Source organism: Plantibacter flavus, assembly GCF_002024505.1.
Lineage (GTDB): Bacteria > Actinomycetota > Actinomycetes > Actinomycetales > Microbacteriaceae > Plantibacter > Plantibacter flavus_A.
The window spans coordinates 3,240,468-3,355,810 of sequence record NZ_CP019402.1; the positions used below are offsets into that span (position 1 = coordinate 3,240,468).

The window sequence follows — 115,343 nt, forward strand, 5'->3', positions numbered from 1 at the left end:
TGCGAGCAGCTCGGCGGCGACGATCTCCGCGATCTGCACCGCGTTGAGGGCCGCACCCTTGCGCAGGTTGTCGTTCGAGATGAACAGCGCGAGGCCCTTGCCGGCCGGCGCGCTCTGGTCGGGACGGATGCGCCCCACGAACGACGGGTCCGCACCGGCGGCCTCGAGCGGCGTCGGAACGTCCGACAGCTGGACGCCTGGAGCGTCACGGAGCAGCTCGATCGCACGTTCCGGCGACAGGTCGCGCGAGAACTCGGCGTTGATGGCGAGCGAGTGCCCGGTGAACACGGGCACGCGTACGCAGGTGCCCGACACGAGCAGCTCGGGGAGCTCGAGGATCTTCCGGCTCTCGTTGCGGAGCTTCTTCTCCTCATCGGTCTCGCCGAGGCCGTCGTCGACGATCGAGCCGGCGAGCGGGATGACGTCGAAGGCGATCGGGGCGACGTACTTGTCGGGAGCCGGGAACTCGATCGCCGAACCGTCGTGGACGAGTCGGGTGAGGTCGCCCTGGGCGACCGCGGCCTCGATCTGGCCGGCGAGTTCAGCCGCGCCGGCGAGCCCGGACCCGGAGACGGCCTGGTAGGTGTTGACGATGAGGCGGGTGAGCCCGGCCTCGGCGTCGAGGACCTTGAGGACCGGCATGGCCGCCATGGTCGTGCAGTTGGGGTTCGCGACGATGCCCTTGACCGCGTCCTTGATGGCGTGCGGGTTCACCTCGCTGACGACGAGCGGGACCTCGGGATCCATCCGCCACGCGCTCGAGTTGTCGATGACGAGCGCACCGGCAGCGGCGAACCGCGGAGCCTGCGTGCGGGAGCCGGTCGCGCCGGCCGAGAACAGGGCGATGTCGATGCCGCTCGGGTCGGCCGTCTCGACGTCCTCGACCACGATGTCCTGGCCACGGAACGGGAGCGTCGTGCCCGCCGAGCGAGCCGTCGCGAAGAAGCGGATCTCGCTGATCGGGAACTCACGTTCCTCCAGCAGGCGGCGCATGACCTTGCCGACCTGACCGGTCGCTCCGACGACACCGACACGTACACCGTTGCTCATGGGGATTCCTCTGGTTTCAGGGGTTGTTGTGAACCATCTTGCATCAGGATCGGCCAGGCTCTGGCCCCTGAGCCTGTCGAAGGGTCGTTCCTCAGCCTGCCGACGGGCGGGCTCAGCGGCCGGTGCCACCGTGGACGACGGCTTCGTCCTCGCCGTCGAGACCGAACGCGGAGTGGACCACGTTCGCGGCCTTGTTGAGGGTGTCGGCACGCGTCACGACCGAGATGCGGATCTCACTGGTGGAGATCATCTCGATGTTGATGCCCGCTGCGCTGAGCGCCTCGAAGAGCTTCGCCGAGACGCCGGTGTTCGTGCGCATGCCGGCACCGACGAGGGCGAGCTTGCCGATCTGGTCGTCGTGCTGGATGGCCGAGAAGCCCACCCGCTCCTGCTCCGCCGCGAGCGCGCGGAGGACCTGCTGCGCCTCGGGCTTCGGCAAGGTGAACGAGATGTCGGTGACGCCGGAGACGGCGGTCGACACGTTCTGGACGATCATGTCGACGTTGCCGCCCGACTTCGCGACGATCGTGAAGATCTCCGCCGCCTTGCCCGGCAGGTCGGGGACACCGACGACGGTGATCTTGGCTTCGCTGAGGTCGGTCGCGACTCCGGCGACGATGGGCTGCTCCATGGGTGCCTCACCTGCTCCTGGGTTGTTGCGGCCCGCGTCGTTGAGGACGAGCGTGCCTTCGTTGTTGTTGAAGGACGACCGGACGTGGAGCGTCACGCCGTGGCGGCGTGCGTACTCGACGGCGCGGATGTAGAGGACCTTGGCACCCGAGGCCGCGAGCTCCAGCATCTCCTCGCTGGAGATGCGGTCGATCTTCCGGGCTTTCGGGACGACGCGGGGGTCGGAGGTGAAGATGCCGTCGACGTCGGTGTAGATCTCGCAGACGTCGGCGTCGAGGGCTGCGGCGAGCGCGACGGCCGTGGTGTCGGAGCCGCCACGACCGAGCGTGGTGATGTCGCGGGTGTCACGGTTGAAGCCCTGGAAACCGGCGACGATGACGATGGCGCCGTCGTCGAGGGCCTCGCGCAGGCGCACGGGGGTGACGTCGACGATGCGCGCTGCACCGTGCTGGGCGTCGGTGATCATACCGGCCTGGCTGCCGGTGAAGGAGCGTGCGACGTAGCCCATGCTGCTGATCGCCATGGCGAGGAGTGCCATCGAGATGCGCTCGCCGCTGGACAGCAGCATGTCGAGCTCGCGGGGCGCCGGGATGGGCGTCACCTCGTGGGCGAGGTCGAGCAGTTCGTCGGTCGTGTCACCCATCGCCGAGACGGCGACGACGACCTCGTTGCCCGCTTTGCGGGTCTCCACGATGCGCTTCGCCACGCGCTTGATGCTCTCGGCGTCCGCGACGGAGGACCCGCCGAACTTCTGCACGATCAATGCCATCGGATCTCCTGGGGAAGTCGGTGCGGGCACGAGCGGCCCAGCGATCATCCTACCCATCCGGGCATTCCGCGCCGTTCATGTGACGAAGGGCACCCTCACCCGCTCCGGGGAAGGAGATCCGCCCCGCGACAGGACGCTTCGGCCCGTTCGGTCCTGCTGTCGCGCCGATCTCCTACGGTGGGGAGGCGGGTGTGCCTCGGTAGGGTTGGCCTATGCAGCAGGAAGACGCGCGGGTGCTCGCGACGGTGCGACGCCTCTGGCAGGGGCTCGCCTCGCCGACCGCGCGGTTCTCCGCCGGCCGCGTCGCCGTCGTCGTGAACGCCGGCTCGATGGCGTGCCCGCCCGGATGGATCGGCGTCGTCGAGATCGACGGAAGCGCCCTCGCGATCGTGCCCGACGAGGACACCGCCAGGCGACTCGCCATCGAGGACGAATCACCGAGGAGCGTCGGGACGGTCGAGTTCCTCCGCTCGCGCGTGCAGGTCGCCGAGGTCCTCGGGCCGGCGACGCTCGACTACCTGCTGCCCGGGCGGTTCCGACCGGCCGAGGAGATCGACGTGGTGGCGAGCAAGGCGAGCGACCCGGCCATCGAGTCGCTGCTGTCGAAGGTGGGCGATGACGAGGCCTCGGAGAGCGGGATCTTCGGCATCACCTCGCCGCTGTTCTCGGTGCGCGAGCACGGTCGGGTCCTTGCCGTCGCCGGCTACCGGTCATGGCCGTTGGGTGTCGCGCACGTGACGGCGTTGACCGCCCCGGAGGCTCGCGGGACCGGTCTCGCGACCAGGCTGGCCTCGACCGCGGTCGAGCATGCCCTCGCGGCCGGGCTCCTCCCCCAGTGGCGCGCCGCCGACACGAACCCCGGCTCACGCGCCGTCGCCCGCAAGCTCGGCTTCTCCGCGATCGGCCGGCAGCTGTCGGCCCGTCCGGTGGTCGCCGAGTGGCCGGCGCCCTCCGCCGACGCCTGAGGCGCGCCCAGCTGCCCTGACTCAGGAGTCCCTCGGCACGGCGCAACCCACCAGCCCCGACACACCGGACGACTCCTGAGAAAGGGCCGATGGCAAGAGGGAGGGGTGGAGGGGCGGGCGAGGAGGCGGGGTGGTCAGCCGCTGACGACGGTGCGACCCTCGAAGGCACGACCGAGGGTGACCTCGTCGGCGTACTCGAGGTCGCCGCCGACGGGGAGGCCGGAAGCGAGGCGCGTGATGCGGATGCCCATCGGGAGGAGCAGTCGGCTGAGGTAGGTGGCGGTCGCCTCCCCCTCGAGGTTCGGGTCGGTCGCGATGATGACCTCGGTGACGGTGCCGTCTGCGAGGCGCTGCATGAGGCGCCGGATGTTCAGGTCGTCGGGTCCGACGCCGTCGATCGGGCTGATGGCGCCGCCGAGCACGTGGTAGAAGCCGCGGAACTCACGCGTGCGCTCGATGGCGACGACGTCCTTCGGTTCTTCGACGACGCAGATCAGGGCCGGGTTGCGACGCGGGTCGCGGCACACGCTGCAGAGGTTCTGCTCGGAGATGTTGCCGCAGATCTCGCAGAACTTGACCTTCTCGCGGACGACGGTGAGCAGCTCGGCGAGCTTCGACACGTCGAACGACTCCGTCTGGAGGATGTGGAACGCGATGCGCTGCGCCGACTTCGGACCGATGCCGGGCAGCCGCCCGAACTCGTCGATCAGATCTTGGACGATTCCCTCGTACATGGCCTACCGCCCTCCGGAGCGCGGCTCGTGCGGCTGCTCCTCGATGAATGTCGCGCCGAGGAGCTCGCGGACGACGCTCTCGCCGTACCGGTTGTCACCCGCGGGGTGGGACGTCGGCACCGGGGGCGCCTGGCGCATCCGGACCGGGGGCTGCGGACGCTGCTCGGCGACCGGCGCCGCATGCGGTGCGGCCTGCGGGGAGCCGGCGGGCGCTGCGGACGGCGCGCCGGAAGCAGAGGACGGAGCAGGAGCCGACGACTCGAACGGGTCGGGGTAGGGCGGCTCGTCGTCCGGCGGCGGTGCGTCGTCGTCGGACGGGATCGAGACGACGTCCCAGGTGACGGTGCGCGAGCCGAGCGCGTCGCCGTTGGACGGGCCTCGGGCGGGTGCCTGCTGGCGCGGCGGGGCCGTCGGCTGCCGCTGCGCGGGTGAGCCGGCCGGCGTCCCGGGGGCTCCGGATCCGGCGGGTCGCCCGGGCTGCCCTTCGACAGGCTCAGGGACCGGAGACGGCTGCGTCGACGAGGCGGGCGCGGGCCCTTCGACAGGCTCAGGGGCCGGGGGGTGCCCGTCGACAGGCTCTGGGACCGAGGACGGCTCGGGCTCGTCGGCCGGCGGCGGCGCGACCGTCGCCCACGAGGAGGCGGAGACGGAGGTCTGCTCCTCGGCCGGCGCGGCGACCGACGAGGCGGGTGCCGATGGCGCAACAGCTGACGGCTCGGCGTCGACCGGCGCAGCGGAAGCGGGTTCGCCGCCGGCTGGTGCGACGGTGGGCCACGACGAGCGGGCTCCCGACCCGCCGCTGCCGTCGGACGACGACGGGGCAGCGGGGCGGGGACGGTCTGCGGCAGGCTCGGGGTCGACCAGGCGGACGACTCCGACGACGGAGCGCCGACGGCGGGCGCAGTGGCCCGCGGTGCCGGCGGCTCGTCGGCACCGGCGACCTTGGCGAGGTACTTCACCCGCACGCCGAGGACGTCGAGGACCGCTGTGCGCAGGACCTCCGCGACACCGGTGCCGGGCGCATGACGTGCCTTGAAGTCGTTGAGGTCGCCGTTGTTCGCGAACACGAGCGTGAGGACGTCGTCGTCCGAGTACCCGCCGACCTGGGTGTTGACGACGATCATCCACGCCTTGCGGTCGGCCTTCTCGACCTGCGCCACGATCTCGGGCCAGGCGTCGCGGATGTGCTGCAGGGTGACCGGGCCGACGCGAGGGGCTGCGGGGGTCGGTGCGGCGGTCTGCGCGTGGTCGGACTCCTGCGCCGGTCGACGGTCGGGTGCCACAGATGCTGTCGAGGCGGCGGCCGGGGCGGGAGCCGGGGCGGAGCTCGCCGCCGTGCTCGCGGGGCCGCGCCGGCAGGGGCCGGAGCGCGGTCGGCGACCACGGGCTGCGCCGAGACCGCGGCCTGACCGCCCTCGGCGGCAGCACCGTCGACACCGATGCGACGCTCGAGCCGCTCCACTCGGGCCAATGCACCGCGAGCGGAGTCGTCGGCTGCGGGCACGAGGATGCGCGCCATCATGAGCTCGAGGTGAAGCCTGGGCGACGTTGCACCCGTCATCTGGGTGAGCGCCTCGTTCACGACGTCGGCCGTGCGGGACAGCTCGGCGATGCCGAACGCCCGCGCCTGGGCGAGCATCTTGTCGAGTTCGTCCTGCGGGAGCCCGCGGAGGACCGCCGCCGCGTTCTCGCCCGTGGCGGCCACGACGATGAGGTCTCGGAGTCGCTCGAGCAGGTCGTCGACGAAGCGGCGTGGGTCTTGGCCGGTCTGGATGACGCGGTCGACGGTGCTGAAGGCGGCACCGGAGTCGCGGGCGGCCAGGGCGTCGACCACTTCGTCGAGCAGGGCCGTGTGGGTGTAGCCGAGCAGGGCGACCGCGCGCTCGTAGTCGACGGAGTCACCCTCGGAGCCGGCCATGAGCTGGTCGAGCAAGGACAGCGTGTCGCGGGCGGAACCGCCACCGGCCCGGACGACGAGCGGCAGTACACCGGCCTCGACACCCACGTGCTCGCTCTCGCACAGCTGCTGGACGTAGTCGAGCATCTGCGCCGGCGGGATGAGCCGGAACGGGTAGTGGTGGGTGCGGGAGCGGATCGTGCCGATCACCTTGTCGGGCTCGGTCGTCGCGAAGATGAACTTCACGTGCTCCGGCGGCTCCTCGACGATCTTCAGCAGGGCGTTGAACCCCTGCGGGGTGACCATGTGCGCCTCGTCGAGGATGAAGATCTTGTAGCGGTCGCGCGCGGGCGCGAAGATGGCGCGCTCGCGGAGGTCGCGGGCGTCGTCGACACCGTTGTGGCTGGCCGCATCGATCTCGACGACGTCGAGCGAGCCGGAGCCGTCGCGGGAGAGGTCGACGCAGCTCGCGCAGACGCCGCACGGGGTGTCGGTGGGGCCCTCGGCGCAGTTGAGGCAGCGGGCGAGGATGCGCGCGGACGTCGTCTTGCCGCAGCCGCGAGGACCACTGAACAGATACGCGTGGTTGACGCGGTTGGTGCGCAGGGCCGTCATGAGGGGATCGGTCACCTGCGCCTGACCGATCAAGTCGGCGAACGTCTCGGGCCGATACCGGCGATACAGAGCTGTGACCACCCACCAATGGTAGCCGTCGCCCCCGACATCGGAGTCGGGGATCGGACTCCTCGATCGGGACCAGGGTTCGAGCCTGGCGCGACGCGGGGAACGGGCCATCCTGGTGCCCTTCGACAAGCTCAGGGACCGGGGTTGGAGTCAGGGACCGGGGTTCAGCTCAGGGACCGAGGTCGGGATCAGGGACCGGGACAGGGGTCAGGGACCGGGTGGTGCGGTCGGCGCCGCGTCTGTGCGGGCGACGCCGACCGGATCGTGGGCGGCTAGAACTCGGTCGGGCCGAGCGAGGGGCGGGCGAGGAATGAGAGCGTCGGCGTCGTGAGCGCATGGAACTCGAACACCGTGAAGCGGTTCTCCCCGGCACGGAGCTGGCCGCCGGGGACGTAGAGCGTGTGCTGCGGCCCCCGCGACCAGTAGCGGCCGAGCAGGAAGCCGTTCACCCAGACGAGTCCCTTGCCCCAGGCCGCGGTGTCGAGGAACAGGTCGGTGGGCGCGTCGAGCGTGACGGTGGCGGTGAGCAGGACCGGCCCGGCACCGCTGATCGTGTCGTCGGACGTCCGCGTGGCTGCGGCGTCCACGACGGCGTCGAGTCGGTCGAGGGCCACGGGGGCGATGCCCCACGACGTGAGTTCCACGCCGTCGAGCGACACGGGCCCGATGATCCCCTTCGGCTCCCCCAGGCGCTTGCCGTAGTTCACGCGGCCCTGGTTCTCGAGGAGGAGTTCGAGCGTCTCACCCGCCGGGATCACGATCGACCGCTCCTTGAACTCGCGGGTGAGCGCGCCGACCGGCACGCCGTCGACGGAGACGACCACGCGGTCGCGCACCTCGGCGAACCGGAGCACCCCGCCGCGTCCACCGAGCGACGCCCGGTATCGCGCCAGACCGCTGAACGCTCCGAGTTCGTCCATCGTGGGGATCCGGTCGAACACTTGGAGCGGTGCGATCTCGTCGGCCACGTCCGCGAACGGGACCTCCTGCTCGAAGGACGCGGTGAACGCCGGGGCATCCGTCGCAGCCGGCGGGATCTCCGTCGGCACCTCGGCGTACTTCGCGATCACGTCGCGGAAGGCGAAGAACTTCTCCGTCGGGTGGCCCGCCTCGTCGAGGGGCGCGTCGTAGTCGTAGGAGGTGACGTGCGAGCGGTACTGCCCCTTGTCGTTCGCGCCGCCGGTGAACCCGAAATTCGTGCCGCCGTGGAACATGTAGATGTTCACGGACGCGCCGGCCGCGAGGAGCGCGTCGAGGTCCGCTGCCGTCTCCGCGACGGGCGTCGTGTGGTGGTGCTCGCCCCAGTGGTCGAACCAGCCGTCCCAGAACTCCGAGCACATGAGCGGCCCGGTCGGTTGGTGCTCGCGCAGGGTCGCGAGGCGTTCGAGCGAGCGGCTGCCGAAGGAGGCGGTCTTGTGGAGTTCGGGGATACTCCCGTCTTCGAGCATCTCGGGTGTGGGCTGGTCGACGGTCGTCAGCGGCACCGAGATGCCGAGCTCGCGGGTCCACGCGGTCAGCGTCCGGAGGTAGTCGTGGTCGTCGCCGTAGGCGCCGTACTCGTTCTCGACCTGCACGAGGATGACGGGACCGCCGCGGTCGATCTGCAGCGGCGCGATGATCGGCAGCAGCGCCTCGAAGTACTCGCGGACGGCGGCCAGGTAGCGGGGCTCGCTGCGACGGAGGCCGAGCTCGGGGTCGTGCAGCAGCCAGCCGGGGAGGCCGCCGTTGTCCCACTCGGCGCAGATGTAGGGGCCGGGACGCACGATCGCGTACAGACCGGCGTCGGCGACGAGGCCGAGGAAACGTTCGAGGTCGTTCACGCCCGTGGTGTCGAACACGCCGCGCTCGGGGCTGTGCTGGTTCCACGCGACGTAGGTCTCGATGGTGTTGAGGCCCATGAGCTTCGCCTTCGCGATGCGGTCCGCCCACTGCTCGGGGTGCACCCGGAAGTAGTGGAGGGCTCCGGAGAGGATCCGGAACGGCTGACCGTCGAGCAGGAAGTCGTCGTCGCCGATGGAGAAGGTGGGCATGCTGGGGCTCCGTGATGAAGGGGTGCGGATGGAGCGACCACGGCCGGCCGGAGCGGATCCCGGAGGACCCTCCGACCGGCCGCGGTCGATGGTGCTGGTGCGACAGGTGCCGGTCGGCTACTTCTCGGTGACCGTGAAGCCCTGCGTGTTGCCGTACTCGACGAGCTGCTTCTGCCAGTCGGCGAGACCGTCGTTCAGGTCGGCCTTGTTCGCGTAGGACTGCCCGACGGTGTCGGCGAAGATGCTGTTCGCGTAGACCTGGTACGGCAGGTACTGCCAACCCGTCGACACGTCCTTCGCGCCCTGCACGAGGACCTCGTTGATCTTCTGGCCGCCGAAGTACTCGGGAGCCGCGGAGAGGAACGCGTCGGAGTTCAGGTCGGCGGTCGTCGCCGGGAAGCCACCGTTGTCGAGGAACACCTTGACGCTGTCCTCGTCGTTGTTCAGCCACTTGAGGAAGCCCGCGGCGAGCGCCGGGTTCTTGCTCTGCTTCAGCACGACCTGGCCACCGCCACCGTTCTCGGCGTTGGCGGGCTTGCCGTCGTAGGTCGGGATCGGGGCGACGCGCCACTGGCCGGAGGCCTCGGCGACGGACGACTCGAGCACACCGGGCATCCAGGCGCCCGTGATGAGCGTCGCGATGCTGCCGTTGCCGAGCGACTTGTACCAGTCGTCGCTCCACCCGGGCACGTCGGAGAGCAGGTCGCCCTCGACGAGCTGGTTCCAGGTGTCGGCCCACTTCTTGGAGCCCTCGTCGGCGAGGTTGACGCTCACCTTGGTGCCGTCGGCGGTGAACGGACGTCCACCGGCCTGCCAGATCATGCTGGTCGCGAAGCCGGAGTCACCGGAGTCGTTGGTGATGTACTTCGACGGGTCGGCCGCGTGCAGCTGTGCGGCTGCGGCGATGTACTCGTCCCAGGTGGTCGGCACGGCGATGCCGTACTGGTCGAACACCGTCTTGTTGTAGAACATGGCCATGGGGCCGGAGTCCTGCGGGAGGGCGTAGAGGCCGTCGCCGATGTTGACGGAGCTCCACGGGCCGGGGCTGTAGTCGTCCTTCAGGTCGCCGAAGCCGTAGGCGTTGAGGTCGACGAGGGAGTCGCTGAGCGCGAACTGCGGGATGGCGTAGTACTCGACCTGCGCGACGTCGGGGGCACCCTTACCGGCCTTGATCGCGTTCTGCAGCTTCGTGTACTCGGTGGTGTTGGTGCCGGCGTTGACGAGGTTGACCTTGACCTTGGGGTAGGCCTTCTCGAACGCGGCGACCTGCGCCTCGGCGGAGGGCGTCCAGGACCAGTAGGTGATCTCGCCACCGGCTTCGAGGGCGGACTCGATGTCCTTGGCGTCGCCCGAGGCGGTGCTGCCGCCGCCGGACGAGCAGGCGACGAGCGAGGCTCCGATCATCGCGGACGCGACGGCCGCCGTGGCCGCGCGGCGCAGAACCGTGCGAGACGGTGAGATGCGCTTCATGGGTGTTTCCTTTCACTGCGTTGGGAGGAGGAGGTGATGCCCCGGTCCCTGAGCCTGTCGAAGGGCGGAGGTGGTGCCCTTCGACAGGCTCAGGGACCGGTTGGTGATGCGGTGGTGCGGGTTGGGAACGGCGGGGATCAGCCCTTGACGCTGCCGGCGCTCAGGCCGGACTGCCAGAAGCGCTGCAGGAAGAGGAACGCGATGACGATCGGGACGATGGTCAGGAGCGATCCGGTGATCACGAGGTTGAAGATCGGTTGCGCGGCGACACCGGTGGCCTGGGCGCTCCACTGGCTGAGGCCGACGGTGAGCGGATACCAGGTGGGCTCCGACAGCATGATGAGCGGCAGGAAGTAGTTGTTCCAGGTCGCGACGATCGCGAAGAGGAGCACCGTGACGATGCCGGGGCCGAGGAGTCGCAGGGAGATCGTGAAGAAGGTGCGGAACTCCCCCGCGCCGTCCATGCGGGCGGCCTCGAGCAGTTCGGTCGGGACCGCGTCGACCGCGTACGTCCAGATGAGGTACAGGCCGAACGGGCTGACGAGCGAGGGCAGGATGACCGCCCACGGCGTGTTCGTGAGGCCGAGCTGGCTGAACATCAGGAAGGTCGGGACGGCGAGCGCCGTGCCCGGCACCGCGATGGAGCCGAGGATGATCGCGAAGACGGCGCGCTTGCCGGGGAATCGGAACTTGGCGAGGCCGTAGCCGCCGATCGTGGCGAGCAGCGTCGCTCCACCGGCACCGACCACCACGTAGAGCAGTGTGTTGCCGAACCAGCCGACGAACTGCCCGTCGCGGTAGGTGAGGGTGTCGACGATGTTCTGCCAGAGGTTGAACCCGCCGTCGCCGAACCAGAGGCCGAAGGAGGTGAAGAGGTCGGGCTGGGACTTCGTCGCGTTGATGACGAGCCACAGGATCGGGACGACCGAGTAGATGAGGAAGACGGCCATGACGATCGTGAGGACGATCGAGCGCTTGCGGCGCGGGTCGTGGCGCTTCCGGGTGGGCCGGTCGAAGGCACGCGGGTTGCGGGCGGTCCTGGTCGACACGGTCTGCGGACGGACGGTCGGGTTCGAGACGGTGGCCATCAGCTGTTCTCCTGTCGGGAGCCGCGCACCTGCACGACGTAGGCGATGACGGCGGTGATGACGCCCATGATGATCGCGACCGTCGCCGCGAGGTTGAACTGCTGGCCGGCGAAGGACAGGTTGTAGGCGTACATGTTCGGGGTGAAGTTGCTCGTGATCACGTTGGGCGCGAGGTTCTTCAGCAGGTTCGGCTCGTTGAAGAGCTGGAACGAGCCGATGACGGAGAAGATCGTCGCGATGACGAGGGCTCCGCGGAGGGCGGGGATCTTGATGCTGAAGACGGTGCGGAACTGTCCGGCCCCGTCGATCTCGGCCGCCTCGTAGATCTCACCGGGCACGACGCGGAGGGCGGCGTAGAAGATGAGCATGTTGTAGCCCATGAACTCCCACGTCACGATGTTGCCGATGGAGGCGAGGACGGCCTGGGAGCTGAACGGCTCGAGGATCTGGGCGCCGACGAGGTCGTTGAAGCTGCCGGCGAGACCGAACTGGTCGCCGTAGATGAAGCCCCAGATGAGCGCCGCGACGACGCCCGGGACGGCGTACGGCAGGAAGAGCGCGATGCGGAAGAAGGCGGCGCCGTGGAGCCTGGCGCTGTCGAGCGCGAGCGCGGCGGTGAGCGACAGGGCGAGCATGATCGGCACCTGCACGACGAAGAACAGTGCGACGCGACCGAACGGCTCCCAGAACTTCGGGTCCTGGAGGACCTGGGCGTAGTTCTCGAAACCGACGAAAGCGTTGCCGCCGATGAGCTTCTCCTGGAAGAAGCTGAGGTAGAGCGCGTAGACGAGCGGGGCGATGATCATCAGCGCGAAGACGATCATGAAGGGGGCGATGAACGCCCAGCCCTTCCAATCCCGGCGGTCGCGTCGGTGGACACGGACCGCTGGTGGCCGGCCGGTGCGAGCGGTCGTGGTGGTCATGGGCAGCTTCCTTGCTGGGATTCGGGCGGAACCGTCGTGCGGTGGAGCCGTGCGGGGAGGGATCGCGATGGATGTTTACGTCAACATCTGATCGGTACCATAGCATGTTCACGTCAACATGCAAGGATGGATGCGACGATAGGGAGACCATGACGGACACCACCCGGAGAGCGCCTGGCCGCGCCAGGCGAGCACCGTCGATGGCGGACGTCGCGGCGCACGCCGGCGTCTCCTCGCAGACCGTCTCCCGCGTCGCGAACGGCCTGACCAACGTCGACGACGGCACCCGCGACCGCGTGCTCGAGGCGATGACCGAGCTCGGCTACCGCCCGAACAAGGCCGCGCGAGCGTTGCGATCGGGGCGCACCCGCAGCATCGGGATCACGATGTTCACGCTCTCCTCCTACGGCAACATGCGCACGCTCGACGCGATCACGGTCCAGGCCGCACGGGCCGGCTACTCGGTCACGGTCGTCCCCGTCGAGTACCCCACGCAACGCGACGTCGCGGTCGCACTCGACAGCCTCCGCGAGCAGGACGTCGACGGACTCATCATCGTCATCGAGTCGCACATCGTCGACGGCGCCGACGTCGAACTCCCCTCCGGCCTGCCGGTCGTCGTGATCGACTCCGCGGCACGCACCGACTACCCGGTCGTCGACAACGACCAGGCGCAGGGCGCGGCGCTCGCCACCCAGCATCTGCTCGACCTCGGACACCAGGGCGTGTGGCACATCGCCGGCCCCCGCACCTCGTACTCGGCGGCTCGTCGCGAGCAGAGCTGGGCCGACACGCTGCGCGAGGCCGGCATCACGCCGCCGCCCGCGTTCCGTGGCGACTGGTCGACGACCTCGGGGTACGAGATCGGCCTCGAGATCGCCGAGCGCCCGGAGATCGCGGCCGTGTTCGCGTCGAACGACCAGATGGCGCTCGGACTCCTGCGCGCCCTGCACGAGCGCGGGCGTGCGGTCCCGGAGTCGATCAGCGTCGTCGGCTTCGACGACACCCCGGAGTCGGACTCGTTCTGGCCTCCGCTCACGACGGTGCATCAGGACTTCGACGAGATCGGACGCCGGGCGATCACCACCCTCCTCCGCGAGATCGAGGAGGGCCCGCAGCTCTCCACCGAGCCCCTCACGCCGACGTCCCTCGTCGTCCGCGCGAGCACGGCTCCCCCGCCCGCGCACTGAGGCGAGGCAGTTCGTCGTCCGCGCCACCGAGGAACGACGATGTGCCGCACTTCGACGGGTTGAGCGACCGGCCATCGCTTGACACCCGAGCGAGGGGTCGCCCATACTCGTCGGAAATGTTGACGTGAACACGGTGGTTCGACGCCGCCGAATGTTCACGTGAACATCCCCTGCACCACGGCCTCCAACGAAGGAACCACCGATGACACTGCCGTCACCAGTCCGCCGACGAACGATCGGAGCGACCGTCGCCGTCGCCCTCGGCATCGCCGCGATCGCACCAGCACTCGCCACCGTGGAGGCCGCACCCGCGGCCGCCGCGGAGAGCACTCCCCTCACCATCACCCCCAACCCGGCCTACCAGAACGAGGCGTTCGAAGGCTGGGGAACGAGCCTCGTCTGGTTCGCCAACGCCACGGGCGACTACCCTGCGGACGTCCGCCAGGACCTCTTCGACAAGGTGTTCGGCGAGGACGGCCTCAACCTCAACATCGCGCGCTACAACATCGGTGGCGGCAACGCGAGCGACGTCCCGCCCTACCTGCGGGCCGGCGGCGCGGTCGACGGCTGGTGGAACCCGGACCTCGCAGCAAGCGACGCCGACGGCCCCATCACCTCCGACTACGCCGACCGCGACCGCTACGCCGCCGCCTGGGACGCCGACGACCCGGCCTCCTACGACTTCGACGCCGACGAGACCCAGCGCTGGTGGCTCACGGCACTCAAGGACAAGATCACCAAGTGGGAGGCGTTCAGCAACTCCCCGCCGTACTTCATGACCGAGAGCGGCTACGCGTCGGGCAACTTCAACGCCGCCGACGAGCAGCTGAAGCCGGAGAGCGTCGACGACTTCGTCGCCTACCTCACCACCGTCGTCGACCACCTCGAGGCCGACACCGGTGTCGACTTCGACACCATCGACCCCTTCAACGAGCCGAACACGAACTACTGGGGCACCCAGATCGACGAGGCCACCGGTTGGCCGAAGGGCGGACGCCAGGAGGGTGCACACATCGGCCCGGCCATGCAGGACACCGTCATCAAGGCCCTCGCCGAGCGCCTCGCGGCCGAGGGCACCTCGACCGAGGCCGTCATCGCGGCCATGGACGAGACGAACCCGGGCATCTTCGCGACGAACTGGAACGGCTGGTCGCAGACCGCCAAGGACCTCGTCACGCAGCTCAACGTCCACAGCTACGGCCAGGGCGGCAGCGTCGTCGCACGAGACATCGCGAAGACCGCCGGCAAGCCGCTGTGGATGAGCGAGGTCGAGGGCAACTGGGACTCCAGCGGCAAGCACAACCTCACGAACATCGACAACGGCATCGGTATGGCCACGCACCTCATCGACGACCTCCGCAACCTGGAGCCGACCGCGTGGGTGCTCTGGCAGCCCGTCGAGGACCTCTACAACATGGAGAAGGTCGAGAAGCTCAACTGGGGCAGCGTCCTCATCGACTTCGACTGCAACGCCGAGGGCGACTCCGAGCGACGTATCGCCGACGGCGACGCCGACCCGAGCTGCTCCGTGAAGACGAACGCGAAGTACAACACGCTCCGCAACTTCACCCACTACGTGCAGCCCGGTGACCACCTCATCCCCTCCACCGACGCGCAGACCACCACAGCGCTCCGTGCCGACGGCACCGGTGCGACCCTCGTGCACGCCAACCCGTCGACCTCGGCTCGGACGATCACGATCGACCTGTCGAAGTTCGCGGACATCGCTCCCGGCGCGACGGTCACGCCGATCGTGACGACGGAGTCCCCCGCGGACGACGTCACCGCCAACGCACTCGTGCAGGGCGACGCCGTGTCGATCGACCCGGTGACCAAGCAGGCGACACTCACCGTCCCGGCGAAGTCGGTCACCACCTTCCTCGTCGACGGTGCGACCGGTGTCGCAGCCGATGCGGCACCGTTCCAGGACGGGCACGCCTACCAGCTCGTCGGCAAGCAGAGCGCCAAGGCGTTCACCGCCGCAACCACGACCGGGACCGTCCCGGCCGGCACGATCACCCCGCGTGCCTCCGACGCCACGACCGGTGCGGCGCAGGTGTGGACCGCCGAGCGACTCTCGGGTGGCGGCACGAACACCGACCGCTACGCCGTCCGCAGCTCGTCCGGTGCACTCCTCTCCGCGAACTCCGCCGGCACCTCGCTCGTCGCTGCGACGCGGGAACAGGCTGCGGCCGACCCCTCGCTGCAGTGGATCCCGACGACGACCGACGGCTCCGCCTGGAGCCTCGTGAACGTCGGCACCAGCCAGGCCCTCGAGGTCGGCGGGCAGTCCACCACCACGGGCGCCGCCGTGGGCGTCTACCAGTCGAACAACGGCGCGAACCAGACCTGGAACTTCGTCGACACCGCCCTCACGGGTGTGCAGCCGGTCACCGTGCAGACCGTCGCCGGTGTTCCGGCGGCGCTGCCCACGACCGTGGTGCCGCTGTACGGCGCGGTCCAAGGCGCTCCGGTGCCCGTCACCTGGGACACCGCGGCCGTGGACTGGAACACGCCGGGCACGGTCGTCGTGAACGGTTCCGGCACCGACGGGTGGGGTGCGGCGTTCGCCGCGCTGGCCACCGTCGACATCGGCGGCTTCACCACCACCGAGCCGGTCTCCCTGACGGTCGCGGCAGGGTCTCCGGCGAGCGCCGTCGTCGCTGCGGCACCGACGACGGTCCCGGCACAGATCGGCGCGAGCAGCAACCGCTTCGACACGGCCGTCACGTGGGACTTCAGCACCCTCGACGACGCCGACCTCGCCGACACCGGTGTGGTGCAGGTGCGCGGCGCGGCTGCCTCGAACGACCCGGCCGCGGCACCGATCGATGCACTCCTGTCGATCATCGTCACGGCGCCCGGCGAGCGGAACATCGCGCCGGACGCCACGACCGTCGCGAGTGCGACGTCCACCGAGTCCGGCTACCCCGCGAGCAACACGAAGAACGGTGTGCGGAACGACAAGGGCTGGTCGAACTGGCGCTCGTCGAACAAGCCGGCGAGCGACACCCTGAGCTACGAGCTCGGCGGTGAGCACACGATCGAGCACGTCACCTTCTACGCCTACAAGGACGGGAGCACCAACAGCTGGCCGAGTGCGTTGACCGTGCAGGTCCGCGACGCCGACGGCGCGTGGGTCGACGCTCCGGGCGGTGCGGTCGCTGTGCCGGTCCCGACCGATGGGACGGCTCCGATCGTCGACGTCGACCTCGGTGGCGTCACGACGAGTGCCGTCCGTGTCGTGATGACGGCGTACGCGAACACCCACCTGGTCGTCTCGGAGGTCGAGATCTACGCGCTCGCACCGTCGGTAGCGACCGAGGCGAGCCTCGCCGCGCTGCGGGTGAACGGCACGCCGGTCGAGGGCTTCGATGCCGGCGTCCTCGAGTACGAGGTGCCGCTGGCAGGGTCCGCCGACCCGGTGGTCGACGCCATCCCGGCCGACCGCGACGCGACGGTCACGATCGAGGCACTCGAAGCGGCACCGGCGGCTGCTGCTCGCGCTGCGGCTGACGCGACCGACGGGGTCGTCATCACGGTGACGGCGGCTGACGGGGCGACCACGCAGTCGACGACCATCACCTTCGCCCGGACGGCGGTCGCGACCGCGACGCTGTCGAGCACGGCCCGCGAGGGCGTGCCGACGACCGCGGCAGTCGTCGTGGACCCGGAGGACGCGGCCGTCGTCTACGCGTGGCTGCTCGACGACGAGGTCGTGGACGGGGCCGACACGGCGACGTTCACGCCGCCCACCGGCAGCGCTGGTGCGGCACTCGCAGTGCGGGTCACGGTCGCGGCCGATGGCTTCGCGCCGGTCGAGACGACGTCCACGCCGGTGACGGTGCTCGCCGCCGCGGTGGACCCGGGGACCGATCCCGGAACCGACCCGGGGACGAACCCCGGGACCGGTCCTGGCACCGGCTCCGGTGGTGGCACGGCCGGTGGCGGTGACGGCACGAGCTCCCCCTCGGGTGGTTCGGCCGCCGGCGCCGACTCGCTGTCGCGCACGGGCGTGGACGTATCGGGCGTCGGGCTCGTCGCGCTGCTCCTCGGCCTCGTCGGCTTCGCCTCGGTGCTGCTCGCGCGTCGCCGTCGCACAGCCAGCTAGCCCTCCATTCGCCCATCTTCGGGCGACGCAACGCCCGTTCGCCCAAACGTGGGCGAACGGGCGTTCGCGTTCCGGTGAGCCGACCGTCAGCTCGCCGCGTCCTCCGCCAGGACCGCAGCGCCCGCCGCCGCACAACCCTCGTCGACCATGCCGTCCGGGGCCCCACCGACGCCGATACCCGCGATCGTCGCCGTACCGACCTTGATCGGCACCCCGCCTGCCAGGAACAGCGTCCCCTCGAGGTCGCGAAGCGTCGCCCCGCCGCCCTCCGGCAGGCGCTCCGTCAGCTCGGAGGTGTTGGCTCCGAACGCCGCCGCCGTGTATCCCTTCTCGGCCGACGCCGAGAGGGTGTGCTCCGCAGCGCCGTCACCGCGGACCACGGCCTGCACTTGACCGAAGCGGTCGACGACGGAGACGGTGACGAACCCGACCCCGCTCGCTCGACACGAGTCCAGCGCGGCGGTCGCAGCTTCCAATGCTGCGTCGGCGGACAGCCGCGGAAGCTCGACGGTCCGGGATTCCGCGGCCTCGGCCACCGGCGACGCCGAGGTCGCGGTCGTCGGCGAGGCGGGGCCGGTGCAGGCGGTCAAGGTTCCAAGGACGGCTAGTCCGGCGACGATGGTGCCGAGGCGTGCGGTGCGTGACGATTTCATGGTGTTCCTCTGGGTTGTTCGTGCTTCGGCATCGGATGATGCGCTCCGACAACTCTCGTCCGGGCGGTGCTGCCTCCACCTCGTCCGCGCCGCCCGGATCCGGTCGGGCCGACGGCGGACCGGCCCTCATCCCTTCGGATGAGGCAGGCCCTCGAAGGCTCGCCTAGCATGGAGGGATCGCCGGAAAGGTCCCATGTCAGACGCTCGAACATCAGTCCAACCGACCCCGGACTCCCGCCCGTACCGCCGAGCCGCAGCCCTCGGCGCGACGCCCCTCGACGTCGTGCTCAACCTCACCTTCTTCGCGCTGCTCGTGACCTCGGCCGTGCGATACGTCATGAGTCACGGGGTCGAGGCGGTGAACTGGACCGTCGCTGCGCTGACCGTCGCGACCGCGGCCGCCTACCTCCTCGCCACGCGGAAGACGGGCGTCCGACACCGGATCCTCGTCGTGATCCTGCTCGCACTGTGGACGCTGCTGGTGCTCATCGCCCCGAGCTTCTGGTGGACGGCGTTCTCGGTCTACTTCCTCGCACGCCGCGCCTTCCCGACCGCGTGGATCGCCGTCGGTCTCGCCGCGGTCTGCGCGCGCTCGCTCCTCGTCCTCACCGGCGGCTTCGACTGGACGATCGTGGTGGGGACAGCGGTGGTGGCTGCGCTCGTGAGCGTCGTCACCTCACGGATCGAGTCGGACAACCGGACACAGGCGGCGCTCATCCGTCGACTGACGGAAGCCCAGGAGCGACTCGCCGCGACCGAGCGACAAGCCGGGATCGCTCAGGAGCGAGCACGGGTGTCGAGCGAACTCCACGACTCCGTGACCCAGGGACTCGCGAGTTCGCTCCTCATCATGGAGGCCACCGCGCAGACGATCGACACGTCTCCGGCCACCAGCCGCGCCCGTCTGCGCGAGGCGGTCGAGCTGATCCGCTCGACGCTCGGCGAGGCGCGGAACCTGGTCCACGACCTCGGTTCACCCCGGCTCGACGGCATCAGTCTCGCATCCGCGCTCGGACATCTGGTCGCGGAGACCCCCGCCGCCCAGCTGCGCATAGACGGCGAGCCGAGGCCCTACCCGCCTGAGATCGCCCATGCGATCCTGCGCGTCTGTCAGAGTGCCGTGCAGAACGCCGATCACCATGCCGGCGCATCGGCGATCCACGTCACCCTCAGCTGTCTGGCCGACCAGGTCGTCGTCGACATCGCCGACGACGGGGTCGGATTCGATGCGTCGGCGGTCCCCGAACCGTCGAGCACCGGCGGCTACGGGCTGCGGGCGATGCGGCAGCGGATCGAGCAACTCGGCGGTCGGTTCACGGTGGAGAGTGCCCCCGGTGACGGCACCGTGATCGTCGCCCAGCTCCCGACCGATGCGGGGTCGACGTGCTGAGGCTCGTCCTGGTCGACGATCATGCCGTGGTGCGAGCGGGTCTGCGCCTGATCCTGCAGACCCAACCCGACCTCGAGATCGTGGGTGAGGCGTCGTCCGGCGAGAACGCGGTTCCACTGGTCGCCGAGGTGCAGCCGGACCTCGTGGTCGTCGATCTCGCGATGGGCGACGGGATCGGCGGGATCGAGACGACCAGGCGTCTCCGCGCGCTCAGCCCGGCACCGCAGGTACTGATCTTCACCACGTACGACACGGATGCCGACATCGTCCGGGCCGTCGACGCAGGAGCCGTCGGGTATGTGCTCAAGACGTCGTCGCCCGAGGAGATCTTCCGCGCGGTGCGAACGGCAGCGATGGGACAGAGCGCGCTGAGCACACCGGTGGCATCACGGCTCATGCATCACCTGCAACATCGCCAGGAAGCTCTGACTCCGCGCGAGGCCGAGATCCTGGAGTTGCTCACGGACGGTCTCGGCAACCGCGAACTGGCGCGTCGGCTGTTCATCAGCGAGACGACCGTCAAGACCCACCTCGCGCACATCTACACGAAACTCGGGGTGGACGGTCGCGGCGCCGCTATCGCCGCGGCTCGACAGCGCGGCATCGTCCGCCCGCCCGAGCACCGCTGAACCCGCGAAAGCCCGCTCCCTGAGCCTGTCGACGGGCCCACGAGGAAACCCCGCCGTCCGAGATGACTCGGGCGGCGGGGCTTCGTGGTGCGGGGTGACTACTCGGCGTCGAGGTCCGTCTCGAGGAGACCGGCGAGCTCGGCGAGCGCCTCGTCGGCACCCTCGCCCTCAGCGCGGAGGGTGACGACGTCGCCGTTGGTGGCGCCGAGGCTCATGATCGTGAGGATGCTCGAAGCGTCGAGCGGGCCAGAGTCGCCCAGCTCGATCGTGACGGGCACCGGCTGGCGCTTGACCGTCTCGATGAAGAGCTTGGCGGGGCGGGCGTGCAGCCCGACGCGGCTGGCGATGGTGGCTTGGCGTTCGGCCATGATGATGCTCCTTCTGCGGTTCGGTTGGTGCCGGCCGGACCAGTGGATCAGGTCAGGCTGTGGATCGGACGGGTACGGATCAGACGGTCGCGGGCTCGGTGGCGACCGCGGGGGCTGCCGTGTCGGCACCCTCCACCGGACGACGACGGGCGAACCGCTTGAGCAGGATGACGGCGACGGCGGTGATGACCGTGCCGACGGCGACCGACAGGATGAACATCCCGATGTTGCCGATGGCGAAGAACACGAAGATGCCACCGTGCGGTGCCTGCGAGGTGACGCCGGTCGCCATGATGAGCGCACCGGTGGCGGCACCACCGAGGATCGACGCCGGGATGACGCGGAACAGGTCGGCCGCGGCGAACGGGATCGCACCCTCGCTGATGAACGCGGCGCCGAGCAGCCAGGCTGCCTTACCGTTCTCCCGCTCGACCGCGGTGAACGAACGACGGCTGAGGACGGTCGAGGCGAGCGCCATCGCGAGCGGCGGCACCATGCCGGCGGCCATGACAGCGGCCATGATCTGCCACGGTGCCTGGTTGGCGAGCGTTCCCGCACCGAGACCGGCGACGGCGAACGAGTACGCGACCTTGTTGACGGGGCCGCCGAGGTCGAAGGCCATCATCGTGCCGAGGATCACGCCCAGCAGGATCGCCGAGACGCCGGTGAGGCCGGAGAGCCAGCCGTTGAGGCCGTTCATGAGCGCGGCGATCGGGCCGCCGAGGACGAGGATCATGAGACCGGACGCGACGATCGAACCGACCAGCGGGATGATCACGACGGGCATCAGCCCCCGCAACCACCGCGGCACGTTCAGGCGACCGAGGCCGTAGGCGACACCACCGGCGAGCAGACCACCGACGAGCCCGCCGAGGAAGCCGGCGCTCATGAGCAGCGCGACGGCACCGGCGACGAACCCGGGTGCGATGCCTGGTCGGTCGGCGATGGCGAAGGCGATGAAGCCCGCGAGGGCGGGGACGAGGAAGCCCATCGAGGCGGCGCCGATGGAGAACGCGACCGCGCCGAGGTAGGCGCCGAGGCCGCCGGCCGGCAGGTTCGCGAGGCTGTTCTCGACGATGATCTTGCCGGCGTTCTCGGTGATGTCGTAGCCCCCGAGGAGGAAGCCGAGGGCGATGAGCAGACCGCCACCGGCGACGAACGGGATCATGTAGCTGACACCGGTGAGCAGCCAGCGCTTGATCGACTGACCGACGTTGGCGTCCTTCTTGTCCGACGTCGACGCGGAGGCGTCACCGGCGGCGGCGGCGACCCGCGGGGCGTTCGGGTTCGAGATCGCGGCGACCGCGTCGTTGATGAGCTGTTCCGGGGCGTCGATGCCGCGCTTCACGGGAGCCTTGATGACGGGCTTGCCGGCGAAGCGGGTGACGTCGCGGACGTCCACGTCGACGGCGAAGATGACCGCCTGCGCCTTCGCGACGACGTCGGCGGGCAGCGGGGTCGCACCGGAGGCGCCCTGCGTCTCGACGTGCAGCTCGACACCGAGGCGCTTCGCGGTGGCGGCGAGCGAGTCGGCCGCCATGTAGGTGTGGGCGATACCCGTCGCGCACGAGGTGACCGCGATGAGCACGGGTCGTGCGGCCTGGTCGCCTGCCTCGACGGGAGCCGTCGCGGCGCGCTCGGCGGCAGGAGCCGCTGCCGGCTTGGGTGCGTCGCTGAGGGCACCATCGACGAGGGCGACCACCGCGGCGGCGTCGGGCGCCTCACGCAGCGAGGTCACGAACTCGGGCTTGATGAGCGAGCGCGCGAGCTTCGACAGCAGGGCGAGGTGCGCCTGGTCGGCGCCGTCCGGGGCTGCGATGAAGAAGAGGAGGTCGGCCGGGCCGTCGTCGGAACCGAAGTCGACGAGCGGCGAGACGCGGGCCATCGCGAGCGTCGGCTCGGTGACGGCGGCCGAGCGGCAGTGCGGGATCGCGATGCCGCCGGGGATGCCGGTGTCGGTCTTGCTCTCCCGCGCCCAGGCGTCGGCGAAGAGCGCCTCGGTGTCGGTGGCACGGCCGGCGCGGACGACGAGCTCGGCGAGCGCGCGGATGACACCCGCGCGGTCGGTGCCGAGGTCGGCGTCGAGGGCGACGAGCCCTGGGGTGATGAGTGGGGTGGACATCTGGATTCTCCTTCGAAACGGATGCTGGTGCTTCGGGTGGTCGGGGTGGCCCTTCGACAAGCTCAGGGACCGGGGTGGGCGGTCAGGGACCGGGGTGGTCAGGGGGCGGAAGGGATCCGCTGCGGGAGCTGGACGACGTCGATGGCGGCGGCGTCCGTCCCGCTGAGCGCCGGTACGTCGCTGCCGGGGAGGGCCGCGGCAGCGGCTCCGTGGGCGACGGCCTGCGCGAGGCGTGCTGCAGGGGCGAGACCTGCGGTTCGGGCGATCAGGTAGCCGGCGAGGGAGGAGTCCCCCGCGCCGACGGTGCTGCGCGCGACGATCTTCGGGGCCCGGGCCGACCAGGCGGTGTCACCCTCCACGAGGACGGCTCCTCGGGAGCCGAGCGTGACGAGGACGGCGGCGACCGGACCGGGTCGGTCCGCGGTGCCGATGAGCGTGGCGGCGACGGACGCAGCGAGCGCCGGGTCCGACTCGATCTCGTCGCCGGACGCGGTGCCGGTGAGTTCGGCGAGTTCGGCGCCGTTCGGCTTGATGAGGTCGACACGTTCCCCGGTGGCGGCGAAGGCGGCGAGGAGCGCGGCGAGCGGCTCACCCGAGCTGTCGACGGCGACGAGCGGGCGGGTGCCGTCGGTGAGGGCGCGAGCGGCCCGGACGATCCGTGCGTAGAAGTCGGCGGGGAGGCCGGGCGGTAGCGAACCGGCGATGACGAGCCACTCGGCACTCGCGGCGGCACGGGCGGTCGCGTCGACGAGACGTGCAGCGTCGTCCTCGGTGAGGGTCGGGCCCGGCTCGTTGATCTTGGTGGTGGTGCCGTCGGGCTCGGTGAGCGTGATGTTGCGGCGCACGGGCTGCCCGGTCGGGACGGCGAGGACGTCGATCCCCTGCGCGCGCAGCGACTCGATCATGGGGTCGGTCGATTCACCGGGCAGGACGGCGATGGTCGCCAGCTCGGCGGCGGCGATGGCCCGCGAGACGTTGACGCCCTTGCCGCCCGGCTGCTCCCGGCTGGCGAGGGCGCGGAGGACCTCACCGCGCTCGACGACACCGGGGAGCTCCACCGTGTGGTCGAGCGAGGGGTTGGCGGTCAGGGTGATGATCATGCGACGACCACCTCGACACCCGCAGCCTCGAGGGCGTCCCCGAGGGTCGTCGGAACGACCTCGTCGGTGATGACGGTGTCGATCTCGTCGAGGGCGGCGAAGCGGATGAGTGCTTCCTCACCGAGCTTGGCGGCGTCGGCGAGGACGACGGCCCGGCGCGAACCGCGGACGATGGCCGACTTCACGGCACCCTCGAGTTCATCGGGCGTGCTGAGGCCGAAGTCGGCGCTGACCCCGTTGGCGCCGACGAAGGCGATGTCGGGGCGGAACCGGCTGAGCTCGTCGACGGTCGTGCTGCCGACCGCCGCGCTCGTGATGCCGCGGACGCGGCCACCGAGCAGGTGGAGTTCGACGTGGTCGCAGTGGTGGAGCGTCGCGGCGATCGGGACGGAGTTGGTGATGACCGTGAGCGTCTGGCCGGCGGTGGCCGGGCGCCAGGTGACGAGGAGGTCGGCGAGGTGGGCCGTGGTCGTCCCGGCGTCGATGACGATCGAGCCGCTGAACGTGGCCGGGATGAGCCGGAGGGCCGCACGGGCGATCGTCGCCTTCGCGTCGCTCCGCTGGCCCTGGCGATCGGCGAGGCTGGCCTCGGCGACGGAGGCATGCGCTGCGGAGACGGCGCCGCCGTGGACGCGGCGCAGGACGCCGGAGGTTTCGAGCTGGTCGAGGTCGCGGCGGATCGTCTCGGCGGTGACGCCCAGCTCACGGGAGACGTCGGCGACGGAGACCCGTCCGCTCGTCTTCACCCGGCTGGTGATGTGCTCGTGCCGCTCCGTCGCGTACATGCGTCGTCCTTGACCTTCGTTTCCGGTGTTGCAGGCTTGCAGTGCGAAGAAAGTATCACACAAACACAGAGAAACACAGATCCAGTCGCGTTCATTCGCCCATTTTTGGGCGAGGGAGCGTTCGTTCGCCCAAAGATGGGCGAACGGAAGGGGACCTCAGGGCGCGAGGGACGGGACCGCGAGGGAGGTGGCGGTCGGCGCAACCGTGGCGCCGACCGCCGGTTCGTCTCGCACCCGAACGCGCGAGACGGCTGGTGTCACGACGGCGAACCGGCCGACGTCGTGAGAGGTCTCTCGTCCGGCTGGCGCTCCGGCAGCAGCTGGCGCAGCACTCCCCCGGCGTGCGCAGCCCACCGGCCGACGGCGACCCAACTGCGGTCGCGGACGAACAGCAGGTCGAGTGCGATCATCGCGAGCGAGAACGGCCACAGTCCGAGGAAGAGGCCGATGCCGAGGTGCATGAGGATCGTGAAGCCGAGCGCGAGGATCCGCGTCGGCCGCCACAGGATGAGCACCGGGAACAACAGCTGGACCCAGACGGACAGGAACGTGGCCACCCAGACGAACGGTCCGAGCTGCCAGGCGAGGTCGCTCAGCACCGGGAACGGGCGGAACACGTCGAGGACGAGCGAGTAGTAGAACGCCGTGCCCTCACGCCACTCGGGACCCATGAGCTTGTAGATGCCGGAGTTCACGTAGACGAGCATGATCTGGTACGCGCAGAGCAGGACCGCCGTGTTGTTGGCGGCGTTCGCGAGCCACGACGGGATCGCGAACCGACCGCGCAGGATCGGCCGCGGCGCTCGACCCCGCCGCTTGGCGAGCCAGGCGTCGACCGACCAGTGACGCGACAGGTCCGCGAACACCAGGAACAGCAGCGTGATGCGGATGATCGTGTCGCCGCCGTTGGTCAGCACCGTGCTGTTGGTCGCGAGCCCCACCCAGAACACGAGGAGGACGGGCGTGACGAACCGGGTCTGCCAGCCGATGAGGAACAGCAGCCCGAGCACGATGAGCACCCCGTAAGCGAGGTCGAAGACGAAGGCGCTGTCCTTCGTGAAGACGAGCTCGAACAGCGGGAACCAGGCGCGACGGTTCGCCTCCGGGTCGACCCACTTCGACGCGACGCCCCAGAGGTAGTGGCGGTCGGCGAGGCTCGTGAAGAGGAAGCTGAAGATCGCGACACCGTAGAGGATCCGCAGGGCGGAGAGGCTGTAGCCGGCGTGCTTGGCGCCCGTGACCCAGCCGGCGAACCGGTCGAATGTTGTGCGGACGGCGTTCATCGTGCACCTCCGTAGCGGGTGATGACGTCCCGGTAGACGGCGAGGGTCTCCGGGTCGATGACGTCGTCGACGTGCCGCCAGCCGAAGGTGACGGCGGTGTCGTCGAACTGCTGCTCCTCGGAGAAGCGGTTCTCGAAGTCGTTCGGGCGGGAGCGGTCGATCCGCCACCGGACGCGCTCGACGTCCTGGTCGAAGTACGCCGTCGAAAACGCGGTCGCGTACTCCTTGAGCATGTAGTCGTAGCGGAGGAACCGGACGATGTCGCCCTGCCCCGAGCCCGGAGTCTTGCTGACGGCGTCGAGGTCGGCGATGAGCGATTCGGCCGACTGGGCGCGATACCCGCCACCGTCGGCCCGCTGGATGAAGGTGTCGCGGACGATCTCCCGCTGTTGGGCGTCGAGCGCGAGGTACCGGGTGTTGTAGGCGAGCATCGCGTTCCACGAGGACTTCTGGATCCGCGACGGCTCGGCGTGGCCGGGGACCGCCTGCTGCTCGAGCTTCGTGACGTTGACCCAGTCGGACTTCACGAGCGTGCCGTCGGCGTCGCGCCACTGGGCCTGCACGGAGAAGGTGATGTTCGTCTTCATGATGCTCGGGGCGAAGACGTTCCACTTCTGCGTGAAGTACGGGCCGGCCGCGGCGACGACGGCTCCGCGGACGGGCGTGGTCGGCGAGACGATGACGAGTGTGCCGGCGACGTAGACGCCGACGAGGGCGATCGAGACCGCGGCGGCGATGCGCGCGGCCCGCTTCGGTGGGACCACCGGCGCCGGTCCCTGAGTGCCCCTTGATCCCTGAGCGCCCGTCGGTCCCTGAGCGCCCTTCGGTCCCTGAGCTTGTCGAAGGGCCCCCGCAGTAGCCTGCCCTTCGACAGGCCCAGGGACCGGTTGCCCGGCCTCGAGCTCCTCGGCGCCGTCCGGTCCTTCGGCTCTGTCCGGTCCCTGAGCCCTTCCCGGTCCCTGAGCTCCTCCCGGTCCCTGAGCTCCTCCCGGTCCCTGAGCTTGTCGAAGGGCGTCAGAACGCTCCCCCACGGATGTGCGTGTGATCGGAGTCACGGTTCCTCCTTGGTGCTGGGTGGTGATGAACCGCGGGGGCACCCGTTCGGTGGTGCCGTCCGCGGGGGAAGGAGTGGGCCGCGCCGACCCGAATGCGGCGCGGCCCACTCGGCGGGGTCACTCCAGACGCGCCCGTCGCGTAGCCACGAAGGCACCTCCGAGGAGGAGCATCGTGGCGCCGAGTCCCCCGAGCCACAGGCCGTCGAAACCGGTGCTCGGGAGACCGGGGCGTGACCCCGGTGCTGCGGCGGCCACCGCGGTGACCGTGAAGGCGGTCGCCTCGCGGTCAAGCGGCAGGTCGCCGGTCACGGATCCGGAGAGCTCCACCCGGTGGGCACCCAGCTCGATCGACGAGTCGACCGGGAAGGTGAGGGTGGCGTTGCCGGAGGCGTCTGCGACAACGGGCGTCAGGGCGAACGGCGTCGAGAAGACGGTGGCCGAGACGGTCTCGCCGGGCTCGAAGCCGGTGGCGTAGACCTCCTGGATCACGCCCGTGTCGCGGACGATCGTCGAGTACTTGACGGTCGCCTGACGCTCGTCGCCGGCGTCGGTGTCACCATCGGCGTCAGCTGCGGTGTCGGCGTCGGTCGCCGTGTCCGCGTCGGTCGCCGTGTCCGCGTCTGCCGCAGTGTCGGTGTCGACATCCGCGTTCAGGTCGACATCCACTCCGTCGGACGCTGCATCGGTGTCCGCCGCGGTGTCGGTGTCGGCGGCAGTGTCCGCGTCAGTGTCGGCAGCAGCATCCACGTCGGCTGCAGCATCAGTGTCCGCAGCAGCGTCGACATCAGCAGCAGCGTCGACATCAGCTGCGGCATCGGTGTCAGCAGCAGCATCAGTGTCAGCCGCAGCGTCCGTGTCGGCAGCAGCGTCCACGTCCGCAGCGGCATCCACATCCGCAGCAGCATCCGTGTCAGCAGCGGCATCCGTGTCGGCAGCAACGTCAGTGTCCGCATCAGCGTCCACATCGGCTGCGGCATCAGCGTCAGCAGCAGCATCCACGTCCGCAGCAGCATCCACGTCGGCAGCAGCATCCGTGTCCGCAGCAGCATCCACGTCGGCAGCAGCATCCGTGTCCGCAGCAGCATCCACGTCGGCAGCAGCATCCGTGTCCGCAGCAGCATCCACGTCGGCAGCAGCATCCGTGTCCGCAGCAGCATCCACGTCGGCCGCAGCATCCGTGTCCGCAGCAGCATCCGTGTCCGCAGCAGCATCCACGTCGGCAGCAGCATCCGTGTCCGCAGCAGCATCCACGTCGGCCGCAGCATCCGTGTCCGCAGCAGCATCCACGTCGGCCGCAGCATCCGTGTCCGCAGCAGCATCCACGTCGGCAGCAGCATCCGTGTCGGCAGCAGCATCCACGTCGGCGGCGGCATCAGTGTCAGCCGCGGCATCCGTGTCGGCCGCGGCATCCACATCAGCAGCAGCGTCCACGTCCGCAGCAGCGTCCACGTCCGCAGCAGCGTCGATGTCGGCAGCAGCATCCGCGTCAGCAGCAGCATCCGTTGCAGCATCGGTGTCGGCAGCAGCGTCAGTGTCGGCAGCAGCGTCCACGTCCACGTCCACGTCGGCCGCGGCGTCGACGTCAGCAGCGGCGTCCACGTCCACCGCAGCGGCGTCGGTGTCCACGTCGACCGCTCCGTCCTCGATGGTGACCTCGGACTCGGCCGGCGTCTCGGAGACGTCGCCCTCGGCCGTGACGGTCACCGGGCCAGGCGTGTAGTCGTCCGGGATCGGCAGGTCCACGGTGAAGGAACCGTCGGGGTTCGTCACCACGGTGACGGACGGTGCGCCCGGGATGGACACCGTGACGGTCTCCCCACCGGCGAAGCCCGTCCCGTCGACCGTGACCGACTCACCCAGCAGGACCGACGACGGATCGACCGTGATCGCCGTGTCGTACGCGAGGATCTCGATGATCGTCGTCGCCGGCTCGTCCGATGCAGCACCGAGTGCCGTGACCGTGACGTCGCCGAGCGCGTAGCCGTCGGGGACCGGCAGGGTCACCGTGAAGCCGCCGCCGGCGTTCGTCACCTGCGTGACGGCCGGAGCGCCCGGGATGGACACCGTCACCGTCTCGTTGGCCGCGAAACCCGATCCGGTGATGACCGTCGTGTCGCCGGCGATCAGCGCGTCCGGGGATGCGGTGATGACGGGCGAGAACACGATGGCGGTGACCGTGACGGTCGCGGTGGCCGGAGCCTGCGACACCGCTCCCTCCGCCGTGACGACCAGCGGACCGACCGGCGCATTCGCCGGAACGGTGATCCCGACCGAGAACTCACCGGCGCCGTTCGTCGTCGCCGGGACAGCAGTGCCGCCCGGGACCGAGACCGTGACGGACTCGTTCGCGGCGAAGCCGGCACCTGTGACGAGCGTCGCTCCGCCCGCCGTGACCGTGCTCGGGTCGGCGGTGATCGCCGTCTCGTAGGCCTCGACCGTGAGCTCCGCGTCGGCGGGCGTCGCGGAGGTCTCTCCGACCGCGGTCACCGTGACCGGCCCGGCGGGCGTTCCGGCCGGCACCGGCAGGGTCGCGGTGAAGCCGCCGTCGCCGTCGGCCGTGACCACGACGGGGTCGCCGCCGGGGATCGAGACGCTGATCGATTCGTTCGGCTGGAAGCCGGTACCCGTGACCGTGGTGGTCTGGCCCGGGTTCACCGTGTCCGGTGTGAGGGTGATCGCCGTGTCGTAGACCGTTGCCTCGACCGTGACGGTGGTGGTCGCCTCGGTCGCCGAGACGACGCCGAGTGCGGTGACCGTGACCGGGCCGGTCGCGAAGCCCTGCGGGACGGCGAACGTCGTGGTGATCTCACCGTCGGCGTTCGAAGTGACCGTCACCGGCGCGAGGCCGGGGAAGGTGACCGTGACGCTCTCGGTCGGAGCGAAGCCGCTCCCCGAGATCTCCGTCGAGGTCCCGCCGGGGACCGTCGCCGGGTCGGCGGTGATCGTCGGCGCGTAGACCACGTCGACCGTGAGGTTCGTCGTCGCAGGCGTGTCGGACGTCGCCCCGAGCGCGGTCACGACGACCACGCCCTCGGCGTAGTCGGCCGGCACGGGCAGCGACACCGAGATGGTGCCGGTCGCCGTCGCCGTGGTGGTCACCGGGTCGGCACCGGGGATCGAGACCGTGACGTTCTCGTTCGGTGCGAAACCGGTGCCGGTGACGAGGGTGCTGGCACCCGCGACGACGGTGGTCGGGTCGGCCGTGATGGCCGTGACGTAGGTCGTGGCCTCGACGGTGAGCGTCGCCGTGGCGGGGGTCGCCGAGACTGCACCGGTGGCGGTGACGGTCACGGGTCCGAGCGGGAAGTCCGCCGGGAGGTCGACGCTCACGGAGATCTCACCGTTGCCGTCGGCCGTGGTGGGAATCGGCGTCGCGATGCCCGGGACGGTGACGCTCACGGCCTCGTTCGACGCGAAGCCGTCGCCGGTGACCGTGGTGCTGCCGCCAGGGGCGACCGTCGTCGGGTCGAGGGTGATCGCAGTCTCGTAGGCCTCGACGGTGACCGTCGCGGTCGCATCCGTCGCGGAGACGGCGCCGGTCGCGGTCACGACGAGCGGTCCGGCTTCCGTGCCCGACGGGATCGGCAGGGCGGCGGTGAAGCCGCCGTCGCCGTTCGCCGTCACGACGACCGGCGTGCCACCGGGGATGGAGACCGAGACGGACTCGTTCGGTGCGAACCCGGTACCGGTGATCGTCGTCGACGTGCCGGGGAGCAGCGCGTCCGGGTCGGCGGTGATCGCGGTCTCGTACGGCACCACGGTCACGTCGGCGTCGGCGGGCGTGTTCGACGTGTCACCGGTTGCGGTGATCGTCAGCGGACCCGCAGGCGTTCCGGCCGGGATCGTCACGGCCTGCGTGAAGTCGCCGTCGCCGTTCGTCGTCACGGTGACGGGGTCGCCGCCCGGGATCGTGATGGTGACGGTCTCGTTCGGTGCGAAGCCGGTGCCCGTGACGGTGGTGGTTCCGCCCGGGTTGACCGTCGTCGGATCCACCGTGATCGCCGTGTCGTACACGACCGCTTCGACGAAGACCGAGGTCTGCGCCGGCGTGAGCGACAGGGCGCCCGTGGCCGTGAACGTCACGGTCGTGGGGACGAAGTCCGCCGGGAAGGCGACCACCTGGCTGATCTCACCGAGCCCGTTCGCCGTGGTCACGACGTCGTCGAAGCCGGGCGTCGAGATGGTCACCGACTCGTTCGCGACGTAGCCGGTGCCGGACAGGATCGTCGAGTCACCGGGGTTCAGCGTGGACGGCGTCGCGGTGAGCGTCGTGTCGAACGCCTCGACGGTGATCGTCGCAGTGGCGGGGGTGTTCGACACGGCTCCGACGGCCGTCACGACGACGGGGCCGGCGGGGGTGCCGGGCAGGATCGGCAGGATGGCGGTGATGTCGCCGTCCGGGCCGGCCTCCACCACGACGGGTGTGCCGCCGGGGATGGAGACGGAGACGGACTCGCCGGGCAGGAAGCCCGTTCCGGTCACGGTGGTGCTGCCGCCGGGGAGGAGCGTGTCGGGGTCGGCGGTGATCGCCGTGTCGTAGACCGTGGCCTCGACCGTGACCGTGGTGGTCGCCTCGGTTGCGGAGACGACGCCGAGGGCGGTGACCGTGACCGGACCGACCACGAAGTTCTGCGGGACGTCGACGGTGGTCGTGATCTCACCGGCTGCGTTCGACGTGACGGTGATCGGGTCGAGGCCCGGGAAGGTGACCGTGACGCTCTCGCTCGGCGCGAAACCGGTGCCCGAGATCTCGGTGCTGGTGCCGCCGGGGACCGTGGCCGGGTCGGCGGTGATCGTCGGGGTGTAAACGACGTCGACCGCGAGGTTCGTGGTGGCCGGCGTCTCGGAGACCTCGCCGAGGGCGGTCACGACGACCGTGCCCTCCGCGTAGTCCGCCGGGACCGGCAGCGAGACGGAGATGGTGCCGGTCGCCGACGCCTGCGTGGTGACCGCGGGCGCACCGGGGATGGAGACCGTGACGGTCTCGTCGGGCTCGAAGCCGGTACCGGTGACGAGCGTGCTCTCCCCCGCGACGACGGTCGTCGGGTCGACCGTGATGGCCGTGACGTAGGTGGTCGCCTCGACGGTGAGCGTCGCCGTGGCCGGGGTGGCCGAGACGGCACCGGTGGCGGTGACCGTGACGTCGCCGAGCGGGAAGTCCGCCGGCAGGGTGACACTGACCGTGATCTCGCCGTCGCCGTTCGCCGTGGTCGTCACGGGCGTCGCGAGGCCGGGGATGGTGATCTCGACGGACTCGAGCGGGACGAAACCGGAACCGGTGACGACCGTGCTGCCACCGGGGGCGATGGTCGCCGGGTCGAGCGCGATGTCGGTGTCGTAGGCCTCGACGGTGATGTCCGTCTCGGCCGGCGTCGCGGAGACCGCGCCGGTGGCGGTGACCGTGAGCTGGCCGGCGGCCGTACCCGACGGGATCGGCAGGACGGCCGTGAAGCCGCCGTCGCCGTCAGCCGTCACGACGACGGGCGTGCCGCCAGTGAAGGAGACGGAGACCGACTCGTTCGCGGCGAAGCCCGTGCCCGTGATGGTGGTCGAGTTGCCGGGGAGGAGCGAGGCCGGGTCGGCCGTGATGGCCGTGCCGTACGGCAGCACCTCGAGGTCGGCGGTCGCCGGGGTTGCGGAGGTCTCGCCGGTCGCGGTGACGACGAGCGTGCCGGCTGGCGTGCCGTCGGGGACGGGCAGGTCGACGGTGAAGCCGCCGTCGCCGTCCGCATCGACGGTCACCGGGGTGCCGCCCGGGTAGCCGACGGTGACCGTCTCACCGGGCAGGAAGCCGGTGCCGGTCACCGTCGTGGTGTTCCCAGGGATGAGTGACGTCGGGTCGAGCGTGATGGCGGTGTCGTAGACCGTCGCAGTGACGGTGACGACGGTGGTCGCTTCGGTGGCGGACACGGCGCCGAGGGCGGTGACCGTGACGTCGCCGACCGCGAAGTCCTGCGGCACGGCGATGGGGGTGCCGATGGCGCCGAGTGCGGTGGCGGTGACGGTGATCGGCTCGAGTCCGGGGAACGTCACGACGACGTCCTCGCCGGGCGCGAAGCCTGCACCGTTGATGATCGTGGTCGTGCCGCCGGCGACCGTGGCCGGGACGGCGACGATCGACGTCTCGTAGACCACGTCGAGGTTGGTGGTGGCCGGGGTGTCGGACGTCTCGCCGAGCGCGGTCACGACGACCTGGCCTGCGGCGTAGTCGGCGGGGACGTCGAGCTCGACCGAGATCGTGCCGGTTCCGGTGGCCGTGGTGGTGACCGGGTCGACGCCGGGGATCGAGACGGAGACGGTCTCGCCCGAGGCGAAGCCGGTCCCGGTGATCGTCGTGGTCCCACCGGCGACGACACTGGCCGGGTCGGCGGTGATCGCGGTGACGTACTGGGTCGCCTCGACGGTGACCGTCGTGGTCGCCGGGCTGGCCGACGAGGCGCCGGTCGCCGTGACCGTCACGGGGCCGAGCGGGAAGTCCGCCGGGAGCGTGAGACTGGCGGAGATGGTGCCGGTGCCCGTCGCGGTGGTGACGACCGGGTCGGTGAGGCCGGGGACGGTGATCGACACCGACTCGCCGGGCAGGAACCCCGTGCCGGTGATCGTGGTGCTGCCCCCGGGGGCGATCGTCGCCGGGTCGGCGGTGATCGCCGTCACGAAGGGGGCGACAACCAGGTCGGTGGTCGCGGGGGTGTCGGAGGTCGCACCGGTGGCGGTGAACGTCAGGGTCGCCGGGGTGAAGCCGGCGGGGATCGCGACGCTCTGGCTGATCACACCGGCGGCGTCCGACGTCGTGACGACCGGGTCGAGGCCGGGCGCGGTGATCGTGACCTGCTCGTTCGCCGCGAAGCCGGTGCCGTCGATCACGGTGGACTGGCCGGGATTGACGGTCGCCGGTGTGGCGGTGATCGCCGTGTCGTACACGACGAGCGTCCCGCGCACGGAGGACGACGCGAGGTTGACCGTCGCGAGCGAGATCGCCGGGACGAGGGAGATCTGCACGGCTCGAACGGTCGCCGACCCCGCCCCGAGGTCGCCGGTCGCCGGCTGCACGTTCGCGGTGACGTCGGCGACGAGCCGCACGATGTTCAGGATGGGGCCGACGACGTTCGCGGCGAGACCGCCGGTGATGCCGTTCAGGGCGGTGTTGAGCGTTCCGACACCGGTGTAGGCCGTGGCGACCGTGTTCTTCACGAGGTTGAGGACGAGGTTGACCACACCGTCGAGGGTGAGTCCGAGGGTCGCGAGGATCGGGTTCAGCACGTTCGGGAGGAGCCCCGCCGAGGTGAAGGCGGCGGTGCCGTTCTGGACGGCGCCGAGGGTCGAGTCGAGCGACAGGGAGATGACCGGGACCTGCGTGACGACGACGTTCGTCGTGACGTTGCCGGTGACCTGGATGCGTGTGCCGTCGACGGCTGCCTGGACGCCGGCGGACACGGCCGTGACCTGCGCGGTGACGGCGGACGTGATCGCGGCGGCGATCGCGGCGCCGATCGGGCCGGACAGCAGTGAGGTGTTCGGCGGCAGGTCGTTGAGGTCCGGCAGGTTCGGGTCGTTCGCGAGGAGGGTCGCGAGGTCGACGGTCACCGCACCGGTGAGCAGGTTGACGGAGACACCGGTCGCCGCGGACTGCGACGCCTGGGTGGTGAGGATGCCGTTGACGACGGTCGCGAGGTTCGGCGGCGTGACCGTGGCCGTCGCAGCAACACGGAGGACGCCGATGAGGTTCGCGTTCAGCGCCGTGTTGAGCGCCGAGGTGAGCCCGTTGAGCGTGGTCTGTAGCGGCGGGAGGAGGCCCGTCACCTGCGTGCCGACGTTCTGCACGAGGGGGCTCTGGAAGGTGAGCGTCGCACCGGCGATCTGGTAGTCGGGAACGGCCGTGGTGCCGCCCGTCTGCGAGATCGTGGAGGCGAGGGCGCCGAGGCTGAGGGAGAGGTCGCTGAGGACACCGCCGGTCGGTGTCCCGACCCGGCCCAGCAGACCGGTCAGGTCGAGTTCGGCGTCCGCCGGCGGAGCATCGGGTCCACCGATCGAGACGCCACCCTGGTCGGTGACCGCGCCTGAGCCGGCGATCGCGTCGCCGTTGTCGGCGGCGGACCCGTACTGAGCGACGGCACCGAGCTCGATGACGCCATTGGCACCGAACAGTTGGAGAGAGCTGCCGAGGTCGACGCCGAGGGTGTTGAGCACCTCGGCCGACAGCGGGTTCGCGGCGACCGGGTGCACCCCGCTCGGGTTCTCGGCACGGGCGCCGCCGACTGCGGCGAGGGCGTCGAGGTTGATCCCGGCCGCCTGTCCACCGAGGAAGCGGCCGAAGCCGTCGGAGACATCGGTCGGGGCCGCTGTGGCCGCCGTCGTCGATCCCATGGCGATGACCGTGCCGACCACGGCCATGGCCGCGACCTTCCACGCACGGCCTCGGCCGAGGATGCTTCGCTGCTGTTCCCCCACGGTGGAACCCTTTCTTCGGTGCACGGGCGAACCCGCGACTGGCGTCGATCCCGGCCAATCTATGGGCGGGCTTCCCTGTCCCCCAGAGGAGGGACCCCAACCTCCGTAGTGCCGGATGGAAAACCGGTACTGGCCTCCGCAGTGCGAGGCGGCGCCGCGGGACGCCGGGTTTCGATCGGTCCCGGGGGGCCTCCGACGCGTCATCAGTGGCGGGGCTCCAGTGCAGTCGGTTCCATCCGTGTCATGTCATCGATGACGGTTGAGAGATAACCCGCACTGGCCGCAGGTTTACCCCCGACTGGGGTGCGTAGTTTCTACTGAGAACGCTCTCTTAGGGCTGCGGGAGCACTCAGGGATTACGGATAATGGGGCATCCGACGGAGTATTCGCAGCGTCCCTAGTGATGCGGATCCCGTCGTCCTGACGGAGCTTGAGGGGGCTGCGATATGGAAGAACCGGTTGCGACGGTAGTGGAGCGAAAGCCACATCCGAGGTCGGCCGAGCAGGTCATCCCATGAACCCGGGTGCGCATCGGTTCAGTGGCGGCGCGCGGTCCGCCGCATCGCCCACCCGTCGCTCCGGCGAGTTCCGCCAATCCGCCACCCGCGCTCCCGCCCAACCGAGCGGTCGAGCGGCCGCGATCGCCCGGATGACGGCGCTCATCGCGAACCGGACCAGCACGCTCCTCGTCGGACCACACGGCTACGGCAAGACCTTCACCGCGGACGCGATCGGACGTCGGATGCACGAGGAAGGACGCCCGGTCATCCACGTGTCGGGTGCGTCACGGGACGCCTCGCACACGCTGAGCGACTGGCGCACGGTACCGAGCGGTGCCGTCTTCATCGTCGACGACGGGGCGAACCTCCACCCGGCGAGCCTCGCCGACATCATCGAACTCTCGCGGTCGCGTGAGCAGGTCGCCCTGGTGACGCTGGAGCAGGAGCTCGCCGGACTGCAGGGGCGCGGCGACGAGTCCGCTGATCGGCTCCTCGCCGTCTGGCGGACCGGGTCGCTCACACGGATCGACCTCCCGGCGCTCGACGGGTTCGAAGCCTCGGCGATGGTGGACGAAGCCGCCGACGACGCGGTCCTCGACGACATGGCCAAGGCCGTCATCGTGCGATTGAGCAACGGCTCTCCGCGACTCGTGCATGAGCTCACCAAGGACGCGCTCGAGACGGGTGGGGAGTTCTACCTGCCGCGCAGCATCCTCTCGCTCGGGGTCGCGGGGGTCTCACGGCGAGTGCACGACCTCACGGAACCTCAGCTCTCCCGGCTCGAGGACGAGGGTCGCTACGCGCTGGTCATGCTGGCGAAGCTCGGCCCGGTCCCCTACTCGCGCGCGATCCGCCTACTCGGCGAGCACCAGTTGCACGCGCTCCTCCGGCTCGGACTCGCGCGGCACGACGGCTCAGGCCAGGACCGCATCGTCGCCGACGAACTGCACGCGTGGTCGGCACTCGCGGAGTGGCGCCACAGCGGACGACTGCACCGCCACGACCGCGTCCAGCGGACGCTCATCTCGGACCTGCGTGGCGGTGCCCGTCTCACGCCGAACGAGTCCTTCATCCTCGGCCGGTACTGGCTGACGGCCCCGCACACCGAGCTGGACGAGGGGTTCGAGTCCCTCACGATGGCCCGCACCTTCCTCGAGGCGGCGCACGTCGCGAACGTCTCCGGCCTCGCCGAGGACGGTCGTCTGCTCGCCGAACGCGCGTACACCTGGCGCCCGTCCGTGGCAGCGGCGCTCCAGTGGTCACGGTCGCTCGCCATGCTGGGCGACGGTGACGGGGCTCAGCGGGTCCTCGAGGTCGATCCCGCGGCCGATTCCGACGAGGACATGCAGGCGGAGGTCATGAGTTGGCGGGCGACCCTCGATCGCTGGTCCGAACGCACCTGCGCGCAGGAGCTGACGGAGCAGGAGGAGCACAGCCGCCTGCTGTCCCAGCGCATCCTGATGGTCGAGACCTGGCGCGACCAGGATCGGCAGGAGCCGACCGAAGGCGATGCCGTCTTCTGGAAGGTCCTGCGCGACACCGACGCCGCGCAGTCCTCGCGACTCTATGCCGCCGCTGCGCTCGTGACCAGGCTCGGCCTCAGGCTGCCACCGTCCGAGCTGCGGGAGCTGCTCCAGCTGGGTGACGCCGTCTACCGGTCGGTGCCCTACAGCGCAGCGCGGCCGTTGTCGCACGCCCTGCGCGACGCGAGCGCCATGTACGTCCTGTCGGCCGGCACCATCCGCCTGCTCACCGGACTCTCCTGGGCCGGCTTCGCGCGCTACATCGACGAGTTCGTCGCTCGTGCCGAGCGCGGGACCGGGCGCCTGGCGACGACGGACCAGTGCATCGTCGGGATCCTCGGAGCCCAGTTGGCGTTCTTCGACGGCCGCCCGGACCGAACCGTGGCCGACCTCCGGGTCGTCGAACGGCTCCTCGACTCGACCGTTCCGCCCGAGGTGCACACGCAGACCGCGCTCCTCCTCGTCGGTGCTCTCGCTCAGACCGGCGAGCTCGAGGAGGCGACGGAACGGCGAGCTGCCGAAGACGAACGCCTCATCGCCGCCTCCACGGTCCTCTCCTATCTGGCCGACATCGCCGACTTCGGTCTGCTGATGGCAGGCGGTCGCGTCATGGACGCCCGGGATCACCTGCGTCGGCTCGCGCAGGACATCCGGAAGCCGCTGACCCAGCGGATCTACTCCGCGAGCCTGGCCGCCGCGGCCGGCGCCGACCTGTCCGAGACCCTGTCCTGGGTCGTGGACGCTCGATCGCAGGAGCTCACGCCCCTGCAGGCGTCGCTCATGCTGCTCCTCGAGGCCGGCGCCGCCGGCGACGCGAGCCGCGCCGAGGAGGCCGCCTGTTCGCTCGAGGAGGTCGGAGCGCGGCATCGGGCGATCGGGGCCCATCTGCTCGCAGAACGGCTCCACGAGGCCAAGGGGCGACTGCAGCACGCCCGCCGTTGCGCGGAGCGGGCCGCCGAACTCGTGGGTCCCACGCCAGGCGCCGCTGCGGATGCGGAGGCCCGACGGACCCCGCTCGCGCATCCGTCACCGGTGTTCTCCACCTACCGGGCGGAGAACACCGAGGAGACGGTGCCGATGGAGCGCACCGTCCCGGTCGAGCCGCACTCGACGCACGCACCCCTGGCCTACCTCTCCCGCGGACAGACGGACACCGGCCAGGAGGCCGCCGCAGCCGACCTGAGCGCGCTCACCCGGCGGGAGCTGGAGGTCGCCCTGCTCATCGCGCAAGGACTGAGCAATCAGGAGATCGCGACGCGGCTCTTCCTCAGCGTCCGCACCGTCGAGTCGCACGTGCTCCAAGCACGGACGAAGCTGGGCGCGGGGAGACGGCGCGACCTCGGCCGCCTGGTCGCGCAGTCCTCGCAGCGTCAGGCCTGACCCCCTGAGCGGGCGACGCAGCGCGGTTCAGCAGTTTTCTCGGTAGCGTCCGGCGATCCCAGTACCCCACTACTGGTTACAACAGACACCCGGCTGCCTATCGTCCTGAGAGTGTCGCGAGACGCGTGGAGACCGTCTCCGCACGCCCGACACCTGTGGTGACGTCAGCCGTCACCGACGGACTTCAGGGGGCTTCCATGACCATCGACACCAGCACCGAGGCCCCAGCGGCCACCGGCACCGACGCACCCGTGCGCGGCCTGCGCAGCAAGCGGGCGAAGGCGATCCTGGCCGGCGGGCTGGTGCTCGGCGTCGGTGCGGCGATCACGCTCGCGGCCTGGAACGATTCCGAGTTCGCGACCGGGATCTTCGCCGGTGGTGGGTTCGGCATCGAGGGCAGCACGGACGGCACCGCCTTCACCGAACACCCGACCGAGGCGGCGGCCGCCCCGCTCACCTTCGCGGTGGAGGCCGACAACCTGGCACCCGAAGAGCCCGTCTACGCCGGGTTCGCCGTCCAGCTGACCGCCGCGTCGACGTACGCCGGCACGGTGGACATCACGGCCACGAGCGGAGCCGCGATCGCCTCCTCGCTCAGCTACTCCGTCGTGGAGACCACCACGTTCGGCTGCGACGCCACGAGCTTCGCCGCCGGTGACCCGCTCGTGACGGACGCCGCGACCACGTCGAGCACAGCCGCGGACATCTTCACGCTCGGTGCCGTCACCACGCCGGTGTTCCTCTGCTTCGAGGTCACCCCGGCGGCGAGCCTCCCGCAGTCGTCGCCGAGCGGCACCGTCGTCTGGGAGTTCGCGGCCGAGTCCACCACCCCGCTGCCGTGACCCGCGGCGGGACGGCGATCATGGGACGGCACACCCCGGCGGCAGGCAGACACCACCGCACCGACGAACGACGGAGCACATCGCGTTACACGAAGGCCAGGGCGGCCCTCGCGGCAGCGCTCGTGCTGGGCGTCGGGACCTCGCTCACCCTCGCGGCCTGGAGCGACGACGAGTTCGGGACGGCGACCTTCGCGGCCAGCACCTTCGCCGTGGAGTCGCAGACCTCGTCGTCGACCTGGGCGGCTCACGAGGCGGCGAACCCCGCCACGCTGGTCTTCAACGCGACCGCCATGTCGCCGGGGTTGTCGCAGTTCGCCTTCATCGACATCCGCACGACCGCCGCGACGAACATCGGTGGGACGGCGGCGCTGTCCGCGGTCTCGGCGGCGACGGGCACCCTCCTGCCGCAGCTCGAGTACCGCGTGGTCACGACGGCGGCGGGCACGGCCTGCAACGCCGCCGCGTTCACCTCGGCGACCGTCCCCGCCTACACCGCGTCGTTGTCGACGGGCACGACGCCGCCGACGGCGACCGGAGCACTCACGGCGGCCGGCGGTTCGACGGTGCGCTTCTGCTTCGACGTGCGGGTGAAGGCGGGCACGGCCTCCAGCTTCCAGGGTGGAACGGCGTCGGCGACGTGGCAGTTCACCAGTACCTCCAGTTCCTGATCGGAGCACCGTGACCCGTCCCTCCACGGAAGCGATCGACGCCACCGAGCGGCAGCAGCCCCGCCGCTCGGTGGCGTCGATCGTCGGAGACACCCTGCTCAACCTCGCCGCCGTCGGCGGGGTGGTCTGCATCGTGCTCGTCATCCTCGCGACCTGCTTCAACGTGACCCTCATCATGTTCAAAACCGGTTCCATGAGCCCGACGATCCCCACCGGCTCACTCGCGCTCGTCCGCGAGATCCCGGCATCCGACATCGCGGTCGGCGACGTCGTGACAGTCGACCGCGCCGGCCAGCTGCCCGTCACCCACCGCGTCACCTCGGTGAGCGGCGGCGTCGACACCGCAGGACCACAACGCACGATCACCATGCAGGGCGATGCGAACCGGTCGGAGGACCCCGAGCCGTACACGGTCTCGACGGTCCGCCTCGTGCTCGCCTCGGTGCCCGGGCTCGCGTACCTCGTCGTGTGGTTGTCCAACCCGTGGGTCCTCGGCGGACTGACGCTCAGCTGTTCGGCCCTCGTCATGTGGGCGTTCTGGCCACGATCGGATCGCAAGCGCCCGCCGGGTGGTGACGGAGGAGTGGGCGGCGGCGGTCGTCCTGCTCCGCGGCGCCGCTCGGCCGCTGCCGGTGCCGTCGCCGACGGAGCCGGACCACGACCGGCTCGCCACGCCGCGCTCCGCTGCTCACCGGTCGCCCTGCTCCTCGGAGCCGGCCTCGCGATCGGCGGCGCCGCTCCTGCCCACGCCGAGCCGACGGTGGACGTCATCGCCGGCGAGGCGGTCGTGCTCACCTCGATCGGCGACCCGTCGGCCATGCGGTCCCTCACCCCGGGTCGGTCGACGCCCTGGGAGGTGGGCATCACGACCAAGCCGGAGGCGACACCGGGCTCCATCGACGTGACCATGGTCGGCTCGGGCTCGACCGAGCTCGGGCTCGTCATGGCGGTCGACGCCTGTTCCGTCCGCTGGACCGCAGCCGGCTGCGTCGGCACCGTCACCCACCTGTTCGACGAGATGGCGGTGCCCGTCGACGGTGTCGAGCGCGCGGTCCTGTCGATGAGGAGCACCGAGGCGTGGTGGCTGAAGTTCGACGTCCGGATGCCGTCCGGTGCAGCGGTGGCGAACGCCTCGGTCGCCCTCACGGTCACGGCCGAGGGCATCGGTGACGACGTCTCGGTCTCGCCCGGCCCGATCACCACGCTCCCCCGCACCGGCGCGAGCATCGAGTTCGCGGTCTGGGCGGCTGCGGGAGCGATCCTGATCGGTCTCGTCGGCGCGTGGTTCGGCGCGCTGCGACAGCATTCGCGTTCGGCGAAGCGTACGACGATCCTGCGGGCCGATGATGCGACGGCGGGGTGATGGTGGCAGCGGTGTCCTCGGATGGCACCGCCGGATCGCCGCGGCGACCATCGCCGTCGCGATGACGGTGCTGCTCACGCATCCTGCCCCAGCGCCGGTCGATGCGGCCTGGGCAGATCCCGAGTTCGGGACGGGTAGTTTCACCGCGGCCACCGTGCCGTCTCCGACGTTCTCCAGCTGCACCTTCAATCCGAACGCCGTCGGACTCCTCTCCTCGTACACCATCGTGTACACGATCCCAGCCGGTTACACGATCAACTACGCCTATTCAGCGAACGCCTCGTTCACTCCCAACACGGTCATCTCCCCGACGTCCACGAGCGGCACGACGACCGTGACCTCGACGTTCAGCCTGGGGCTCCTCGGGGGTCTCCTCGGCTCGAACGTCTACATCGGCGCGCGGCTCACCCTGCCGTCGACGACCTGGTCTTCGCCCTACCGGGTTGTGAGCGGCACATCGAACGCTCTCGGAACGAACGGCGCCTGCGCGGTCATCCCGTAGCGAGTGCACCGTGTCACCCGGCCGAGGACTCCCGCACGACGAGCTCGAAGCCGGCGAGCACCCGCCGCCCAGGCCCGACGTGCCCGGCCACGCGTTCGACCAGCATGGCGACGGCCTCGCGGGCGATGGCCTCCTTGTCGGGCGCGACCGTCGTCAGTGACCGCATCGCATACCGGCCGTCCTCGATGTCGTCGAAGCCGACCACCGCCAGGTCGCGCGGGATGTCGACGCCGCGATCCCACGCCGCACGCATCGCGCCCAGCGCCATGAGGTCGTTGAAACAGAACACGCCGTCGGGCGGATCGCCGGCGTCGAGCATGCGCCCCATGACGGTCTCACCGCTCGCGCGATCGTATTCCCCTTCGGCCATATAGCGGTTCGGGTCGAGTCCGGCCTCCTGCATGGCCCTCGTGAATCCGTCCACGCGCTGCTTCGCGGTGCCCGTGGAATGGGCCTGCCGACCGATGGCTCCGATGCGGGTGCATCCACGTTCGATCAGGTGTCGGGTCGCCACGTAGGCAGCCTCGGTGCCGTCGATGGCGACATGGTCCGCGCTCGCGCCATAGTCGCGCTCGCCGAGCAGGACGATCGGCTGCGTCGCGGCGGCGGCTTCGACGTCGGCGGCTGTGAGGTTGAGGGCGTTGAGCAGCACGCCGTCGAACGTCGAGGACACCGCTCCCCCGGTGAGCACCGCGCGCTCCCGTTCCGGATCGCCGTTCGTCTGGTCGACGACGAGGGTGAGCGAGCGTTTCGTGAGTTCAGGGATGAGGCAGCGGGCGAGGTCGGAGAAGTACGGCACATCGAGCTCGGGGACGACGAGCGCGATGAGTCCACTGCGGTTGTTGCGGAGCCCCCTCGCGTGCGGATTGGGCCGATAGCCGAGCTCGTCGATGACCGCCTGCACGCGCTTGCGGGTCTCGGCACCGACCCGCCCCGGCAGGTTCACGACGTCCGAAACCGTCCGCTGGGAGACACCGGCCGCCTGCGCGACATCCCGTGCGGTCACTGCCATCCGTGCCTCCCCGTCGGTCGCGCACGCTCCACCGCGCGTCCGTCCTGACGCAAGCGTAGCGACTCCACGACGTCCGGATCACCGCGGCAAGCCTTTTCCAACTGCGTCTTGTGCTACGTAGCACAAGCCGTTAGCGTGTCTCCCTGTCAGCACGGTCGCAGCGAGTCGAAGGAGATGCGCAGCATGTTCGAGAGCCCACCACCCACCACCCGAGCCGCCACATGAGCGCGCTCAACGAGCTGCGCGCGCTGCGGACGCCGAAGGGGGCGATCAAGCACCGCGACGCCTCCGAGTTCCGGGACAACCGTGCGGCGCTCCTGTTCCTCGGGCCCTGGATCATCGGTTTCCTCGTCATCACGCTCGGGCCGGTCCTCGTCTCGCTCTACCTGTCGTTCACCGACTACAACCTCCTCCAGAACCCGAACTTCACCGGGCTGGAGAACGCGCAGCGGATGGTCGAAGACCCCCGCCTGCACCAGTCCCTCGGGGTGACCATCACCTACGTCGTGGTCTCGGTCCCGTTGCAGCTCATCGTCGCCCTGGCGATCGCGGTCCTCCTGGATCGCGGCATGCGCGGGCTCTCGTTCTACCGGTCGGTGCTGTACCTGCCGTCACTCCTCGGCGGCAGCGTCGCGATCGCGGTCCTCTGGCGGCTCGTCTTCGGCTCGAGCGGACTCGTCAACGCGCTGCTCGCCGTCTTCGGCATCCAGGGCCCCGGGTGGATCTCCGAACCCGACACCGCGCTGTCGACGCTGATCATCCTGCACGTGTGGACGTTCGGCGCCCCGATGGTGATCTTCCTCGCCGGCCTCCGGCAGATCCCGCGACAGTACTACGAGGCGGCGTCGACGGACGGTGCCGGCCGGTGGACACAGTTCCGGTCGATCACCCTGCCATTGCTCAGCCCGATCATCTTCTTCAACCTCGTGCTCGGGATCATCGGCGCGTTCCAGTCGTTCACGCAGGCCTACGTGGTGTCGAACGGATCGGGCGGGCCGTCCGACTCGACGCTGTTCATCACGCTCTACCTGTACCAGAAGGGCTTCGGCAGCTTCCAGATGGGGTACGCGTCGGCGATCGCGTGGCTCCTGCTCATCATCATCGCCGCCGCCACGGCCATCAACTTCTGGGCCTCGAAGTATTGGGTGTTCTACGATGACTGACCTCAAGACCCGCCCCTCCTCCGAGGACGGCCTCTCACCCGATGCGGCCGCCCGTCGCGAGCGGGGCGACGCTCAGCGCGCCAAGCTCCTGCGCCGACAGCGGATCTCGAGCATCGGCAAGCACGCGCTGCTGATCCTGCTCGGGCTGCTGATGCTCTACCCCGTGCTGTGGATGGTGGCGTCCTCCCTCCGCCCGAACGGGTACATCTTCGACAACCCGGGTCTCGTGCTCGACACCTTCGAGGCGTCCAACTACACGAACGGCTGGAACGCGCTCGCGCAGCCGTTCGGGAGCTACCTGGCGAACTCGGCGATCGTGGTCGTCGGGTCGATCATCGGCAACCTGCTCACCTGCTCGCTCGCCGCGTACGGCTTCGCCCGGCTGCGGTTCCGGTTCAAGCGCCTCGCCTTCGCGGCGATGCTGCTCACCATGATGCTGCCGATCCACGTGCTGATCATCCCGCAGTACGTCATCTTCGCCCAGCTCGACTGGATCAACACCTACCTGCCGCTCATCGTGCCGAAGTTCCTCGCGACGGACGCGTTCTTCATCTTCCTCATGGTGCAGTTCATCCGCGGCATCCCGCGCGAGCTCGACGAGGCGGCGCGGATCGACGGAGCCGGTCACCTGCGGATCTTCGTGCAGATCATGCTCCCGCTCATGACCCCGGCACTCGCGACGACGGCGATCTTCACCTTCATCTGGACGTGGAACGACTTCTTCGGACAGCTGATCTTCGTGACCGACCCCGACAAGTACACCGCGTCGGTCGCCCTCCGCTCGTTCGTCGACACCCAGTCGCAGTCGGACTACGGGGCGCTCTTCGCCATGAGCGTCGTCACCCTGTTGCCGGTCTTCCTCGCCTTCCTGTTCGGTCAGCGGTTCCTCCTCCGAGGCATCGCGACCACCGGAGGCAAGTAGCCCCGGTCCCGACCCGTCCCCGATCCACAACCCGGTCCCTGAGCCTGTCGAAGGGCCGACCGACCCACCCATGCAAAGGAGCATCATGCAACGCCAACCACGATCCCGGTCCCGTCTCCTCGGCTTCGCCGCCGCAACCGCCGTCTCGGCGCTCGCCCTCACCGGCTGCGCCGTCGGGGGCGGCAACGGCGACGCGTCCCTCAGCGACGAGGACGTCACCATCACCTTCAACTGGTGGGGTGCCACGGCCCGCGACGAGCGGACCCGCGCCGCCATCGACCTCTTCCAGAAGAAGTATCCGAACATCACCGTCAAGGGCCAGTCCACCGAGTGGGGTGGCTACTGGGACAAACTCGCCACCACGGTCGCCGGCGGAGACGCCCCCGACGTCATGCAGTTCGACCAGCTCTACCTCGCCTCCTACGCCCAGCGCGGCGCCCTTGCCGACCTCGGCGAACTCGACGAGTTCCTCGACACCTCCGACCTCAGCGCCGAGGTGCTCGACCAGGGCAAGGTCAAGGACGAGCTGTACGGCGTGCCGATCGGCGTGGGCACCGTCGGCCTCATGGTCAACCGGTCCATCTTCGAGCAGTACGGGATCCAGCTGCCCGACGCGACGACGTGGACCTGGGATGAGCTCAACGACGTCGCCCTGCAGGTGACCGAGGCCTCGGGCGGTGCGGTCCATGGCATGTCCCCGTTCGGCGGCGACATGCCGACCCTCACGCTCTGGGCGCGTCAGCACGGCAACGACATCTACGACAAAGACGGCAAGGTCATCCTGAAACCCGAGGTCGTGGAGAGCTATTGGCAGTACGCACTCGACCAGATCGAGAGCGGCGCGGCCCCGAGCGCTTCGCAGCTGGCCGAGGGCAACGGTGTGGCGATCGACCTCATGGACATGAGCACGGGCAAGGTCGCGATGACCTTCCAGCCGTCGTCGGTGCTCACCGCGTTCCAGGCTGCCGCACCCGACCACCAGCTCGACATGCTCCCGTTCCCCGCGGCGAAGGACGCCTCCGAGGGATACCAGTACCTCAAGCCGTCGATGTACTGGTCGGTCTCGTCGAAGTCCGAGCACCCCGCCGAGGCGGCACTGCTGGTGGACTTCCTCACGACCGACACCGAGGTCGCGAAGCTCTTCAGCACCGAACGCGGCATGCCCGCGAACCCGGACTTCCAGAAGGCCATCGAACCCGACCTGACACCGACGGACCAGATCGTGGCGGGCGTCGTCGACGCCGCGCGCGAGGAGTCCGGCACCCCGCCGGCGATCACCCCCGTCGGCGGTGGTGACAGCGAGAAGATCCTCGGCCGCTACAACCAGGACGTCCAGTTCGGCAAGACCACCCCCAAGGAGGCCGCTGAAGCGTTCGTCGCCGAGCTGACGAAGGCCGTCGACGACGCCCGGTAGCGACTCCCCGCCCTTCGACAGGCTCAGCCCGTTCGGTCCCTGAGCCGAACTCCCGGTCCCTGAGCCGAACTCCCGGTCCCTGAGCCGAACTCCCGGTCCCTGAGCCTGTCGAAGGGCCACCCCGGTCCCTGAGCAACCTCCCCGGTCCCTGAGCTTGTCGAAGGGCCACCCCGGTCCCTAAGCAACCTCCCCGGTTCCTGAGCCTGTCGAAGGGCCGACGACACCTCCACCCACCACCACGCATCGGAACGACATCCATGACGCACCCTCTCCGCTTCCCCGCCCCGCTGCCGACCGGCCGCGCCGACACCGCGCCGCAGCCGCGCCCGGAGTACCCCCGGCCGCAGCTCGTCCGTGACGGCTGGATCAATCTCAACGGCCTGTGGGAGTTCGAGATCGACGCCGGCGACAGCGGGCTCGAGCGCGGGCTCCTCGGCCGCGAACTGACCGACCGCATCCTCGTCCCGTTCGCGCCGGAGTCGGCCGCATCGGGCGTCGAGCACACGGACTTCATGGAGGCCGTCTGGTACCGCACGCGGTTCACGGTGCCATCGACGTGGCAGGGGAAGCACGGTGTGCTGCACTTCGGTGCCGTCGACCACGATACGACCGTGTGGGTGGACGGGGTCGAGGCGATGCGGCATCGGGGTGGCTTCACGCCGATCCGGGTGCCGCTCGGTGCGGTCGAGCCGGGGCAGGAACTCGAGATCGTGGTGCGCGCCCGCGACACCCGTCACGAGCCGAAGGCCGGTGGGAAGCAGGCGACCTGGTACGGCAACACCGACTGCTACTACACCCGAACGACCGGGATCTGGCAGACGGTCTGGGTGGAGGCCGTCGACGAGCTGCACCTGCGTCGGTTCACCGTGGTCCCCGATGCGGACGCCGGGCGGTTCGACTGCACGCTCGTCCCGAGTCGGAACGCCGCCGGCTCGACCGCGACGGTGACCCTGTCCGCGGACGGAGTCGTCGTTTCGAGCGAGACCGCACAGCTCGGGTCGACGATGTCGCCGTCGGTGCGGCTCGAGGTCCCGGCGGACCAGCAGCGGCTCTGGAGTCCCGCCGACCCGTTCCTCTACACCCTCGACATCGAGATCCGCGATGGTGCGGGCGACGTCACCGACCGCGTCTCGAGCTACGCGGGGCTGCGGAGTGTCGCGATCGACGGCACCGCGGTGCTGATCAACGGCGAGCACGTCTTCCAGCGGCTCGTGCTCGACCAGGGGTACTGGCCGTCCTCGCTCATGACCGCGCCGGACGATGACGCGCTCGTGGCCGACATCACGCTCGGTCTGGACGCCGGGTTCAACGGTGCGCGGCTCCACCAGAAGGTGTTCGAGGAGCGGTACCTCTATCACGCGGACCGGCTCGGGTATCTGGTGTGGGGCGAGTTCGGCGACTGGGGGGTGTCGGGTGCCGGCACGGTCGGTCACAACCAGGGCCCGACGGCTTCCTTCATCACGCAGTGGGTCGAGGCCTTGGAGCGCGACGTCAACCATCCCTCGATCATCGGCTGGTGCCCGTTGAACGAGACGCACCAGACGCTGCACGACCGGGTGACCGTCCTCGACGACGTCACGCGGGGCATGTTCCTCGCGACGAAGCTCATCGACCCGAGTCGGCCGGTGATCGACGCCTCGGGCTACGCGCACCGGGTGCGGGAGACCGACGTGTGGGACGCGCACTCCTACGAACAGGACCCGGCGGCGTTCGCTGTGGAGCAGGCTGGGATCGCGGACGGAGAGCCGTTCACGAACCTCGAGGACGGACGCACCATCTCCCTGGCGTACGAGGGGCAGCCGTTCTTCGTGTCGGAGTTCGGCGGCATCTGGTGGAACGCGGAGCTCGCGGCGGCGGACACCGGTGGTGACTCCTGGGGCTATGGTGCGCGGGTGGCGTCGGTCGAGGAGTTCCACGAGCGCTTCGCGGGGCTCGTCCGCGTGCTGACCGACGACGAGAACATGTTCGGCTACTGCTACACGCAGCTCACCGACACGTTCCAGGAGCAGAACGGCATCTACGACTTCGACCGCAGGCCGAAGTTCGACCTCGCCCGCGTGCGTGCGGTGCTCGCGGCCGACGCCGCCTACGAACGCCGAGTCCGCCCCTCCGCCTCCTGACCGCGCGGTCCCTGAGCCCCGCCCTTCGACAGGCTCAGGGACCGATGGCGCCGATCAACCAGCGGTGCGCCCCAGCATCACCAGAACCGTGATCCCGTTGAAGAACACATGCGTCCAGATGCCCGGTCCGAGGCGTCGGGTTGCCGCGGCGTAGACACCGTTGACCGTGCCGAGCACGAAGATGGTGAGGCCGAGGGCAACCATTGTGGGCGGACTGCCCCAGCCCTCGTAGAGGTGGACGACGGCGAAGATGAGCGCACTCGCCCCGACCGAGACGACCGCCGCCGCGCGGCGACGTGCGGTGGAGGGTGTCGACGACGCGCCGCGGCGCACGCCTCCGACCGCGCGTCCGCGGAGGATCGAGTTCCGGAAGCCGCGCAGGAGCAGTCCGCGGAACAGAAGCTCCTCGCAGAAGGGCGCGACGATCGCGGCGGCGAAGACGGTGTTCAGGAGCACCCACAGGAGTTCGGGTGAGGGTGCCGCGATGTTCGACTTCGGCGCTTCACCGGAGACGGCGGTCACGAACTCGGTGACGATCGCGCCGATCATCTGGATACCGATCGCTGAACCCAGGCCGATGAACACGTCGAACCAGCGGAAGCGGAGGCCGAAGTCCTTCACCCACGAACCGCTCCCGCGGTTGCGGCACACGACCGCCAGGGCGACGAGGATCCCGCCGTCGAAGATGACCCACTGGAGCATCCGGCCGATGTCCCCGGACAGGATTCCGAAGGCGCGGGCGAGCTCGACGACGACGAGCAACCCGATGATCGCGATGAAGGTCACGATCGCGGTCGGCGTCCCCCACCGGGTGTCCGGTGCGGGGGCGTACGGCAGGCGGGCCTCGGCGCGCCTGGCTTCGGCTCGTTCCTGACGGGATCCCGGGCGCGGCGAGGTCGAGGTCGGACCGGTCATCGCTTGTTCGCGGCGATGTAGGCGCGTGCCGCCGGCACGTACATCTGGACGATGGCGACGACGGTCACGACGACGAAGATGAAGGCGAGCGGGTTCAGGGCGATCATCCCGACGATGGAACCGAGGACGGAGAGGACGCCGAGCACCGTGAGCACCACTCGCGCCCAGTTGCGGCCGCGGAGGAGGAAGAAGGCGAACAGCACATGGAGTGCGCCGACGATGAACGCTCCGACGGCCGTCGAGATGACGAGCACGCCCGCGGAGAGCGCCCCTCCGGTGGACGCTTGCTCGGAGGTGGCCTGCGCGAGCGTGCCGGCTGACAGGGCCGTCGTGATCCCCGAGATCACGGAGAGGATCGCGGACACGACCCACAGCCAGAACGAGATGACGATGGGCTTCGGCGCGGTCGTGGCGGCGGAGGACGTGGGCATGATGCTCGTTTCGTTCCTGGAGGATCCGACGGCCGGACCCAGGCTGCTGGAACTGTATTGCCCGTCACCTGTCCCCCGGAAGGGAGGTATATCCCGACCTATCCGTTTTCCGCAAGAAGCGTCGGTTCGCCCGGTCCCCGAGCCCCCTCCTTCCTGTCCCTGAGCCCCCTTCCTCCGGTCCCTGACCCCCCCCTTCCTCCGGTCCCTGAGCCCCCTCCCTCCGGTGCCCGAGCCCCCTCCCTCCGGTCCCCGAGCCTTCTTCCGGTCCCTGAGCCCCTTCTTCCGGTCCCTGAGCCTGTCGAAGGGCCCGATCCGCGAGCACCCCACCCGGTCCCGGGGCAACCCCACCGGTCCCGGAGCAACCCCACCGGCCACTAAGCAACCCCACCGGTCCCTGAGCTTGTCGAAGGGTCAGAACCTCCGCCCGGACCCCCTGTCAAGCCCGCTCACCCGCGCCGCCCTACCTCTTAACGTGTTCCCCATGACGAACGACACGAACGACACCGACCAGAACAGCAGCGAGGGAACGCCGAAGCCGGGCGGCCTGGGCGAGAACCAGACCATCCCCAACAGCGAGGACGGCCTCGCGGTCGGCCACGACCCCGACGCCTCGAACTTCAACCAGGAGGAAGACCCCGACCACCCGAGCGACGACGCGTAGGGCTCGGACACAAACAAGAACGGCCGGTGCAGATGCACCGGCCGTTCTTATTGACCCGAAGGTCGAGAAACTTGTTACGCTGCGACGCCTGCGCGCTGGCGGCGGATCATCACGAAGACCGCGATGAGCGCTGCGCCGAGGACGACTGCGCCGGCAGCACCCCACACGAGGAACGCCGGGGTGTTGAAACCGGTGTCGGCGAGGCCGCCGTTGCCGGAGCCGCCACCTGCAGCAGCAGCCTTCACCGTGACGGTGGTGGTGCCGATGATCTGCGAGGAGAGGCCGGTGCCGGTGACCGTGTAGGTGCCGGTCGCGTTCGTGGGCAGCGTGACGGTCAGGGAGACCGAGCCGGTCGCCGAGGCGGTCTTCACGAGCGTCTTGGTGTCGACGGCGGCGAGCGTGGCGCCGGTCGCGTTCTCACCGGTCAGGGCGAGCGAGACGTCCTCGTTCGGCTGGAAGGCACCGTCCGTGAAGGTCACGACGAAGGTGCCGCCGGGAGCAACGTCGCCGGTGACGACGATGTCGGCGCCGGGAACGTACGAAGCGTTCGCGGCGACCGGAGCGATGAACAGGCCAGCGAGGGCCAGCGCGAAGACCGCGGTGATTTTCTTGAGCATGTGGGTTCCCCTTGGAGACTGGTCGTTGATCAGTGCAGTACTGGCATAGCTGTAGCTACCGTCACAACCAGCGGTGTTGCGACGAAGAATATTGCGCCGGCGCTGATACCCCCCGAAAACGGCTCAAACCCGACAACACGCATCACTGTACGGCAAATTTGCAGGTAAGCGCCAGTTGTTGTGTTTCAGAAAGATGAAGTTTGGGGGTCGAAACGACAAAAGGTTGCTTCGACACGCCGGATGTCGACACCGCCACGTCGATCGTCGTGCTTTCACCAGGCGCCAGTTCGAGTCTGAACTGCGAGAGCGGGAAGTCACCGTCGAGTGCTGGCTGGACTGGAAGATCCGCACCATCACGCTGGATTCCCTCGGTGTACGACCCTGGAGGAGAGTAGACCGCGACCTTGAAGTTGAAATTGCCAGGCGTGACGCCGTATATCCCAGCACCGGTGATGTAGTCACTCAGCGACGTTGCGGCGTCGGCCGGAGCCGTGTTCGTAATCTTCAGACGCAAACCCAAGACCTGTCCTCCGGCACCACACTGTGCTATGCCGCTCTGGGTCTCCACATCGAGGTAGTAGCCCATCTTGCTGCCGGTCGTGTCGTTGATGTACACGCCGAAGGCGTCGGCCCGCTGCTCCTCCGTCGGGAGCATGTCCGTCAACGTGGTGCCGGCCAGGAGCACTTGTTCCGCGTCAGCGGCGTTCCACACCAGGACACGTCGCTCGTCGCCCGACTTGGCGAGTGCCGCCACCAGCTTCGTGGCATCGAAGTTGCCGGTTGAGATGCGGTCGAAGACCGCCGCAGAAGCTGCCGCGAAGAAGGCATCCTGCTCTGCCCCGGCCGGGTAGCGCTGGTACACCTGATTCAACAACAGATCCGCGGCGTTCTCGGTCGTGAGCTGATCACCCGAGGGGAGGTCGATCGGTCCCGTCGCTGCGAGCAGGTATCCCAGGGCGACCGGGTCGATGCTGAGCACGCCATCGACGCGGGTCCCGAACCGTTGTAACCACATCTCCGAGGCAAGCTCGGCGGACACGTCGAACCGCGGCGTCAACGTCACGTCCTGGATGAAGCGCCCAGTGATGTTGCCGTAGATGCCTGCGGTCTCCGTCGACAGCGGCAGGACCGGTTCTGGAAAACGCGGGAAATCACCTGATGTCGCCTGCTGTAGGAGCGAGATGCGGCCCCCGTCCGTGCCGATCAGGGCCAGAGCACCCGGATTGCCTCCGCTCGCGCGCGGCTCGGCCGGGTTCTGGAACATGATCAGGTAATTGCGGGGCCCGTCGGCGCCGAGCATCGTCGGCAGCAGATCGATCGCGCGCCGTGCCGCATCGACCGTGTCGGCGGTCTCGGTGAGGACCGGTCCGAGCTGGTCGACCGCCGACGACACCTGGCTGATGAGGCGGGACTGGTCGATTCCTCGGACGCGCTTGGCCGCGCCCTCGAGAGCATCGTCGGCAGAGCGGAGGTCCTGCTGAGCATCGATCATCGGCTGCAGCGGTACCGCACCGTCGACAGGTTTGAACAGGTCGGGGCGAAGCGATCCGGAGAGGTTCACCAGCGGAGCGATCGCTCCGACGGCGACCTCGTCGGTCGCGCCTGCCAAGTTCCGGACGGCTGCGAGGTTCGGTCCGATCCACGGCACGATCTCGGCGGCACGCCAGATCGGGTCGCTCGTCAGTGCAGCAGCCTCGCGGGCGTGGGCTGCGAGCTCACGAGCGGTCTTACCTGCAGCAGCTGCGTCTCCGCCGAGCACTTGCTCGCGGACCTGTTGGGCAAGGGGCACTGCCGCTTCCAGTTCCCCCTTGGCGAGGAGTGCGCGCACACCGATCCACGCGACAGCCGCCAACAACAGGACGAGTACTCCGGAGACGATGAGCGCGGTCCTGCGGCGCCGAGAACGCAGTCGCTCGGGGTTCGCGTTCTCCCGTCGTCGGGCACGGGAGCGCGCGGTCGTGCTCCGCCGACTTCCGGACCCTTTGGAGGAGGTTCGCGATGGGCCTGAGGAAGACGAGCGACGTTTGTCGGATTCGGGTGCCGGCATGGGGGTTATTCAATCACGACGCCGGTGCCACCGGTTACGGCGGACAGACCGAGCGCGAGGATCGACGCGTTGAACACGACATGCGCGACGATCGCGGGCCCCAGCCGGCCGGTCAGAACGGCGAGGCTTCCCGCGCCCAGTCCGACGAGCAGGGTTCCGACCCCGACGACGACCACTTGGGCGGCGGTGGTGACGGCGAGGAGGTGCAAGATCGCAAAGAGCAATGCGCTGATCGCGACTGCTGTCCATCGCCCGCCGCGGAGCATCCCGATGATCGACGGGAGGACAAGCCCGCGGAAGAAGGTCTCCTCGATCACCGGCGCGATGAGGATCACCGAGAGCAACGCGACGACGACGTACACCACCTCGTCTGCGGTCGCGAGGGGCACGGCGTTCCCAGCGGTGGCGGGAAGCCCGCCGTAACAGAGGATCTCGAGCGAGCTCACGACGATCCGCAGAAGGAGGCCCGCCGCAGCACCCCAGAGGAGGTCGATGGGGCGGACGCTCCACCGCACTGCCATCGGAACCGTCGGGCGCAGGCCCGGAACCAGCAGGACGATGAGGAGCGCGACCACCAGGGGAAGCCACACGAGCACGTAGCCACCGAGCGGTGAGAACGGTCCGACGATCCGCACACCACCTGGGAACCCCAGCGCGATCACGACGGTCGCGACGAATCCGATCGTCGCGATGACGAGACGCGCCCGCGTCGTCTGTCGATCGTCGCGCGGCGTGGTCTCGTGTGGCATCGTCACGAGAGCAAACTACGGCAATCGGCCATGCTCATGACACGGACGCTCTGGAACAGGCGTCGGTTTATGGCAGCATGGCTCCCAACGCCCTGTTCGGGGCACGCCTTGGCAGCAGGGTGAACCGCTCTCCTCATCGAACGGAAGCCACCGCGTGGAGCTCACCGACTATCTCCGTGTCCTTCGCAAGTACTGGGTGCTGATCGTCGCGCTCGTGCTCGTCGGCGTTGCCGCAGCCGCTGCCTACTCTCTTGCGAAGACGCCCGAATACAGCTCATCGGCCAAGGTCTTCGTGTCGACACAATCGAGTGACAACGTGTCGGACCTCACGCAGGGGAACACGTACTCGCAACAGCGGGTCAAAACCTACGTCAACCTCGTGAGCACACCGATCGTGCTCCAGCCGGTCATCGCCGCGCTCGAACTCAACATCACCGCCGGCCAGCTCGGTGGGCAAGTGTCCGCTGTAGCCACGCCCGACACCACGATCATCCAGATCACCGCGACGAGCGAGGACCCCGTACTCGCCGCCGAGCTTGCGAACACCACCGCTGAGAGCTTGACCGGGGTCGTCGCGAAGATCGAGAGCACTGACGACGGTGCGACGAGCCCCGTGAAACTGACCCGTGTACAAGAGGCGAACGTGCCAACGACGCCGGGGAGCCCGAACGTGCCCCTCAATCTTGCTCTCGGTGTTCTCGTCGGCCTCGCTCTCGGGGTTGCTTTCGCGGTCCTCCGTGAGACGCTCGACACCCGCATTCGGAACGAGCGCGACATCGAGGGCCTCACCGAGATCCCGATCATGGGCGGCATCGCCTTCGACCCGAAGGCGAAGCAGCGCCCGCTGATCGTCCAAGCCGACCCGAAGAGTCCGCGCGCCGAATCGTTCCGCAGCCTCCGAACGAACCTCCAGTTCCTCGACGTCAGTGACCAACCCCGCAGCTACGTCGTCACCTCCTCGATCCAGAGCGAGGGGAAGAGCACGACAGCGGCGAACCTCGCAATCGCCCTCGCCGATGCCGGTCACCGCGTCATCATCATCGACGCCGACCTTCGTCGGCCGAAGCTCGCCACCTATTTCGACCTTGAAGGAGCCGTCGGTTTGAGCGACGTCCTCATCCGTCGCGCGACGCTCGAGGACACCATGCAGCCGTGGGGCCGCGGCGCGCTCACCGTCCTCCCCGCTGGCGCGATCCCGCCGAACCCGAGCGAGTTGCTCGGCTCCAGCGTGATGCAGAAACTCATCTCCGGTCTCGAGAAGCAGTTCGACTACGTGCTCATCGACGCACCGCCGCTCCTGCCCGTCACGGATGGTGCCCTGCTGGCCCGCCACACGGGCGGCGCATTGGTCGTCGTCGCTGCCGGGCGGACCCACAAGAACCAGCTGAAGGGCGCCCTTGAAGCGCTCGTCCACGTGAACGCCTCGGTCGCCGGTCTCGTCATGACCATGGTCCCGACCAAGGGCCCAGACGCTTACGGATACGCACGCTACGGCTATGGTGCCGGCTACGGCTACACCGAGGACGTGAAGGCGTGACCGACGCCACGGCGGCGGCTACACGTCCGTTCTCGGTGCTGTTCGTCTGCACTGGGAACATCTGCCGGTCGGCGCTCGGTGCGCAGCTCCTGAAGGCTCGGCTCGATGCCGCAGGCGTTACCGCAGGTGGCCATCTGATCCGCGTGTCAAGCGCCGGGACGGGCATGCAGCCCGAACTCGTCATGCCACCGGAAGTCGTCGAGCAGTCGCGTCGGTTCGGCGGAGACCCGAGCGGCCACGTCCCGCGACAGTTGAACCGAGACATCGTCGCCGATGCGGACCTGATCCTCACCGCGACGCGTGAGCACCGGAGCGATGTCGCCCGTCTCCTCCCCCGTGCCTCGCGAGTGACGTTCACCGTTCCTCAGTTTGCGCGCTTGATCGCGGAGACCGAGCCCGCCGCCGATCTCTGGGAGCTCGTCGCGTCGGCCGCGGCGGAACGCGGCCTGGTACCGCCTCCTGCGAACCCTGAGGACGACGACATCGAAGACCCGTACCGTCGCAGCTCGGAGACGTACAACCGGGTCGGTGCGCAGATCAATGAGTTCATCGACATCATCGCAAAAAACTTGGACCAGTCGGGCGATCGGCGGTGAGCACGAAGCGCGGACGCTCCACATACCGATCGGCGAACGTCCGGTCGCGGTGGCGCGATTCTCTGAGTTCCAGCCAACGTGTGCTGGTCGTCGTCGGTCTGGTGCTGTTCCTCATCGTCGATGTGATCCTCGTCGGGCTCGCTCTCACAGCGAATAGCGCACCGACGGCTGACCGCACGCCGCGGCCACTCGTCACCTTCAACACGACACCGGAGCCGGAATCCACGCCCGGCGCATCGGCAGAACCGACGGGCGACGCAGCAGCGGACGGCAGGCGCTTCATCACCACGGTCGACGGCCAGACCCTCTGGCGTGCCACTGCGGGCGCCTGCTCTTCGACGCCGGCAGTCGTCGAGCGGAGCGTCGACGCCGGGGCGACCTGGACGCCGCTGGCGACGAACGCATTCGACCTCCGTCAGGTGCTCGCTCTCACGGCCGGCGACGATGGGGAAATCGAGATCATCGGTGCAACCGGTGATGCCTGCGCGGTCGGAGGCTTCTCGTCCTCGGATGCCGGTGACTCTTGGGCACCGGATGCCGCTCTGCCGGGCGAGATCAGCTACCTGACCCCTGATGACGCTGCCGTCGTCGTGGCGGGCCAAGGAGTCGGGCTCCCCTGCCCGACCGTCGACGTCATGAGCGCGACGACCGACAGGACCGTGGCTGCTTGTGCCGCCGTCCTGGCGGAATGGGACCCGACCACCGGGTCGTGGGTCACCACCCCGTACGCCGGTGTGCACGCGCTGGCCTCCGAGGGCGAGCGCCTTATGTTCGTAGCCCGTGGTGTTCCCGGGTGCAACGGCCTGGGCGCGCTGGCGATCAACGGGGTTCCCGCGGCGTTCGCGAGCGCCCCGCTCGTCGGCTGCATCGACGGAGCCGACGCGTCCGCACCAGCCGCTCTCACGATCGCTGGCCAGGGCGCATGGCTCTGGGTCGGCGACCAGCTGTACCGCTCGGCGGACGGCGGCGTCACCTGGGGCTAGGGTTATCCCTACATTTGTCACCAATCCGGGGGTCACCCGCAAAAAGGAGGACAGATGTTGCACATTTTCACCGATAGTCTCAGCAGCAGTCCCGATACATCCCCGTATCGAAGCACCAAGCTCTTCCCTCGTCACCCGTAGTACTTACGTGTTCCACCACGGAGACCGCATGCTGTCGCAGCCTTCCGTGCCGCTGCCAATGACGCCTGCGAGCACTCCCCCCGACCCAGCTCGCGTTGTCGTGCGCGATTGGCGCCGGGTCTACGCCCGGCGCCTCGCGGTCACCGACGCGATCGTCCTCATCTGGATCGTCTTCGGAACCCAACTGTTCTGGTTCGATTTCGATCAGGAGACGACCTCAGTCGGCTTCGACATGACACGCGTCGTCGTGAACTACACCGTCATCTCGATCACCCTCATCGTCGCCTGGCTCGTGACGCTTCGCATCTTCGGCACCCGGGAGTACCGGGTGGTCGGAAGTGGAAACGCGGAGTACCGGCTCATCGCCGACGCGAGTATCCGCTTGTTCGGCATCATCGCGATCATCGCATTCCTCGTGAAGCTCGATCTCGCGCGCGGATACTTCCTGCTGGCCTTCCCCTTGGGGATCCTCGTCCTGCTGCTGTCACGGTGGATGTGGCGCCAGTGGCTGTCCGTGCAGCGCGCCCACGGTCGCTACGCGTCGCTGGTACTGCTCGTGGGATCGGCCGATTCGGCCGAGCACATCGCCAAAGAACTCACCCGCAACACGGACGCCGGTTATCGAGTGGTCGGTGCCTGCGTTCCGACGGGCAAGATCGGCGGAACGCTCGGCGACACGGGCATCCCCGTGTCCGGAACAGTGGACACCGTCCTCGAGGCGCTCGCGGCGACACGGGCCGATACGGTCATCATCACCAGCTCGGACGAGTTGACGCCGGTGCGTGTCCGCGAATTGAGCTGGAGTCTCGAACCGGGGCGCCAGCATCTCATCGTCGCGCCGAGCCTCACCGACGTCGGCGGCCCGCGCATTCACACCCGCCCGGTGGCCGGCCTTCCACTCATCCACGTGGAGACTCCTCGATACGAAGGGCGCAAGCGCTTCTCCAAGCGCGCCTTCGACATCCTCGGCTCCGGCCTCATCCTGCTCGTCGCCTCGCCCATCCTGCTGGTGGTCGCCCTCCTGGTGAAGTTCACCAGCCCCGGACCGGTCCTGTACCGCCAGGAACGCATCGGCCTGAACGGCGAGCCCTTCAACATGCTCAAGTTCCGATCCATGCGGGTGAACGCGGACGCCGAGCTCGCCGCGTTGCTCGCCCAACAGGGCACGAGCGATCGCCCGCTGTTCAAGGTGCAGAACGATCCACGCCTGACCCGCGTCGGCGCCACCCTGCGGAAGTTCTCGCTCGACGAGTTCCCTCAGCTCATCAACGTCTTCCGCGGCGACATGAGCCTCGTCGGCCCGCGTCCGCAGCGCGAGGGCGAGGTCGCGCTCTACGACTCCGCGGCGAAGCGTCGCCTCATCGTGCAGCCCGGCATGACGGGCCTCTGGCAGGTCAGCGGTCGGTCCGCGCTCAGCTGGGAGGACGCGATCCGCCTCGATCTGTACTACGTCGAGAACTGGTCGTTGACAGGCGACGTCATCATCCTCTGGCGCACCATCCGGGCCGTCGTGGCTCCGGGCAAGGAAGCCCACTGATGGCGGGGCTCATCATCCACGAGTGGATCGAGCGGCACGGTGGCTCCGAAAACGTCGTCGATGCGATGGCCGCCGCCTATCCCGACGCCGACATCCACTGCCTGTGGAGTAACGCGCCAGACCGCTTTCCCGGCCACACCGTGAGTGAGTCCTGGATCGCGCGGACACCACTTCGTCGGAGCAAGGCGGCCGCGCTGCCGTTCATGCCGACCACCTGGGCCCGGACCGACGTCTCCGCCGCCGACTTCGTCCTCATCAGCTCGCACGCGTTCGCGCATCACGCCGGCGGACGGCAGGAATCGGACGGCCCGCAGCGCTTCGTCTACGTCCACACGCCTGCTCGATACCTCTGGGCCCCCGAGCTGGACGTCCGTGGCGGCAACCTCGCGGCGCGGGCCCTCGCCCCCGCACTCCGTCGAGTCGACCGCAAGCGCGCGCAGGACGGCGCGACCTTCGCCGCCAACAGCGATTACATCCGCCAGCGGATGGAGCGCTCGTGGGGCGTCGAGGCGGAAGTCATCCACCCGCCGGTCCGTGTCGAGTACCTCCAGAGCGTGCCGTCTTGGGCTGACCGTCTGAGCGCCGAGGACGCGTACCTGTTCTCGACCCTGCCGTCCGAGTACGTCCTCGGTGCCTCCCGCTTCGTCGACTACAAACGGCTCGACGTCGCCATCCGCGCCGGCGAACTCGCCGGCCTGCCGGTCGTGCTCGCGGGCGCTGGTCCGCAGCACGCCGAGCTACAAGCCCTCGCGGATGCCGCGACGGTGCCGGTCATCATCATGACGAGACCGAGCGACGAGCTGCTCTTCGCGCTCTACCAGGCGGCGTCACTCCTCGTGTTCGCGGCCGTCGAGGACTTCGGCATCATGCCCGTCGAGGCGATGGCCCTGGGTACGCCCGCGCTCGTGCTCTCCGAAGGTGGCGCGTCCGAGAGCGTGCTCGCCATCGACGGCGGTGTCGTCGTCGACGCGCTCGACGACGCGACGCTGCGCGAAGCGGTCCAGCGCGCCCTCCTCGTCGACATGGCACCGGCTCAGGAACGCGTCAACGCGCTGTTCGGCTCCGCTGCCTTCGCCACCAAGCTCACGGACTGGGTCGGTCACTCCGCCCGCACAGACGGAACCGATCGGACCCTCGCCTCATGATCCTTGCCGACACCAGGTGGAGCGGCGTCCACGGCATCGGTCGTTACGCGTCCGAAGTGCTCCCGCGGTTGAGCGTCGAGTGGTCGGCGCTCGAGGTCGGCGGCAAGCCGTCCGATCCGCAGGACTTCCTTCGCGTGCGCCGGACACCCGGCGGCGAGACGATCTACTCCCCCGGCTACAACGGCTTCCTCGCGCGCTCGCCACAGGTGGTGACCGTCCACGACCTGATCCATCTGCACCCGACAACGAATCGTCGTGCCGTGTACCTCGCGCACTATTCGGCCGTCCTGCGCCCGATCATCCGCAGGAACCGACTGGTGCTGACCGTGTCTGAGACGTCGAAGCGAGCGATCGAGGAATGGGTCGACGACGATCGCGTCCAGGTCGTCAACGCCGGCAACGGGCTGTCGGAGGCGTTCCACCCGGGTGAGGCCCCGTCCACCGAAGACTCCGCGCCCTACTTCCTCTACGTCGGCAACCTGCGGGCACATAAAAACGTCGACGTGGTGTTCCGCGCCTTAGCTCGCGTTCCCGAAGCGAAGCTCGTCGTCGTCATGAACGACCGTGAGGGCGCCGAGCGTCGTGCGGCGGAACTCGGTGTCGCCGATCGCGTCGAGGTGCGGAGCGGGCTGACGGATCCGGAGCTGGCCGACCTCTACCGGGGCGCAGTCGCCACCGTCTTCCCGTCGCTGGTCGAAGGTTTCGGGCTTCCGGCGGTCGAGAGCATCGCCTGTGGAACCCCGGTGATCTTCTGGAAGGGCTGCGAGTCGATCGCCGAGATCTCGAGCGGACAGGGGATCCCGGTCGGTGACGCGCACGACGACCTGGCCTGGGCCGAAGCCCTCCGCGCAGCACTCGCTGGGCGGCCCCGTGCCACGGCTCCGGCGGCGAGCTACAGCTGGGACCGGACGGCCGAGATCGTCTCGAACGTGCTGCGAGAGCGTTGATGGATCTTCCTGAAGCGGTCTCATCGCCACAACCGTCGATCACCGCTGTCGTCCTGAACTGGCGCGACGCCGTGAATACGACTGCGTGCATCGCCTCGCTCGCACAGGACGGTGGCCTGAACCAGATCGTCATCGTCGACAACGAGGCTGACGGCACGCTTCGGCAAGCGCTCGACACGTCGAACGCTCCGGATCACGTCCTGCTCGAACGGTCGGAGAACGGTGGTTTCTCCGCTGGAGTCAACATCGGTTTGCGCTATGCCCTCGACGCTGGCGCAGACTTCATGCTCGTCATCAACAACGACGCGCGGCTGCACGAGGGGGCTTTGTCCGCGATGCTGGCCGCGGTCGAACGCGATGCGAGTGTGGGGATCGTCGGCCCGGCGATCCTCAACGAGGACGGCTCGCTCCAGGCGCTCGGTCCGAGCATCGGGTTCCCCTTGCGGATCGACGAGACGGCGGGATCGACGAGCCCCGACTTCGTGACCTGGGCGTGCGTCCTGGTCTCCCGACGACTTCTGGAGACGATCGGCCTGCTGGACGAGACCTTCTTCATGTACTGGGAGGACGTGGAGTTCGGCTACCGCGCCCGCGCCGCTGGTTTCGGGATTGCGACCGCACCCGACGCGACCGTCGCTCATGCGGTCTCGTCGTCGCACAGCATCGCCGGCGACCGAGTCCAGCTCTACTCGGCGTATGGACTCGGCCGTATCGCTGCGCGTCAGCGGCACTTCCTCCTGGCGTCCGCCATCCGCGCGACGCTGCGTGTGGGCAAACGCGTCGCCGCAGGCCGATTCCGCTTCGCTGGTGACCTCTGGCTGGCGTATCGAGACGGCCTACGCCAGACGGAACGGCCTGCTTTCGAACGTGTGACGAAGGACGCTTGGCCCCGATGACTCAGAGACCCATCGCCCGGTACTACCGCGGCGCGCGAACGACGCACCTCGAGCGGCTGCACGACAGTGCCCCGGGCGACTTCTTCTATCAGAAACCGATGTACGACTTCGATATGACCCGAGCTCCTGCAGGGGTCCGGGTCGAACAGACCTCATTCCTGCACATCGCGGCGCTGGTTCTCAAAGGCACCTACTCGAAGCTGGAGATCGTCGAACCGTACGCTCCGAGCGCTCTGCCGCAGAACCTGGTTCTCTCGATGGCAGCGCGAATCGGCCGACTGTTCCATCGTCAGCCGACCCAGCTCGTGACCTACGCGATCGAGAATGCCGACCTGCCGAGAAAGGTCGCCGCGAGCACACATCTGCCAGTTGCCGTCACCCGAGCCCTGCTGCGTCTGACGGTCGGATTCTGCTACCGATCGCTGACTCGGGTCGTCTTCGGCACCGCCGACGCGGAGACGAACTACGAAGCCCTCCTTGGCGCCCGGATGAAGCGTCGTCCTCCGGAGACGACCTTGATCTGGGGCCTGCCGACGGCCCACCCGTCCGCACTCACCGTCGACAGCGACGGGCCGGCATCGAAGGTGCTGTTCGTGGGTGCGCTTGACGAGCGGAAGGGTATCCGGCAGCTCATGGACAGCTGGTCGGACGTGTTGGCCGCCGCACCGGACGCCGAACTGCAGATCCTCGGCAAGGGACCGCTTGAAGCGGTGGTGCTCACCTGGGCGGAGACCGCTCCGCGTACGACCGTCATCATCGACCCCACCCGTGACGTCATCTTCGAGGCGCAGCGTCACGCCGACGTGGCCGTCCTGCTGTCGCAACCCTTCACCAACTGGAAGGAGCAGATCGGCCTTCCGATCGTCGAGGGCCTCAGCGTCGGAACCGAGATCGTCGCGAGCACGGAAACCGGCATAGCTGGCTGGCTCGAGAATCACGGGCATCAGGTGCTGGCACCTCACGCTCCGCGAAGCGCCCTAGCGTCCGCAGTCGTCCACGCCCTCCAGTCCCGGCGGGTGCGCTCGGCAGTACTAGCTGACCTTCCTGACATCGACGGCCGGCTTGCCGCCGATCGGTGGTTGTTCATCCCGGCGATCTGATCGCGGCAGGAGACTCGGTTGCATCCGCCGGCCGTCACCTGACATCAAGGTGGCAGGTCTGTGGCGAGGCGAATCTCAGACCGAGGGTGTCCGGGTCACAGCTTGGGACGGGCCTATCGCCCTGGTCGAAGACGTCGACTGCCGCGTTGCCAGCTGCACCTGATCCTCAGCACGGGCCGGGACCGTCACCGCTGCGGCCGCGAGCGCTGCGGGGATGAACCAGGTCGGAAAGAGCATGTAGCTGGAATCGATGCTCGCTCCGATGGCGAGCGTCAACCACACGACCCACATGCCGCTTCGGCGAGAGATGGAACGCGCGATGATGGCGACGAGCAGGATCATCCCGAAGATGCCGATCTGCATCATCATCCCGATGACCCCCTCTGCGGGAGTTCGCCAGGTCGCCATCCCGAAGAAGTACTCGAGCGGTGTCAGCTGCGACAACACCATCGACCAGACATCGCTTCTGCCGGCGCCTCCCGATGCGAGGATGTTGTCAATGGAATACCGCTCGATGAAGCCTGGCTGGATCGTGACCACGGTCATCACGACGCCCACTGCCACGGCGGAGATGGCGAGTTTGCGACTGAGGCTTCCTCCTCGCAGGAACACGACAAGCGTCACGATCGCGGCAGCGAGGATAGCCGTCCTTGAGCCAGAAAGCGCGATCGCCGCGAGCGCCCCCAGGAGGACGACGACGTCTTGCACGCTGGATTGCTTCTTCGCGATCCGCAGCAGTGCGGCTGAGAAGAACACCGCGGCCGCCAGCCCGAAGATATTGCCGTTCTGGTAGGTGGACGGGATCTTCGAGAAGTCGGCGACGGTGCTTGAGTAGATGACGTTGTTCTTCTCCAGGATGTCATCGCCAAGTGCGTAGGACAGGCCGGGAATCGCCGTCTCGACGACTCCACCGACGAACTGGACGAGCGCGTACACGCAGGCAACCAGGAATCCTCGCTCCAAGCTCTTTCGGATGGGCGTCCCGTCACCCTTGAGATGAGTCGTGATGACGAGGAGGACGACGGGGATCGCCGACCAGGCGAGCAACTGGAATGCAGGTGTGAAACCGGCCGGGAGTCCGACTGCGACGACCCGGCACAGGACCCAGACCAGGTAGATCAGCAGCAAGATGTCCATCGTCGGGGCGCGACGCTTCCATCCGAGTGCGATCGTGGCGAGAGCGATGGCGAGGATGAGCCCGAACAAGAACACAGGGAAGGGGAATCCGTCGACCTTGATTCCGGCTTTCGGGAACGCTGCCGTCAAGAAGGCGAGGACGCACGCCGCTTGGAGCGGCTTGAACAGCGCCCACACGATCAGCAGACCAGCCCCAAGGAGCAGCAGGGAGATCACCGGTGAGAGAAAACGAAGGCAGGCAAGCACGAGGACCGCAGTGGCGATAGCACCGCCGATCCCCCAGACCACCCCGCGATTGTTCACGGGTCCAGTATGACTCACCTGACCAGTGGCCCCGGGAGTTCTCTCCGATATCGCGCGCACGAGTGACGCTTCGCAGAATGACAGGCGCTCCGAACGAGCAATGCGACGTTCAATGATGTACCCCGTTGGTAGTCTGAGACGCACCATCACGCTCAGGACAGTGCTGAGATCATGCCGTTTCTTTCCGCTTCGCCCTGAAAGGCATCTTGTATGGGTCGGCTGCGCTTCCCGGAGCTCTCGCGACGTGAGAACGACGCATGAGAATCGCGATCTTCACCCCCGACATCACGTCGAACTCACTTGGACGCACCTACTGCCTCTGGCTGCTCATGCGGGCCAACGGCTGGGAGACGCAGGTGTTCGCACCACGCGGTGGCGAGATCTGGGGTCCACTCCGCGGCGGGGACTTTGCCGCGAACTGTCGCACGGTCGACGAAGACGACCCAGAACTTCTTGCGGCGGTCGAAGCTGCCGACCTGGTCCTCGCGGTCAAGCCGGTGGAGACGTCCTTCGGGCGCGCAAGACGGCTCGCACGCGCCGCGCAACGGCCACTTCTCCTCGATGTCGATGACCCGGACCTCGAAGCCGCGTTGTCGTGGCGGCGCCCGTTGCGCCGCTTCGCGAAGGGCATCCTGAAATTCAGCGCCGTGCGGAAGAACACGGAGCTGAAACGGCTCGCTCTGCAGGCGGACACCATCGTGAGCAATCCGGTCCTCCAAGCCATTTACGGCGGGCCCGTCGTCCCCCATGTTCGCGACGACCGCGGTTTCGGCGCACCGCACACCAGCTCCAAGCCCTCCATCGCATTCGTCGGAACGAATCGGAAGCACAAGGGCGTCGACATCCTGCGTGAGGCGGTCGCGAACCGCCAGGACCTTGGCATCACGCTCAAGCTCACCGACGAAGCACCCGAGGACGCTCGGCCCTGGGAGCAGTGGGTCGGAATGACCTCCTTCGACGAGGGCCTCGCGCTGGTCGAGAACGCTGACATCGTCGTGATCCCGAGCAAAGACGACGGATACGCCCATGGTCAGCTCCCGGCGAAGTTGATGGACGCCATGCTCGCCGGTCGCGCGGTCATTGTGAGCGACATCGAGCCCATGACCTGGGCAGTGGGGTCCGGCGGTCTGACGGTTGAACCATCGTCGGTGCCTGCCCTTGCCAACGCGTTGGAGAAGTTAGCTGATCCTCTCGTTCGCCAAGAGCTGGGCTCTCGTGCGCGCCGCAAAGCGCTCGACCTCTTCACGATTGAGGCCAACCGCGAGCCTTTCCGCGAAGTCTGCGAGCAGGTGGTGTCATCTTTTCGGCGGCCAGTAAGCGAGCAATGAGATTCGCACAGACACGTCATCTGCCGGAAGACAAGCGCCGATGAACGCGAAGACGTTCCGTCGACTCTTCGGATTTCTGGTTCTCCCGATGCTTGGCGCGATCAGTCCGCTGATCGCGCTACCCGCGATCACTTCCAACTTCGGGGCCCTCGCATGGGCAGCAGTCGCGATCGCTCAATCAGTCGGCGCAGCCGGCGGCGTCCTCGTCGAATTGGGCTGGGGTCTCAACGGACCGCAGAGGGTGGCACGAGCACGAGCGACGAATCAGCGTCAGATCTTGGCGACCTCGCTTGCGACGAAGGGCCTTGCCTTTGTCGTCATAGGGCCGATCGCTGCAGTTGTTTCGGTGCTACTGGCGCCGGGCTACGAGATCGCCGCGGCTCTTGTCGCAGTCGGAGCAACCGGAGTTGGGCTGACGGCGTCTTGGTTCTTCGTCGGGACCGGTTCACCTTCGAAGATCATGATCACGGACTCCTTGCCTCGGATCATCGCTGTGATCATCGCAACTGTGGCGATCAGCCTCGGTGCGCCGCTGTTGGTCTATGGCCTGGCGATCCTCATTCCATCCGTCGCTTCACCGGTCCTGGCGCTCCTGCTGACACGAGTGAGGTTCGGTGATTTCCGGACCGTTCGCGGAAGTCGGATCCTCATCGCTATCCGCCTCCAGATGGTTGCCCTCTCAGGACGAGCGGTCAGCGCTCTCTACATCGCTCTACCCATCACCCTTGTGAGCATTGTCTCTCCGCAATCGGTCGCGGTATTTGCCTCGATCGAGCGACTGCAGCGGATGACCTTGACTGTCCTGCAATCGATCCCAAACTTCATGCAGGGCTGGGTCGGTCGTGCGCCAGATCGCGAACTCAGACTCAGGCGCGCTACTCGCTCCATACTCCTGAACGCAATCATGGGGGCCGCTGCGGGAGCGGTGTTTGCGGCGCTAGCCCCGTGGGCCAGTTCGGTACTCTTCTCGGGAGTCGTCACCGTATCCTTCACCCTGAGCGCCCTTGGCGGCTGCATGATTTTCATCGTTTGCGTGTCCCGCGCCACCGGGAACATCGCCCTTGTCGCCTTACGTAACATCCGCGCAATCAGCCTCAGTGCACTCGCAGGCGCGCTGGTCGGCGTTCCAGCAATCCTTCTACTGGCCTTCCATTTCGGACCGCTCGGGGCTCTCCTCGGAGAGATCGGTGCGGAGGCAACAGTTCTCCTCATTCAGCTCTCGGCGGTCAGACGAGCATTCAAGTCACGCCGATAGATACCCTCGCCGTTCTCGGCCGATCTGCCCCATTCTCCTGAAACGACAGCCGCGCGACGCGCACCTCGCCTGAGGTTGCCTCCGCGGCCCATCCAGCTACGTCCGCGCAGCTCGAGACGGGCGCCACAGCGCGCATGGTGCGCCGCGACCGAGAGCGCACTCTAGCGAGGTTCGCCTGTCGCAGACGACAGTGGTCCAACGGTTGGTGCCAGATCCGGCTTCCGTCGGGTGAAGAGTCTTGATGACGGCTTTTCCACGAAGAACCAACTTGCCGCAGCCAACGGAATGGTGAAAGCCACAGCGAGACCGGCGAACGCCGCGACCGGCAAGCTCGCGAGGATTGTTCCAGCCATTACTTGCTGAATCGGAAAGGCGTAAATATAAAGACCGTACGAGAGGTCGTTCCTCATCGTGAGCCACCGCACTTTCGTCAGTGCGCCGACGGAGACCAAGAGGTACGCGTACGGCCAAACCCCAAGAGTCCGATAGTCAGGCAGAAACAGGGATCCGACGAATAACGCAGCAGCCAAAGTAACGATCGGCCAGGTCACAGGCAATCGTCGGCCGATCTTGAAGATCAAGACACCAGCTAGAAACAGCAGGGCAAACCGAAGGCCGTCTGCCAGACGGCTCAGCACGAATGAGTCTGCATCGAGTCGGCCCTGCAGAGCCATGTAGAGCGCCCAGCAGCCGACAGTGAGCACTGGCACGACCCATTTGCGCGCGAGCAACCCGGTGAGGCCGAGGGCAAGCAGCCCCAAGTAGCAGAATGCCTCCCATTGGAGCGTCCACAACGACCCGTTCCAGACGCCCGGGTACGGTACGCCGCTCGGAGTGCTCCCGATGGAGTGTTGGAATATGTAGAGCGCCGCATTCTGCGCGACGTATGAAATTGACTCTCCAGAGGAAATCAGCTTCCATCCGTTACCCCCATGCAGCGCAACTCCGACTGGCGCCAGCACGAAAGCGGTAACGAGGAGCGCAACCCAGAAGCCAGGAAGGATGCGCCGCGCGCGCGCGAGGAGGAACGCCCGCCAATCTGGCCGACGGGCCCAGCTGCCCGCAATCAGATATCCCGACAGGATGAAGAATCCGTCCACCCCGAGCGTGATGAGGGGTCCCGAGAACTCTCTTCCGGTGAGCGGCCACGAGTGCGCAACGATGACGCTCGCGGCAAGAAGCAAACGAATCGCGTTTAAGGCGTTGAGCTTGGGGTTGAACACGAGCTCAAGTGTTGGCAAAGCGGCATTGCGCGACAAGTGGAACTCCCCAGGTTTCGTTTGCGTCACCGGAGGCTACCGCACGAGCAGTTGAATTACGGTGCTATCAGCCATCGGCGGGTAGCCGGCTGCAGCGGTTTCTCACGGTGCGGAGCTCTGACAAACCGGATTCGCACCGGCGTGCAACCTGGCCACAAGATCGCCCCCAGCCAGCGCGAAGCGCCGGCGCTCTCACGTGGATCTCTTCGAAGCGGCCTACGCTATTGGGAGCACGGTAGTGCCGTCGAGAGTGAGGGCAAGAATGGCAGTAGGCAGAGATTCCACGCCGGCAGCCGAGGATGCCCCGGATCCCAACCCCAAACGCCCCACCTCCCGCCGCGACTTCTTCCGCGCCGCGGGCTTCGGCGTCGCAGGTCTCGCAGCGGGCGGAGCGGTCGCCGGCGGGATCGCGGCCGCCACCGCGTCCAACCCCCAGGAGGACTACGGCTTCACGCCGCTCCCCAAGCGCAGCGAACCGGGGTTCGACCACGTCGTCGTCGTGATGTTCGAGAACCGCTCGTTCGACCACATGCTCGGATGGCTGTACCCCGCGGGAGGCGAACCGGCCGGCCAGACCTTCGACGGCCTCGCCCAGGGCGACTACAGCAACCCCGGCGAGTCCGGCGAAGCCGTCCCCGCCCACGTCTACACGGGCCCCACCGACCAGATCATGGCCCAGCCCGACCCGGACCCCGGCGAGTTCTACCCGCACGTCAACACGCAGCTCTTCGGCACCATCGACCCCGAGAGCAACGGCGACCTCCGCAACCCGCTGCAGCCGCCGTGGAACCTCCCGGCCGACACCTCCTCCCCCAAGAACGACGGCTTCGTCAAGGACTACATCGTCAACTCGACGCTCGCCCGCGGACGCAAGCCGACGCCCGAGGAGTACTCCACCGTCATGGGCGGCTTCTCCCCCGAGATGCTGCCGGTGCTGTCCACGCTCGCCAAGAACTTCGGCGTCTATGACCACTGGTATGCGGCGGTCCCCTCACAGACCTTTTGCAACCGCTCCTTCTTCCACGCGAGCACCTCCCACGGGTACGTCACCAACATCGAGGGCGACGGCATCGGCAAATGGCTGAGCGCACCTGCCGTCCCCACCGTGTTCAACCGGCTCGAGGCGGCCGGCAAGACCTGGCGCGTCTACTACGACGCCCAACAGGTCGTCTCCCTCACCGGTCTCCTGAGCGCACCGTCGATCGAGCAGTACTGGAAGAGCAACTTCCGCAGCATGGAGCAGTTCCACGAGGACGCAGCCAACGGTGACCTGCCCGACTACGCCTTCGTCGAACCACGCATGGTGTTCGACCACAACGACATGCACCCGCCGGTCGTCCGCCCCGACAACCCGAGCCGGGACGACCTCGACCCGGAGCTCGACTCCGCCTACTCCGACATGCGCGCCGGCGAGCAACTCCTCGGCGAGGTCTACACGGCGATCAAGCACGGGGCGTCGACCACCGGCTCGAACGCGATGAACACGGTCATGCTCGTCACCTTCGACGAACACGGCGGCATCTACGACCACGTTGCGCCACCTGAGGCGACCCCGCCGTCTGGCAAGCCGGAGGCGGGCGAGATGGGCTTCACCTTCGACCGCCTCGGACTGCGGGTGCCGACCATCGTCATCTCCGCGTACACGAAGGCCGGCAGCGTCATCAACGAGGAGATGCATCACGGCTCACTCATGAAGACCCTCGCCGAGCTGCACGGACTCGACCCGCTGACCGAACGCGACCGCACCGCCACGAGCATCTTCAACGCCGTGAACCTCACCTCACCGAGGCAACCCGTGCTGTGGCCGACGGTGACGCCCGCTTACGTGCCGCCGAACCCCGAGGCGAACGCCCGTACCGACAAGGACAAGGACCGCAAGCGACCGCTCACGCCGCCGGCACTCGGACTGATCGGGATCCTCCTCGCGAAGTACGAGCCCGGCGCCCCGCTGCCGGACAACTACGCCGACGCGTACGAGGTGCTGACGAAGCACGGCGAAGGCCTGTTCGGCACGCGGGACTGATTCGGGCGGTGGTGCCCTTCGACAGGCTCAGGGACCGAACCGGATCGTGACGGATGCGAAGGCTTCGGTCTTTCGCACCGCTCCCTGTCCCCGAGCACCCCACCCGGTCCCCGAGCACCTTTCCCGGTCCCTGAGCCCCCTACGGTCCCTGAGCCTGTCGAAGGGTGGCGACCCCCGTCGAGAGGTGCGAGCCCACCGACGCGCGACCTCAGAACTGGACGTCCTCCACCGGCGGGAATTCGGTGATCGGTTCATCGCAGAACGGGGCGAGTTCCAGATAGGTCGGCCGGTCGTCCTCGATGAAGAGGAGGAGGAACGCATTCGACGTGCTCGCCTCGAGGACCGTCTGACGCGTCGGGGTCGGCCGATCGCCGCTGTCGGGAGTCAGGTCGATCGAGGGACACGTGCCGCAGCCGCACGTCCCGTGCACCATGACGCCCGGGAGCTGTCCCGCCCACCGTTCTCGATCGGAGGCGGCGACGGCCCGGTCGGCACCCGGCTCCGTTCCGCGGGCGATCAGGGCGACCAGGAGGTCACGCTCACGGTCGGCGAGGGGGCGCATATGGCGAGTGTACGCGGGCCACGCGAGAACTCCCTCGCCGCTCGCAGAGCCCGGCGAGGCATCTGAACGCAACAGACGTTGGCTAAATATCCCAGATCAGCGGTGGAATCGGTCGGCGTTCGAATGTCAGTGGCTCATGTTTGGATGGTCCCATGTCCAGCAGCCCACGCGATCCCCTCGGTCCGGTCTCCGCCGACCCCTTGGGCACGCTGCGCGAGACGGTGTCCGAGCTCCTCCGTACCTGGTCGGGCGCGCTCGACCCGATCCGACCGGGCGACGACGCCATCGAGCAACTCGCCGGCATGAACGACGCAGGCGTGGTCCGCGTCCTCGACCAGCTGGGTGCCGTGCAGCACGTGGTCGAAGTCCTGGCCGCTCGCGTCATGGGTTCGGTGTCGGAGCGCTCCCGCGGCGGCATCGTCGGCCACGACCCGTTGGCCCGCAGCCACGGGTACGCGACACCGGCCGTCATGCTCTCGGAACGTTGGCGCATCCCTCGCGGACGCGCCGCCACGATCACCTCGGTCGCCCAGGCGATCACCCCCAAGCGCGCCCTCACCGGCGACGTCATCGAGTGCGACCGCCCCGAGATCGCCGCCGCCATCGAACCCCGGCGCGCTGCCGACACCCACTGCCTGCCGCTGTCCGAAGGCGACAACCCGACGTGCACGGTCGACCACGACGAGACGGCCGCCCCATCCCGCTTCGTCCGGTCCGCACTCAGTGTCGAGGGCGCGGGCATCCTGCTGCGCGAGCTGCGACTGGTGGGCTCCGGTGTCGACGACGAACGCGTCCACCGTGCCGTCAGCGCCGGCATCGAGCACTGCGACGGTGCACCGCTCGCCGAGGTCAACAGCCTCGCCAAGCTCGTCCGCACCAGCCTCGACCAAGACGGCCCCGTGCCGCGCGAGATCGCGCTCCGGAGGCAACAGCGCTGCACCCTCCGCGAACTCCCCGACGGCATGACCGAGCTCCGCGCCTTCCTCGCGCCCGAGGCGGCGGGATGGGTCCGCGCCACGATGGACGCCGTCGTCGGCAAGCAGCTGCGGCAGGTCCGGTTCGTCGATCCCTCCGATGAAACGGCCGCGGCGGCAGCGACCAGCGGTGAGCTGCCCTCCGCGGATCCGCTCGACGACGCCTACGTCCCGCCGGCAGAGATGCCCGACACCCGCACGATGGACGAACGCCGCGTGGAAGCCCTCGTCGGGGTCTTCCGTCACGCCGCGGGTTGCGAGTCGGCGGTCATGGAACTGGCACCCGTCTCCCTCATCATCCGCATGGACGAACCCGATCTGGCCGACGACGGCCAGTGGTCCGACGGCAGGGCCTACATCGACGGCGTCTCCGAACCGATCTCCGCCGGCACCGCACGGTGCATGGCAGCCGATGGCCGGATCATCCCGATGGTGCTCGGCGGGCCGTCCCAGGTGCTCGACCTCGGAGTCGGCACACGATTGTTCACCAAGAACCAGAAGATCGCCCTCGCTGAGCGCGATGGTGGCTGCGCCTGGACCGGCTGTACCCATCCACCGTCGTATACCGAGGCCCATCACCTCGTCTGGTGGTCACGGGGCGGACCGACCGACCTGTCCAACGGCATCCTGTTGTGCAGTTTCCATCACCATCGCATCCACAACGACGGATGGGAGGTCATCGTGCGCGACCACGTGCCCTGGTTCATCCCGCCCGCGCACATCGACCCGCATCGCATCCCGCGACGCGGCGGCAAGCCGAGGCTGCGCGCTGCGTGACGCGCTCAGCACGACCGGACGATTATCTCGACGTCAAACCAATCCACGCCGCCGGACGCTCCGAAGCACTGTTTCCGGTCATTTTCGTTACCCGAACGCGCAAATGGCCGGCGCGCATGGCCCGGGCCAAGCGGTCCCGGCACGTGCGACCGGGCGGAGTGCAGCAACGGAGCTGCCGCTCCGCCTTCCTCCCCGCCGCGCTCGAGCCAGGAAGTCTCCCGTGTGCCCTTCGGCAAGCTCAGGGACCGGGGGGCGGTATCGGTCACTGAGCTTGTCGAAGCGCACACGAGAAACCTTGCCCTTCGACAGGCTCAGGGACCGGGGGAAGCGCTCCGGAACGGAGACCGGTCATTGAGCTTGTCGAAATGCACCACGGACAACCCTTCGACAAGGTGAGGGAACGGGGGGGTACGGGTCGCTGAGCCTGTCGAAGTGCGCCACGCGGAACCGAACCGGTCGCAGGAGTCATCCGTGGGCGCTTCGACAAGCTCAGGGAACGGGAACGGTCGCTGTGTCTGTCGAAGTGTCAGCGCCCCGGCGGCAGCACGAAGCCCCGCCCTCGACCGGGGTCGTGGACGGGGCTTCGAAGGTGAGACTAGGCCGTGACCTGCGCGCCCTTGCGACGAGCAGCTGCGAACAGCATGCCGGCAGCACCGAGGAGGAGCAGCGCGGCAGCGCCACCGACGAGGACACCCGAGTCCGAACCGGTGTCAGCCAGCGTCGGAACGGCCGGGGCGCCAGCGGCGACCGGGTCGGCGATGACGGCGATGGAGTCAGCAGCAACCCGTCCAGCGGTGTCGGTCACCGAGAAGATGTACGTACCGACCTGGATCCCTTCGCCCTCGAGGGTCAGGCCCGAAGCTGCGAAGCCACCGTTCTCATCGGCGATGATCGTGTTGGCACCGTCGGCAGAGCCGAAGATCTCGCCATTGGGGTCGGTGACCGCGATCGACAGCGTGTCGCCAGGCGTGAAGCCGAAGGCGTTCACGCTGAAGCCAGCGCCGCCCGGGCGCACGTCGGAGAAGAAGATCGTGTCAGGGTCGACGAGCACGGTCGGGACCGCGGGTGCCGGAGCAGCGAAGGTGTAGGTGTCGTTGAGGTAGGTGATCGACTGAACCACGTCGTCGCTGCCCGCGACAACCTTCACACCGAAACCGAGGATCTCGTAGTCGTTACCGAGCGCGGCACTGACCTCTTCGATCGACGCTGGCGTGTTCGCTGCCAGGCCAGGAAGGTCGTCGGTGCTCGCCTGCCACGGTGGTCCGGGGATGTTCGCAGGACCCGCGAGCGAAGCGCTCAGGGTGGTGGTCGAGTCCACATCTCCTGGCACGACACGGACCTGCACCTGGAAGTACGCGGACTTGACCGACGAGACGAAGCCCGCGGAGGTCAAGAGCGTCTGGAACGGGATGGTGGCGGCCTTCGGGGCATCGTACGCGTACATGATCTGCGAGTCGCCGGTCAGCACGAGCCCAGCGTCGGTGATCTCAGCGGGCGCGCCCACCTGATCGGCCGGGAGAGCCTCGTACCAGCCGGTTGCGGTCGCGGGGTCGATGCTGCCCTGCAGCTGATCCGGGGTGACCTGGTAGTCGAATGCGGACGCAGGGCCCGCGAAGAGAAGCGTGGATCCGGCGACAACTGCGAGGCCGGTGGCGAGAGCCGCGATGCGGCGTGACGTCTTCAATTTCACTGAGGTGAGGACTTTCATCTAGGGGTCCGGCAGGCACGATGCACCTGTTGGTTCTCTGAGACTAAGGGAACTCACAGGGAAAGGTAATTAGGGGAACCACTTATTTCCTCGCCTCAGCGACAGCACGAAGCCCCGCCCTCGACCGGAGTCGAGGACGGGGCTTCGAAGGTGAGACTAGGCCGTGACCTGCGCGCCCTTGCGACGAGCAGCTGCGAACAGCATGCCTGCAGCACCGAGGAGCAGCAGCGCGGCAGCGCCACCGACGAGGACACCCGAGTCCGAACCGGTGTCAGCCAGCGTCGGAACGGCCGGGGCGCCAGCGGCGACCGGGTCGGCGATGACGGCGATGGAGTCAGCGCGAGCGTTGCCGGCGGTGTCGGTCACGGTGAACGTGTAGGTACCGACCTGGATACCCTCGCCCTGCAGGGTGAGGCCCGAAGCCGCGAAGCCACCGGTCTCGTCAGCGATGACCGTGTTGGCGCCGTCGGCGGAACCGAAGATCTCACCGTTCGGGTCGGTCACGGCGAACGACAGGGTGTCGCCCGGGGTGAAGCCAGTGACGGTCACGCTGAAGCCGGCGCCGCCGGGGCGGACGTCGGAGAAGTAGATCGTGTCGGGGTCGACGAGGACCTTCGGGTCGAAGACCGGAGCGACGACCGGGGCGGCGAAGTTGTACGTGTCAGCGCCAAAGGTCACCGACTGCAGCGTGTCGATCGTGCCGGCGTTGGCGAAGACACCGAACGCGAGCAGGTTGAAGTCGCCGAGCGCTTCGCTGAGCTCTGCCGGCGTGTAGGTCGCGTCGGTCGCGAGACCCGGAACGTTCCGGCTGACGACCCAGTCGCCACCGAGGTTCTCGACGCCCGGCGCCACAGGACGCAGGGTGGTGAAGGTGTCGGAAGTGCCGTCTGCGAAAACGGGGATCTGGAAGTAGAGGTCGTCTTCGACAGACGCGTAGCTGATGCTCGCCGCTGCTTCGAGGAAGCCGCCAGCCGCGACCGGGACACCGCCGGTGTTGTTGAAGCCGTAGATGATCTGCGAGTCACCCGTCATGGTGAGGCCGGCGTCGCTCAGGACGGCCGGGGCACCGGGCGTGTCGACACCCTCGTGCCAGCCCGCGTAGGTCGCCTCGTTCGGAGCGATCTGATCTGCAGTGACCTGGATCTCCGCTGCGGAAGCGGGTCCGGCGATGAGGAGCGTGGATCCGGCGACAACTGCGAGGCCGGTGGCGAGAGCCGCAGTGCGGCGTGACGTCTTCAAATTCACGGAGTTGAGTACTTTCGTCTAGGGGTCCGACAGGCGCGACGTACCTGTTGGTTTTCTGAGACTAAGCGGATTCCCAGGGAAAGTTAATAGGGGGAACCACTGATTCTTTTGTCCTCCGCAGAGGGGACAGGAGCGTGAGGTCAGCCCGTGAGCCCTTCGACAAGCTCAGGGGCCGGCAGAGGTGCTCAGGGACCAGAGGAGGTGCTCAGGGGCCGAAGGGTCGGCGACTCGCGGCTACGCCAATGCGGCGACCGTCTGGCGGGCGATCTCGAGCTCCTCGTTGGTGGGGACGACGAGGACGGTTACCGGGGAGTCGTCCGTCGAGATCACCCGGATGCCACGCCCACGCTCGGTGTTGCGGTCCTCGTCGAGGATGATGCCGAGCCCCTCGAGCCCCTGCACCGCACCCGCGCGGATCAGCGGCGCGTTCTCGCCGACACCGGCGGTGAACACGACCACGTCGAGACCGCCGAGGACCGCGAGGTACGCCCCGAGGTAGTGCCGCAAGCGGTGGACGGTCACGTCGAGCGCGAGCTGCGCCGCTTCGTCGCCCTTCGATGCCGACTCGGTGACGTCGCGCATGTCCCCGGTACCCGACAGCCCCAGCAGACCACTGCGGCGGTTGAGCAGCGTGTCGAGCTCGTCGAACCCGAGCCCCGCCTTGCGATGCAGGTGGAACAGCACCGCGGGGTCGAGGTCACCGGAGCGCGTGCCCATGACGAGTCCTTCGAGGGGCGTCATGCCCATCGAGGTGTCGACCGAGCGGCCTCCGTCGATCGCGCACGCCGACGCACCGTTGCCGAGGTGGAAGACGATCTGCTTCAGCTCACCGAGCGGGCGGTCGAGGAACGCCGCCGCAGCCTCCGACACGAACTTGTGCGAGGTGCCGTGGAAGCCGTACCGACGCACGCGGTGCTTCGCGGCGAGCTCCGCGTCGATCGCGTAGGTGTACGCCGCAGCCGGGATGGTCTGGTGGAACGCCGTGTCGAACACCGCCACGTGCGGGACGTCGGGGAACGCGACCTGCGCCGCGTTGATGCCCTGCAGGTTCGCCGGGTTGTGCAGCGGCGCCAGCTCGGAGATGTCCTCGATGTTGATCTTCACGAGGTCCGTCACCACGGTCGGCTCGAAGAAGCGCTTCCCGCCGTGCACCACCCGGTGACCGACCGCGATCGGCGCGTGCTCATCGAGTGACGGCCCGTGCTCGGCAAACGCGTCGAGCATGACCCGGAACCCGGCTGTGTGGTCGGGGATCTCACGCTCGATGACCCAGCGCTCCTCGATGGGCGGGGTCGTCGCGCCGGCGGCGTCCGGGAGGTAGGACCGGTGCTCGGCGGCACCCGTCGCGTCGCCGATGCGTTCGACGAGTCCGCTGGCGAGCGTCCGCTCCGTCTCGACATCGATGAGCTGGTACTTGAACGACGAGGAACCGGAGTTCACCACGAGGACGGTGGGCATGTGTGTCTGGACCTATTCCTGTTCCTGCGCCTGGATGGCGGTGATCGCGACGGTGTTGACGATGTCCTGCACGAGCGCGCCACGCGACAGGTCGTTGATCGGCTTGTTGAGGCCCTGCAGCACCGGACCGATCGCGACGGCGCCAGCCGAACGCTGCACCGCCTTGTACGTGTTGTTGCCGGTGTTGAGGTCGGGGAAGATGAACACCGTCGCACGGCCGGCGACCTGCGAGTCGGGCATCTTCGTCGCGGCCACCGCGGCGTCGGCAGCGGCGTCGTACTGGATCGGCCCCTCGACGAGGAGGTCGGGCCGACGCTCACGCACCTGCCGTGTCGCCGAGCGGACCTTCTCGACGTCGGCACCAGCACCGGAGTCACCGGTGGAATACGACAGCATCGCGATGCGCTGCTCGATCCCGAACTGCTCCGCCGTCTCGGCCGAGGAGATCGCGATGTCGGCGAGCTGGGCGTCGGTCGGGTCGGGGTTCACCGCGCAGTCGCCGTAGACGAGCACGCGGTCGGCGAGCGCCATGAGGAACACGCTCGACACCACGGAGACGCCGGGCTTCGTCTTGATGATCTCGAACGACGGCCGGATCGTGTGCGCCGTCGTGTGGGCGGCGCCTGAGACCATGCCGTCGGCGAGCCCGAGGTGCACCATCATCGTGCCGAAGTAGGAGACGTCGGTGACGGCGTCGCTCGCCATGTCGATCGTGACGCCCTTGTGGGCCCGCAACCGGGCGTACTCCTCGGCGAACTTGAGGCGCAGCACCGCGTCGAAGGGGCTGACGATGGTCGCCTTGCTGAGGTCAATGCCGAGCTCGATGGCCCGCGACCGCACCTCGATCTCCTCACCGAGGATGGTGAGGTCGGCGACCTCACGGGCCAGCAGGGTGCCGGCCGCGCGGAGGATGCGGTCGTCGTCGCCCTCCGGCAGCACGATGTGCTTGCGGTTCGACCGCGCGCGCTCCAGCAGCCCGTACTCGAACATGAGGGGCGTCACGACGTCGGCGCGCGCCACGTTGAGCAGCTCGAGCAGGAGCGGCGCGTCGACGTTCTGCTCGAACAGTGCGAGTGCGGTGTCGTACTTGCGCTGCGAGTCGGCAGCCAGACGACCACGGGTGTTCATGACGCGGACCGCGGTGTCGTAGGTGCCGAGGTCGGTGCTGACGATCGGCGGGATCTCACCGAGACCGGAGATGAGCTCCTCCACCACCTCGGGCAGCGGGAACCCACCGTTGAGCACGATGCCCGCGATCGACGGGAACGTACCGGAGGCGTTGGCCATGAGCGCGGCGAGCAGCACCTCCGTGCGGTCTGCCGGGATGACGATGACGGATCCCTCGGTGATGCGCGGGAGCACGTTCACCATGGACATGCCCGCCACGACGACGCCGAGCGCCTCGCGGGTGAGCAGCTCCTCGCTGCCCTTCACCAGGGTGCCGTCGACGGCCTCGAGGATGCTGTCCATCGTCGGGGCGATGAGGAAGGTGTCTTCGGGGATGGCCCAGACGGGGACCATCGCGGCTCCGGCGGCGTGGCCGGCCGGCGCGACGACGGAACCGTTCGCGGAACCGTTCGGGTGGATGGCGTCGCTGATCGCGGCGGTGATCTCGAGGAGCTTGTCGGGATCGGCACGGTTCGCGACCACCGCCAGCAACTGGGCGTGTGCGTCGGCGAGTTCGCCCAGGGCGAGTTCGGCGATGTTGCGCATGTCGTCGGGCGTGCGGGCGACGGACTGGCCGAGCTGCTCCCCCGCACCCTGACCGGCGCGACCGCCGAGCACGAGGAGGACGGGTGCGCCGAGGTTGGTGGCGATCCGGGCGTTGTAGCCGAGCTCCGTCGGGCTGCCGACGTCGGTGTAGTCGGATCCGAGGATCACGACCGCGTCGCACTGCGCCTCGATGTGCTTGTACCGCTGGACGATGCGCGAGAGCGCCGCCTCGGGATCGGTGTGCACGTCGTCGTAGCTGACGCCGATGCAGTCCTCGTAGGCGAGGTCGACGCCGTCATGCTCGAGCAGCAGCTGCAGCACGTAGTCGGGTTTCGTGGTGGACCGTGCGATGGGGCGGAACACCCCGATCCGCTCGATCTGATGACTCAGGGTGTCGAGGACCCCGAGGGCCACCGTCGACTTCCCGGAGTGTCCTTCGGCAGAGATGATGTAAATGCTTCGCGCCACGGTTTCCAGCCTACGGGGGCGACGTCTGCGGGGGCTGGGTAAGCGCACAATGTCGTGGTTGCAGGGCGAGCGCAGGAGATCGGCGCGAGAGCAGAAGGAACGGGCGCCGGATGTCCTGCTGCCAGGCGGATGTCCTGCTGCGGCGCCGGCGGCCAGGGAGCAGGGCGGCGCGGGCACGAAAAGACTCCCCGCGCACCCGCCAGAGCCCGGTTACCCTTGCTGCGTTTCCGCCCTGGGGGAGTTGGCCTGGATGGCGCCACGCGGGGAGCCGTCACCTAGTGTACCCGAGCCGCGACCGGGTTGCGTACGCCACGGTTGAGGCGTTGACTGGCGGATCTGGGACCACTGGCCCCAGACCACCGATCGACCGCCGTCCCCACGAACGGGCGGCGCACCGACCGGGACCGCATCGAACGAGAGGACTCACATGACCGACGTCGTCATCGCCGGAGGACACGGACAGATCGCCCTGCACCTGCAGCGACTGCTCGCCGAAGCAGGACACTCCCCCGCCGGCATCATCCGCAACCCCGAGCAGGTCGGCGAGCTCCAGGGCATCGGCTCACGAGCCATCGTCCTCGACCTCGAGCACTCCTCGGCGGCAGAACTGGCCGACGAACTCGCCGGAGCCGACGTCGTCGTGTTTGCGGCGGGAGCCGGCCCGAACAGCGGCGCCGACCGCAAGCTCACCCTCGACCGCGACGGCGCCATCCTCCTCGCCGAGGCCGCCGAGCTCGCCAAGGTCCCGCGCTACGTGATGGTCTCGTCGATGGGTGCCGACGACTTCGACCCCGACTCGGACGAGGTGTTCCAGGTCTACCTGCGGGCGAAGTCCGAGGCCGACGCCGACCTCCGCGGGCGCGACCTCGACTGGACGATCGTGCGCCCCGGTGGCCTGACGGACGACGCCCCGACCGGAACGATCACCGCCGCGACGACCACCGACCGCGGCTCGATCCCGCGTGCCGACGTCGCCGCCGTGCTGTTCGCGCTCGTCGAGTCGGGCGCGGCGTCCCGCACGCAGTTCGAGGTCATCGGCGGCGAGATGCCGATCCGCGAGGCGCTCGCGGCGCTGTAGGCCCCTGCGCCTCGACAGGCTCGGTGAACGGACCCCCGTTCCCGGGCCTGTCGTCGTCTCCGCAGAACACCCCACCCTTCGACAAGCTCAGGGACCAGAACGGGACGGGCAACGAACACCGCTCCCTGCGCTTGTCGAAGGGCCGCACAACCGTTGGGCACGTCGGCTCCGAAGAGTTCCCTGACCCGCAGCGGCACCGTGTGTGCGCGACCTGGCGCACATATGGAGTTCCTGTGGGCGACACGTCCAGGGGTGTTACCTGTTCGTTATCAGTCCTAGGATCGGGCAACGGGTTCCGGCCCGGACGATGTACGCAGCGCGACGGAGGCCGACGATGGACCAACGCTACGACCCCGCGTTCCAGCGCGGACACACCGACGAGCGCACGCGCCCGAACGCCTCCGACACCGGCCGCCGCAGCCGCCTCGCCTCGCTCGAGGAGATCGCCCCGCAGCTCATCCAGCCGCCCACCGACGGTCGCCCCGTCCGCCCGCCGACCGACGACCGGTTCGACGACGGCCCGCGCGCCCGGCCGTCCCGCGGCATGCCCTCGCAGACCGATCGTCGCATCCACCCGTTCGAAGCCCGGGCCGGCGACACCGCGGCGGTCGCCGATCAGCCTGGGGTGGCGGGTCCCGACGCGCAGCAGACCCAGCTCGACCAGCAGCGATACGAGGAGTACCTCGACGCCGCCGACGCCCACCGGGTCCGCGCCGTCGTCTGGGAGCGAGGCCTCTGGATCGTCGGTGTCGTCCTCACCCTGGGCGGCGGCGTGGGGCTGTGGCAGTCGTTCACCCTGCTGTACCGCGGCTTCGTCGGCGACAGCGGCCCGACCGACAACTACCTCTGGATGCAGTTCCTCGGAGCACTCGCCCCGACCCTCATCACGATCGGCCTCGCCACCATCGTCGCGCTGCTGTTCAAGCGCATGCTCGACCACGACCGCAGGAGCCGACCATGACCGAGCAGAGCAACACCAGCCGCGCCCCACGGGACACCGTCGCCGAACTGAAGCCGGCATTGAACGCCGAGGAGTTCCAGGTGCTGGCCGAGCGCATCCTCGACAACGTCGAGCGCGTCCTCGACGGCAAGCCGTTCGCCGCGCGGATGGCGCTCATCGTGATGCTCGCCGAGGGCCACCTGCTCATCGAGGACGTCCCCGGCGTCGGCAAGACCGTCCTCGCGAAGGCCCTCGCCGCGTCCGTCGGCAGCACCGTCCGCCGCATCCAGTTCACGCCCGACCTGCTCCCGTCGGACGTCACCGGCGTCTCGATCTTCAACCAGGTCGACCGCGAGTTCGAGTTCAAGCCCGGCGCGGTGTTCGCGAACATCGTCATCGCCGACGAGATCAACCGCTCCTCGCCGAAGACCCAGTCGGCGTTGCTCGAGTCGATGGAAGAGCGTCAGGTGACGGTCGACGGCGAGACGCACGCCCTGCCGTCGCCGTTCACGGTCGTCGCCACACAGAACCCGCTCGAGATGGAGGGCACCTACGCTCTGCCGGAGGCCCAGCGCGACCGCTTCATGGCGCGCATCTCGATGGGATACCCGGACGCGTCCGCGGAGCTCGCGATGCTCCGCCAGCGCGACACGGTCAACCCGCTCGACACCATCGGTCCGGTCGCGTCACGCGGCGACGTCGAGCGCCTCATAGCCTGGGCCCGCGGCGTCTTCGTGTCGCCGATCGTCGAGCAGTACTGCGTCTCGCTCGTGCAGGCGACCCGTGTGCACCCCGAACTCCGCCTCGGCGCGAGCCCGCGTGCCACCCTGCAACTCGTCCGTGCGGCCAAGGTCCTCGCAGCGCTCGACGGCCGCGAGTTCGTCCTCCCCGACGACATCGACCAGCTGCTGGCACCGGTCCTCGCCCACCGGCTCATCCCCACCCGCCGCGCGGTGAGCGCCCACGACCGCTCGGGCGTCCAGGCGGTCTCCGAAGTGCTCGCCGAGCTGCTGGAGCGGACACCCGTGCCGCACTCCGGTCGCACCGAGCTGAGGTCCTGAACCGATGGCCCCGCACCGCGACCGCCGGATCGCCGTGATCCGGCACCGGAGGTTCTGAGCCCATGAAGCGTCGCGTGCCGTTGACGAGACGCGCGGTCGGCGTGCTCGTCGCGGCCGGCGTGTGCCTCATCTTCGCGCGCGGGATCGGCTCTCCGGAGCTGCTCGCCGCCGCCGGACTGCTCGTCGCGCTCGTCGCCGCCAGCTTCGGCGCGGTCTACCTCGAACGGCCGTCGCTCCGGGTCGACCGCACCACCCGGCCCGACCTCGTCGCGGTCGGCGGGCGGATCGCCGTCGAGGTCACGATCGCCGAGACGAGCGCGCTCCCCCACGTCCACACGGAGTGGAAGGACCGTGTGCCGCCCGGACTCGCCGGCAGCGCCGAGGGCACCCTGCCGAGTACCGGCGTCGCGGGCATCGGATCGCGCCGGCGAACGGCCGAGTACACCGTGACGGCACTGCGTCGCGGAGAGCACGAGCTCGGCCCGCTCGGACTCACCGTGAGCGACCCGTTCGGACTCGTCGTCCGTCGGCGCGACGTCGGCGGGACGCATGCGGTCGTCGTCCTACCGGAGGTCGTGGTCCTGCCCGAGATCCCCGCGCTCACCGCCAGCCGCGACGGTTCCACGCGTCCGTCGTCGCTGCACGTCGGCGCTGGCGAGGACGACATCATCGCGCGCCCCTATCTGCCGGGAGACGCGATCCGCCGACTGCACTGGCGGGCGAGCGCGCACCACGGTGAGCTGATGGTGCGGCAGGAGGAGCAGCAGAACGACCCCGAGGCGACGGTCCTCCTCGACACCGCCGCGGCCCACTGGGCCTGGCCCGACGACGATCCGTCGTACCTGCCGGCGTTCGAGCAGGCCGTGTCGCTCGCGGCCTCGATCACCGCCCACCTCGTCGACGCCGACAACCGCGTCAACCTGGTCGGCGCCGGAACCGAGGAGCTCTCCCGGGAGATCAGTGCGAGATCCGCGGCCGGTGGCCTGCGGTCCAGCCCCGTCGGCGACATGGGCGACGCGCTCGCCCGCGGCGGGCAGCATCTCGAGGAGGACGATCTCGATGCCGCGCTGCTCGACCTGGCCCTCCTGCGTCCGTCGGTCCGACCCGATCGGTTCCTCGACCTCTCACCCGTCATCGCCGCACGCCGGTCGCAGCCGGTCATCGCGATCCTCGGCGACGTGGAGGAGGGCGACCTCGGTGAACTGACCGCGGTCGCGCACCTCTCACCACTCCCCGTCGCACTGCTCCCGGCCGGCGGTCGGCGTCGGTCCATCGAGCTCCTGGAATCGGCCGGGTGGCGCTGCCACGTCGGCGAGCGCGGCGCATCGTTCCAGGCCCTGTGGTCCGGCACGAGCGGTCCGGTGACCACCACGCTGGCGCCGCAGTCTTCCGGCCGGGGCGGTCGTGGTGGTCGGGGTGGGCGCCAGGGTGCCGGAGGTGCGTATGTCCGTCGCTGAGGATCGCCGCGCGGCGGCCGCCGCCCGTGGCCGAGTGTCGTCTCGCGGAGGCGTGCCGGCGGGGGTCCGTCCTGGTGTCGGCTCGTCGAACCCACGGCGACCGTCCCTCGGCGGAACCAGTGGCGGCTCCTGGTCGGGAGGCGCCGGCGGACGCAGAGAGGACCCGCGCGACACCGCGAACGTCGGCGACCTGCGTCTGGGACTCGCCGCCTTCCTGCTCCTCGCGACGGGTGGCCTCGGATTCGGGCGGGTGCTCGACGCGCTCGACTGGTGGTTCGTCACGAACCTCGTCATCGCGATCGTCCTCGCCACGGCGATCCTCCTCCGCCGCACGAGACTGCCGGCGGTGTTCGTGTGGCTCGGCGCCGGCATCGCATGGCTGCTGACGATCACGCTGTTCTTCGCCAGTGAGACGGCGATCATCGGCATCGTCCCGACCCCGACGACGCTCGGCGCCTTCGAGCGATTGCGTGACGCCGGGTTCCAGACCTTCCACGACGGCTCGGCCCCACTCGACACCGACGCCGGCGTGGTCTTCGTCATGGCCGCGGGCGGCAGCCTCGTCGCGCTGGCGGTCGCGTGGCTCGTGCTCGGCCGCCACGCACCGGTGCTCGCGGCCGTCCTCGTCTTCGCCGTGTACGCCGGGCCGACGGTCGCCGTGTCGTTCCCGCTCGATCCGTGGGTGTTCGCGCTCGTCGCCCTCTCCTTCCTCTGGCTGCTCCGCGAGGACGTCCGGCGCCGCGAGGTGCTGCGAGCGCTCGCCTCGGCCCGGGCTGCCGGCGACGGACGCGGCGCCGGACCGTCGGCGATGACCGGTGCCGGTCGCTTCGGAGGCCTCGGTCCGGCCGTCCTCGTCAGTGCCGTCGCGGTGGTCGTCGCGCTCCTCACACCGGCCGTGCTCCCGGACCTCGCCGTCCGGGACGTGACCGCCGGCGCCCGCGGGAGCGGTCCGTTCGTGAACGGCATCAACCCGCTCATCTCACTCGGCCAGAGTCTGCGGCGCCCCGCGAACACCACCGCGCTCGAGTACACGACCACCGCGGACGAACCGCCGTACCTCAAGGTCACCGATCTCAACGAGTTCACCGGCACCGTCTGGGGACCGGACAACTCGGGCTACAACGACGGCAACACGCTCGACGCCTTCCCCGCGCCGGCCGGACTCAGCGAGGCGATCCCGGTGGAGACCTTCGAGACGACGGTCACGGTGGACTCGCTGTCGAGCCCGTGGCTGCCGTTGCCGTATCCGACGCAGCAGGTCGACGGGCTCCGCGGTGATTGGCGGTTCGAGGCCGCCGGGCTGACGGCGATGGCGGAGCGTGGATCCACCCGCGGGCAGACCTACACGGCGACGAGTACCGCGATCCTGCCGACCGCACAGCAGATGCGCGACGTCCCGCCGGTCGCCGACCCGGCGTCAGCCGCCCCCTATCTCGAGCTGCCCGACGACCTGCCGCAGATCATCCGTGACACCGCTGCGGACGTGACGGCGACCGCCTCCACCGACTACGACCGCGCGATCGCCCTGCAGCGCTACTTCCGCAGCACCTTCGAGTACTCGGAGTCGGCACCCGTCGAGGAGGGCTTCGACGGCAGCGGCGCCGAGGTCATCGCGACGTTCCTGGAGCGCAAGGCCGGCTATTGCATCCACTTCTCGTCCGCGATGGCCGTGATGTCGCGCGTCCTCGGCATCCCCGCGCGCATCGCCATCGGGTACCTGCCGGGCACGACGATCGACAACACCCCGGCGAACCGCGACACCTACATCGTCACCTCGGACCAGTTGCACGCCTGGCCGGAGCTGTACTTCGAGGGCGTGGGCTGGGTGCCGTTCGAGCCGACGGCCAGCCGCGGGGTCGTGACGCAGTTCAGCGACGCGAGCACGGCGACGCCCGGCAGCGGATCGGTGAGTCCCGACAGCCGTCCGGCTCCGACCGCGGCGCCGACCCCCACCCCCACCGCGGACGCGCTCGGCGGACCGACCTCGACCCGGTCCGACGGGGCGTTCACCGCCGCCCTCGTCCCGCTCGCGATCCTGCTCGGCGTGCTCGTGCTGCTCGCCACCCCGTCGATCGCCCGGGGTCTCCGGCGTGCGGCCGGGCGTCGGCGTGCACTGGGCGACGGGACCTCGGCGGGCTGGGCCTGGGCGGAGTTCCTCGACACCGCCCGCGACCTCGGTTTCCCCGTGACGTCGGCGGAGTCACCCCGTGGGTTCGCGTCGAGGCTGCGCGGGCAGTTCCGGATCGAGTCACCGGCCGTCGACCGGCTCGTGGCGGCGGTCGAGCGGGAGAGCTATGCGCCGAGTGCTGGAGAGCGACGCGACATCGGGGGCGATCCCCGGGTCGGTTCCTCGGCTGGTGGTGCGGCGAGCGCCGGTTCGGTCGACGCGGTGTTGGATGACGCGAAGGCGGCCCTGCGGTCGGCGAGTCAACCGCTCGAACGCGTGCTCGCGGCAGTCCTCCCCCGGTCGCTCGTGCTGCGGCGTGATCAACGGGTCGACTGGCGGCCGCCTGCCGCGAGCTGACACGAGTGGTGCTCCGTGCCGGTGTGTTCGACCGCTCGCGTTCGTGGTCGGCCGGGCTCGGCCGGGCTCGGCCGGGCTCGGCCGGGCTCGGAGCGCGGCGGCGGGGCCGGGTGGCGCGCGGCGGTCCGGGAACCAGGTATGCTGCTATCTGGCCGTTTTTCACAAACTGCCTTGGAGAATTCGCCTAGTGGCCTATGGCGCACGCTTGGAAAGCGTGTTGGGTTAACGCCCTCGGGGGTTCGAATCCCCCATTCTCCGCCAGCTGCACCATGAACGCCCCGCCTCGTGCGGGGCGTTCTGCGTTTGCGGGCCTCCCCAGCGACGTCTCTCCGTGGTGCCAGCGCGGTGCGCTGGCGTGAGCGCGGGTCACACGCGTGAGCGCGGGTCTCCGGAGGGGCGCGCTCAGGGCTACGACCCGCGCCCACGCCGAACTCGTTGGTTTCGTGTCAGCGCACCGCGCTGACGCCGAGTCCGCCCAACTCACGTCAGCGCACCGCGCCGAGCAGATCGATAATTCGATGGTTGACAGTTAGAACTCGAAGCGTTAGCGTTCTAACCATGGATGACGAGACGCCCGATTTCAGCAGCACACTCCAACTGCTCCGCTGGATCGCGTGGGCACAACGCAAAGCCGGCGAAGACTGGATCCGCGCTCGCGAACTCACGCACGAGCAGGCCTTCGTCCTCGGGTACCTCGTCCAGCATCCAGGCTCCATCCAACGCGACATCGCCGAGGTGAGCCGGACGAGCGCCGCCAGCGTCTCGAGTCTTCTGCAGGGACTCGAACGCCGAGCGCTCGTGGAACGACGCGCCGAAGCGGGGAACGCCCGCACCAAGCGGGTCTTCGCCACGCAGCGCGGCACCGACCTGATCGCCGGGTTCGAGACCGCGATGGCCGAGGCCGACGACAGCATCCTCACCCCGTTGGACCAGAGCGAACGCGACACCCTGCACGCTCTGCTCACGAAGCTCACGGCGCACCTGCCGCAGCCGACCCGCTGATCACCGCTCGGGAACCCGAGCTCACTGACCACGCGCCGAGACCACTCGCCGCGTCATCCGCCGACCGCCGCACGCGATGGCGACCGCGAATGCCACGACGGCGCTGTCCGTCGCGCCCGGACGCCTGCTGAGCCCGACCGCTCGGCCCGCGCCGGACGACCACCCCACCAACGAACCCTCGCCGCGCCGGCGCTCATCGTCGCGCCCGGAACCTGCCCGAAACGGAGCCTGCCATGCACCCCGAAGACCACATCGATCCCACAACCGGAACGCCCCTCCCCAGCAGCACCGCACCGTCGACGGCCACCGCGCCACCGACCGTCACCACAGCCTCGACCGACACCGCACCCTCGACCGACACCGCGACATCGGCCGACAACGCACCATCGACCGCCGCCGACACGGTCGGCAGCAACCGCTGGTACCTCGCGACCGCCCCGATCATCCGGGCACTCATCCATCTGTGTGTCCCGATGGCGGCGGCCCTGGTCGTCAGCGCCGTCTACAACCTCATCAACGCGGGTGTCGTCGGCTCGCTGCACGACACCTCGCTCCTCGCCGCGATCACCCTCGGAGCCCCGATCCTCGGACTGATCATGGCGATCGGCGACCTGTTCGGCGTCGGCGGCGGCGCGCTCATCTCCAGGCTCCTGGGCGCCTCCGAACACGACCCGGCACAGGCCGGAGACATCAAACGGGCCGCCTCCTTCTCCGTCTGGGGCGCGTTCCTGACGGGCGCCGTCCTGGGCGGGATCGGCCTCGTGTTCCTCGGCCCGCTCGTGTCGCTGCTCGGGGCGGACGCGGTCACCGCACCCGCGACCTCGGCGTTCATCGGCGTCATACTCGCGTTCGTCCCCGTCATGGCGACCGCGTTCTGCCTGGAACAGCTCGTGCGGGCCGAGGGTGCCGCCCGTCAGGTGATGATCGCCCTCATCGCGTCGGCCATGGCGAACCTCGTCCTCGATCTCGTCTTCATCCTCGGGTTCGGCTGGGGCGTCGCCGGCGCGGCACTCGCGATGGGACTGGCGAACCTCGGCGTCCTCGTCTACTTCGTGGCGTGGCTGCAGCGCAACAGCGAGCACGTCAGCCTGGCACCGCGCTGGTTCACCCTGTCGCCGACGATCCTCAAGCCGGTCCTCGGTGTCGGGGTCAGCACGCTCCTGCAGTCGGGGTTCCTCATCGTCACCGCGCTCGTGTTGAACACGCTGGCCGCGGCCTACGGAGACGCCCCGCTGGCCGCCATGGGCGTCGCGGTCCGGATCGCCCAGGTGCCCGAGTTCCTGGTCATGGGCGTCACCTTCGGTGTGCTCCCGCTGCTCGCCTACGCGTTCGGCAAGGGCGACGGCGCGCGCCTCCGGTCGGCTCTCCGCGCCTCGGCACTCACCGTCGGCGGGATCTCGGTCCTCTTCGCCGGCGTCGTCCTCGTCCTGCGCGAACCGATCGTCTCCGCGTTCATCGCCGACCCCGCCGTCCTCGGTCTCGGCGTCACGATCCTCGTCGCCCAGCTCACCGCCATGATCGCCAACGGGTTCACCGGACTCATCACCTCGCTCTTCCAAGCGACCGGGCGAGCGCTCCCCGCGGCGGTCATGGCCGTCACCCAGGGCGTGTTGTTCGTCCCGATCGTCCTCCTCGGCAACCTGTGGTTCGGACTCGGTGGCATCGTCTGGTCGCTCACCGTCACGGAGGTCATCGTCTTCCTGGTCGGTGTCCTGCTCTGGCTCGGCTCGCGACGCGCCATCGACCGCGGGCTCGCAGCCGGTTCGCCGGAGCGTGCCGAGGCCCAACTCGCCGACGCCTGACGGACTGCCAGCGCGGTGCGCTGACGCGAGCGCGGGTCACACGCGTGGGCGCGGGTCTCCGAAGGGCCGCGCCCACGTCCATGACCCGCGCTCGCGCCGATTGCAGCGATCTCACGTCGGCGCACCGCGCCGGCACCCACACCACCGCGCTCGGGTCGGCGCACCGCGCTGGCGACACCCCGCCGGGCGCGCGGGCCGTCTCGGGAGCATCACCCCGTCGAGGCGTCCAGGGGTATCCGCATCACCGCGTTCTCGATGAGCACCCCACGACGCTCGACCCGCTGCTCGCGGACCACGACGAAGCCGTGGCGCTCGAACACCGGCTGCGCCGTCCGACTCGCCTGCACGGTCACCTCGTGGAGCCCCACCGCCCGGGCTTCGTCGAGCACCTGACGGATGAGCGCGGACCCGACGCCGTGTCGTCCCGCGTCCGGATCGACGAACAGCATGTCGAGGTAGCCGATCTCGACGTCCAGATCGGTGAAACCGACCACCGCGTCGTCGAGCTCGGCCACCCACGTCGTCACCGCGGCACGTCGGTCGGCCCAGTCGTCCAGCACGGCGACTGCCGGTTCGTCCGGCACCCATGCGGCGAGCTGCTCGGCCGTGTAGTGAGCGGCTGCGGTCACCCGCACCGCGCGTTCGAAGATCGACCTGGTCGCCCGCGCATCGGTGTCGCGGTAGCGGCGGATCCTGAGGTCGTCGAGCACGCGCGTCAGCCTAGCCGAGCGCCGGGACTCCGCGAGCAAGCGACCTCAGCCCTCGAGCGCTGGAATCTCCGAGAGGTCGGTGTACACGGGGATCCCGCGCTCACGGGCGATCGCGACGTCGGTGTCGGCACCGGACGACTCCCCCGGCAACCGGAGCACGGCGTCGCAGTGCTGGAGCAGCCGCCTCGCCGTCTCGTACATCACGTCGCCGTCACCCGACGCGGTGTCGATCCCCCGCAGGATCGGCAGCGCGACCCACTCCCCGATCATCGGGACGTGACCGAGCGCGTAGATCGGCGCCGCAGCAGCTTCGAGTCGTTCCAGGTTGCGGGCGATGGCGTCGGGATCACCGCCGGTCCCGGAACGGTAGGGGCCGGCGATGAGGATGAGGAGTGGCGTTGTCATGTCCAGCACTGTAGCGTTAACCGTGCACAATCGTGCAACATCATGAAGGAGCACGCATGTTGAGCGCCCAACGCCGATCGCACCTGATCGACCTCCTCGACCGCGACGGGCGGATCGTCGCGAAGGACGCCGCCGCTGCGCTCGGACTCTCCGAGGACTCGATCCGCCGAGACCTCCGCGAGCTGGCCGAAGCCGGCCTCTGCGTCCGCGTCTACGGCGGTGCACTCCCGGTCCCCGCGGCCGACCGCTCGTTCCACGATCGGCTGTCCCTCGGGACGGCGAGCAAGGAGCGCGTCGCCCGCATCGCCGTCGAACGGATCCGACCAGGCAGCACCGTCATCATCGACGCCGGCACCACCGCGCTCGCCCTCGCGCGACTCCTCCCGGACGACCCCACCCTCACCGTCATCACCCCGAGCCCGGCGGTCGCCCTCGCCGTGGCGGAGCACTCGCCGGCGCGCGTCATCATGATCGGGGGCGAACTCGGACGTCACTCCATGGTCGCGGGCGGCGCTCTCGCCGCGGAGGCCATCCGTCACCTGAGCGCCGATGCCTGCTTCCTCGGCGTCACGGGCTTCCATCCCGAACACGGCCTCACCACCGGCGACCTCGACGACGCCGCGACGAAACGCGCCCTCGCCGAACGCAGCACCGACGTGTACGTGCTGGCGAGCGAGGAGAAGGTCGGGGCCGTCTCCCGGTACCCGGTGCTCGACCTCGGCGAGGTCACCGAGGTCATCGTCGATCCACAGACGCGCGGATAGGACCGGTCGACGCGGGCCGGGGGTTCAGACGCGCGGGATCGTCAGGATCGCGGGTAGGTCTCGGCGAGGAACGCGGCGTAGCCACCCGGGGTCCGGCCACGTCGCCGACCCGAAGTCTCGACGGGTGCATCCGGCGTCGGCACGACCCTCAGACCCGCCGCGCGGGCGCGCTCGACCAGATCGACGTCCTCGTGCTCGGCCAGCTCACGGAAGCCGCCGAGTTCGTCGAGCCGATCGGCACGGACACCCAGGTTGGCCCCATGCACGTTGCCCGGCAGATGTCCGGGCGGGTGGGTCTCCATCCAGCGCTCGATGTCGCGCTCGGAGAAGTCCGTGAAGTCGGGACGGACGGTCCCGAGGAGGACGTCGACACCGTCGTCGAAGGCACGGGCGTGCACGGAGAACCAGTCCTCCGGAACGCGCGAGTCGGCGTCGGTGTTGGCGATCCAACGTTCTGAGACGCCTGCAGCATCCGACCCGGCATCACCCGATCGCCCAGCGGCCGCGACACCGGCCCGCCGGGCCGCCCCGACACTGCGCTCGTCGATGACGACGGTGACCGCCTCCTCGGGATCGAAGCCTGCCAACCGCTCCCGGACGATCCGCGCCGTGTCGTCGCGACAGTCGTCGAGCACCACGACGATCCCCACCTGCAGCTCGGGACGAGGACGCAGCACGGCGGCACGCGCGACGAGCAGCGCATCGAGGCACGCCCCGATCAGCTCCTCCTCGTCGTGTGCGGGCACGACGGCATCGATCCGTCGCAGCATCAGCCCGTCAGACCGTCCACCGTAGCGACGCTCGCCTCATCGGCGGGCACGAGGACGTCGAGCAGGAAGTCGTCCTCGACGTGCTGGACCGACCGACGGCCGGGCCAGCTTTCGAGCAACCGGCGATGGACGAACTCGGCCGAGGTCGTGGCGTGGTCGTCGGGGTGCCGCCAGTGACACGCGACGATACTCCCGCCGGGCGTGAGTGAGCCGAGGAGGTGGTCGATGACCCGGTCGAGGTCGGTCGCGGACAGGTAGTAGCCGACCTCAGACATCACCACGAGGTCGAAGACACCACTCGGCCAGTCGTCCGGGAGCGTCCCCCGTTCGAACCGGGCAGCGGGCACCCGTCGACGGGCGATCTCGAGGGGCGCCTCGGCGATGTCGACACCGAGCACGTCGTCGCTGCGGTCCGCGAGCCGCTCCGTCAGGACACCCGTCGCGCAGCCGAGTTCGAGCACCGAGCCGTAGCGCTGGCGCGGCAGGGCGGCGAGGAGGACCCGACGTTTGCGCTCCTCATACCAGGACCCGAAGTCCCAGCCGTCGGGGTGGTCGCGGTAGTGGTCCTCGAACGACTCCTTCGAGCGCGAGGTGGTGTCGGCAGTCACGACGGTGTCCGTCGCGGTGGCGTTGTCGGTGGCGACGTCGGTGTCGGAGTCCGCTGCCGCACCCGCATCCGGGTCGGAACCCGGCGCGAGATCCAGCGCACGCCCGTTCGGGAACAGCACCTCGAACCGCCGTGCGTAGTGCTGCAGGTGGTGGTGGTCGACGATCGCCTCGTCGCCCGGCGCATCCGAGAGCGGCTCCGTCTGCGAGGGGTAGGCGTCCATCGCGGCGATCTTCGCCCCGTGCGCCGCGGCGTCAAGCGGGACGATCCGCGCCTCGGCCCACGGCAGGGTCGCGTCGTCGGTGTCGGCCCAGTGCCAGAGCCAGATGGGGAACTCCACGAGCGCGAGGTCGAGCTCGGTCGCGAGGGCCGTGGTGAGTTCGCCCGCGATCCGGTGGTCGCGGTGCCCGTCGCCGCGCCAGGGGGCGACGATGAGCGGTCGTGATCCGGCAGTGGCGACGGCTGCCCGCAGTCGCTGCGCGATGCGCGCGCGTTCGGCGTCGAGGCCGCCGTCCGGGATGTGCAGGACGTCGAACCCGACCGTCGGGTGGAGACGACCGACCGCGTCGACGAACTCCGCCTCCCGGCGCGGGGCGAGTTCCTCGGGGGTGGTGGTCGGCGAGTCGGGGTGCGATCCCTCGCCGAGGGTCACGAGGAGGACCTCGACCGGGATCCCGGCGGCCGCGGCGGCCGCGATCAGCCCGCCGGCTCCGAGCGACTCGTCGTCGGGGTGCGGCGACAGCGCGACGACGCCCGTGGCATGTCGCCAGCCGTCCCAGACGGGCAGGTCGAGCTCGTGCAAGCGGGTCGCCCAGGCGGCTGCCGACGTGCCGGGGTCGCGGTGGTCGAAGGCGGGCATCAGTCGGCCTCCACCAGCATGCGGCCGTAGCGCGCGAGGTCGCGGTCGCCGTGGTCCTGCTGGACGTAGAGCTCGAGGTCGGACATCCGAGCGAGGTAGGCGGGTTCGGAGGTGAGCGGGCCGGGGCCGAGCGCTCCGAGCACCCCGGCGCGGATGGCGTCGACCCGACCGCGGACCGTCGACCGCACGCGCTGGGCGAGGCGCGGGCCGGCCGTGTCGTCGGCGTGGCCGTGCTCGATGGCCTGGGCCGCGTCGGCGATCGCCTGCTCGGCGATCGAGAGGTCGATGGCCGCGGCGCCGAGCGTGCGTAGGAGGAGGTCGGCGTCGGGTCGCGTGCGTGCCGCGGCGAGCAGGCGGTCGACGAGCGTGATCGCGCCGCCCCACCAGCAGGCGGCGACGCCGATCCCGCCCCAGGAGAAGCCGGGGCGTCGCAGGTACCACCCGTCGTCGCCGACCGGAGACGCCGGGACGCCGTCGAAGCCGACGGGGCCACTCGGGACGAGCGGCAGTCCGCGGGCGAGCCAGGCGCTGTCGTCGGTCGTGACCCCGGGATCGGTGAGTGCGACGGCGAACAGCCGCCGCTCGCCCGGCGCGGTGTGGGCGGTGACGAGGGCGTCGCTCAGGTGGGAGGCGAGGGAGCACCACGGCTTGGTGCCGGTCAGCTGCCAGGCGTCGTCGACCAGGGTCGCGTCGAGACGCAGCCCGGGTGCTTCGGCCGCGAAGACGCCCCAGGTGGAGACGGTCGGCGGTTCGAGGTCGGCCTGATGCAGGATGGCCAGTGCGTCGAGGTGCGGTTCGACGACGCGTGCGAGCGTGACGTCGGCCGCCGCGATCGCGCCGAGTCCTGCGAAGACGCGCCCGGCGGTGTGCTGTTCGAGCGGACCGATGAGTCGCACGGCTGTGGAGGTGAACGCCAGGCGCGACTCGATGCTCGCCAACGATTCCGTGGCCGCGTCGTGCAGAGCGTCGAGGTCGAGGGAGGTGCCGCTGGAAGGCCAGGCGGTCGACTGCAGACGGATCATGCGATCCTCGTCTGGTGTCGGGGTTCCATCGGTGCGCGCATGCGACCTCCTCGCGTCGTGGAGGTCCAAGTCTCGCACCGCCGCGCGCCGCCGCCCGACCCTGGACCGCGACCATCGACCCTGGTAGTGCGTCAGCGCGGTGCGCTGACGCGAGCGCGGGTCTCCGGACGGATGCCAGCGCGGTGCGCTGACGCGAGCGCGGGTCATGGACGTGAGCGCGGGTCATGGACGTGAGCGCGGGTCTCCAGAGGGGCGCGCTCGTTCGCCTGACCCGCGCTCACGCCGATTCCCCTGGGTTCGCATCAGCGCACCGCGCTGACACCGGTTACCGGCACCTCGGCTCAGCGCACCGCGCCGGCACCTCGCTCGGGCGGGACACCCGGCACCGGCTCAGTCGCGGAAGAGGGCGCTGTAGGCGTTGATCGCCGGCTGCCCACCGAGGTGCGCATAGAGGACGTTGCTGGACGCCGGGATGTCACCACTCGTCACGAGGTCGATGAGGCCCGCCATCGACTTCCCCTCGTAGACCGGGTCGATGATGACGCCCTCGAGCCGACCGGTCAGGCGGATCGCCTCCATCGTCGACTCGACCGGGATCCCGTAGAGGTCGCCGGCCCATCCTTCCAACACCGTGATCTCGTCATCGCGGAGCTCGCGTTCGAGGCCGATGAGCTCCGCCGTGTTGCGGGCGATGCGTGCGACCTGGTCGCGGGTCTCCTGGATCTTCGCCGACGCGTCGATGCCGATCACCCGGCGCGGTCGGTCCTGCCCGGCGAACCCGGCGATCATACCGGCGTGCGTGGACCCGGTGACGCTGCAGACGACGATCGTGTCGAAGAACACCCCGAGTTCACGCTCCTGCTGTTCGACCTCGGCGGCCCAGTTCGCGAAGCCGAGACCACCGAGCCGGTGGTCCGACGCACCGGCCGGGATCGCGTACGGGGTGCCGCCGCGTTCGCGCACGTCGTCGAGGGCGCGCTCCCAGCTCGACTTGAAGCCGATGCCGAAGCCCGCGGGATCGAGACGGACCTCGGCACCCATGATCCGCGACAGCATGATGTTGCCGACCCGGTCGTTCACGGAGTCTGGCCAGTCCACCCAGTTCTCCTGCACGAGCACCGCCTGCATTCCGAGCTTCGCCGCGACCGCCGCGACCTGACGCGTGTGGTTGGACTGGTAGCCGCCGATCGACACGAGCGTGTCGGCACCCTGCGCGATCGCATCGGGGATGAGGTACTCCAGCTTGCGGGTCTTGTTGCCGCCGTAGGCGAGACCGCTGTTGACGTCCTCGCGCTTGGCCCAAATGGTCGCGCCGCCGAGGTGGGCGGTGAGGCGGTTGAGTTCGTGGACGGGACTCGGTCCGAAGGTGAGCGGGTAGCGGGCGAAGTCGCTGAGGGACATGTGGTGGCTCCTGGGTCTCGGTGGTGCGGCGGGATGTCGGGGAACGGGTCGGGTGGTGGGCGCTGCTCAGTCCTCGTCGAGGTGGGCGAGGACGAGGTCGGCGAGGGTCGTCCAGTTGCCTCGGACAAGGGCAGCCGCCGCGTCGACGTCCCCCTCCGCACAGCGCTCGATGACGGCGTCGTGCTGCGCGATCGACCCACGTGCCGCGACCGAGGAGAACCGCAACCGTTCTATCCGTCGCAGCAGCGGGGTGACCGCCTCGAGCGCATCACGGATGAACGGATTCCCGGCGACGTCCACAGCCACGGCGTGGAAGGCGTCGTCGGCCGCGAGCGCGGCCTCGGCATCGTCACGCTGGAGGGCGGCTGCGAAGTCACGGTTCGCCGCGCGCATGCGGTCCAGGTCGGACGAACTCAGGTGCGGTACCGCCTCACGGACGGCGAGTTCGTGCATGGCGGCGGCGACCGCCTGTGCCTGCAACGTCGCCCGGCTGTCGAGTGGGGCGACGACGGTCGACCGTCCGGGTTTCGCGATGACGAGCCCGCTCCGGGCGAGACGCAGGACGGCCTCGCGGATGGGCGTGCGGCTCACGCCGAGCCAGCGTTCGAGTTCGGTGTCGACGAGCTTCTCGCCCGGAGTGAAGGTCCCGTCGACGATCGCATTGCGCAGCGACTGGTAGACGTCGTCGCGGAGGAGCGCTCGGCGATGCGGGTTGGCTTGAGCGGGAGCGGGCATGCAATATATTGCACATCGCGGGAGCGAGAAGTCAAGTGTTCCGGGGCAACCGGGCGCACCGCGTCGAAGAGTGGGGCATTCGTCCTACTTGTCCCCCAGATGGCGGATTGTCCGCCCACTGAAAGCAGGCCACGATGGTCGGCGGGGGTGAGTGCGTGGTGCAACGGGGTGATGAACCGGTGACGGTCAGACCGCATCCTCGCGTGCTCTGGAGCGCCGTCCTGAGCGCCGCCATCGTCGTCCTCCCCGTCTGGGGCGTCTCGCTCTGGCTCGTCGGCCCGGCCCCGAGCGTCGAACGCACGTGGGTCATCACGCTCGGCATCATCGGCATGATCGTGCTGCTCGGCGTCGCCGTCCTGTCCCGTCGCCAACGCATCGTCGTGCGGCACGACGGGTTCGTCGAGCAGCCCATCGTCGGGCGGCAGCGGTTCGTTCCACGGAAGGCGATCGGCCGCAGCCTGCTCTTCGAATTCCGTGGTCGAGGTCTGCATGCGAGCTCGCAGTTCTTCGTCTGCGACGCCGAGAACCGCCCGCTCCTCCGCATGCGCAGCAACCGATGGAGCACGGACAGCATCGCGGCCGTCGTCGCCGCCTACGACGGCCCGGTGGAGCGACCTCGCCAGCCGGTCTCGCTCGACGATCTCCGCGAGGACCACCCCGACCTCCTCACCCCGCTCGAGCGCCTGCGCTGGGCGCGCGCCGAACTGCTCTAGCCGAACTGCTGTCGCTGAGTCGGCCTGGCCCGGCTACCGCGACGGAGCGCGAGGGCGTCGTCGCACCACCCGGCATCCGGCTCGGGCGGGATGCAGCTCGAGTCAGAGCGTCTTCGCGTACCAGTGGGCCCCGGGACCGCCCTCGACCCGGGTGAATCCCGTCCGCTGGTAGAACTGCTGCGCACCGGTGTTCGAGACGCCGACGCCGAGGTGCACGCCCGGGACGCCGCGCTCCGCGAGGAGCTCGCAGAACGCGTCGATGAGCCGTCTGCCGACACCCATCCCCTGCGTCTCCGGCAGCAGGTCGATGTGCAGGTGGGCCGGATACTGCGCGAGGAGCTCCGGGGCCAGGCCGCCGCGATCGGTCGCGGATCGGACGATGCCGCGTTCCCCCTCCGAGGCGGCACCGGAGGCCGCGGCCGCCGCGTACTTCCCCTCGACGGTCGGCCACCAGCGCTCGATGAACCAGCGGTCGAAGGCGGTCGTGTCCGCGGTGCCCAGGATGTACCCGATCGGACCCGAGCCGGCGTCGACGAGCAGCGCCAACTCGGGCTCGTGCTCGACGTAGGGCAAGGCGTAGATGTCGGGCAGGAGGTCGTCCGTGCTGAACTGCCCGGTCGCGTCCGCCCCTGAGTCGCCCGTTCGGGTGCAGATCGCCGCCACGGCGGCGCGGTCGGACGGTCGGTACGCGCGGATCTCGGTCACCGCGCCAGCCTAACCGGCGTTCCCCGGTGCCGGAGCCCCATCCTCGCCGTTCCTGAGCCCCACCTTCCCGGTCCCTGAGGCCCACCCTCCCCGACCCCTGAGGCACACCCTCCCCGGTCCCTGAGCCTGTCGAAGGGCGACGTTCCTTCGTGTGCCCTTCGACAAGCTCAGGGACCGATCGAGGCGGCGATCGACGCGGCGATCGAGGCGCGACCCAGCGACCACCCCAGGGACCGCCCGAGGCGCGACCCAGGCACCGGGTCCGATCGGGTTGCCTAGGCTGAGTCCCGTGACATGGCGACCAGGAGGCATCGAAGCGGCCGTCGAGCAGTGGCGGCTCGTGCCCGACGGCGAGCTCATCGTGACGCCGTCGAGCCGCTTGCTCCCCGTGACGCACCACGGACGACCGGCGATGCTCAAGGTTCCCCTCGTCGAGGAAGAAGCACTCGGCGGTCAGCTGCTCGCGGCATGGGGCGGTGGCGGGTGTGCAGCGGTGTTCGCGGGCGATGACCACGCGATCGTCCTGGAACGCGCGACCGGCGGCCGAGATCTCGCCTCGCTGACCCGCGCAGGCGACGACCTCGGAGCCGTCGCGATCCTGTGCTCCGTGCTCGACACCCTGCACACGGCGATCCCCACACCGGCGCAGATCGATGCCGGTGGCGTCATCGCCGAGCTCCCGACGCTCCGCCGGTGGTTCCGCGAGCTGCTCGCCGACGACGCGTCCACCCTCGGCACCCTCCTCGGCGATCCGGCGAGCGCCGCGTTCCTCGAGCGTGGGCGGGAGCTCGCCGGTCGACTGCTCGACACCACGACGCCTGCCGACGTCGTCGTGCTCCACGGCGACCTCCACCACATGAACGTGCTCGAGTTCGCACCCGGCGACTGGCGGGCGATCGACCCCAAGGGCATCGTGGGCCACCGCGCCTTCGACGCCACCGCGCTGTTCAGCAACCCCGATCCAGCGACGGCGCGGAACCCACGGCTGTTCGCCGAGCGGGTGGACGTCGTGCGTCGATCGCTCGGCCTGCCGCGAACCGTCCTCCTCGAGTGGGTGGTCGCGCGCTCCGCACTGTCCGCCGTGTGGTCGCTGCAGGACGGGCTGCTCGACGACGCCCGCGCCACCATCGAGATCGGTCGCCTCGCCGAGGACGGCCTCCGGTAGGCCCTTCGACAAGCTCAGGGACCGGAAATCCGCTCCGGGGATCGGAAGGCCGCTCCGAGACGAGAGGTAGTCGCTCGCGGGACCGGAAAACCGCTCGGGAACTGGGTCACCGCTCGGAGACCAGGACACCGCTCGCAGGACCAGGACACCACTCCGGGACCGGGACACCGCTCCCGGGGCGAGACACCGCTCCGGACCGGGACACCGCTCAGAGACCTGGGCGTCGATGAACAGACGGAGCCGCAGCTCAGCGGCGGCGACGCGTCCCGAAGATGCCCTCGACGACCCCGGTGAGGATCGACCGCGTCGCCTTCGACCCGAGGATCTCCTCGAGCGGACTCTTCGACGACGTCGACGACGACCTCGTCGACGTCCGGCGGGTCGTGCCGGCGGTCTTCCGGAGCAACCGTTCGTACTCGGCGTCGGCCTTCTTCTGCGCCGCAGCCTGGGCCTTGTCGGCAGCGGCCTGCTGCTTCGCGAGTTCCGCCGCGATGCGCTGCCGCTCGAGTTCGGCCTCGGCGGCGAGCGCGGCCTGGTTGGCCTCCTCGAGCTTCGCGGTCAGGATCTCCCTCGCCGACTCACGGTCGACGGGCGTCCCGTACCGCGCGAGCAGCGGTGACGCCGCGATCGCCGCGTCGATCGCCGTGTCGGCACTGGGCGACATGAGTCCCTGCGGCGCCCGCAGTCTCGTCCACGCGACCGGCGACGGCGCCCCCTTCTCGTTCATCACGGTGACGACCGCCTCACCCGTACCGAGCGAGGTGAGGACCTCGCCGAGCTCGTAGCCGGAGGTCGGGTAGGTCGACACGGTCGCCTTGAGCGCCTTGGCGTCATCCGGGGTGAACGCACGGAGGGCGTGCTGCACGCGGGACCCGAGCTGCGCGAGCACCTCGCCCGGGACGTCCTTCGGCGTCTGGGTGACGAAGAAGATGCCGACACCCTTGGACCGGATGAGCCGGACCGTCTGCGTGATCTGCGCGAGGAAGTCCTTCGACGCGTCGCGGAACAGCAGGTGCGCCTCGTCGAAGAAGAACACGAGCTTCGGCTTCTCGGGGTCGCCAACCTCGGGGAGGGTGTTGAAGAGGTCGGCGAGCAACCACATGAGGAACGTCGAGTAGAGGGCCGGCTGATTCTGGACGCCCGGCACCTCGAGCAGACTGACGATGCCCTTGCCGGTCGGGTCGAGGCGGATGAAGTCGGCGGTGTCGATCTCGGGTTCGCCGAAGAAGACGTCGGCGCCCTGGTCGGCGAAGGTGATGAGCTCCCGCAGGATCACCCCGACGGTGGCGCCCGACAGCCCGCCGAGCTCCTGCAGTTCGCCCTTGCCCTCATCACTCGCGAGGTAGGTGAGGACCGCGCGCAGGTCGCTCAGGTCGAGGAGTGGCAGACCCGCCTGATCGGCGTAGTGGAAGACGAGACCGAGGCTGGACTCCTGCGTGGCGTTGAGACCGAGGACCTTGCTCAACAGCAGCGGGCCGAAAGCGGCGATGGTGGCGCGGACCGGGACGCCCTTGCCGACGCCGCCGAGCGCGAAGTACTCCGTCGGCGTGGCGGCCGGCGTCCAGTCCTGGCCGATGCCGCGGGTGCGGTCGAGGAGCTTCTCGTTCGACTCCCCCGGGGTCGCGATGCCCGAGAGGTCACCTTTGATGTCAGCGGCGAACACGGGGACGCCGGCGGCCGAGAGCTGCTCGACGAGGCCCTGGAGCGTGCGGGTCTTCCCGGTTCCGGTGGCGCCGGCGACGAGCCCGTGCCGGTTCATGACGCTGAGCGGGATGCGGACCTGCACCGCGGGCACCGGTTCCCCGTTGACCAGTGCTCCCATCTCGAGCGCCGGGCCGTGCACGACGTAGCCGTCGCGGATCTTCAGCACGTCGTCGAGGCCGAGCGGTCCCGGGCCGATGGTGTCGGCGCTGAGGTCATCGGTGCTGGGCGCGGTGCTGCTGGCGTCGCCATCGACCGCGTCGTCGGTCGGAACGTCCGCCCGGACATCGGCTGGGGCCTCGGCGGCCGCCGCGTCACTCGCGGAACCGGAGCCCGCCGCCACCGTGGCCCCGCCCGACGCGGTGATCCCGGCCCCGGCGAGCGCCGCTGCCGCCTCGGCCGCCTTCACTTTGGCTGCGGCGAGTGCCGCCTGCGCCTGGGCGGCTTCGAGCTCGGCCTGGGCTTGGGCGGCGGCAGCCTGGAGTGCGGCGATCTGCGGGTCTGATGCTGCATCACTGGGCGTCATGTGCCGAGCCTAGCGACGCGTCCCCCACCGGTCGAGGGGTCGCGCGGGGCTGGACGACTGCTCCGATCACCACTGTTCGCGGGTGCGCTCCTGGTCGACGACGGCGCGGAGGTCGGACAGTCGGCGCATCCCGGCCAGCGGTTGCGCCATACGGGTGTTGTGCCGGATGCGCGGTTCCACGCGGTCGAGGAAGGCCCAGTATCCGGCGGTGAAGGGGCAGGCGTCCTCGCCCAGCCGCACCTTGGGATCGAAGACGCACCCACCGCAGTAGTCGGACATCTTGTCGATGTACGCACCGCCTGAGGCGTAGGGCTTCGTCGCGACGATGCCGCCGTCCGCGTGCTGCGACATGCCGATGACGTTCGCGGGCATCACCCAGGGGGTGCCGTCGACGAACATGTCGATGAACCAGTCGTTGAGTGCGACCGGGTCGTACCCGTGCTGCATGGCCCAGTTGCCGAGCACCATGAGCCGCTGGATGTGATGCGCCCAACCGTGGCGACGCATCCCGTCGATCGTCTCGCGGAGGCAGTTGGACTGAATGGCGGCGGCGTCGAGTTCGCGGAACTGACGTGGGAGCGGCTCGTGTGCTCCGAGGGCGTTGTGACTCGTCCGGTACGGCTCGCCGAGGTGCCAGTAGAGATGCCAGACGTAGTCGCGCCAGCCGATGATCTGGCGGGTGAAGCCCTCGACGCTCGACAGCGGCGCGCGACCGGCGTGGTACTCGGCGACCACGGTCTCGACGGCGTCGCGCGGGTCGAGCAGGCCGAGGTTGAGCGGCGCGCTCAGCAGGGAGTGCGCCATCGTCCAGTCGCCGCCGAGCATGGCGTCCTCGAACGGGCCGAAGTCGCCGAGCCTGGTCTCGATGAAGTCCGCCAGCGCCGCCTCCGCCTCGGCCGCCGTGGCCGCGAAGCGCCGGGGCCCGTCGTCGCCGACCAGCTGCACCAGTCCGTCGCGCTGCCACCGGTCGAGGTCCTCCCGGACCTGCGCGTCGATGTCGTCCTCGTCAGGCCAGAGCGGCTCGGGCAGACCGAGCCGGGCGGCTCCCTTCGGCGGCGGGTTGCGGTTGTCGTGGTCGTAGTTCCAGCGGCCGCCCTCCGGCTGGTCGCCGCGCATGAGGATCCCGGTCCGCTCCCGCACCGTGCGGTAGAAGTCCTCCAGGAGGAGCCGCTTGCCGTCCCGCGTCGACGCCCAGGCCGCGAAGTCCGGCTCCGAGGTCACGAAGCCGCGGCTCGGGAGCACCCGGAGGCCGCGCTCACGGACGAAGCGCCGAGCCGTCCACGAGGTCGGGTCGATCACCTCGAGGTCGGCGCCGAACTCGACGACCTCCTCGTAGCGGTCGACCTGGTGGAACTCCGCCCGGTCGCCGAGTTCCGCCGCACGATGTCGGATGGCCGAGAGGAAGATGTGCGCCTTCGCCCGGTGCATCGGTCGCTTCGTGAAGGTGGACCTCGATTCGATGAGCAGGATCGGTCCGCCGTCGTCGAACGCCGGACCGAGCTGGCCGGTGAGGATCCATCGCCGACGAGGAGTCGCGTCAGCGTCGTGCTCGGTGCTTCGCCGACCGGTGGTGTCCATCGCCTCAGCGTACGTGGGGCGACGGACACCACCGGGGGCTTGCTCAGCCTGGTCCGATACTGCTCGGTTCTGTTCGGCTCGTGACCTATCGGCTCACAGCGCTCAGAGTGTGGCGGCGAACGGGTCCCAGTCCTCGGCGACGAGCGGAACCGGCGCGACCCGGCTCGCCACGTCGACGGTCTGGCCGGACACCACGGACTCGTCGATCGAGACGAGCGTGTCGAGCACGTGGTAGCCGAGGGCGCCCGAGGCGAGCGGCGTGCCGCCGGAACGGATCGCCCGGGCGAGGTCGAGGACCCCGGTCCCGCGGCCGGCGAGGACACCCTCGGTCGGCACGACCTCCCACTCCGGGTCCTGCTGCATCCGCTCGATGGGCGCCGCACGGGTGATCCGCACCTCGCCCGTGAACATGTTCGGGTCGGGGATCACGAGCGTCCCCTCGGTGCCGGTGATCTCGACGACGCCCATCTTCGCGAGCGGCGACTCGAAGCTGAAGACGCTCTGGCTCACGCCGCCTTCCACGAAGCGGGCGATGGCGCTCACGTGCGTCGGCACCTCGACGGCGAACTCGGTGCCGACGCGGTCGCCCTGCTGGATCGTCCGCGTCGCACGCCCGCGGGAGCCGGCCGCCGACACCGAGGCGACCGAACCGAACACCTGCACGAGCGTCGTCAGGTAGTACGGCCCCATGTCGAAGAGCGGCCCGCCACCCTTCGCGAACAGGAACTCCGGGTTCGGGTGGAAGATGTCCGGCCCGGCGTACTGCATGACGGTCTGGGCGGTGAGCGGCCGACCGATGTCGCCGCGGGTGATGGCGCGACGCGCGGACTGGACGCCCGGGCCGAGCACCGTGTCCGGCGCGATGCCGACGAGGAGTCCTGCGGCGTCGGCCTGCTCGAGGAGCGCGAGCCCGCTCGCACGGTCGACGCTGATCGGCTTCTCCGTCCACACGTGCTTCCCGGCGGCGAGCACCTGCGACGCGACCTGTGCGTGGACGGCGGGGATCGTGAGGTTCACGACGAGCTCGACGTCCGGGTGCGCGAGGACGTCGTCGGCGGTCCCCCACTCGCCGACGCCCCACTTCTCGGCCTGGGCCTTCGCGCGGTCGACGTCGAGGTCGCCGAGGATCACGACGCGGACGTCGGGGAACGAGGTGAGGTGCTCGAGGTAGGTGTCGCTGATCATGCCGGTGCCGATGAACCCGACACCGACCGGGCCGCTGCCCTGCGGTGCGCGCGCCGTCGCGCCCTGCGCTGCCGCGGCCGCCGTGCCGTGCGCTGCCGCGGCCATCAGCGGACCACCGCTTCGGTCGAGACGAGCTGCTCGGCGACGAGCGCGTCGACGCTCGCCTGGATGCCGTCGAAGATGTCGCCGGCACCGTAGTGGTCGAACTCGATGATCGCGAAGCGTGCCGAGGGGGCCGCTGCGATGGACTCGCGCAGCGGGACCTCGCCCTGCCCGAACGGTCGCTGGTCGAGACTCGTCGGCACGAAGGGTGCGGCGCCCGGTGCGAACGGGTCGGCGGGCAGCAGGCCGTCCTTGACGTGGAGCGCCTGCACGCGGTCGCCGAGGCGGCCGAGCAGCGCGGGGACGTCCTGACCGGCGGTCGCCGCCCAGAACAGGTCGACCTCGAGCGCGACGTCGTCACGCAGCTGATCGGCGAAGACCTCGAACGCGCTGCGTCCGCCGAACGATGCGACGAACTCCTGGGAATGGTTGTGGTAGCCGACGCGGAGGCCGTGGTCGGCGGCGCGCTCCGCTGCGGCGTTCAGGCGGGACGCCGTGTCGGCGACGGCGGCTTCGTCGAGCCAGCGGTCGGGGCTCACGAAGGAGTCGATGACGATCTCGAGGCCGAGTGTGGTCGCGGCGGCGAAGACGTCCTCCTGTGAGGCGACCGGCATGACCTGGTCGCCGAAGCGGATCTCGTCGGAGAGGAGGGTCGCGTGCCCGGTGCGGGCGGCGAGACCGTGGCGGTCGAAGGCCTCACGGAGTTCGGGCGCACGGGAGACGAAGTCGAACGCCTCGACCTCGCGCAGGCCCATGCCGGCGAGCCGGGCGAGTGCGTCGTCGAGGCCCTGGTCGAGGTGCTCCTTGATGCTGTAGAGCTGCACGGAGAGCGCTGGTGCGGTCATGGTGTTGTCGTCCGTTCTGACGCCGTCGTTGGCATCGCTGGTGGTGGAGTGGAGCTGGTGATCGGGGTGCGGGAGGCTGTGACCTGGTTCACCCACGGGTCGCGATCGATCCGGTGATGGTCCCGTCGGCGTTCCGGGTCATGCGGTGTCGGACCGGCAGGATCGTCAGCGCGCCGAGCACGGCGATGACACCGGCGCCCCAGAACAGGGCCGTGTAGTTGTTGCCGACCGCGCCGAGTCCGAGGAGGAACGCGCCCACCGCGCCGGCGAGCGACTGCGGCAGGGCGTTCGCGATGTTGAGGACGCCGAGGTCCTTCGCTGCGTCGTCGGGGTTCGGCAGGACGTCCACGACGAGGGCGGTGTCGACCGCGACGTACACGCCGTACGCCGCTCCCATGATCGCCTCGACGACGTAGAACATGGGCACCGTCGTGGTGTGGGCGAGCAGGATGAGTCCGACCGCGAACACCGCCGTCGACCCGATGACGAACACCTTGCGGTTGAGCATCCGGTCCGACAGCCAGCCGCCGAACTTCGCGGTGATGACGAGCGCGATCGTGTAGATCAGCACACCCATGGTCAGGGTGTCGACCGCGCCCTGCTGCGACAGCCCGACCTCCTCCTGCAGGAAGAACAGGCGGAACGCGACGAAGAGGAACGAGGCGAGCGTCAGGAGGAACCGCGAGAGCCAGACCCAGCCGAAGTCGGGGTGCTTGAGCGGGTTCACCCAGAAGGTGAAGAGCAGGCCCTTCCACCCGCCGACGTCCGGACGGGTGGTGATCGCGCGGTCGGGCAGGACGAAGCAGTACAGCCACACGGTGATGAGCGCGAAGACGGCCGGAGCGACGAAGAGCAGCAGCATGTCGGTGACGAACCAGCTGGCCACGAACGCCGCCGCGAGGATGCCGACGTTCTGCATGACTCCGACGTTCGCGGAGACGCTCCCCCGCTGCTCCGGCGGGACCTGGTCGGCGATCGTCGCGAGGAGCGGGCCGAGGATGGCGTTGCCGGTCAGCTGGGCGAGGCACCACCCGGCGATGAGGACCGGGACGTTCGGTGCGAGGGCGACGATGGTGAGCGAGGCGACGAAGCCGATGGCGCCGAGGAACATCCACGGGCGACGGCGACCGAAGCGAGAGAGCGTGAGGTCGGAGAGTCGGCCGATCACCGGGTTCGCGACGAGGGCGAACAGGGCGGCGATGGAGAGGACGTTGCCGTTGACGACCGCCGCCTGATCCCCCGGGACGAGCTGCTGCGTCTTGAGGGCGAGGCTGACGGTGACCGGGGCGAGCAAGGCCACGAACAGACCGAATTGGGCGAGCGCCATGGTGGTGACGACCCGTTTCGACGCCCGTTCCGTCGGTCCCGACGGGCCGGTGACGAGGCTGACGTAGGGGCCGCTCGAGGCACGCTGACCGGTGGGCTTGGGGCGGCGGGGTGGGTTGGACATCCGAGTTCCTCTCAACGCTGAGCTGCGGACCGGCTCTGGCCCGCGGGTGGTGCTGTCCTGGCAGGATCAGGAAACCGATCACTGCACGGCTTTGAGTATAGGCGCGAAACCCGAGTGGTCAATAGGTTTTCAAAAATCCCGTCGGTGGGACTGCTGCCAGCGCGGTGCGCTGACGCGAGCGAGGCCCAGTCGCGTGAACGCGGGTCTCCGGAGGGTCGCGCTCACGCGGCCGGGGCGCGCCCACGCCGATTCAGCAGCACTCGCGTCACCGCACCGCGCCGGGCCCCTCAGACCCGCGCCCGGGTCAGCGCACCGCGCCGGCGTCACCGACGAGGAGCACCCAGGCGCGCTCGAGGTCACCGGCCATGTCGACGGAGGGGTCGAGCGTCCACTGCACCTGCAGACCGTCGGCGAGGGCGACCATGACACGCGCCACGTGATCAGGGTCGAGGCCCGCGGCGACCCGCCCGGAGGCCTGGCGATCCCGGACGACGTCGGCGATGCTCCGACGCACCGCTGTGACGTGATCGACGAAGAACCCGCGCACCGGGTGCTCCGCATCACCGGCGGCGGCCGCCATGGTCAGGTACAGCTCGACGAGACCCGGGACATCGCTGTTGTGGCGCATGACCGCGACCAGGCCCTCGATCGCGTCCTGCGACCCGGCCGCGGCGAACTCCTCGTAGTCGACGGCGTCGCGCTCCCGCAGGATCGCCGCGAACAGGTGCTCCTTGGATTCGAAGTAGTGCATGAGCCCCGGCAGGCTGACGCCGACCTCACGCGCGACCTCGCGGAGCGACGTGCCGCGGTACCCCTCGCGCGCGAACACCGCGAGCGCGACGCGCAGGATCTCCTCCCGACGCGCGACGCCCTTCGCGTAGGAGCCCCGTGCCGTCATGTGCCGATTGTAGGGCCGCGCGACGACGGCGGCGGGAGGGATTCCCCACCCGCCGTCGACGTCGACACGTCCACAACGCAGGACGGGTCCGGCGCGCCGCCCCGCGATCGCCTCGAGCGCGGCAGACCCGCCGTGATCGTCCTGCGTTGCGAACGTCGAAACCACTGACTCGCAGACCGGGGCCCGCAGCCCGCTTCCCGACTCAGGCGCCGAGCGCGACCGCCGTCCACGACACGGGCGGGAGCGTGATCGTCAGGGTGCCGTCGGCGAGCGACGCGCTCTCGTTCGCGACGAGGCCGACGCGCTCGCGGTCGTCGATCGTGTTCTTCGCGTAGACGTCCTCGTCGTGGATGCCGTTCGCCTCGACGATCGAACCGACGCCGAGCGCCGAGACGTCGACGGTCACCGTGATGGCCTCGTCCTGATGACGGTTCACGAGGAACACGGCCGCGGTCCCGGCCTCGGCGTCGTAGGTCGCGACCGAGTCGACGAGCGGTGCGTCGCCGTGGACCTTCGTGGCGTAACTGCCGACCTCGATGCGCGGCGAGAGCACGACACCCGATGCGAGCCGGCTGGTGACCGAGAACGGGAAGAACGTCGTCTGCCGCCAGGCGCCGCCGCCCGGCTCGGTCATGATCGGGGCGATGACGTTCACGAGCTGCGCGAGGCTCGCCGACCCGACGCGGTCGCTGTGCTTGAGGAGCGTCATCAGGAGGTTGCCAAACACGACCGCGTCGGCGACCGAGTAGACGTCCTCGATGAGTCGGGGCGCGTAGGCCCACTCCTCGATCGTGCCCTCGATCGCGTTCCACTCGTCGAGGTACCAGACGTTCCACTCGTCGAACGAGAGCTGGATCTGCTTGTCGGAGTGACGCTTGTGCTGCACGTGATCGGCGGCCGCGACGACCGTGCGGATGAAGTACTCCATGTTGAGGGACGACGCGAGGAACGACCCGAGGTCGCCGTCGCGCTCCTGGTAGTACGCGTGGCAGGAGATGTAGTCCACCGAGTCGAAGCTGTGCTCGAGGACGGTGCGCTCCCAGTCGCCGAAGGTCGGCATCGACGAGCTCGACGAACCGCAGACGACGAGTTCGAGCTTCGGGTCGACCATCTTCATCGCCGACGCGGTCCGCGCGGCCAGCTTGCCGTAGTCGTCGGCAGACATCGCGCCGACCTGCCACGGCCCGTCCATCTCGTTGCCGAGACACCACATGCTGATGCCGTAAGGCTCGGGTGCGCCGTTCGCGATCCGCTGGTCGGACAGCGCCGTTCCGCTCGGGTGGTTCGTGTACTCGAGGAGGTCGAGCGCTTCGAGCACCCCGCGCGTACCGAGGTTGACGGCCATCATCATCTCGCTGCCGGTGAGCTTGCACCACTTGGCGAACTCGTCGACGCCGACCTGGTTGGTCTCGAGCGAGTGCCAGGCCAGGTCGCGGCGCACGGGACGGTGCTCGCGCGGCCCGACGCCGTCCTCCCAGCGGTAGCCGGAGACGAAGTTGCCGCCGGGGTAGCGGATGGTGCTCGTGCCGAGTTCCGTGACAAGGTCCACCACATCGCCGCGGAAGCCGTCGGCGTCGGCGGTGGGGTGGTCGGGCTCGTAGATGCCGTCGTAGACGCAGCGGCCCAGGTGCTCCACGAACGAGCCGAAGATCCGGCGGTTGACGGGGGCGACCGTGACGTTCGGGTCGATGGCGATGCGTGCGGTGGTCATGCGTGATCCTCTCCGGGGACGTCGTCGTCCAGACTTCTACAACGTTGAAGGTAAACGTTGTAGAAACAGTCTCGTGTGCCGATCGACAGCTGTCAAGACACGTTCGGAGATGGGGATTCAGCTCTGACGGACGAGGGCGTGGTCGACTCACGTCGTACCAGTTCGAAGTCCGCGTAGACCCGACGGGGTGGCACGTCGTCGACACCCCCGGCGATCCGCTCGACGAGCAGCGACACGGCGGTCCGGGCGATCTGCTCCCGCCCAGGTGCGATCGTCGACAGCGACGGCAGGGAGTACCGACCCTCGTCGATGTCGTCGAAGCCGATGACCGCGACCTCGTCGGGCATGGCGACGCCTCGTTCGCTCAGGACGCGCATGGCTCCGAGCGCCAGGGCGTCGTTGAACGCGACGATGCCGTCGAACGCGACACCCTCGTCGAGCATCTCGCGCATCGCGAGCGCTCCGTCGAAGCGACCCCAGACCGGGACCTCCCGGACGAGCGCCGGATCGAACACCATGCCGGCGGCCTCCAGCGCCGCTCGATACCCGGCGAGACGCAGACTGGCCGAACCGACGATGTCGGCGCGGTGCGCTCCGAACGCGACGATCCGTGTCCGACCGAGCCCGATCAGATGCTCCGTCGCGGCACGCGCTCCCTCGGTGTTGCGCATCGTCACGTGGTCGTTCGGCGCGTTGAACATGCGCTCACCGAGGAGCACCATCGGGATGGTGACCTCCTCCACGACGGCGAGATCCTCGTCGCCGAGGTGGAGCGCGCTGTAGAGGACACCGTCGACCGCACGGAGTCGCGCACCGCGCAGGAGCTCGGCCTCGCGTGCCCGGTCGCCGCCGCTCAGCTCGATCAGCACCGACAGCCCGAGCTGGTCGGCGGCGTGCATGACGGCGTCGGCGAGTTCGGCGAAGTAGGAGTTCCGGAGGTCGGGGATGATCAGGCTGATGACGCCGGAACGACCGGAGCGGAGCCCGCGTGCGGAGAGGTTGGGCCGGTAGCCGAGTTCGGCGATCGCGGCGAGCACCCGCTCCTTCGTCGCCTGCTTGATGTGGGGGTAGTCGTTGACGACGTTCGAGACGGTCTTGGCGGACACCCCGGCGAGCTTCGCCACGTCGTGCAGGGTGGTCGCCATGATCCTCCTCGGCGGCGGCATCCCCGGCCGCCCAGTACGCACTCTACAACGTTGAAGGAGCGGCCCTGGATCCGGGCTCGTGAGCGGTGACGGAACCGGTGGACTCCCTCGGGACGACGCGGAAGCCACTGACGATCGCACGCGGTGCCTCCGGCTGCCCGGGCGCGGCGATCCGCTCGATGAGGAGCTCGACGGCGCGCTCGGCGATCTCCTCGCGGCCGATGTCGACGGTGGACAGGGTCGGGAGGGCGTAGCGCGTCTCGTCCAGGTCGTCGAAGCCGATGATCGCGACGTCGTCGGGGATGCGGAGACCGGCGTCCTGGAGGACGCGCATGGCACCGAGGGCCATCGCATCGTTGAAGGCGACCACGCCGTCGAACGGCAGGCCCGCGGCGATGACCTCGCGCATCGCGTTCGCCCCGTCGCTGCGGTGCCAGCTGACGACGGTGCTGACGTAGGCGGGATCGGCCGGGATGCCGGCGGCTTCGAGCGCCTCCCGATACCCCTGGAGACGGAGGGCGGCCGGCCCGAGGGTGTCGTGCGGGTCGGTGCCGAGCGCGACGATGCGGCGTCTGCCCTGCGCGAGCAGGTGTTCGGTCGCCGCGCGGGCGCCGTCGACGTTGGCCATCGTCACGTGGTCGCGGTCGCCGTCGAACAGTTGCTCACCGAGGATCACCATGGGGCCCTCCGGGAGGAGTGCACTGTCGTCGCGGTCGAGGCTGAGCGGGCTGTAGAGGATGCCGTCGACCAGCTGCATGCGCGGCCCACGGAGGATCTCGAGCTCGACGTCGCGACCGCCGGCGACCTGCTCGATGAGCACGGAGAGCCCGCGCGCACGCGCCTGACGCATGACCGCGTCGGCGAGCTCCGCGAAGTAGGCGTTGCGGAGGTCGGGGATGATGAGGCTGATCACGCCGGACCGGCCTGAGCGGAGGCTCCGGGCCGAGAGGTTGGGGCGGTAGCCGAGCTCGGCGATCGCGCGCTCGACCTTGGAGCGGGTCGCGTCGCTCACGTGCGGGTAGTCGTTGACGACGTTCGAGACGGTCTTGATCGAGACGCCCGCGCGTGCGGCGACGTCGTGCATCGTGATCGACACGCGTCTCCTCCCCCGGCCGGCTCCCGGCTGTCAGCAGACTACCGCTCCGCCGGCACGGGGGGGGGCCGCCAGCGCGGTGCGCTGAGGCGAGCGCGGGTCTGTGGCGTGAGCGCGGGCCTCCGGAGGGGCGCGCCCAGGCGGTGGACCCGCGCTCACGCCGGTCCGGGCGGTCTGGGGTCAGCGCACCGCGCTGGCGCCAGGACGGAACACGAACGACGAGCGTTGGAGGACCGGCATCGAGGGACGGGCGTCCACGCGATCAGCCGTCGGTGAGCGGGACCCGTTTCTTCGGCTCGGTCGACATCCGGTGCAGCAACGGCACGGCGATGATGAGCGCGACACCGGCACCGAGCAGCAGCCCGCCGATCGTGTCGCTCACCCAGTGGGCGCCGAGATAGGTCCGCGACAGCATCATCAGCAGCGTGTAGGCGACACCGATCAACCACACCCAGACCCGCGGGAAGATGATCCCGAACGCGACGGCGATAGTCGCCGCGTTCGCGCTGTGCCCGGAGGGGAACGAACCGAAGTCGGCGTGGACGAGGATGTCCTCGGGCCGTGACCGACCGACGATGTTCTTGATGATCTGCACTGCTCCGGCACTCAGCGCGGAGACGAGCGCGAAGTACAGGGCGGCCCATGGACGGCGCACCAGCAGCAGGACGGCGATCCCGAGCAGCGGCACGACGAAGATCGCGACGACCCCGCCGCCGAGCCAGTTCATGACGAGCGCAGCCTGGACGAGCCACGGTGAACGCTCCTCGAGGACCTCCTGCATCCACTCCTCGTCGAACCCGAACGGGGCGTTCGGACCGCGCTGGAAGAGCAGCACGCCGAGCAGGAGGACGAGGACCACGGCGATCGCGCCGCTGATCAACGGCCACCGCCGGGAGACCTTCGCGGCGAGCTTCGGATCGGGCCGGATCGACGCCGGGTCCGGATCCATCGCGAGCGAACCCGACTCGTCGAGCGCGGGCGAGACCGCCTCGTGCACCTCGGGAGCCGGTGCAGCTGCTGGGTCGTCGTGGTCGTCGGGTGCCGTCATCGTCCCATCATGCCGTGTCGGGTATGTCTCACGCGTGGGCTTGCGCGAAGAGGATGACACGTTGATCGCCGCGCCGATGCGCCACCGGACGAGTGCCGACGGGCAGTGACAACCGACGTCCGGCGAGCACGACCCGCGAGCCTGGCGGGCGATACTGGAGCAGTGACGACCGACGCCCGAACCGCTGCCCTCGCCGACGACGCACGGTGCCCCTGCCTGTCCGGTGAGACGTACGGCGCTTGCTGCGGGCGCCTGCACCGAGGCGAGTCGTCGGCGGCGACCGCGGAGGCGCTCATGCGGTCGCGGTTCTCGGCCTTCGCGGTCGGCGACCCGGAGTACCTGTTGCGCACGTGGCATCCGTCGACCAGGCCGGCATCGCTCGAGTTGGACGGCTCGCTCCGCTGGTACCGGCTCGACATCGTCGCGACCTCCCGCGGTGGGCTGCTCGACACCGAGGGGATGGTCGAGTTCGTCGCGCACCACAAGGTTCCCGGCGTGCGGGGCTCCGCGGGGAGCCAGCACGAACGGAGTCGGTTCTCGAAGGACACCGGCGCGTGGACCTACGTCGACGGCGTGGACCCCTCCTCCTGACCGGGACCCACCCGCCCGGTCCGGCCCCGATGCCGGCGTCAGCGCGGTGCGCCGGCCCGAACCGCCCGGGACCGGCGTCAGCGCGGTGCGGCCACGTGAGCGAGCCCGAACTGGCGCGACCGCGGGTCGCAGCCGTGAGCGCGCCGCTCCGGAGACCCGCGCTCACGCCACAGACCCGCGCTCACGTCAGCGCACCGCGCTGGCGCAACCCGCCAGGTCAGCCGGCGAGGGCCGGGACCTTCTTCGGCTGCACGATGAACCAGAGCGCACACACCGACACGACCGAGGTCGCGGCCATCACGGCACCCATGGGGATCGCGGTACCGATCCCGAGCACACCGACGATCGGGGAGATGAGCCCCGCGAGACCGAAGTTGAGCGCCCCGAGGAGCGACGCCGCCGTCCCGGCCTCGTGCCCGTGGTTCGCGAGTGCGAGCACCTGCACCGCCGGGAAGCCGAAGCCGCACGACAGGATGAAGAAGAACAGCGGCACCAGCACACCGAACAGCCCGACGTCCGCCATCGTCAGCGCGACGATCGTGACCGCCGAGATGAGCTGCACGATGGTCGTGCACGCGAGGATCCACTGCGGCCCGTACCAGCGCATGAGGCGCGACGAGATCTGCACCCCGGCGACGATGCCGAGCGAGTTCACCGCGAATAGGAGACCGTACTCCTGCGCGTCGAAGTCGTAGACCTCCTGGAAGAGGAACGACGAGCTCGAGAGGTAGGCGAACAGGCCCGAGAAGCTCATGCCGCCGATGAGGGCGACACCGACGAACACGCGGTCGCTGAACACCGAGCGGTAGCGGTCGCGGACGGTGCTGTGTCCGGCGTCGCGACGCCGCGCCGGAGGCAGGGTCTCGACGATCCAGAGCGACACCGCGATGACGACGAACAGTCCGTAGGCGGCCAGGAACACGAAGAGTCCGCGCCAGTCGAGGACGAGGAGGAGCTGCGACCCGATCACGGGGGCGGCGATCGGCGCGAGCCCGTTCACGAGTGCGAGTCGCGACAGCATCCGCACGAGCGGCTTCCCGCCGAAGAGGTCGCGGACCATCGCCATCGCGACCACACCACCGGCCGCCGCACCGGCGCCCTGCAGCACGCGGAACACCATGAGCCATCCGATGTCGGGCGCGAACGCGGCGCCGACCGAGGCCGCGATGTGGATGCTCGTCGCGAGGATGAGCGGGAGACGCCTGCCGACCTTGTCGCTCCAGGGCCCCATGAAGAGCTGGCCCACCGCGAAGCCGATCGTGGTCCCGGTGAGGGTGAGCTGGATGAGGCTGACCGGGACGTCGAGGTCCTGCTCGAGGATCGGGAACGCCGGCAGATAGAGGTCGATGGTGAACGGCCCGAGCGCGGTGAGCGCGCCGAGCACGAGGATGTAGACGAGGCGCTGCCTGCCCGAGAGCGAGTCCCCGGGGTGGACGACGGTGATTCCTGCGGTGTGCACTGGTGAACGGATTCCTAGCGAGGTGCGGGGGGGGTGGTAATACTCGATGTCGAATCGATTCGAGAAGTGGCGTCAAGGCTAGCAGCCGGGGACGCGTTTTCGCGACACCCCAGGACGACCGATCGGCGTCGCCCTCGCTCCACAGGCCCTGGGGAGCAGGGTCGTCTCACCGACTCCCAGGTGACCGCCCAGCATCCGTTTCACGACGTTCGCTAGGCTGATCCGGCTGCAGACGAACCGGTCGCGGTCCGTCTGCCCGAAGCCCGATCCACCCCGCACAGACGCCCGATGCAGGCCCCGCAGCCGCCGACGGAAGAGAGCCATGCCAGACCACTCCCGAGCCCCGCTGCCGTTCCAGGTCGACCTCCGCGGAGTCGTCGACCTGCTGAGCCGCCACATCTACTCGGGACCGCGCGTCTACCTCCGCGAGCTCCTGCAGAACGGACGCGACGCCGTCGCAGCCCGTCGCGCCGACGACCCGACGGCGCCTCCCGGCAGACTCCTCATCACCCCGCACGTGCCGCCGTCCGGCTCGGAGGCGGGCTCGCCGTTCCGATTCCGCGACGACGGTGTCGGGCTCACCCGCGACGAGGCCGCAGAACTCCTGGCGACGGTCGGCCGCAGCTCCAAGCGCGGCGACCTCGACGAACTCCGGCGCGGCGACTACCTCGGCCGGTTCGGCATCGGTCTGCTGAGCTGCTTCATGGTGGCCGACACCATCACCGTCCGCAGCCGCTCGGCTCGTGGCGGTCCGGCCATCGAGTGGATCGGCGACGCCGACGGCACGTTCACGATCCGAGAACTCGGCGACGCCGCGACCGCCGCCATGCCGATCGGCTCCGAGGTCGTCCTCGATCCACGCATCGACGGTCCGATGCACGACGGCAGTCTGCTCGGGCACGGTTCGGTGCTCGGCCTCGCCACGACGTTCGGACGCTTCCTCGACCTCGACGTCGAGGTGGTCGATCCCTCCGCCCCCGACCACCCGGTGCGCAT

General features: G+C 69.3%; 87 protein-coding genes, 1 tRNA gene and 1 other RNA gene (2 of these 89 cut by a window edge). 40 read left to right on the forward strand and 49 right to left on the reverse strand.

What is annotated here, in order from left to right:
- Both BWO91_RS14950 and BWO91_RS14955 read right to left on the reverse strand, forming a co-directional pair.
- Positions 1-1,050: the 5' portion of an aspartate-semialdehyde dehydrogenase gene (locus BWO91_RS14950; protein WP_079003135.1), read on the reverse strand. Its footprint begins 18 nt before the window's first position; only the first 1,050 of its 1,068 coding nucleotides appear in the window; the start codon lies at positions 1,048-1,050; the stop codon falls past the left edge of the window.
- A gap of 112 nt (positions 1,051-1,162) precedes the next feature.
- Positions 1,163-2,449, reverse strand: coding sequence for an aspartate kinase (locus BWO91_RS14955; protein WP_064296092.1), 1,287 nt, complete (start codon positions 2,447-2,449; stop codon positions 1,163-1,165).
- A 212-nt stretch (positions 2,450-2,661) separates the two neighbouring features.
- Between BWO91_RS14955 and BWO91_RS14960 the strand changes: the two genes are divergently transcribed.
- Positions 2,662-3,414 carry a GNAT family N-acetyltransferase gene (locus tag BWO91_RS14960; protein ID WP_064296091.1) on the forward strand — a complete coding sequence of 251 codons (753 nt, stop codon included), beginning with the start codon at positions 2,662-2,664 and terminating at the stop codon, positions 3,412-3,414.
- A 134-nt stretch (positions 3,415-3,548) separates the two neighbouring features.
- On the opposite strand, the gene recR is transcribed toward BWO91_RS14960, so the two are convergent.
- The 6 genes from recR to BWO91_RS14990 all read right to left on the reverse strand — a co-directional run bounded on the left by recR (position 3,549) and on the right by BWO91_RS14990 (position 12,240).
- The gene (gene recR, locus BWO91_RS14965) at positions 3,549-4,148 is read right to left on the reverse strand and encodes a recombination mediator RecR (RefSeq protein ID WP_056014479.1); all 600 of its coding nucleotides are present in this window, start codon (positions 4,146-4,148) and stop codon (positions 3,549-3,551) included.
- Between the two features lie 1,120 nt (positions 4,149-5,268).
- A complete protein-coding gene (locus BWO91_RS20260) occupies positions 5,269-6,741 on the reverse strand; it encodes a DNA polymerase III subunit gamma and tau (protein WP_240555530.1) in 1,473 nt (490 codons plus the stop codon).
- A 260-nt stretch (positions 6,742-7,001) separates the two neighbouring features.
- On the reverse strand, positions 7,002-8,759 hold the full coding sequence (locus BWO91_RS14975; protein WP_079003136.1) for a glycoside hydrolase family 35 protein: 1,758 nt from the start codon (positions 8,757-8,759) through the stop codon (positions 7,002-7,004).
- Between the two features lie 117 nt (positions 8,760-8,876).
- Entirely contained in the window at positions 8,877-10,229 is a 1,353-nt protein-coding gene (locus tag BWO91_RS14980; RefSeq protein WP_064296052.1) for an ABC transporter substrate-binding protein, read from the reverse strand.
- A gap of 137 nt (positions 10,230-10,366) precedes the next feature.
- Complete coding sequence (locus tag BWO91_RS14985; protein WP_064296051.1) at positions 10,367-11,317, reverse strand: carbohydrate ABC transporter permease; 951 nt, start codon at positions 11,315-11,317, stop codon at positions 10,367-10,369.
- Positions 11,317-12,240 (reverse strand): carbohydrate ABC transporter permease, encoded by a 924-nt coding sequence (locus tag BWO91_RS14990; RefSeq protein WP_064296050.1) that lies wholly within the window; start codon positions 12,238-12,240, stop codon positions 11,317-11,319. The genes BWO91_RS14985 and BWO91_RS14990 overlap by 1 nt, the downstream gene beginning before the upstream one ends.
- 149 nt (positions 12,241-12,389) lie before the next feature.
- Between BWO91_RS14990 and BWO91_RS14995 the strand changes: the two genes are divergently transcribed.
- Both BWO91_RS14995 and BWO91_RS15000 read left to right on the forward strand, forming a co-directional pair.
- Positions 12,390-13,430: a LacI family DNA-binding transcriptional regulator gene (locus tag BWO91_RS14995; protein WP_079003137.1), complete on the forward strand. Its 1,041-nt coding sequence runs from the start codon at positions 12,390-12,392 to the stop codon at positions 13,428-13,430.
- 202 nt (positions 13,431-13,632) lie between these two features.
- On the forward strand, positions 13,633-17,541 hold the full coding sequence (locus tag BWO91_RS15000; RefSeq protein ID WP_079003138.1) for a glycoside hydrolase: 3,909 nt from the start codon (positions 13,633-13,635) through the stop codon (positions 17,539-17,541).
- Positions 17,542-17,627: 86 nt separating this feature from the next.
- Here BWO91_RS15000 and BWO91_RS15005 read toward each other — a convergent pair whose 3' ends face one another.
- Entirely contained in the window at positions 17,628-18,194 is a 567-nt protein-coding gene (locus BWO91_RS15005; RefSeq protein WP_079003139.1) for a heme-binding protein, read from the reverse strand.
- A 193-nt stretch (positions 18,195-18,387) separates the two neighbouring features.
- On the opposite strand from BWO91_RS15005, the gene BWO91_RS15010 reads away from it, so the two are divergent.
- Both BWO91_RS15010 and BWO91_RS15015 read left to right on the forward strand, forming a co-directional pair.
- Positions 18,388-19,584 (forward strand): sensor histidine kinase, encoded by a 1,197-nt coding sequence (locus BWO91_RS15010; protein ID WP_079003140.1) that lies wholly within the window; start codon positions 18,388-18,390, stop codon positions 19,582-19,584.
- The gene (locus BWO91_RS15015) at positions 19,578-20,213 is read left to right on the forward strand and encodes a response regulator (RefSeq protein WP_064296045.1); all 636 of its coding nucleotides are present in this window, start codon (positions 19,578-19,580) and stop codon (positions 20,211-20,213) included. The genes BWO91_RS15010 and BWO91_RS15015 overlap by 7 nt, the downstream gene beginning before the upstream one ends.
- Before the next feature lie 98 nt (positions 20,214-20,311).
- Here BWO91_RS15015 and BWO91_RS15020 read toward each other — a convergent pair whose 3' ends face one another.
- The 7 genes from BWO91_RS15020 to BWO91_RS15050 all read right to left on the reverse strand — a co-directional run bounded on the left by BWO91_RS15020 (position 20,312) and on the right by BWO91_RS15050 (position 35,374).
- Positions 20,312-20,581 carry an HPr family phosphocarrier protein gene (locus BWO91_RS15020; protein ID WP_056014456.1) on the reverse strand — a complete coding sequence of 90 codons (270 nt, stop codon included), beginning with the start codon at positions 20,579-20,581 and terminating at the stop codon, positions 20,312-20,314.
- A gap of 79 nt (positions 20,582-20,660) precedes the next feature.
- Positions 20,661-22,703, reverse strand: a complete 2,043-nt coding sequence (locus BWO91_RS15025; protein ID WP_079003141.1) for a PTS fructose transporter subunit IIABC — start codon at positions 22,701-22,703, stop codon at positions 20,661-20,663.
- Between the two features lie 98 nt (positions 22,704-22,801).
- The gene (locus BWO91_RS15030) at positions 22,802-23,803 is read right to left on the reverse strand and encodes a 1-phosphofructokinase family hexose kinase (RefSeq protein ID WP_079003142.1); all 1,002 of its coding nucleotides are present in this window, start codon (positions 23,801-23,803) and stop codon (positions 22,802-22,804) included.
- Complete coding sequence (locus BWO91_RS15035; protein WP_079003143.1) at positions 23,800-24,588, reverse strand: DeoR/GlpR family DNA-binding transcription regulator; 789 nt, start codon at positions 24,586-24,588, stop codon at positions 23,800-23,802. Before BWO91_RS15035 ends, BWO91_RS15030 begins: the two co-directional genes overlap by 4 nt.
- A 257-nt stretch (positions 24,589-24,845) precedes the next feature.
- The gene (locus BWO91_RS15040) at positions 24,846-25,871 is read right to left on the reverse strand and encodes an HTTM domain-containing protein (protein WP_079003144.1); all 1,026 of its coding nucleotides are present in this window, start codon (positions 25,869-25,871) and stop codon (positions 24,846-24,848) included.
- Entirely contained in the window at positions 25,868-26,635 is a 768-nt protein-coding gene (locus BWO91_RS15045) for a DUF5819 family protein (protein ID WP_079003145.1), read from the reverse strand. Before BWO91_RS15045 ends, BWO91_RS15040 begins: the two co-directional genes overlap by 4 nt.
- A gap of 408 nt (positions 26,636-27,043) precedes the next feature.
- Positions 27,044-35,374: a hypothetical protein gene (locus BWO91_RS15050; RefSeq protein WP_153303506.1), complete on the reverse strand. Its 8,331-nt coding sequence runs from the start codon at positions 35,372-35,374 to the stop codon at positions 27,044-27,046.
- A 514-nt stretch (positions 35,375-35,888) separates the two neighbouring features.
- Between BWO91_RS15050 and BWO91_RS20265 the strand changes: the two genes are divergently transcribed.
- The 5 genes from BWO91_RS20265 to BWO91_RS15075 all read left to right on the forward strand — a co-directional run bounded on the left by BWO91_RS20265 (position 35,889) and on the right by BWO91_RS15075 (position 42,152).
- Positions 35,889-38,777, forward strand: a complete 2,889-nt coding sequence (locus BWO91_RS20265; protein ID WP_079003147.1) for a LuxR C-terminal-related transcriptional regulator — start codon at positions 35,889-35,891, stop codon at positions 38,775-38,777.
- A 197-nt stretch (positions 38,778-38,974) separates the two neighbouring features.
- Complete coding sequence (locus BWO91_RS15060) at positions 38,975-39,619, forward strand: SipW-dependent-type signal peptide-containing protein (RefSeq protein ID WP_153303507.1); 645 nt, start codon at positions 38,975-38,977, stop codon at positions 39,617-39,619.
- Positions 39,616-40,287 carry a SipW-dependent-type signal peptide-containing protein gene (locus tag BWO91_RS15065; RefSeq protein WP_079003148.1) on the forward strand — a complete coding sequence of 224 codons (672 nt, stop codon included), beginning with the start codon at positions 39,616-39,618 and terminating at the stop codon, positions 40,285-40,287. Before BWO91_RS15060 ends, BWO91_RS15065 begins: the two co-directional genes overlap by 4 nt.
- A 10-nt stretch (positions 40,288-40,297) precedes the next feature.
- Positions 40,298-41,650 (forward strand): signal peptidase I, encoded by a 1,353-nt coding sequence (locus BWO91_RS19765; protein WP_240555532.1) that lies wholly within the window; start codon positions 40,298-40,300, stop codon positions 41,648-41,650.
- Positions 41,631-42,152: a hypothetical protein gene (locus BWO91_RS15075; protein ID WP_153303508.1), complete on the forward strand. Its 522-nt coding sequence runs from the start codon at positions 41,631-41,633 to the stop codon at positions 42,150-42,152. Before BWO91_RS19765 ends, BWO91_RS15075 begins: the two co-directional genes overlap by 20 nt.
- A 13-nt stretch (positions 42,153-42,165) precedes the next feature.
- Here the strand turns inward: BWO91_RS15075 and BWO91_RS15080 are convergent, their stop codons facing one another.
- Positions 42,166-43,164, reverse strand: coding sequence for a LacI family DNA-binding transcriptional regulator (locus tag BWO91_RS15080; protein ID WP_079003150.1), 999 nt, complete (start codon positions 43,162-43,164; stop codon positions 42,166-42,168).
- A 221-nt stretch (positions 43,165-43,385) separates the two neighbouring features.
- Here BWO91_RS15080 and BWO91_RS15085 point away from each other — a divergent pair, with 221 nt between their 5' ends.
- The 4 genes from BWO91_RS15085 to BWO91_RS15100 all read left to right on the forward strand — a co-directional run bounded on the left by BWO91_RS15085 (position 43,386) and on the right by BWO91_RS15100 (position 48,783).
- Positions 43,386-44,327, forward strand: a complete 942-nt coding sequence (locus BWO91_RS15085) for a carbohydrate ABC transporter permease (protein ID WP_064295785.1) — start codon at positions 43,386-43,388, stop codon at positions 44,325-44,327.
- Positions 44,320-45,249 (forward strand): carbohydrate ABC transporter permease, encoded by a 930-nt coding sequence (locus BWO91_RS15090; RefSeq protein WP_079003151.1) that lies wholly within the window; start codon positions 44,320-44,322, stop codon positions 45,247-45,249. Before BWO91_RS15085 ends, BWO91_RS15090 begins: the two co-directional genes overlap by 8 nt.
- Positions 45,250-45,334: 85 nt before the next feature.
- Positions 45,335-46,663: an ABC transporter substrate-binding protein gene (locus BWO91_RS15095; RefSeq protein ID WP_167620509.1), complete on the forward strand. Its 1,329-nt coding sequence runs from the start codon at positions 45,335-45,337 to the stop codon at positions 46,661-46,663.
- A 257-nt stretch (positions 46,664-46,920) separates the two neighbouring features.
- Positions 46,921-48,783, forward strand: coding sequence for a glycoside hydrolase family 2 protein (locus BWO91_RS15100; protein ID WP_079003153.1), 1,863 nt, complete (start codon positions 46,921-46,923; stop codon positions 48,781-48,783).
- Positions 48,784-48,837: 54 nt separating this feature from the next.
- Here BWO91_RS15100 and BWO91_RS15105 read toward each other — a convergent pair whose 3' ends face one another.
- Together BWO91_RS15105 and BWO91_RS15110 are read right to left on the reverse strand one after the other, a co-directional pair.
- Positions 48,838-49,698 (reverse strand): CPBP family intramembrane glutamic endopeptidase, encoded by an 861-nt coding sequence (locus tag BWO91_RS15105; protein WP_079003154.1) that lies wholly within the window; start codon positions 49,696-49,698, stop codon positions 48,838-48,840.
- Complete coding sequence (locus BWO91_RS15110) at positions 49,695-50,129, reverse strand: hypothetical protein (RefSeq protein WP_079003155.1); 435 nt, start codon at positions 50,127-50,129, stop codon at positions 49,695-49,697. Before BWO91_RS15110 ends, BWO91_RS15105 begins: the two co-directional genes overlap by 4 nt.
- Positions 50,130-50,610: 481 nt before the next feature.
- On the opposite strand from BWO91_RS15110, the gene BWO91_RS15115 reads away from it, so the two are divergent.
- Complete coding sequence (locus BWO91_RS15115) at positions 50,611-50,790, forward strand: hypothetical protein (protein WP_064296076.1); 180 nt, start codon at positions 50,611-50,613, stop codon at positions 50,788-50,790.
- A gap of 74 nt (positions 50,791-50,864) precedes the next feature.
- On the opposite strand, the gene BWO91_RS15120 is transcribed toward BWO91_RS15115, so the two are convergent.
- The 3 genes from BWO91_RS15120 to BWO91_RS15130 form a co-directional block, all read right to left on the reverse strand.
- The gene (locus tag BWO91_RS15120) at positions 50,865-51,407 is read right to left on the reverse strand and encodes a hypothetical protein (protein ID WP_079003156.1); all 543 of its coding nucleotides are present in this window, start codon (positions 51,405-51,407) and stop codon (positions 50,865-50,867) included.
- Between the two features lie 142 nt (positions 51,408-51,549).
- Complete coding sequence (locus BWO91_RS15125) at positions 51,550-53,235, reverse strand: DUF4012 domain-containing protein (RefSeq protein WP_167620510.1); 1,686 nt, start codon at positions 53,233-53,235, stop codon at positions 51,550-51,552.
- 224 nt (positions 53,236-53,459) lie between these two features.
- A complete protein-coding gene (locus BWO91_RS15130; protein WP_079003158.1) occupies positions 53,460-54,203 on the reverse strand; it encodes a CPBP family intramembrane glutamic endopeptidase in 744 nt (247 codons plus the stop codon).
- Between the two features lie 154 nt (positions 54,204-54,357).
- Here BWO91_RS15130 and BWO91_RS15135 point away from each other — a divergent pair, with 154 nt between their 5' ends.
- The 8 genes from BWO91_RS15135 (at position 54,358) to BWO91_RS15170 (ending at position 63,085) form a co-directional block, all read left to right on the forward strand.
- The gene (locus tag BWO91_RS15135; protein WP_079003159.1) at positions 54,358-55,740 is read left to right on the forward strand and encodes a polysaccharide biosynthesis tyrosine autokinase; all 1,383 of its coding nucleotides are present in this window, start codon (positions 54,358-54,360) and stop codon (positions 55,738-55,740) included.
- Positions 55,737-56,336, forward strand: coding sequence for a low molecular weight phosphatase family protein (locus BWO91_RS15140; protein ID WP_167620511.1), 600 nt, complete (start codon positions 55,737-55,739; stop codon positions 56,334-56,336). Before BWO91_RS15135 ends, BWO91_RS15140 begins: the two co-directional genes overlap by 4 nt.
- 80 nt (positions 56,337-56,416) lie before the next feature.
- Positions 56,417-57,319, forward strand: coding sequence for a hypothetical protein (locus BWO91_RS15145; protein WP_079003161.1), 903 nt, complete (start codon positions 56,417-56,419; stop codon positions 57,317-57,319).
- Positions 57,320-57,518: 199 nt separating this feature from the next.
- Positions 57,519-58,997 carry a sugar transferase gene (locus BWO91_RS15150; protein WP_079003162.1) on the forward strand — a complete coding sequence of 493 codons (1,479 nt, stop codon included), beginning with the start codon at positions 57,519-57,521 and terminating at the stop codon, positions 58,995-58,997.
- Positions 58,997-60,142, forward strand: coding sequence for a glycosyltransferase (locus BWO91_RS15155; RefSeq protein ID WP_079003163.1), 1,146 nt, complete (start codon positions 58,997-58,999; stop codon positions 60,140-60,142). The genes BWO91_RS15150 and BWO91_RS15155 overlap by 1 nt, the downstream gene beginning before the upstream one ends.
- Positions 60,139-61,089, forward strand: a complete 951-nt coding sequence (locus tag BWO91_RS15160; RefSeq protein ID WP_079003164.1) for a glycosyltransferase family 4 protein — start codon at positions 60,139-60,141, stop codon at positions 61,087-61,089. The genes BWO91_RS15155 and BWO91_RS15160 overlap by 4 nt, the downstream gene beginning before the upstream one ends.
- On the forward strand, positions 61,089-61,985 hold the full coding sequence (locus BWO91_RS15165) for a glycosyltransferase family 2 protein (RefSeq protein ID WP_079003165.1): 897 nt from the start codon (positions 61,089-61,091) through the stop codon (positions 61,983-61,985). Before BWO91_RS15160 ends, BWO91_RS15165 begins: the two co-directional genes overlap by 1 nt.
- Positions 61,982-63,085, forward strand: a complete 1,104-nt coding sequence (locus tag BWO91_RS15170) for a glycosyltransferase family 4 protein (RefSeq protein ID WP_079003166.1) — start codon at positions 61,982-61,984, stop codon at positions 63,083-63,085. Before BWO91_RS15165 ends, BWO91_RS15170 begins: the two co-directional genes overlap by 4 nt.
- Positions 63,086-63,160: 75 nt before the next feature.
- Here the strand turns inward: BWO91_RS15170 and BWO91_RS15175 are convergent, their stop codons facing one another.
- Complete coding sequence (locus BWO91_RS15175) at positions 63,161-64,525, reverse strand: hypothetical protein (RefSeq protein WP_153303510.1); 1,365 nt, start codon at positions 64,523-64,525, stop codon at positions 63,161-63,163.
- A gap of 257 nt (positions 64,526-64,782) precedes the next feature.
- On the opposite strand from BWO91_RS15175, the gene BWO91_RS15180 reads away from it, so the two are divergent.
- Positions 64,783-65,853: a glycosyltransferase family 4 protein gene (locus BWO91_RS15180; RefSeq protein ID WP_079003168.1), complete on the forward strand. Its 1,071-nt coding sequence runs from the start codon at positions 64,783-64,785 to the stop codon at positions 65,851-65,853.
- A gap of 40 nt (positions 65,854-65,893) precedes the next feature.
- Positions 65,894-67,108, forward strand: coding sequence for a hypothetical protein (locus BWO91_RS15185; protein ID WP_079003169.1), 1,215 nt, complete (start codon positions 65,894-65,896; stop codon positions 67,106-67,108).
- Positions 67,109-67,269: 161 nt separating this feature from the next.
- On the opposite strand, the gene BWO91_RS15190 is transcribed toward BWO91_RS15185, so the two are convergent.
- Positions 67,270-68,331 carry an acyltransferase family protein gene (locus BWO91_RS15190; protein WP_167620512.1) on the reverse strand — a complete coding sequence of 354 codons (1,062 nt, stop codon included), beginning with the start codon at positions 68,329-68,331 and terminating at the stop codon, positions 67,270-67,272.
- A 298-nt stretch (positions 68,332-68,629) separates the two neighbouring features.
- On the opposite strand from BWO91_RS15190, the gene BWO91_RS15195 reads away from it, so the two are divergent.
- Positions 68,630-70,390, forward strand: a complete 1,761-nt coding sequence (locus tag BWO91_RS15195; protein ID WP_079003171.1) for an alkaline phosphatase family protein — start codon at positions 68,630-68,632, stop codon at positions 70,388-70,390.
- Positions 70,391-70,598: 208 nt separating this feature from the next.
- Here BWO91_RS15195 and BWO91_RS15200 read toward each other — a convergent pair whose 3' ends face one another.
- The gene (locus tag BWO91_RS15200) at positions 70,599-70,952 is read right to left on the reverse strand and encodes a hypothetical protein (RefSeq protein ID WP_079003172.1); all 354 of its coding nucleotides are present in this window, start codon (positions 70,950-70,952) and stop codon (positions 70,599-70,601) included.
- Positions 70,953-71,104: 152 nt separating this feature from the next.
- Between BWO91_RS15200 and BWO91_RS15205 the strand changes: the two genes are divergently transcribed.
- Entirely contained in the window at positions 71,105-72,703 is a 1,599-nt protein-coding gene (locus BWO91_RS15205) for an HNH endonuclease signature motif containing protein (protein ID WP_079003173.1), read from the forward strand.
- 595 nt (positions 72,704-73,298) lie between these two features.
- On the opposite strand, the gene BWO91_RS15210 is transcribed toward BWO91_RS15205, so the two are convergent.
- From BWO91_RS15210 to ffs, 5 genes are all read right to left on the reverse strand, one after another.
- A complete protein-coding gene (locus tag BWO91_RS15210) occupies positions 73,299-74,393 on the reverse strand; it encodes a hypothetical protein (protein ID WP_153303511.1) in 1,095 nt (364 codons plus the stop codon).
- 174 nt (positions 74,394-74,567) lie between these two features.
- Complete coding sequence (locus BWO91_RS15215) at positions 74,568-75,656, reverse strand: hypothetical protein (RefSeq protein ID WP_153303512.1); 1,089 nt, start codon at positions 75,654-75,656, stop codon at positions 74,568-74,570.
- A 234-nt stretch (positions 75,657-75,890) separates the two neighbouring features.
- Positions 75,891-77,114: an acetate/propionate family kinase gene (locus BWO91_RS15220; protein WP_079003176.1), complete on the reverse strand. Its 1,224-nt coding sequence runs from the start codon at positions 77,112-77,114 to the stop codon at positions 75,891-75,893.
- A gap of 12 nt (positions 77,115-77,126) precedes the next feature.
- Positions 77,127-79,295, reverse strand: a complete 2,169-nt coding sequence (gene pta, locus BWO91_RS15225) for a phosphate acetyltransferase (protein WP_064296374.1) — start codon at positions 79,293-79,295, stop codon at positions 77,127-77,129.
- A gap of 176 nt (positions 79,296-79,471) precedes the next feature.
- Positions 79,472-79,568: signal recognition particle sRNA small type (gene ffs / locus BWO91_RS15230), an RNA gene on the reverse strand.
- Between the two features lie 154 nt (positions 79,569-79,722).
- Between ffs and BWO91_RS15235 the strand changes: the two genes are divergently transcribed.
- The 8 genes from BWO91_RS15235 to BWO91_RS15270 all read left to right on the forward strand — a co-directional run bounded on the left by BWO91_RS15235 (position 79,723) and on the right by BWO91_RS15270 (position 89,159).
- Entirely contained in the window at positions 79,723-80,373 is a 651-nt protein-coding gene (locus tag BWO91_RS15235; protein WP_079003177.1) for an SDR family oxidoreductase, read from the forward strand.
- Between the two features lie 334 nt (positions 80,374-80,707).
- Entirely contained in the window at positions 80,708-81,334 is a 627-nt protein-coding gene (locus tag BWO91_RS15240; protein WP_079003178.1) for a hypothetical protein, read from the forward strand.
- Complete coding sequence (locus BWO91_RS15245) at positions 81,331-82,374, forward strand: AAA family ATPase (RefSeq protein WP_064294961.1); 1,044 nt, start codon at positions 81,331-81,333, stop codon at positions 82,372-82,374. The genes BWO91_RS15240 and BWO91_RS15245 overlap by 4 nt, the downstream gene beginning before the upstream one ends.
- 62 nt (positions 82,375-82,436) lie before the next feature.
- Complete coding sequence (locus tag BWO91_RS15250; RefSeq protein WP_079003179.1) at positions 82,437-83,831, forward strand: DUF58 domain-containing protein; 1,395 nt, start codon at positions 82,437-82,439, stop codon at positions 83,829-83,831.
- A complete protein-coding gene (locus BWO91_RS15255; protein WP_079003180.1) occupies positions 83,818-86,355 on the forward strand; it encodes a transglutaminaseTgpA domain-containing protein in 2,538 nt (845 codons plus the stop codon). Before BWO91_RS15250 ends, BWO91_RS15255 begins: the two co-directional genes overlap by 14 nt.
- A gap of 173 nt (positions 86,356-86,528) precedes the next feature.
- A tRNA-Ser gene (locus BWO91_RS15260) sits at positions 86,529-86,616 on the forward strand.
- Positions 86,617-86,913: 297 nt separating this feature from the next.
- A complete protein-coding gene (locus tag BWO91_RS15265) occupies positions 86,914-87,357 on the forward strand; it encodes a MarR family winged helix-turn-helix transcriptional regulator (RefSeq protein ID WP_064294964.1) in 444 nt (147 codons plus the stop codon).
- Between the two features lie 233 nt (positions 87,358-87,590).
- The gene (locus tag BWO91_RS15270) at positions 87,591-89,159 is read left to right on the forward strand and encodes an MATE family efflux transporter (protein ID WP_079003181.1); all 1,569 of its coding nucleotides are present in this window, start codon (positions 87,591-87,593) and stop codon (positions 89,157-89,159) included.
- A 209-nt stretch (positions 89,160-89,368) separates the two neighbouring features.
- On the opposite strand, the gene BWO91_RS15275 is transcribed toward BWO91_RS15270, so the two are convergent.
- Together BWO91_RS15275 and BWO91_RS15280 are read right to left on the reverse strand one after the other, a co-directional pair.
- Positions 89,369-89,869, reverse strand: a complete 501-nt coding sequence (locus tag BWO91_RS15275; protein ID WP_167620513.1) for a GNAT family N-acetyltransferase — start codon at positions 89,867-89,869, stop codon at positions 89,369-89,371.
- Positions 89,870-89,914: 45 nt separating this feature from the next.
- On the reverse strand, positions 89,915-90,274 hold the full coding sequence (locus tag BWO91_RS15280; protein ID WP_064294966.1) for a hypothetical protein: 360 nt from the start codon (positions 90,272-90,274) through the stop codon (positions 89,915-89,917).
- Between the two features lie 56 nt (positions 90,275-90,330).
- Between BWO91_RS15280 and BWO91_RS15285 the strand changes: the two genes are divergently transcribed.
- Positions 90,331-91,038 (forward strand): DeoR/GlpR family DNA-binding transcription regulator, encoded by a 708-nt coding sequence (locus BWO91_RS15285; RefSeq protein ID WP_079003183.1) that lies wholly within the window; start codon positions 90,331-90,333, stop codon positions 91,036-91,038.
- Between the two features lie 41 nt (positions 91,039-91,079).
- On the opposite strand, the gene BWO91_RS15290 is transcribed toward BWO91_RS15285, so the two are convergent.
- The 5 genes from BWO91_RS15290 to BWO91_RS15310 all read right to left on the reverse strand — a co-directional run bounded on the left by BWO91_RS15290 (position 91,080) and on the right by BWO91_RS15310 (position 96,432).
- The gene (locus tag BWO91_RS15290) at positions 91,080-91,784 is read right to left on the reverse strand and encodes a glycosyltransferase (RefSeq protein ID WP_240555536.1); all 705 of its coding nucleotides are present in this window, start codon (positions 91,782-91,784) and stop codon (positions 91,080-91,082) included.
- A 23-nt stretch (positions 91,785-91,807) separates the two neighbouring features.
- On the reverse strand, positions 91,808-93,274 hold the full coding sequence (locus BWO91_RS15295; protein ID WP_079003185.1) for a bifunctional PIG-L family deacetylase/class I SAM-dependent methyltransferase: 1,467 nt from the start codon (positions 93,272-93,274) through the stop codon (positions 91,808-91,810).
- Positions 93,274-94,296 carry an acyl-CoA/acyl-ACP dehydrogenase gene (locus tag BWO91_RS15300; RefSeq protein WP_079003186.1) on the reverse strand — a complete coding sequence of 341 codons (1,023 nt, stop codon included), beginning with the start codon at positions 94,294-94,296 and terminating at the stop codon, positions 93,274-93,276. The genes BWO91_RS15295 and BWO91_RS15300 overlap by 1 nt, the downstream gene beginning before the upstream one ends.
- Before the next feature lie 390 nt (positions 94,297-94,686).
- On the reverse strand, positions 94,687-95,697 hold the full coding sequence (locus BWO91_RS15305; protein WP_071258893.1) for a 1-aminocyclopropane-1-carboxylate deaminase: 1,011 nt from the start codon (positions 95,695-95,697) through the stop codon (positions 94,687-94,689).
- 66 nt (positions 95,698-95,763) lie between these two features.
- On the reverse strand, positions 95,764-96,432 hold the full coding sequence (locus BWO91_RS15310) for a GntR family transcriptional regulator (protein WP_079003187.1): 669 nt from the start codon (positions 96,430-96,432) through the stop codon (positions 95,764-95,766).
- A 203-nt stretch (positions 96,433-96,635) separates the two neighbouring features.
- Between BWO91_RS15310 and BWO91_RS15315 the strand changes: the two genes are divergently transcribed.
- Positions 96,636-97,145, forward strand: coding sequence for a hypothetical protein (locus BWO91_RS15315; RefSeq protein ID WP_079003188.1), 510 nt, complete (start codon positions 96,636-96,638; stop codon positions 97,143-97,145).
- Between the two features lie 102 nt (positions 97,146-97,247).
- Here the strand turns inward: BWO91_RS15315 and BWO91_RS15320 are convergent, their stop codons facing one another.
- Positions 97,248-97,850, reverse strand: a complete 603-nt coding sequence (locus BWO91_RS15320) for a GNAT family N-acetyltransferase (RefSeq protein WP_079003189.1) — start codon at positions 97,848-97,850, stop codon at positions 97,248-97,250.
- Positions 97,851-98,139: 289 nt separating this feature from the next.
- Here BWO91_RS15320 and BWO91_RS15325 point away from each other — a divergent pair, with 289 nt between their 5' ends.
- Entirely contained in the window at positions 98,140-99,015 is an 876-nt protein-coding gene (locus tag BWO91_RS15325) for an aminoglycoside phosphotransferase family protein (RefSeq protein WP_167620514.1), read from the forward strand.
- Between the two features lie 247 nt (positions 99,016-99,262).
- On the opposite strand, the gene BWO91_RS15330 is transcribed toward BWO91_RS15325, so the two are convergent.
- The 10 genes from BWO91_RS15330 to BWO91_RS15375 all read right to left on the reverse strand — a co-directional run bounded on the left by BWO91_RS15330 (position 99,263) and on the right by BWO91_RS15375 (position 112,297).
- Positions 99,263-101,242, reverse strand: a complete 1,980-nt coding sequence (locus BWO91_RS15330; RefSeq protein ID WP_079003191.1) for a helicase HerA-like domain-containing protein — start codon at positions 101,240-101,242, stop codon at positions 99,263-99,265.
- 66 nt (positions 101,243-101,308) lie between these two features.
- Positions 101,309-102,820 (reverse strand): cryptochrome/photolyase family protein, encoded by a 1,512-nt coding sequence (locus tag BWO91_RS15335; RefSeq protein ID WP_079003192.1) that lies wholly within the window; start codon positions 102,818-102,820, stop codon positions 101,309-101,311.
- Positions 102,821-102,922: 102 nt separating this feature from the next.
- Positions 102,923-104,110: a Gfo/Idh/MocA family protein gene (locus BWO91_RS15340; protein WP_079003193.1), complete on the reverse strand. Its 1,188-nt coding sequence runs from the start codon at positions 104,108-104,110 to the stop codon at positions 102,923-102,925.
- Entirely contained in the window at positions 104,110-104,952 is an 843-nt protein-coding gene (locus tag BWO91_RS15345) for a sugar phosphate isomerase/epimerase family protein (protein WP_079004010.1), read from the reverse strand. The genes BWO91_RS15340 and BWO91_RS15345 overlap by 1 nt, the downstream gene beginning before the upstream one ends.
- A gap of 88 nt (positions 104,953-105,040) precedes the next feature.
- Complete coding sequence (locus tag BWO91_RS15350; protein WP_079003194.1) at positions 105,041-106,402, reverse strand: MFS transporter; 1,362 nt, start codon at positions 106,400-106,402, stop codon at positions 105,041-105,043.
- A gap of 304 nt (positions 106,403-106,706) precedes the next feature.
- Positions 106,707-107,300, reverse strand: a complete 594-nt coding sequence (locus tag BWO91_RS15355; RefSeq protein WP_071258881.1) for a TetR/AcrR family transcriptional regulator — start codon at positions 107,298-107,300, stop codon at positions 106,707-106,709.
- A gap of 202 nt (positions 107,301-107,502) precedes the next feature.
- Positions 107,503-109,011, reverse strand: a complete 1,509-nt coding sequence (locus tag BWO91_RS15360; RefSeq protein ID WP_079003195.1) for an alpha-N-arabinofuranosidase — start codon at positions 109,009-109,011, stop codon at positions 107,503-107,505.
- A 92-nt stretch (positions 109,012-109,103) separates the two neighbouring features.
- Positions 109,104-110,156, reverse strand: a complete 1,053-nt coding sequence (locus tag BWO91_RS15365) for a LacI family DNA-binding transcriptional regulator (protein WP_079003196.1) — start codon at positions 110,154-110,156, stop codon at positions 109,104-109,106.
- 43 nt (positions 110,157-110,199) lie between these two features.
- Positions 110,200-111,252 (reverse strand): LacI family DNA-binding transcriptional regulator, encoded by a 1,053-nt coding sequence (locus BWO91_RS15370; RefSeq protein ID WP_064294982.1) that lies wholly within the window; start codon positions 111,250-111,252, stop codon positions 110,200-110,202.
- 259 nt (positions 111,253-111,511) lie between these two features.
- On the reverse strand, positions 111,512-112,297 hold the full coding sequence (locus BWO91_RS15375; protein ID WP_240555538.1) for a phosphatase PAP2 family protein: 786 nt from the start codon (positions 112,295-112,297) through the stop codon (positions 111,512-111,514).
- A 162-nt stretch (positions 112,298-112,459) separates the two neighbouring features.
- Here BWO91_RS15375 and BWO91_RS15380 point away from each other — a divergent pair, with 162 nt between their 5' ends.
- Positions 112,460-112,888, forward strand: coding sequence for a YchJ family protein (locus BWO91_RS15380; RefSeq protein WP_079003197.1), 429 nt, complete (start codon positions 112,460-112,462; stop codon positions 112,886-112,888).
- 217 nt (positions 112,889-113,105) lie between these two features.
- Here BWO91_RS15380 and BWO91_RS15385 read toward each other — a convergent pair whose 3' ends face one another.
- Complete coding sequence (locus BWO91_RS15385) at positions 113,106-114,347, reverse strand: multidrug effflux MFS transporter (protein ID WP_231884319.1); 1,242 nt, start codon at positions 114,345-114,347, stop codon at positions 113,106-113,108.
- A 322-nt stretch (positions 114,348-114,669) separates the two neighbouring features.
- Between BWO91_RS15385 and BWO91_RS15390 the strand changes: the two genes are divergently transcribed.
- Positions 114,670-115,343, forward strand: partial view of an HSP90 family protein gene (locus BWO91_RS15390; protein ID WP_079003199.1) — the start only. The gene runs 1,216 nt beyond the window's last position; the window shows 674 of its 1,890 coding nt (coding positions 1-674); its start codon is at positions 114,670-114,672; its stop codon lies off the right edge, out of view.

Excerpts from the sequence above, each read along its gene's own strand:
- BWO91_RS14955 (WP_064296092.1), bottom strand. The coding sequence starts at position 2,449 with ATGGCATTGATCGTGCAGAAGTTCGGCGGGTCCTCCGTCGCGGACGCC.
- BWO91_RS14960 (WP_064296091.1), top strand. The coding sequence starts at position 2,662 with ATGCAGCAGGAAGACGCGCGGGTGCTCGCGACGGTGCGACGCCTCTGG.
- recR (WP_056014479.1), bottom strand. The coding sequence starts at position 4,148 with ATGTACGAGGGAATCGTCCAAGATCTGATCGACGAGTTCGGGCGGCTG.
- BWO91_RS14975 (WP_079003136.1), bottom strand. The coding sequence starts at position 8,759 with ATGCCCACCTTCTCCATCGGCGACGACGACTTCCTGCTCGACGGTCAG.
- BWO91_RS14980 (WP_064296052.1), bottom strand. The coding sequence starts at position 10,229 with ATGAAGCGCATCTCACCGTCTCGCACGGTTCTGCGCCGCGCGGCCACG.
- BWO91_RS14985 (WP_064296051.1), bottom strand. The coding sequence starts at position 11,317 with ATGGCCACCGTCTCGAACCCGACCGTCCGTCCGCAGACCGTGTCGACC.
- BWO91_RS14990 (WP_064296050.1), bottom strand. The coding sequence starts at position 12,240 with ATGACCACCACGACCGCTCGCACCGGCCGGCCACCAGCGGTCCGTGTC.
- BWO91_RS14995 (WP_079003137.1), top strand. The coding sequence starts at position 12,390 with ATGACGGACACCACCCGGAGAGCGCCTGGCCGCGCCAGGCGAGCACCG.
- BWO91_RS15000 (WP_079003138.1), top strand. The coding sequence starts at position 13,633 with ATGACACTGCCGTCACCAGTCCGCCGACGAACGATCGGAGCGACCGTC.
- BWO91_RS15005 (WP_079003139.1), bottom strand. The coding sequence starts at position 18,194 with ATGAAATCGTCACGCACCGCACGCCTCGGCACCATCGTCGCCGGACTA.
- BWO91_RS15010 (WP_079003140.1), top strand. The coding sequence starts at position 18,388 with ATGTCAGACGCTCGAACATCAGTCCAACCGACCCCGGACTCCCGCCCG.
- BWO91_RS15020 (WP_056014456.1), bottom strand. The coding sequence starts at position 20,581 with ATGGCCGAACGCCAAGCCACCATCGCCAGCCGCGTCGGGCTGCACGCC.
- BWO91_RS15025 (WP_079003141.1), bottom strand. The coding sequence starts at position 22,703 with ATGTCCACCCCACTCATCACCCCAGGGCTCGTCGCCCTCGACGCCGAC.
- BWO91_RS15030 (WP_079003142.1), bottom strand. The coding sequence starts at position 23,803 with ATGATCATCACCCTGACCGCCAACCCCTCGCTCGACCACACGGTGGAG.
- BWO91_RS15035 (WP_079003143.1), bottom strand. The coding sequence starts at position 24,588 with ATGTACGCGACGGAGCGGCACGAGCACATCACCAGCCGGGTGAAGACG.
- BWO91_RS15040 (WP_079003144.1), bottom strand. The coding sequence starts at position 25,871 with ATGAACGCCGTCCGCACAACATTCGACCGGTTCGCCGGCTGGGTCACG.
- BWO91_RS20265 (WP_079003147.1), top strand. The coding sequence starts at position 35,889 with ATGAACCCGGGTGCGCATCGGTTCAGTGGCGGCGCGCGGTCCGCCGCA.
- BWO91_RS15060 (WP_153303507.1), top strand. The coding sequence starts at position 38,975 with ATGACCATCGACACCAGCACCGAGGCCCCAGCGGCCACCGGCACCGAC.
- BWO91_RS15075 (WP_153303508.1), top strand. The coding sequence starts at position 41,631 with ATGATGCGACGGCGGGGTGATGGTGGCAGCGGTGTCCTCGGATGGCAC.
- BWO91_RS15080 (WP_079003150.1), bottom strand. The coding sequence starts at position 43,164 with ATGGCAGTGACCGCACGGGATGTCGCGCAGGCGGCCGGTGTCTCCCAG.
- BWO91_RS15085 (WP_064295785.1), top strand. The coding sequence starts at position 43,386 with ATGAGCGCGCTCAACGAGCTGCGCGCGCTGCGGACGCCGAAGGGGGCG.
- BWO91_RS15090 (WP_079003151.1), top strand. The coding sequence starts at position 44,320 with ATGACTGACCTCAAGACCCGCCCCTCCTCCGAGGACGGCCTCTCACCC.
- BWO91_RS15095 (WP_167620509.1), top strand. The coding sequence starts at position 45,335 with ATGCAACGCCAACCACGATCCCGGTCCCGTCTCCTCGGCTTCGCCGCC.
- BWO91_RS15100 (WP_079003153.1), top strand. The coding sequence starts at position 46,921 with ATGACGCACCCTCTCCGCTTCCCCGCCCCGCTGCCGACCGGCCGCGCC.
- BWO91_RS15105 (WP_079003154.1), bottom strand. The coding sequence starts at position 49,698 with ATGACCGGTCCGACCTCGACCTCGCCGCGCCCGGGATCCCGTCAGGAA.
- BWO91_RS15110 (WP_079003155.1), bottom strand. The coding sequence starts at position 50,129 with ATGCCCACGTCCTCCGCCGCCACGACCGCGCCGAAGCCCATCGTCATC.
- BWO91_RS15115 (WP_064296076.1), top strand. The coding sequence starts at position 50,611 with ATGACGAACGACACGAACGACACCGACCAGAACAGCAGCGAGGGAACG.
- BWO91_RS15120 (WP_079003156.1), bottom strand. The coding sequence starts at position 51,407 with ATGCTCAAGAAAATCACCGCGGTCTTCGCGCTGGCCCTCGCTGGCCTG.
- BWO91_RS15130 (WP_079003158.1), bottom strand. The coding sequence starts at position 54,203 with ATGCCACACGAGACCACGCCGCGCGACGATCGACAGACGACGCGGGCG.
- BWO91_RS15150 (WP_079003162.1), top strand. The coding sequence starts at position 57,519 with ATGACGCCTGCGAGCACTCCCCCCGACCCAGCTCGCGTTGTCGTGCGC.
- BWO91_RS15155 (WP_079003163.1), top strand. The coding sequence starts at position 58,997 with ATGGCGGGGCTCATCATCCACGAGTGGATCGAGCGGCACGGTGGCTCC.
- BWO91_RS15160 (WP_079003164.1), top strand. The coding sequence starts at position 60,139 with ATGATCCTTGCCGACACCAGGTGGAGCGGCGTCCACGGCATCGGTCGT.
- BWO91_RS15165 (WP_079003165.1), top strand. The coding sequence starts at position 61,089 with ATGGATCTTCCTGAAGCGGTCTCATCGCCACAACCGTCGATCACCGCT.
- BWO91_RS15170 (WP_079003166.1), top strand. The coding sequence starts at position 61,982 with ATGACTCAGAGACCCATCGCCCGGTACTACCGCGGCGCGCGAACGACG.
- BWO91_RS15180 (WP_079003168.1), top strand. The coding sequence starts at position 64,783 with ATGAGAATCGCGATCTTCACCCCCGACATCACGTCGAACTCACTTGGA.
- BWO91_RS15185 (WP_079003169.1), top strand. The coding sequence starts at position 65,894 with ATGAACGCGAAGACGTTCCGTCGACTCTTCGGATTTCTGGTTCTCCCG.
- BWO91_RS15195 (WP_079003171.1), top strand. The coding sequence starts at position 68,630 with ATGGCAGTAGGCAGAGATTCCACGCCGGCAGCCGAGGATGCCCCGGAT.
- BWO91_RS15200 (WP_079003172.1), bottom strand. The coding sequence starts at position 70,952 with ATGCGCCCCCTCGCCGACCGTGAGCGTGACCTCCTGGTCGCCCTGATC.
- BWO91_RS15205 (WP_079003173.1), top strand. The coding sequence starts at position 71,105 with ATGTCCAGCAGCCCACGCGATCCCCTCGGTCCGGTCTCCGCCGACCCC.
- BWO91_RS15220 (WP_079003176.1), bottom strand. The coding sequence starts at position 77,114 with ATGCCCACCGTCCTCGTGGTGAACTCCGGTTCCTCGTCGTTCAAGTAC.
- BWO91_RS15235 (WP_079003177.1), top strand. The coding sequence starts at position 79,723 with ATGACCGACGTCGTCATCGCCGGAGGACACGGACAGATCGCCCTGCAC.
- BWO91_RS15240 (WP_079003178.1), top strand. The coding sequence starts at position 80,708 with ATGGACCAACGCTACGACCCCGCGTTCCAGCGCGGACACACCGACGAG.
- BWO91_RS15245 (WP_064294961.1), top strand. The coding sequence starts at position 81,331 with ATGACCGAGCAGAGCAACACCAGCCGCGCCCCACGGGACACCGTCGCC.
- BWO91_RS15250 (WP_079003179.1), top strand. The coding sequence starts at position 82,437 with ATGAAGCGTCGCGTGCCGTTGACGAGACGCGCGGTCGGCGTGCTCGTC.
- BWO91_RS15255 (WP_079003180.1), top strand. The coding sequence starts at position 83,818 with ATGTCCGTCGCTGAGGATCGCCGCGCGGCGGCCGCCGCCCGTGGCCGA.
- BWO91_RS15265 (WP_064294964.1), top strand. The coding sequence starts at position 86,914 with ATGGATGACGAGACGCCCGATTTCAGCAGCACACTCCAACTGCTCCGC.
- BWO91_RS15270 (WP_079003181.1), top strand. The coding sequence starts at position 87,591 with ATGCACCCCGAAGACCACATCGATCCCACAACCGGAACGCCCCTCCCC.
- BWO91_RS15280 (WP_064294966.1), bottom strand. The coding sequence starts at position 90,274 with ATGACAACGCCACTCCTCATCCTCATCGCCGGCCCCTACCGTTCCGGG.
- BWO91_RS15285 (WP_079003183.1), top strand. The coding sequence starts at position 90,331 with ATGTTGAGCGCCCAACGCCGATCGCACCTGATCGACCTCCTCGACCGC.
- BWO91_RS15295 (WP_079003185.1), bottom strand. The coding sequence starts at position 93,274 with ATGCCCGCCTTCGACCACCGCGACCCCGGCACGTCGGCAGCCGCCTGG.
- BWO91_RS15300 (WP_079003186.1), bottom strand. The coding sequence starts at position 94,296 with ATGATCCGTCTGCAGTCGACCGCCTGGCCTTCCAGCGGCACCTCCCTC.
- BWO91_RS15305 (WP_071258893.1), bottom strand. The coding sequence starts at position 95,697 with ATGTCCCTCAGCGACTTCGCCCGCTACCCGCTCACCTTCGGACCGAGT.
- BWO91_RS15310 (WP_079003187.1), bottom strand. The coding sequence starts at position 96,432 with ATGCCCGCTCCCGCTCAAGCCAACCCGCATCGCCGAGCGCTCCTCCGC.
- BWO91_RS15330 (WP_079003191.1), bottom strand. The coding sequence starts at position 101,242 with ATGACGCCCAGTGATGCAGCATCAGACCCGCAGATCGCCGCACTCCAG.
- BWO91_RS15335 (WP_079003192.1), bottom strand. The coding sequence starts at position 102,820 with ATGGACACCACCGGTCGGCGAAGCACCGAGCACGACGCTGACGCGACT.
- BWO91_RS15340 (WP_079003193.1), bottom strand. The coding sequence starts at position 104,110 with ATGGCCGCGGCAGCGCACGGCACGGCGGCCGCGGCAGCGCAGGGCGCG.
- BWO91_RS15345 (WP_079004010.1), bottom strand. The coding sequence starts at position 104,952 with ATGACCGCACCAGCGCTCTCCGTGCAGCTCTACAGCATCAAGGAGCAC.
- BWO91_RS15350 (WP_079003194.1), bottom strand. The coding sequence starts at position 106,402 with ATGTCCAACCCACCCCGCCGCCCCAAGCCCACCGGTCAGCGTGCCTCG.
- BWO91_RS15355 (WP_071258881.1), bottom strand. The coding sequence starts at position 107,300 with ATGACGGCACGGGGCTCCTACGCGAAGGGCGTCGCGCGTCGGGAGGAG.
- BWO91_RS15360 (WP_079003195.1), bottom strand. The coding sequence starts at position 109,011 with ATGACCACCGCACGCATCGCCATCGACCCGAACGTCACGGTCGCCCCC.
- BWO91_RS15365 (WP_079003196.1), bottom strand. The coding sequence starts at position 110,156 with ATGGCGACCACCCTGCACGACGTGGCGAAGCTCGCCGGGGTGTCCGCC.
- BWO91_RS15375 (WP_240555538.1), bottom strand. The coding sequence starts at position 112,297 with ATGACGGCACCCGACGACCACGACGACCCAGCAGCTGCACCGGCTCCC.